The organism is Methylovorus mays (assembly GCF_020531915.1).
GTDB lineage: Bacteria > Pseudomonadota > Gammaproteobacteria > Burkholderiales > Methylophilaceae > Methylovorus > Methylovorus mays.
Window position 1 is genome coordinate 223,847 of the sequence record NZ_JAJAVG010000007.1, and the last position, 114,657, is coordinate 338,503.

Genomic DNA, 114,657 nt, shown 5'->3' on the forward strand with positions numbered 1-114,657 from the left:
GGTCGAGATCACCGAAGCGGTGCTGGCAGACTACCCCTATGCGCTGGAGAAGCGGCTGATCGAGCGCTATCCCGCCCGGGACTACAGCGTGCAATACAACGAATCCGACTTCGCCTTCCTCACCCGCCTGTGGCGGGAATGGGGCATCAGCTTTCATTTTCGCCATGACGACGGGCGCCATACCCTGGTACTGGCCGATCACAATGGCGCCTATACGCCATTCCAGCCCGATGACCCGGCCAGTGGCTATCACACCATTGCCTATTACCCACCTGACCATAAGACCGATGCAGAGTACCTGCACCACTTCAGCGATGCCGAGCAGCTGACCTCGGGCAGCTATGCCAGCCGCGATTACGACTACACCCGTCCCCGGGCCGAGCTTGCCGCCCGCAACGCCCAGCCTCGTAATACCGCCCATGCGGAGAACGAGGTCTACCAGTGGCGTACCGACCATGGCAGTGACTACAGCCAGCCCAATGCCGGCATGGACCGCGAGGCCAACCAGACCGAGCCGCAAGGTGAGCTCTTGGCCCGGCTGCGTATGGAAGCCCTGCGCCAGCCCGGTCACCGGGTGGCGGGCGAAGGCCATATCCGTGGTGTCGTGCCCGGCCATACCTTTACCCTCAAAGCGCATCCCAGAGCAAGGGCCAATCAGGAGTACCTGATCCTCAGCACTACCTTGTTGATCGAGAATGTGGGGGAAGAGACCGTCTCCTCTTCAGCTTCAACGGTGCGTGCCGCCATCGTGGATAGAGTCAGTGGCGCTATCGCGGGAGAACTCACCGGCACCTGGCGCATGGAGACCTACTTCAGCGGCCAGCCCAGCCGCGAAGTGCTGCGCCCCGATGTCCTGCTGCCGCATGCCCCCGGCCACAAGCCGCGCACCCATGGCCCGGAGACTGCACTGGTGACCGGCCCCACCGGCGACACCGCCGAGAGCAATCTCTACACCGACCAGTACGGCCGCATCAAGGTGCAGTTCCCCTGGGACCGCTATGGGCAGAAGAACCAGCACAGCAGTTGCTGGGTCCGGGTATCGCAAGCCTGGGCAGGCAACCAGCTGGGGGCCATGCACCTGCCACGCATAGGCGAAGAAGTGCTGATTGATTTCCTCGGCGGAGATCCGGATTTACCCGTATGTACCGGCCGTCTCTACAACCAGCTCAACCTGCCCCCGTGGCAGCTCCCGGCCCAGCAAGCCTTGAGCGGCATCCGCTCGCGCGAGCTCATCCCCGGTGGGGGCAATGGCGCTGCCGGGCGCAGCAATCACCTAATCCTCGATGACACCGATGGCAAGATTCAGCTACAGCTCAAGAGCGACCATGACAGCTCTTCCTTAAGCCTGGGGCATATCACCCGCATCGACGGCAATGCCGGACGACTGGATTACCGGGGTGAAGGACTGGAACTCCGCACCGATGGGCATGGCGCCATCCGCGCCAGACAAGGGCTTATCCTCACCACCGAAGCGAGACGAGAAGCCCAGAACCACCTCACCGGCCTCAGCGAAACCACGGCAAGACTAGAACAGGCACAAGCCCAGCATGCCGACCTGGGTCAGCTCGCAAGCCAGCACCAGGCACAGGACAGCGACGACCAGCCCAAAGTGAGCGAGCGGCTGCAGGGGCAGAATGACGGTATTACCGGCAACAACAGCAGCAACACCAGCAATACAAACACCGCCAGCAATTCAACCAACCCCGACACCGCCTTCCCCGAACTGCAGCAACCGCACCTGGTCATGGCAAGCCCCGCTGGCATTGCCAGCACCACCCCCGGCAGCACCCATCAGCACAGCGGTGAAGACCATGCCATTACCACGGGCAGCAATGTCAGTCTGAGTGCCAATCGCAGCCTCATCGCCAGTGTGCGGGAGGCGATACGGCTGTTTGCGTACAAGGCGGGCATCAAGCTCTTTTCGGCACAAGAGAGCATCGATATCCAGGCCCTCAAGCACAGCATCGACATGGTCGCCCATCTGGACATTCGCCACACCGCAGAAAACATCACCTTCACCGCCAAACAGGAAATCGTGGTGAACGCAGGCGGCAGCTACACCCGCTGGAGCGCCAGCGGCATTGAGAGCGGCACGGCGGGCAGCTGGAAAGTCCATGCCAACCAGCATGCGATGGAGGATACGCCCAGGACATTGCCGGTGGTGATGCCCCCGATTCTCACTGCCACACCTAACGCAAGCAGGCCTTTTTCATAATAACCTACGAGTCATTCCATGCTAATCAGCTACCCATTTCTCACCGAGTTCACGCATAGCGACGATAGCGAGACCGTCCGTTATGCCTTTAGCGGACAGTATCCCGTCACCTGTTTCATGGAGTGGCATAACGGCATCCACCTGATGGCGCCGGTGGAAGGCTACTACACAGGCTATGCGCCGTTGCGGGCGATTGCCGATGGCAGGGTGATCTACACGGTAGAGCCGGATGCCCGCTTTAGTCCAGATGCCCAACCTAATGAAAACCCCGACCACCCACAATACTACTCGGCCTACACCGGGAGCCCTGAGTGGACGGACAAGGGCATGGTGATCATCGAGCACACGGCAGAGATTGGGGCGAATGGCGATACACCTGTCAGCATCACGTTTTACAGCGTGTACATGCATATGAAGTCGCTGGCGGTAAAGCAGGGCCAGCCGATATACCGCAAGGACAAGCTCGGCGACGCCGGGCAGATCTATAATCATTATGGGCATGTGCATTTTGAAATCTGCATGGACGAGGCCAACCTGACCACGCTGCTGGGGCAAGCGCCGGATGCGCTGCCTGCGCTGGGCCAAGCGCCCACCCGCTGTGGGCGTACCGATGTGGTGTTTGGCAGCACCTATGTGTATTTGCCTGCGGGCACGCCGGTGCATACGCACCAGCCCACGACCCATCTCGCAACCCCGATGGGGGCCACACTATCCGCACCGCTGTGGGTGAAGCTGGATTACGAAGGGGATGCCCACCTCACCACATACCACGCCACGGGCGAGCATGCCGGGGAAGTGATTGGCACCCAGGTGGCGGAGCGCCGGGGCGAATATGAGCTGCATAAGGAAGCCGACAAGCGGCACAAGAGGCTTGCCGAAAGCCAGCAGGCGCAAAGCAGCCCCAGCGGCTGGTATGAGCTGCTGCGCTTTGGGCGGGTGCTGGGGTCAGACCCGCTGCCAGCGGGGGCTGAGCACTGGCGCTGCATTCATACGCCGCAGGGGCTGTTGTGGGCGAATCTGAATGCGCCGGGTACGTTTCAGTTTAGCGATGCCGATTTCCCCGCCATCATGGGATGGCAATGCATACAGGATGACGACAATCCCCTGGACCAGCGCTGCGATAGCGAGACCCTTCGCATGCTGTTTGCCCGCCAGCATGCACGCATGGCAGATCGCGAGCTGGCATTGGAGCGCACCGACGAAGGCTTGCGCAAGCTGGCAAGCCCGATACTCACCCCTTCAGACCGCCTGGCCGACAAACTCAAGCACCTGATCTGCAAGTTTCCCAGTGAGTTTGATCAAAGCAACTTCGAAGCCCGCTACGGCCATATCAAGGATTTGCCGCATTACAGAGACGATAAAACCGGCGATAGCTGGAAAGCGCTGAAAGCGCATATCAGGGCCCTGACCAGCCGCAATCTGCCCGATGCGTACACCAATGCAGAATGGCATTTCCACCCCATCGCCTTTATCCAGCACATGCGCAAATGCATGTGGCTGGGGGCGGCGGAGTTCAAGCAGCTGCTGCCTAGCCATGCGCTGCGGACCTTCACGTTCAAACAGCCCAATCGGCCCGATCGCTACCCGGTGGCATGGGAAGAAGTCGTGGGTTATGGCACTCGCAGAGGGGAGCCGAATGAGGTTGCCAAAATTATCAATAATCACCGCATCCCCCTCAACCGCGCCTTGCGCAAATACGGGTTGAACACTCCGCTGCGCATGGCCGCTTTCTTTGGCAATGCGGTACAGGAGACTTCATGGCTTAGTTCGTTTTCTGAGATCGGTGCCTCCAGCAAGTATTACCCCCCCTGGCATGGGCGCGGCTTTTTGCAGCTAACGAACCCGGCCAACTATTTTGATTACTGGCGCTTCCGCGGGCGCAAGGTGGATGCGGCGCTGGGGACAAGGCTACAGGCGGCCTTTGATGACATGTACAAGCACAAGGAGAAACAAGCGCTCAAACTGCTGAAAGATGAGAATTTCCCGGAAATTCCTCAGCAGATAAAAGACTGGCGGCGATGGGTTGAGGCAGACATCAAGCGGGGTGAAAGTCCACAAGAGGCCATGTTGGCCCCATCTGACAGCGCTGGCTGGTATGCGATTACCAAGGGACTCGTGGAATCCGCCGATGCGCCCCATGTGCTGGAGCGCCAGGAGGTGGCTACCGAGTCCGTCCGGAGAACCCCCGCAGGCGATGAGACTTACCCCACAGGCAGGCATGTTTATTACCGCAGCCAAGCCTTCTGGCGGGCATGCGCAAAAGTTAACCTGCCAGCAATTGCCACACGCACCGATTACTCCCGAATGAATGGCTTCGACTCCCGCTGCTCAGCCTATGGCGTAGCACTCGCCGTACTTAGCGAAATGCGACTTCCGGATGCAGAGGGCAAGCTAAGCATTGAATATCCTGAAGGCTATACGCCAAGGAGAGGCGCATGAGGCCTGTTATTCTGACATGGCTATTTTTAGCCTTCGCCCAATCTGCTATCGCGGCGCCAGAGCAACTTGAGCGCGTTGAAATCTCGCTTAAAGGTTGCCATATCGCCATGACGCTTCCTCTGGATAAAAATAGCAATCCGGCACCAGCCTCTGAGACATCAAAATATACGATAGGTGGATTTGGCGTAGAACCACTGCCTGCCAGCTGGAAGTCGAACATGGGGCGGATGTATTTTTCTCTTGAGTGCATGGATAAGAACGACCCCAATCTCATGCAACCTTCTGGAGTTCTTAACTCCACCACGAACACGTGGGGAAAAGACCCTGACTACATGCGCAGCTATCTGACCACCTCCACAGAAGCCTATGAGCGTAACAAAGCCGAGGAAATTATAGAAACTACGCAGGTTTACGATATTAAAGCCGTGAATGGCCATGGGTGGGCTGATACCTATGTCTATTTAATCGGCGATGAACAATATCGTCAACGTTCCATGAGTTTTTGTATTTTTCATGATTCAAAAGCGTTGTGTGGGAATGGCAAGGTGGCATACGTGAATGAGCCGCAGGGCGATCTTACGCAGCATGCTCTTGAAATTCTTCGCACCATTGAGTTTTTACCCGATGTGCCCGCCGCTCCGCCAGCCAAGCCTTAAACGCAGGGGGCTGAAGTGCGCCGATGCGCCCCATGTGCTGGAGCGCCAGGAGGTGGCTACCGAGGCCGTCCGGAGAACCCCCGCAGGCGATGAGACTTACCCCACAGGCAGGCATGTTTATTACCGCAGCCAAGCCTTCTGGCGGGCATGCGCAAAAGTTAACCTGCCAGCAATTGCCACCCGCACCGATTACTCCCGAATGAATGGCTTCGACTCCCGCTGCTCCGCCTATGGCGTAGCACTTGCCGTACTCACCGAAATGCGACTCCCGGATGCTGAGGGCAAGCTAAGCATTGAATATCCTGAAGGCTATACGCCAAGGAGACCTTAACTTGAAAAAACATCTTTCTTTGCTCGCTTTTCTGAGTGTTTCGTTTCCTGCAATAGCAAACGACAACACCCCTACTATTCGAGTTGAGACCAATCTGGGAAAGGGCTGCCATATTGCTGCAACTCTCCCTAAAGGTGAGCACAGCGGTATTGGAAGTTGGGAACAGCATCTAGGCGCATTTCATGTTGAGCCACTGCCCGCCAGCTGGAAGTCAAACATGGGGGAAATGTATTTTTCTCGTGAATGCATGGATAGCAACCATCCTGAGCTTATGCAACCTTCTGGAATTCTTAACCCTACCACGAAGAAGTGGGAAAAAGACCCTGATTACCTGCGCAGCTATCTGACCACATCTACAGACGCCCATGCGCGTGAAAAAATAGAGGAAATTATAGAAACTATGCAGGTTTACGATATTAAGGCCGTGAATGGCCATGGTTGGGCCGACACTCATATTTATTTGAACGGTGACCAGCAAACCCGGCAAGGCTACATGCGCTTTTGTATTTTTCATGCTTCAAAAGCCTTGTGTGGGCATGGCGCGGTGGGTTATGTGAGTATCCCTGACAGCGACCTCACCCAGCACGCAATAGAAATCCTTCGTACCATTGAGTTTCTGCCCGATGTGCCAGCTGCTGAACTAGTTAAGCCTTGACATTGAAAAACAAACGGAAAGCATGTTGCAACATGATGAATAGAAATGCCTGCTCAGGTCTCTTTTACTTATTTCTCTTGCTAGCCCCACTTCGCGTAAACGCACTGGATATTGATCCTATCGCGAGGTCCGAGATAGAGTCCCTTCCCCGTGTCCCAGACGAATCTCGGATGACAATCGGGAATTCACCTTATCGAACCTATCTTGTTCGATTAGGCGCTCGATTAGGATTTTTGGAGCGTTACGATATGCAGGGAACTCCGACATGGAGATCTCCTCCATTGCCCCTGTTCGGATGTGATATAGATTATGGCGGCGTTAGGCTGATATCAACACAAGGGCAAGGCGAACTGATTCTTTTTAATTTGTGTCCCAATACGCCTAGCCTTTTCATTACCTCAAGCAATGATCTGGGGGCGATCAGCCAAGACCGCCCCAATGAAGTAGAAATTTTAGATGGCGAAGAAGGACCGCTACTAGAGGGCCTTGGTCAGGCTATGCTCGCTGGCGACCTGCGAAATGGGAAAAAAGAGCTAGTACAGCCAACCAAACCATTTCATATCACTCCATTTTTCAAACCAGAGTCTAAAGACCTTAAGAATGCGATCGCCAAGCTAAGAACAAAGTCGCGATTAAATGATGATCTTGATGAATTGCGGCGAATATTCGGCTTGGTCGATTTCCGTAAGGCTGATCTCTCAATACGCGACGAAAATGATCTGGGCTACTTTCTTGCACGTGGCGGAACCTGCGCAGATATAAACGATGCGATTATTGTGTTGCGTCATACTTTGCAGAGAGCTCCTGATAGAGCATCAGCGCATTTAAATCTGGCCGATACCTATGCAACTGTACCCTCCGACCAGTGGCGTTGCACACTGAGACCAAGCAAGGAACTGGCGGTAGAACATTATCGCTATTATTGCGCCGCGCTTCTTCCCGTCAAGCCGCCACGACAAACCGCTAAGCGTGTGCTGAATTTCCTGCGCGAAGTTGGGGCTGTTGAGGCGGAAGCTGATTTGTCCAATCCCACCATAGCGATGTCTCAGGACGACTTGGATCTAGCTCCATTTGATACAGAATTCTGTCGACCACGGCTTAGCCTATTTGATGATCTCAAGGCGAACGATATCGAATCTTTCCGAGCGCATATTGCTGAACATCCAGAGGATATTGCCGAAAGTAGAAGGTATGACTACACAATCTTGAGGATGGCGCTAGCTTCGCATAACGGGCCTTTTGTTGAGACTTTGCTTGCTGCCGGTGCAATGCGCTTTGGTTTCGGGAAGACAGACGATTATTTTCATCCGCTGGTTTATGCAGTTTTTACTGGGCCGGACACTCTTGATGCAATGTTGGAGCATGGGCATTTTGACCAAAAGGATATGAATGAGGCTCTTATAAATGCCACTGAAATAAGGGCTTCATCACCAGAAGCTATAACGCGAAAAATTCGTATGATTAAGAGTTTGTTAAAGCATGGAGCGGATGTGCAAACTAGAGGCGTGATAGCGGCAGCAGCGTCGGCGTATGGTCCTTCGGAGCTCTTTTATCTTTTACGCGACGCTGGCGCACGTATCAACCTGCCAGACCATGATGGAACGAATGCGCTCTTTAGAGTAGGTCCATTCAATATGGTAGACACTGTAGCGACGATCAATGATCTTCTCGCGATGGGGGTGAGTGTCAATCATGTGGCCGATAATGGAATGACTCCCCTGACTCATCTATATGCTTGGACCAACAAGAACAGAGCCACAGTGCTGGCCTGCACCAAGATTTTGCTTAATCACGGGGCCGACCCCAATCTATCAGGGAATGATGAAACAGCTTTGACCATGGCGGCAAGGAGCGGATGGTTGGAACACGTCGAGTTGCTCCTCGCGAATGGCGCTCACCTACCGGAGGGGGGAGCAGCAGATAAATTGGTTGCACACATGCTTAGAGGGATTGCCTTCGGCGACTCAGAACCCGAGTATGACATCGAAGGTCACCGTTTTACCTACCGGACAATCCTCTTGCTACTGGGGAAACCTGTTCCACCCGTGCCAGTCGCTGAGCAAGTCAAGCCTTGAACACAGGGGGCTGGAGTCCGCCTGCACTCCATGTGCTGGAGCGCCAGGAGGTGGCTACCGAGGCCATCCGGAGAACCCCCGCAGGCGATGAGACTTACCCCACAGGCAGGCATGTTTATTACCGCAGCCAAGCCTTCTGGCGGGCATGCGCAAAAGTTAACCTGCCAGCAATTGCCACACGCACCGATTACTCCCGAATGAATGGCTTCGACTCCCGCTGCTCAGCCTATGGCGTAGCACTCGCCGTACTTAGCGAAATGCGACTTCCGGATGCTGAGGGCAAGCTAAGCATTGAATACCCTGAAGGCTATACGCCGAGGAGAGGATCATGAGGCCTGTTATGGATGCGTTTATCGTGGTGCGGCTGAAGCAGCTGGTGGTGTCCCACATGATCGAATTTGCCGATGACCTCCTGGACTGGAAAAGCCCCATGAAAGCCGAAGCCTGCTTTGGCCCCCGCTCTGAAAACCCACCAGTGCAGGGCACCCGGCTCGCCCGGCTGGGCGGCAAGCTCAATCCCTTTTACCCCATGCCCTATAGGCGCAAGGGCGCCATTGCCGCCGATGTAGCGATCCCCGATTACCGGCACGAGCCCCTCAGCAAAACCAACCTCTTCGGCATCGTCGAGATCAAGTTCCCCGGCGATACGATTCGGGATGAGCAGTTTGAGCGTTATGACGATTTAAACAAAGACTGCGCCAAAGCCAAGACCGCCCATGTGGGCAAAGCCCGCACACTGGAAGCCAAGGGCGTGACCAAGGGTGGGCGCGTCTCCCTGTTCCGCTACCCCTGGGACCGCATCCGGCAGAGGGACGGGGCAGATCAAGACACCCCATCCAAGAAGAAATCCAGAACCGTTAAACATTAATGAGCAGACTGCCATGAGCACAACCGAACTGTATTTATCTGATGAAGAAATTGCGCTGTTTATCAGTGAGACCAAAAAGCGACCGCAAACATTTTATGGGGATGGCGACGCCGATTACGGCCTCTGCCCCTTCATCACCCTCTACATCCTCCACAAGCCAGAAGACTTTGAGAACATGGCCCACCACATGATCGAGGTGCATGAACAACTGCTGGGCATGATCGATAGTCCGTATCGCATGATATACAAGTGGCGCACCCAGGTCTGGCTCAAGGCCGGTGACAAACGCTTGCCGACCAATCTGCATGCAGAGGTACAGGAGGCACTGCGGCAGGAGCGACCATTCTGGATTCAAGCCACCGACATGGAGAGCCGCATCTCTTCCGCCCGCTGGGCGATTCAGGCACGGGTCACCAACCATACCGAGATGCGCTACACCACGCTCAAGATCACCTTCCGCCATGCCTGGTATTTGCAGCACAAGGCCGAGTGGCACCGCTTTATGCACAAGTGGATCAGCATTCTGCAGCCTGACCAGTGCTACAGCGGCTTTGAAATCGGCTCCACCGCCAGTGGCGCCATGGGGTCTTATGAAGCCGAGGTCATGGAGCGCATCTGCACAGATTATTTCTATGGGCTGGATATCGATCATCCGGGAAAAATGGGCTACCACTATCGTGATGACGAGAGCGGCTGGGTGAATGTATCGGACCTGAGCGCAGGCCTGCGCACCCCCACCTGGTGCTTTCTGCTGTCGCCTTTCTGGCTGGAGAAGCTGGGTTTGACGGCCGATGCCCTTTATCAGGCATTGACCCCGCTGGGAGGGACGATTACCGCAATCCCCTACCCGCAGGGCAAGACCGCTTACTGGGTACAACTGGGTGAGCTGGCACTGCATCCGGTGGAAGATGGCATACCGCCGCTGCTGGCGGCCGCCAGCCGCCTGATACGCCCGGTGCGCTGTGACGATCTGCTGCTCTCCAGCCTTGACCCCTGGGATGATGACCCCAACCCCCGCTTTAACACCATAGACGGGCCACGCTGGATGGGGCGCTTTGATGACGACAGCGACTGGCCCACCCCGGAAAAACGACAGCCCCCGCAGACGCCCGCTGCCCCAGCGCGCAGCGCGACGCTGTCTGCCCTGCCAGGGGAGCCTTGTCCCAAAGAAGGGATATGGTTTGCCCCGCACCTGGGCATGCAAGAGGTGCGCATGCGGCAAGGCGAGCCTATGCCTGGCATGGATGAAACTGGACGATCAGGCAGTGTGATCTGGTATTGGCGAGGCTAAGGTTGCAAAAAAAAACCGCCCATCGGGCGGCGGGGCATTAACTACACTTAACGCCTCTGGAGGAAAGTAATCGACTAAACCTGCAAGCCTGAGCGCAGGTAATTCTGCGTGGTGGCACGTCCATTGGAACCATATATCTGCCCGGCAGAATGCTGGTTTTGCAGGGCACTCAAGAATTGCTGGTTACGGCTGAAGTGCTTGTTGATCAAGACACCGTTGACGCGATTCATTTCTTTTGCCTGCAGCAGCATTTTGTTGAACTTCATCCAGGCTTGCTGTATCTCGGCGGTCTTCTGCGCGACCAGCCAGTCGGCCATGCCTTTTTCGCTGCCTTCAAACCCATGCACGGCCAGTGCTTTGTAGCGATTTTGTACTACTGCACCCAGCTGATTCAGCAATTGCGCTTTTTCTGCCAGGATAGGCTCGATCTCGTCCATGTCTGCCTTGACCAGACTGGCTTGCTCTCGTGATAACAACACGATCAGCTGATTAACCAGTTGGGTGTCTTGCTCAAACGAGATACGTGCGCTCATGGTAGTCTCATGTTTTTACTGAAGTTAATAAATCTTTCACGCTCTGGATCAGGCCATCGGCAACCTTGCCGGAATCGACCTGAAACTGACCGTTGGTAATGGCGGTCTTGATCGCATCTACTGTATCGGCGTCATACACTGTCTGTGTCGCAATCTTGGCTTCCAGTGATTGCAGCTGGGAAGACAAAGGCGACAACGTCACACTTTCGGTGGCGGCAGCGCCAGACACGGAGGACGTTTGTGTTTTCTTACTGGTGCCGGAATCTACTTTCTCGGTCACCAATCCAGTGGTTTTCTGGATGGAGTCATTAATCTTCATGGTGTATTTCCCTCATGCATAAATGTGAGTGCGTAGCATCTTTATATAAGGCTGGTATCGGCAATGTTTTCTTAAACTTTAACATTGAACCGCAAGTTTGAAACAACCTTTGCATGCTGCACGTTCACATTGGATGGATTTCAAGACACCTGATTAAAAACTCACCTCAATCTTGCCACCATTGCGCGCAATGCCACTGACCACCTGACCATTGGCGACCTTGACCCTGACCAGTTGCCCATCGGTGGCATTATTAAGTGCATGGCCTTCGGCGCTGATGCTGAAGCCCTTGCCTCGCGTGATCAGCGTGACGGATTGGCCTTGCTGAACCACGGGCGATGCTTTCAGCATTTCCTGACGCAGCACGGTGCCGGCATTCATCGATATATTGACGATACGGCCAATGGCTTGCTCGGGATCGGTAAATATACCAGGGGGCAGTTGGGCCAGATCGCCACTTTCAAACAACAGGTCACCACTATCCACCACCCGGCCTTGTGCCAGAGGTGCCGCAGCCACCAGATATTGCCCCACGACATTCACCGTAGCCTGCATGTAGATGGTCCAGGCAGGCGCATTGCAGCGCACGCCGACATTGGTCTTGCCCCAGGCCCGGCTCCCCTGCGGCATGAAGACTTCCAGCGCAGGACATTTGGCGAGCTTGAGATTATTGTCTATGGCACCAGCAGACACGGTCACGCGACCAGGATAGCCAGCGGTCTGCACCGTCAGAAATTCTTCGACTTTCTTGCGGATAGAGGTGAGGTTCTGCGTCTGGTCGGTATTCGGCATCGCGTCAGCTTGGGCGAAAGCACTGCCAGCCAGGAGCAACAATCCTGTGCAGAATGCCAACAATTGCTTTACGATAGAATGACTTGCCATGATGCGTTCCTCGACTGCGGAGAAAGATACAGCCTGCATTCTACGTAGCCGGGACAAAAGCAAACGGTGGAAAAAGACGATATTTCCCCCTTTACTCCTCTAATTGAAGTTGACCGTCGCGCTCTACACTCGCCCTCATCATAGATAACGGCTGCTCTCAGTGAGAACTTGAGCCGGATCGAAACAGGAGGTCAGTACAAATGGACAGACTAGATGCAGCACTGGCATTTCACCAGTCAGCACTGCGCGTGCGTGCGCAGCGGCAGGAGCTGATTGCGGCCAATATTGCCAATGCAGATACTCCGAATTACAAGGCACGTGACGTCAACTTTACTGACGCCCTCAATAGCGCCCTGAGCGGTAATGAGACCACAAGTTCCAGCCTTGGCGTCAGCAAAACATCCAGCGCCCACCTCAGTGGCGACCCTACCAGCGTCGATTATGTGCCGACCGGCAAGCCCGGCGAGCCCATGTTTCGTCCCCTCATTCAGGGCAGCGTGGATGGCAACACGGTTGACATGGACGTCGAGCGCAACCAGTTTGCTGATAATGCGATCCGGTACGAAGCCAGCCTCAATATGATCAATGGGCAGATCAAGAAGCTGCTGTCGGCTATTCAGGGCCAATAGCCGCCAAATATAAGGAGCAATCATCATGTCTCTGTTTAATGTATTCAATATTTCCGGCTCGGCCATGAGTGCACAGTCACAACGACTGAACGCCGTCGCCAGTAATCTGGCCAACGCAGACAGCGCCACCAGCGCCAATGGCCAGCCATACAAGGCCAAGCAGGTGGTATTCAGCGCCACCCCCACCAACAACCCGGCAGTCAGCGGGGTCAAGGTACAACAGGTCATTGAAGACCCGTCACCGCCCAAAGTGGTTTACGATCCCAAGCACCCGGCTGCCAATGCCCAGGGCTACGTCACCATGCCGAATGTCAACGTTACCGAAGAAATGGTGAACATGATTTCGGCCTCGCGCTCTTATCAGAACAATGTGGAAACCATGAATGCTGCCAAGTCCATGTTGTTGAAAACACTCACCATCGGTCAATAATTCATTTACTAAGGACTCATCATGGCTACCGTGCAGACTGTATCATCCGACCTTCTTTCCACCATGAATGGCAGCACCACCACATCCAGCAGCTCTTCAGCGGATGATGTGCAAGACCGTTTCATGACCCTGCTGATCGCGCAGATGAAAAATCAGGATCCGCTTAATCCTATGGACAATGCGGAAGTCACGAGTCAGATGGCACAGCTTTCCACGGTGACGGGTATTGAGAAACTGAATACCACGCTGGAAGGTCTGATCAGCGATTCGCAATCAGCCCAGACGTATGAGGCTGCCAATATGATCGGTCACTACGTGCTGACTGAAGGCAACACGATGACACTGAGCGAAGGCAGCGCCTATTTTGGTGTAAACCTGCCCGATGGCGCCGACAGTGGCACCCTGACCATCAAGGATGCCAACGGCAACACCGTGCGCGAGATCGAGTTCGGAACACAGGATGCCGGCGTGATGCCGCTGAGCTGGGATGGCTACTCCAACGATGGCAGCACGGCAGCCGATGGCACCTACACCTTTGAGATCAGCGCAACGGTGGCCGGAACCAAGGTCACGGCAACCCCTCTGGCCTATGACAAAGTGTTGAGCGTATCCAACACCACCAGCGGTATCAAACTTAACCTCAGCACTCTCGACGCTATCGGCATTGATGACGTCGTTGAAGTCTATTAATCCCCAGCCCATACCACCAAGGAGATTGCGATGAGTTTTCAACAAGGATTAAGCGGCCTGAACGCTGCTGCAAAGAGTCTGGATGTAATCGGCAATAATGTCTCGAACGCCAATACGGTAGGCTTCAAGCAGTCCCGCGCCGAGTTCGCTGACGTATACGCCACCGCACTGAATGGTTCCGGCGCATCCAGCGCGGGTATCGGTGTCAAGGTAGCCGAGATTCAGCGCCTGTTCACCCAGGGCAACATCACCACCACGGAAAACCCGCTGGACATCGCCATCAACGGGAATGGGTTTTTCCGCATCAGCAATGACGGTGCCATTACCTACACACGCAACGGTCAGTTCCAGCTGGACAAGGCAGGTTACATCGTCACCTCCAGTGGCGAGAATCTGACGGGCTATGTGGCAGACAGCAACGGCGCCTTGGGAACCACACTCACCGACATTCAGATCAACACGGCCGACCTTGCGCCACAGGCAACCACCTCGGTGGAAGAAGTGATGAACCTGGACTCGACCTCCGACATTCTGGACATTGCCGATTTCGACCCGGATGATCCCAGCACCTACACACAAGTGGTGCCGATCAGCGTATATGACAGCCAGGGCAACTCGCACACACTGCAGTCCTACATGATCAAGACCGCTGATAACACCTGGGAAGTCCGCACCACCGCCGATGGCGACAACAGCACCTTTGTCGGCAGTTCCACCCTCACCTTCAGCGATGCAGGTGTGCTGACCGGGACCTCCACACAAACGGTCGCCTTCGACCCGGCAAGTGGCGCCGCCATGAGCATCACCCTGGACTTTGCGGGCACCACCCAGTTCGGTTCAGATTACAGTCTGAACAGCCAGGTACAGGACGGCTATGCCTCCGGCCGCTTGTCCAGCTTCAGCGTATCCACTGATGGCACCATCATTGGTCGCTACACCAATGGCCAGGCCAAGTCGCTCGGCCAGGTAGTGCTCGCCAAGTTTGCCAATCCGAATGGCCTGTCGGCACTGGGGAACAACCAGTATGCAGAAACCACCGATTCCGGCGTCCCCGTGATTGGTGTCGCAGGCACCAGTGGCCTCGGACAAATGCAGTCCTCCGCCACTGAGGATTCCAACGTGGACCTGACGTCCGAACTGGTGAACATGATTACCGCGCAACGCTACTATCAGGCCAACGCGCAAACCATCAAGACGCAGGATCAGGTCTTGCAGACGCTGGTCAACCTGCGTTAAGCACTGAGCCCGGGCTGAAGCCGTAAAGGAGATACCATATGGACCGCATGATTTACACCGCGATGTCAGGCGCCAAGCATATTCTGGAGCAGCAGGCGACCACGGCGCACAATCTGGCCAATGCGACCTCTACCGGCTTCAAGGCCCAGGTGGATTCTTTCCGCGCTGTGCCAATTGTCAGCGATGGCCTGCCAACCCGGGCCTTCGTGATTGACACCACCGTTGCCACCGACTTCACGCCTGGCACCATTATCGGCACCTCGCGCGATCTGGATGTTGCGATTCAGGGTAAAGGCTGGCTGGCGGTGCAACGGCTGGATGGCAGCGAGGCTTACACCCGCAATGGCTCGCTCAAGGTTAATGAAAACGGCATCTTGCAGACCGCAGATGGCTTGACCGTGCTGGGCGATGGCGGCCCCATCACCATTCCACCCGACGAAAGAATCGCGATTGCCAAGGATGGCACGGTCTCGACCATTTCACGTGTCACCGTGCCCAGCCCGACCAATATCGTCGGCCGCATCAAACTGGTCAACCCCGCTGAAAGCACGCTGGTGCGCGGGACCGATGGCTTGTTCAGTACGCAGAACGGCCAGCCGGCGCAGGCCGACACGACGGTTCAGCTGACCAGTGGCGCGCTGGAAGGCAGCAATGTCAATGTGGTGGATGCCATGGTCAACATGATCAGCCTGGCCCGCCAGTTCGAAACGCAAATGAAATTGCTGGAGAACGCCGAGAATAACGCCAATAAAGCCAGTCAACTCTTCAGTTTGAGTTGATCTGACTTACGTTAACATGCAGTCATACCAACGCCCGTTTATGGATTTCGGGCACGAGAGGACATCATCATGATACGCTCACTGTGGATTTCCAAGACCGGCCTGGATGCGCAACAAACGCAAATGGACGTGATCTCCAACAATCTGGCCAACGTCAGCACCAACGGCTTCAAGCGCTCACGCGCCGTATTCGAGGATCTGCTCTATCAGAACATCCGCCAGCCAGGTGCGCAGTCTTCCCAGCAAACCCAATTGCCTTCCGGCATGCAGCTGGGTACCGGGGTAAAACCGGTCGCCACTGAGCGCATTTTCAGTCAGGGCAACCTGCAGCAGACCGAAAACGCCAAGGATCTCGCCATCAATGGCGAAGGCTTCTTCCAGGTACTGCTGCCTGATGGCTCCACCGCCTACACGCGTGATGGTTCCTTTCAGGTAGACAGCCAGGGACAGATGGTGACCGCCAGCGGCTACACCATCCAGCCTGCCATCACCATTCCGGCCAATGCACAGAGCATTACGGTCGGCCGCGATGGCACGGTTTCCGTCACCCTGCCCAATTCGACCTCCACCACCCAGATCGGCACCATCCAGCTGGCCACCTTTATCAACCCGGCCGGTTTGCAAGCCAAGGGGGAAAACCTGTATGTCGAAACATCGGCTTCAGGCACGGCCAGCACCAATACGCCGGGCGCAAATGGCGCGGGCGTACTGAATCAAGGCTACGTGGAAACATCCAACGTGAACGTCGTTGAGGAACTGGTCAGCATGATCCAGACCCAGCGCGCTTACGAAATCAACAGCAAGGCCATCACCACATCTGACCAGATGCTGCAAAGGCTGTCGCAGCTATAGTCATGGCAAGGCCGGGAGTTTGAACATGCTTAAGATCATTCGCCATTGTGCAAACCATCTCAAGCCCGTGGCACTGGGGCTCGCGGCAGCATGCACGCTCATGCTGGGCGCCTGCACGCCGACATCCATCACCCAAGGCCCCTTGACCACCAAGCCTTACCCGGCATCGGCGCGTCAGCCCACCAATGGTGCCATCTACAATGTCGCCGCTTACCGTCCGCTGTTTGAGGACCGTCGTGCCCGCCTGATTGGCGATACGCTGATGATCAACATTGCAGAAAACACCTCGGCCACCAAAAGCAATGCCAGCTCTGCCAGCAAAACCGGCAGCGTAAATTCCTCGGTCACCGCCTCATTTGGCAGCCCGGTGCCACGTGCTGCATTCAACAGCGCATCTGACATCGCGTTTGACGATGCCGCCGCCGCCAATGCCAGCAATATCTTTACCGGCTCGATTGCAGTCACGGTGCTTGATGTTCTGCCGAATGGCTATCTGGTCGTCGGTGGTGAAAAACAGGTGGCGCTGGATAAAGGCACCGAGTTTGTGCGTATTTCCGGTGTGGTGAACCCGGACACCATCAGTGCCAGCAACACCGTACCATCGACGCGCGTCGCCGATGCCCGTATCGAATACCGCACCAACAGCCGTGTGGATGCCGCTCTGGTGACGTCCATCCTGTCACGCTTTTTCCTGAGCTTTATCCCGCTGTGAGAACGCCATCATGATCACGCTTGCACCTAAACGCCACCTGAATATTCTGCTGATCACGCTTCTGGCAGCGGCTGGCATGGGCTTGAGCCTGCCGGTGGAAGCAGAGCGCCTGAAAGACCTGGCAACCATCCAGGGCGTGCGCTCCAACCAGTTGATCGGCTACAGCCTGGTCGTGGGTCTGGATGGCACCGGTGACCAGACCACGCAAACCCCGTTTACCGTACAAAGCTTGATCAGCATGCTGCAAGGCATGGGCGTGACGCTGCCACAGGGCACCAACCTGCAATTGAAAAACGTCGCCGCCGTCATGGTCACCGCCACCCTACCCCCCTTTGCCCAGCCAGGGCAGGCACTGGATGTCACCGTATCGTCCATGGGTAATGCCAAGAGCCTGCGCGGCGGCACACTGCTGATGACACCGCTGAAAGGCGCTGACAATCAGGTGTACGCCATGGCCCAGGGCAACCTGGTGGTGGGCGGCGTCGGTGCGTCGGCGAATGGCAGCCAGACCCAGATCAACCACCTGGGCGTCGGCCGTATCTCGGCTGGTGCCACCGTGGAACGGGCGGTTCCGGTCGCGCTGAATCAGGGCACCGGCATTAACCTGGAATTGAAAGACGCGGATTTTTCCACCGCCAGCAAGGTGGTCGACGCCATCAACCAGCGCTTTGGCACCGGCACGGCCGCCGCGCAGGATGGACGCGTCATTCGTGTCAATGCCCCAGTCGACAGCAACCGCGTGAGCTTTCTGGCTGCGCTGGAATCGATTACCGTCAACCCGGCCGAATCTTCCGCCAAGGTGATTCTGAACGCCCGTACCGGCTCGGTGGTGATGAACCGCTCGGTATCATTGGAAGACTGCGCCGTGTCTCATGGCAATCTTTCTGTCGTGATCAACACCGCCCCTGTCATCAGTCAGCCCGGCGCACTTTCCGGCGGGCAGACCGTCAGCACCGCCCGCTCGGAAATTTCCATCGAAAAAGAACCAGGCAAAGTCCTGAAGCTGGATGGCGGGGCATCGCTATCCGACGTGATCAAGGCCCTGAATGCCATCGGCGCGACCCCGCAGGATCTGCTCGCCATCCTGCAGGCCATGAAGTCCGCTGGCGCCTTGCGCGCAGAACTCGAAGTGATCTAGGCGAAATACCATGGTCAACGCCCCTTCAGACAGCACCGGCAAACTGGCATTTGATGCCAATAGCCTGAATCAGCTGAAATTCTCCAGCAAGAATGATTCGCCAGAAGCGATCAAGGCCGTTGCCAAGCAGTTTGAAGCCGTATTCGTCAACATGATGCTGAAAAGCATGCGGGATGCCACGCCCCAGGAGGGCATGTTTGACAACGAACAAAGTCGCACTTTCACTGCCATGCTGGATCAGCAGTTGAGCCAGAACATTGCATCCAAGGGCATAGGCCTGGCCGATGTACTGGCAAGACAGCTGAGCAAAACTGGTGTTACCCCCGGCGCCAACCTCGATCAGGATGATGGTGTAAGCGCGGCTTTGCCCTATAACAATACCCTGCTGCCGCAAAAAGCCGTGCAGATGTACACGGACCCCGACCAGCGCAACGGCAATAGCAACGCATCCAGCGGTAACGGCAATGCGGAAGCCTTCCAAGATATGATGGCGCCGCATGCCAACGAAGCCAGCCGCAGCAGCGGCATTCCCGCCAACTACATGCTCGGCCAGGCCGCCCTGGAAAGTGGCTGGGGCAAGCGCATGATCCGCGGAACAAATGGCGAGAACAGCTATAACCTGTTTGGCATCAAGGCCACGGCCGGCTGGACGGGCAAGACCGTCGACGCCGTCACCACCGAATATGTGAACGGTGTCAAACAGACACGTGTAGAAAAATTCCGGGCCTATGATTCATACGCCGACTCTTTCAAAGACTTTGCCAATCTGATCAGCAACAACCCGCGCTACGGCAATGCCATGTCCAACCTGCATGATGTGAATGCCTATGCGCAAGGCTTGCAAAATGGCGGCTACGCCACCGACCCCGACTATGCCAGCAAGCTGATCAGCGTGATCAGGAAAGTCAGTAGCGCCTGATGCCCGGATTAAAGTTTCAGCCCTTGCTGCCGTCAATAACCTATCAGGAATAGAGAGTTAGACAATGGGAAGCGATATCCTCAATATTGGTAAAAGTGCACTGAGCGCGGCGCAAGTAGCGATTGCCGTGACCGGGAACAATATTGCCAATGCTTCCACCGCCGGTTATAACCGCCAGTACATCACACAAGCTGCTGCCGGTTCGCAGGACATGGGCTTTGGCTATGTAGGCAAAGGCACGGACGTCACCTCGGTACAGCGTGTGTTCAGCGCCCTGCTGGCAAAGCAGGTGAATACCAGTCAGGCCAGCAGCTCCGCCCTCACCGCTTATAGTACCCAGATCGAAACCATCAACAACATGCTGGCGGATTCCTCTGCAGGTCTGTCACCTGCCATGCAGGAGTTCTTTGACAGCGTGCAGGATCTCGCCACGACGCCTGGCGACTCCGCTACCCGCCAGGCACTGATTTCAAACTCCGAAGCGCTGGCCTCGCGCTTCCAGAGCATGAGCAGCCAGCTGGATGAAGTGGAAGCCAGCGTCAACTCGCAAGTGAGCAGCAGCGTGTCGCTGATCAACTCGTATGCCAAACAGATTGCGGCACTGAACGACTCGATTGAACAGGCCACCAACTCTACCGGCAACGCACCCAACGACCTGCTCGACCAGCGCGATTTACTGGTAAGCGAGCTCAGCAAGCAGATCAAAACCACCGTGGTGCAGCAGGGCAACAGCTACAACGTGTTTGTCGGCAATGGCTTGCCCATGGTCGTGGACAAGCAGAGTTACAGCCTGGGGACCACGGCCAATCCGACCAATAATGAGCGCCTGGAAGTCACGTATATCGGCAGTAGCGGCAATGGCACCATCCTGGGTGAAAACAGCCTGTCCGGAGGTACACTGGGTGGTCTGGTCGAATTCCGCAATGAAACACTGGACCCCGCCCGCAATCAGCTGGGCCTGATTGCCGTTTCACTCACACAAACATTCAATGCCCAGCATGCCGCCGGTACCGATCTGGACGGCAATGCAGGCGGCAACTTCTTCACCCCGATCACGCCCACGATCACGGCCAACGCAAACAACACTGGCAACGCTGATTTTTCAGCCAGCTACAGCGATGTCAGCGCCATGACCAGCAGCGACTACAGCATCAGTTATGATGGCACCAACTACACCATCAAGCGCCTGAGCGACAATACCAGCACCAGCGTGACCGGCTTCCCCACGACGGTAGATGGGGTCACCATCAACCTCGATAGCGGCACCATGGCCAGCGGCGACTCTTTCCTGCTGCAACCGACGGCCAAGGCCGCAGGGCAGGTGGAAGTCGCCATCAGCGATGTCGATGCCATTGCCGCAGGGACATCCAGCGAATCTGGCGACAACACCAATGCCTTGTTACTGGCAGCCCTGCAGACCAACAAAACCGTGGGCGGCAGCAAATCCTACGAAGAGGCTTTTGCGCAACTGGTGAGCCAGGTGGGCAACAAGACGAATGAGATTCGGGTCACAAGCGCGGCAGAAACCGCCTTGCTGGAAGATGCCCAGGCACAAATGGAGTCCAACTCGGGGGTTAATCTGGATGAGGAAGCGGCCAACCTGCTCCGCTATCAGCAAGCGTATCAAAGTGCGGCAAAAGTCATGCAGATTGCCAGCGAAATGTTTGACACCCTACTCAGCATCAGTCAGTAAGAGGAACGATATGCGCATCAGCACCAATACGCTCTACCAGACCGGCATCAACAACATCAGCAGCTTGCAGAGCGAGCAATACAAGCTGCAGGAGCAGATCTCCGCCAGCAAGCGCATTCTTACCCCGGCTGATGATCCGGTAGGTGCTGCGCGCGCGCTGGTCGTGAGCCAGGCGCAGAGCGTCAACAGTCAATATGCCGATAACCGTGACCGCGCCGAGTCACACCTCAACTCCATCGAGAGTACCCTGACCAGCGTGACCAACCTGCTCATTTCCAGCAAAACCTCCATCGTGAGCGCAGGTAACGCCGCACTCTCCACGGAAGAAAAGAGCTACATTGCCGAACAGCTGCAAAATGATCTGGATGAGCTTGTGAGTCTGGCGAACAGCAAGGATGGTAATGGCGACTACATGTTTGGGGGCTTCAATACCACCACAGCCCCTTACACCGCAACCAGCACCGGCGCGACCTATAACGGGGATACCGGGCAACTCAAGATTCAGGTAAGCGAAAGCCGCCAGATGCCGGTCACAGAAACCGGGCCGGATGTGTTTCAGGCAGATGGCAATGACATCTTTGCCTCGTACACCAACATCATCAATTTGCTTTCCGATCCCAACACCACGGCAGATGACCTGAATGCCGCCTTGTCGACGGTGGGCGCCAGCATGGAGGATGCCCTTGATACCGTACTGACGGTGCGCGCATCCACTGGCTCCAAACTGAACGAAATTGAATCGCTGAATACCGCGGGCGAATCCCGCGATTTGCAATACACCAGTGAATTATCCGATATCCAGGATCTGGATTATGCCCAGGCCCTGTCCGACCTTTCAAAGAAGCAGACCATTCTTGAAGCCGCCCAGCAATCCTACGTGCAACTGACCAGCCTGACCCTGTTCGATTATCTCTAGAACCATTCATTTCAATTGAACATGCCCCGCATCCGCGCGCGGGATGGGTTCAGAAATACATATTGGCAATATTTTCCTGTATGAGCTGCAGCATGGGTTGCAGCAAGCCGGGCAATACCAGCGCCGTAATAATGAAGCCCATGAAAATGGTCACCGGGAAACCGATACCAAACAGATTCAGCTGAGGGGCCGCTCTGGTCAGTATGCCCAATGCCATATTGGTGATCAGCAAGGCGGCGACCGCTGGCAGCGCCATCATCAGGCCAGCACTGAATATCTTGCCACCCCATCCTGCCATCTTCATGAAGTCCAACCCGCCCTGCCATTCGGTGGATAAAGGAAACGTGGCAAAGCTTTCCACCACGGCAGAGATCATGATGAGATGGCCGTCCAGGCTCAAAAATATCAACGACGCCAGCAATACCAGGAACTGCCCCAGCGCATTGGTCTGCCCCTGCGTCTGCGGGTCATAGAACATGGCAAAACCCAGGCCCATGGTCATGCCGATCACCTGACCAGTCAGCTCAACCGCAGCAAACACGATGCGCATGCTGAAACCGATCGCAAAACCGATCAATGTTTGCTGTATCAGAATCAGTAAGCCCTGCCAGCTGAAAATATCAAGCGGAGGTGGGGGTGGCAGGGTAGGAATGACCACGATGGTGATCAGCAGCGCCAGGCTGATTTTGACTCGGGCAGTCAATGCGCGGTGATTGAGTATGGGCGCCACCGCCATCATGGCAAGTATGCGTGTCATCGGCCATAGCAGTAGCACGACCCACGATTGCAGCGCGGCACTGTTGATGGAGAGCATGCGGGAAAGCCAGCCTAGCCGGCAAACGCTGGTAGGCTGCTGAAGATGGCGCGCATGTAATCAGTCATCACCGAGAGCATCCAGGGGCCAGCGATCACCAGCACGGCAAACACCCCGACCAGCTTGGGTATGAATGACAGGGTCGTCTCATTGATCTGCGTCGCCGCCTGAAAAATGCTCACCAGCAAGCCGATAACCAGTACCACAATCAGCATGGGGGCAGACACCATCAGCGTGACTTCCATCGCTTGCCTGCCCAGGCTCATTACTCCTTCTGGTGTCATTCAGGATGCTCCTCAGTAAAAACTCTGTGCCAGCGAACCCAGCAACAACTGCCAGCCATCCACCAGCACAAACAGCATGAGTTTGAATGGCAAGGCCACGATGGCAGGCGATACCATCATCATCCCCATGGACATCAGCACGCTCGCCACCACCATATCGATGATCAGAAAGGGAATGAAAATGGCAAAACCGATCTGGAAAGCCGTCTTCAGCTCACTGGTGACAAAGGCAGGCACCAGCACGCGCAAAGGCACCTGATCGGGTGTTTGTACTTCCTCACTGCGCGACATACGCATGAACAAGGCAATGTCCGCCTCGCGCGTCTGTTTCAGCATGAACTCCCTGAGCGGAACGGCACCCTTTTCCAGCGCCTCCTGCATGGTAATTTTGTTTTCGGAGAGTGGCTGGTAGGCCTCGGTATAAATGCGGTCCATCACCGGACTCATGACAAAAAAAGTGAGGAAAAGCGCGAGTCCGATCAATACCTGGTTAGGAGGAGAAGATGGCGTACCCAGCGCCTGCCGCAACAAGGAAAGCACAATGATGATGCGGGTAAAACCGGTCATCATCAGCAGCACCGCCGGCAAAAACGACATGGCCGTCAATAGCAGCATGGTCTGCAGGCTGAGGGTGTAATTCTGGCTGCCACCCGGCCCCGGTGCCGCATTGATCAGCGGCAACGCGGCTTCTGCATGCGCCATGGCGGGCAACAGCAGCACCAGCAACAACAGGTACCGCAGGCCCTGCAAGGGAGATAAAGAAGGCTTACTTGGCATTGAATTTCTCTGAAGCACGTTTCAGCCACCCGGCAAAGGGTGGCGCAGGAGTATCGGACGCAGGCTGGCTAAGCAAAGCCTCATCAGGATCAAGATTGGCCAACGCACTCACATGCCCTGGCGCCACGCCCACCACGATCCATCGTCCGGCCACTTCCACCACGACCACCCGCTCGCGGGTACCGACGCTCACGCCGCCCACCACGCGCGCCACGGAATTCTGCTGGCGGCTGCCGGGAGAAAATCGTTTAACCAACCAGGCGAGCACGGCCATGACAGCCAGCACAACCATAAGGCCCAAGGTCATTTTGAAGGCACTGGTCGCAGGCGTAGGTGCGCTATCCGCGGCATATGCCATCGCAGGCAGCAAGCACAACAGGACAGGAAGGACAGCCAGTTTTTTCATGCGCTGCCTATCGGTTGATTTTACGAATACGTTCAGCCGGGGTGATGATATCGGTGAGGCGGATACCAAACTTGTCATTGACCACCACTACTTCGCCTTGGGCAATCAGGCAGCCATTCACCAGGACGTCCATCGGCTCACCGGCCATGCCATCCAGCTCCACCACCGAGCCCTGCGCCAGTTGCAACAGGTTCTTGATGGCGATTTTGGTGCGGCCCAGCTCCACCGTCAGCTGCACGGGGATATCAAGAATAAAGTCGATGTCGTTCTGGGTCTCGCTCATCTTCTTGCCGGTCAGCTCGGTAAACACCGTGGCCTGGGCGCTCTTGGCCTGCAGCGGACTGTCTTCAGCCTGCTGCTGCTCGGCCATGGCGGCACCCCAGTCATCCTCGGCGGCGCCCCCTGCGGCGGCTTGTTCAAATTCGTCGTCCGGGCTATTCGCCATGTTTCTCTCCTTTTACGTACTCTGAGGCGTTGGCACGCAGCAACTTCTCTACCCGTAGCGAATATTGCCCGTTAAACACCCCGTATTTGCATTCCATGACCGGCACGTTATCGACATGCGCCTCTATTGTTTCTGCAATATTGAGCGGAATGACATCGCCCACTTTCATGTTCAATACATCCCCCAACTGCATGTTGGTTTTGGCCAGGTTGGCCACGACTTCAACCTCGGCGGCCTGTATCTGCTGTGTCATCAGGCGTACCCAACGCTTGTCCACGCCCAGCACTTCGCCTTGCAGGCTGGAGGTCAGGAGATCGCGCACGGGCTCGATCATCGAGTACGGAAAGCAGAAATGAATTTCGCCGCCTGCCGGGCCCAGCTCAATGCTGAAGGTAGTCGCCACGATCACTTCATTGGGGGTGGCGATATTGGCAAACTGGGTATTCATTTCCGAGCGAAGGTATTCAAACTTGACCTGGTATACCGGCTCCCAGGATTTTTCGTAGTTTTCGATCACGATCGCCAGCACGCGCTGAATGATGCGCTGCTCGGTCTGGGTGAAGTCGCGCCCCTCAATGCGGGTATGAAAACGACCATCGCCGCCAAACATGTTGTCGACAATCGAAAATACCAGCGAGGGATCAAACACCATGAGCCCGGTGCCGCGCAATGGGTTCATGTGCACCAGATTAAGATTGGTGGGCACCACCAGATTACGCACAAACTCGCTGTATTTGGAGATGCGAACAGGCCCCACCGATACCTCAACGCTACGGCGCATGAAATTGAACAGACCGATGCGCAGCAGGCGGGCAAAACGCTCGTTAATGATCTCAAGCGTAGGCATGCGCCCACGGACGATACGTTCCTGGGTCGCGAGGTTGTATTCACGCACGCCATGGGGATCGTGCTCGACCGGGGTATCGTCCTGGTCGAGGCCCACACCCTTCAGCAGGGCATCGACTTCATCCTGAGATAAAAAACTGTCCGCCATGGCTGTTTATTGCACCACAAATGAAGTGAAAAATACGCCGCTGACCTCGAGCGGCTTCTCGCCAGCCGAGAATGGCAGTTTGACCTGGGCCACAATCTCGTCACTCAGCGCTTTCTTGCCTTCGATACTGGTGACCTCAGAGGGCTTCTTGCTGGAAAGCAGCATCAGCAGGCGATTACGGATTTCCGGCATATGCAGCTTCACGATTTCCGCTTGCTCGGGGTCCGCCACTTTCAGGGTCAGATCTACCTGCAGGAACTGCGAGTCAGGATCGGGTTGCAGATTGACGGTGAATGTCTCCAGGCTGACAAAAACGGGCGGTTTGGGAGCTTCCTCGTGTTTTTCTTCCACCTTGTGTTCTTCCTTGGCCGGCTTGTGCAGGAAGAACCATGCAGCCGCACCACCGCCACCGCCCAGCACCAGCAGGACAATCACAATAATCATGATCAGCTTTTTCTTGGAGCCCGCTGCAGGTGCTTCTTCTGCGGGTGCTGCCGCTTTTGGATCTTTTGCCATCTAATGCTTCCCTTGGTGACTAGCGTCTATCTGGACGCTTCTATTATGAAAAAAACAAGGATACCAAGATGCGCTGAAAAGAGGGAGAAAAATAGCCCAAATCGGGCAGAGACAAGGAACTGGAGCGCATGGAGCGGGTGTCTGGGCTGGCGGAAAGGCGATTCAGCATACAAGCAGACAGCCAGGGGATGGCATGAGTGCCATCCCCCGGGCCGCGTTTACCAAAAGAGGCAGTTAGACAAAGGTGTCGACCATCCCATTACCGCTGCGTACGACGGTCTGTTGCACCGGAGCGGCTGAGGTATCGCCCTCGTCATTACCGGCTGTACCCGATCCGCTGCGGCCATTGGCCTGGGCCAGCTGCTGCTGGGATTGCGTATGCTCGCCGACATTGCTCTGCCCAAGCTGGATGCCGGAGGCATTCAGCATGTCGCGCAGGTTGGACATGCCGTCCTGCAGCGCCTGGCGAACTTCCTGGTTGTTGGACATGAAGGTGGCATCGGCAATGTCATTATGGACATGAATCACCACTTGCAAGGGACCCATGTCGGGCGGATTCAGGGTCAGGGTGGCAGATTGCTCACCACCGGCTACCATCCAGGCCACTTTCTGACCGATGGCCTGATCCCACCCTGCGCGACCAGGGTAAGCCGTAATCGTGTTGGCACTGCCGACCACCTCGCTGGTCTGCACGGACGTCAGGGTAGTGGCAGCGGCCACCGCCTGCACCTGAGGATTGATGACCGCTGTACTTTCAGTGTTTGCCGCTTGATCAGCCAGTTTTGCTGTCTCGCCAGCACTGTTAAATCCTGGCAGCATTTTTTCCAGCCAGGCGCTCATTTCGGCCTGATCATTTCCCGCGTCCGCCAACTGGCTGGTATCGGCGCTATCGCTGCGACTTTGGGCCAGCATATTGCCCAGCTCCTGATCCAACCGTCCACGCGGACGGCTGTCCGTTGTTTCCACCTGCGACTGCTGCTGTGCCGCTGCCGCATTATCAGTGGTCAAAGCCGGCTTTTCCGCAGGCGTCACCGGCACATTGGCTGGAATGGCAAGGGCAGCAACAGCAGGGTCCGTGGTCAATACCGGTGCGGCATCGGTCGCCACTGTGGTTTCTTCCGATTTGTCAGTTTTGCCCTTGAGGTCTTTTTCCTGCTTGGCGAGCAAGGCCAGATCCTTGAACTGGTCGCCCAGTTCTGACGCCACGGCAGCCGTGCTGGCAGCATCGTCATCCCTGGCATCGGTTGCCTTGGTGTCGGCGGCCTTTTGTTCAGCCTCTGGAGACTTCACATTCGATGCAGGGGGCTTGCCCTGCTGGCCATCCGTCTTTTGCTGGCGCTGCTGCACCTGGCTGGACAACACTTTCTGAAAGCTATTGCTTGCCGCCGCATTATCCGTTGTCGTGGGCCTGGATGCATTGCTGACACCCATGGCACTGCTAGTGGTGTTACTGGAGAAGACCGGTAGCGTGGTTGTCGTTTGCATGATTCACTCTTTCGCAATGTGGGGAGTTAACCACGGCCAGGCTGACGACTGCTGCGCATGGCATGCTCGTCCATCAGTTTCTGATCGCGCTTTTGCTCCTGCTGGTGCGCTTTTTTCTCCGAGCGCTCTGCCAGTACCTCATAAGATAATTTCTTTTTCTGGCATTCCTGCCAGACGGCACGCTGGGCGGCGACGCGATTGCGCGCCAGCTCCACGGATTCCTGCTGTCCCCCTACCGCCTGGTCAAGCTTGCGGATGAAGGATTGAAAATTTTGATAGGACTGGGCATCGATGCCAGTTTCGAGATCACGCGCCAGCTTGGCCATGTAATCGTTGCGGTATTCGGTCAGCATGTTCAGCTTGACCTGCGCATCTTCGAGCAGCTTGTTGAGTGCCACCAGCTTTTCAGCTGCCTGATCGGCCTCTTTGCCAGCCAGCTCGGTCAATGTCACCAGAACCAGTGATTGTGCCGCCATATCTGCCCCCTACTTGTTGATTCAGCCTGCAACGACAGCCGCAAGCCCTGCAATACTGTGTTCCACATCGGAGCGCTCTGCAATATCCTGCTGCAAAAACGCTTCGATCCTGGTGTGCTTGGCAATCGCCTCGTCCAGTACCGGGTCGCTGCCAGCTTCGTATGCTCCTACATTAATCAAATCCGCACTACGTGTATACCGCGAATTGAGCTGCTTTAACCTTCTTGATAGCTTTTGATGTTCAGGCAAGGTTATGTTATGCATAGCGCGGCTGATGGATTGCTCGATGTCAATCGCGGGATAATGGCCGCTTTCTGCCAGGCTGCGGCTCAGCACAATATGCCCATCCAGAATGGCGCGCGCAGCATCCGCAATCGGGTCCTGCTGGTCATCGCCTTCGGTCAGCACGGTATAAAACGCCGTGATGGAACCTTCGCCTGGCCGCCCATTGCCCGCACGCTCTACCAGCGCAGGCAGCTTGGCAAATACCGACGGCGGATAGCCCTTGGTAGCAGGCGGCTCGCCGATCGCCAGCGCAATCTCGCGCTGGGCCATGGCATAACGTGTCAGCGAATCCATGATCAACAGGACATTCTTGCCCTGGTTGCGGAAAAACTCGGCAATCGCCGTGGCATAGCTGGCGCCCTGCAAGCGCATCAACGCCGGCACATCGGCCGGAGCGGCGACTACCACCGAGCGGGCCAGCCCATCCGCACCCAGAATCTGTTCAATAAACTCTTTCACTTCGCGGCCGCGCTCGCCAATCAGGCCCACCACAATGACATCGGCCGTGGTGTAACGCGCCATCATGCCCAAGAGCACGCTCTTGCCCACACCAGAACCGGCAAACAGGCCCATGCGCTGGCCACGACCTACGGTCAGCATGCTATTGATGGCGCGTACGCCCACATCCAGCACATCGGTAATCGGGGCGCGCATCAATGGATTAAGCGGACGGGTGTTCAAAGGCACGCTGTTCTGGGTGAGCAACGGACCCAGATCATCCAGCGGACGGCCAGCGCCATCAACCACGCGTCCCAGCAAACCATCGCCCACGGGCAAGTGGCGGGCGCGATCCGAGGTACGGCGGCGTGGCGGATTGGAATGGCTGGGCTTGGGCAAGGCATCGGACACATCCATGGCAAACACCTTGGCGCCGGGAACGATGCCCTCCACCCCGCTTTGCGGCATGAGCAAGAGCTTGTCACCGTCAAAACCCACCACTTCGGCTTCCACACGACGACCTTCGGCCAGCGGCACGACACAGGCACTGCCGATCGGCAGCTTGATACCCACGGCCTCCATCACCAGCCCGGTGAGTTTGGTAATACGGCCCGCCACTTCCAGCGGCTCGACAATCTCCAGTATCTCGCCGCAATCGCGCAGATAGCGATGCCAGCGTTGAACGTGAGGATTGGCGGCGGTCATTATTTCAGCCAGTCATTCTGTTGCGAAAGCGCATCGGCAATGCGCTTCCAGCGCACTTCGTTGGTGGCGTCGATCTGGTTGGCGGCGGTTTCGACGATGCAGCCGCCACGCTCGACATTGCGGTCTTCCTGGATCATCCAGTGATGCTCGGCAATATCATCCACCAGATAGTTTTTCAGGGTTTTGACATCCTCGGGATGCACCAGAATACGGGCAGGACGCTGCACATAGGGCAAATAGTGGATGGCATCTTTCACCACGCTCAGCACCGCAGCCGGATCGACTTCGATCTTGGTCTTCAGCATGGCCTTGGCAAGATCCAGCGCCAGTGACAGCAATTGCTCGCCCACGACCTCATCCGAGGCCGACATGGCTTCGGTCAGCGAATTAAGCAGAACCTGCAGTTGCTCACGCTCGGCCTGCGCCTGCTCCATGGCTTGCGCCATGCCGGCAGCATAGCCTTCTTCCAGCCCTTTGGCGTAACCTTCCTGACGCAGCTTGTCTATCATCTGCGCCAGTTTGGCGCTGTCGGCTTCTTTTTCCTGGGGCGACTTCGCTACCGCCTTCGGCTTGGGTTTATCCTCGGCGAACGAGGAAAGCTCCCAGCGCTGATATGCGGTCTGTTTTTCCTTGGGGATGGTGGCGTTAGACATAAGCCTCGTCGCCCTTACCGCCTAGGATAATCTGGCCTTCGTCGGCCAGGCGGCGAATGATCTGCAGGATCTGCTTCTGCTGGGCCTCGACTTCGGAAAGCTTGACCGGCCCCTTGGTTTCGAGGTCTTCGCGCATCATCTCGGCCGCACGGCTGGACATGTTCTTGAATATCTTGTCGCGCAGCTCCTGAGTCGCACCCTTGAGTGCCACAATGAGCGTCTCGGACTGCACTTCGCGCAGCATGACCTGGATGCCCTTGTCGTCGATATCAATGACGTTATCAAAGACAAACATCTCATCCATGATCTTCTGTGCCATGTCTTCGTCGTAGCTCTTCAGGCCTTCCATGACGCTGGCTTCGTTGTCGCCGCCCAGGTAGTTCATGATCTCGGCTGCCGCCTTGATACCACCCATCTGCTGCTTCTTCAGGCTTTCGTTGCCGGTCAGGAGCTTGGTCATCACTTCATTGAGTTCGCGCAACGCGACGGGCTTGACGCCATCCAGCGTGGCAATGCGCAGCATGACATCCTGCCGCAGACGATCGGTAAAATTGCTCAGGACTTCAGCGGATTGGTCGGGCTCAAGATGGACCAGGATAGTCGCGATGATCTGGGGATGTTCGTTCTTGATGAATTCTGCCACGGTCTGCGCATCCATCCACTTCAGGCTTTCGATGCCGCTGGCATCGCGCGTTTGCAGAATGCGGTTCAAGAGGCCGGCCGCTTTATCATCGCCCAGCGCCTTGGTCAGCACCGAGCGGATATACTCGTCGGAATCCAGGCCAATGGAGGTTTTCTGGTCGGCGATATCCAGAAACTCGGTGACCACAGCTTCAATCTGCTCATGCTCGACCGATTTCATGCCGGCCATGGCCGACCCCAGCTTCTGCACCTCTTTCGGGCTCAGAAACTTCATTACTTCCGCCGCCTCATCCTCCCCCAATGCGAGCATGAGGATTGCGCTTTTCATCACGCCATCGTCACTCATTCTTTACTCACCCAATTCGTTACCAAACTTGCGACCAGTTTAGGGTTTTCCTTGGCCAGCTGTTTGGCAGCTTCCAGATTTTGTTCGTAGCCCTTGGCGGCAAGCTTTCTCGGCACACCCACCATATTTTCACCCTCCGCTCCCTCAGCGGCGCCACTCAGCGTCACCACGGCAGCGTCATCGTCACCGGGCGCAGGCAAGGCTTCTTTTTCATCCGACTTTACCAGCTTTTGCATCATCGGTTTCATCAGTTTACGATAAAGCAGGAAGATTACCAGCAGGCCTGCGGCCATCTTCAGCCACTCTTTGGCCATCTCGATGTTTTCTGGCTGCTTCCACAATGGCAGATCAGGGATCGCTTCGATCTGTTCACCGGCAAACGAGCTGTTGACCACGGTCAGCGAATCGCCACGTTCCTGGTTGAACCCCATGGCCTGCTTGGCAAGATCGCTGATCTCGGTTTTCTCGGCATCGGTCAACGGACGGTTGGTCACCTTGCCATTCTTGTCCACCACCTGCTTGTGATTCACCACCACGGCCACGGTCAGGCGCTTGACGCCGCCCATGGGTTGCTGCACATAGCGGATGGTCTTATCCAGCTCGTAATTGGTGGTGACGTTCTTTTGCGTGTTGACGGGCACGGCAGGCGTGGCATTGGCTGCATTGGCATTATTGGCCGCATTGGCAGGCGCACCAGCCCCGGGGGCACCGGCATTGGCAGGAACAGCGGTATTCAGCGGAGCCGTGGCAGGAGCCGGTGGCTGGTTGGACAGCGCACCAGGCACACCGCCAGCGCCCGCAGGCGATGTGCTTTGCGATTCATTGGATTGCTGGCTGCGTACCGACATGGCATCTGGTGCCTGATTGGGACGATAGGTTTCGGCAGCTTGCTCCTGGGTAGAGAAATCCACCTCGGCACTGGCTTCGGCATGCACGTTCTTGGCGCCGACCATAGGCGCGATGATGGACTCAACGCGGCGCACGATATTCTGTTGCAGCTCGTCCACATACTTGAGTTGAGTAGGGTCCAGATTATTGCGACCAGCTTTTTTATCGGTATCGGATAACAGATTGCCGTTCTGATCGACCACGGTCACATTGGCGATAGGCAGCTCGGGGACGCTGCTGGCGACAAGGTGCACGATGGCACTGACCTGCTGCTGATCCAGCATGCGGCCTGGGCGCAGATTGAGCAATACGCTGGCGGTAGGCTTTAACTGATCACGCACAAAGACCGAAGGCTTGGGGATGGCCAGGTGAATACGGGCCACCTCCACGGCGGAGATGGTCTGGATGCTGCGCTCCAGCTCGCCTTCGAGGCCGCGCTGGAAGTTGACCTGCTCGACAAACTGGGAAACACCGAATTTCTGGTTTTCCAGCAGCTCAAAGCCGATATTGCCGCCCTTGGGCAAGCCTTGGGCTGCCAGCTTCAGCCGCACCTGATGCACTTGCGAAGCAGGCACCAGGATGGCGGTACCGCTGTCGGAAAATTTGTAGGGGATGTTCATCTGCTCAAGGGAAGCGACAATGGCGCCGCCATCCTTGTCAGCATAGTTGGAAAACAGCACACGGTATTCGGGTTGCTGGCTCCACAGCCAGAACACCACCATGACCGCCACCACGGCGGCCACGCCCAGTGCCAGCAAAACCTTGTTGGTCAATACAGCCGTGTTCTGCCCAAATATGCCACTGGGGGCAGCTTCTACAACGGCGTCAGGTGCTGCAGCCATATCCATCTCCAATTCAAAACGCGCTCAAGTGTCTGTGGGGAAATCTTCACCGCACCCCCTTGAGCAGGGATTACCGATTGCAGGTCATTATCATCGCATCCGCCATTTTCAAATGCGGGAATAGAGCGAATTTCACTGGTTTATTTGGGGGCTGACTGGATGAGGGGAATGATACATTAGCTTCGTAGCATTCCCTATGCAGCGAGGACAAGATGGCCATTAACGGAATTAACGGGATAGATTCCAGCAGGATAGAATCCATGCTGGCGCAGATCAGGGCGGCGACGCAGAAGCCGACCGCGTCCCCTGTGGCGGAGACCACGACAGCCTCCAGCACGCAAACCACGCCCAAAGTCGACTTTGCCGAAACACTGAAGGCCAGCCTGAATCAGGTAAACCAGTCCCAACTGGAAGCTGAACGCCTCGGCAAGAATTTCGCCATGGGCGATGATTCGGTCAGCCTGTCCGATGTGATGATCGCCGGGCAGAAGGCCAACATCTCGTTCCAGGCCACCTTGCAGGTACGCAACAAACTGGTGTCCGCCTATCAGGACATCATGAACATGCAGGTATAAGCCAGCTTAAGGATAACGATCTCAGGGGTGGTATTGCGGTGGCTCCGCATCCGCATCCTGCTCCAGCCGATATAGCCAGGCCAGAATTTCCGCAATCGCCATATAAAGAGTGGGCGGAATATGATCATCCAGATCAATCTGCATCAGCAAGGACACCAGCTCCTTGGATTCATGCACAAACACATCATGCTCACGCGCCCGCGCAATAATCTGCTCCGCCACCAGCCCGCGGCCCTTGGCCACCACGCGCGGCGCAAAATCCCCGGTTTCGTAGGCCAGTGCAATCGCCTGCTGGGTAAGACGCGCTTCGGCCGGTTTATTCGCCATCACGCACCACCACCAGAGCATCTATGGTTTGCCCGCTTTGTTCCAGTGCCTCGAACAGCTGATGCCGGCGCGCGTGCATGGTTTGCAGCGTATCCATCTGCTGCGCCTGCAACTGTATGCTCATATGCCCATTCACTACACGCAGGCGGGCCCTGACGCGGCCCAGCTGCGGCAGATCCAGCGTCAGCTCACTCGTCACTTCAGGTTCGTAATCCATCTGCGCAGTCGCATGATCGGTTGCCGTGTCATTCTGGTTGCCGCGCTGTTCCAGCGGCACCGATGGCGGCTGGTATAGCAAAGGCTGATTGAGTGACGGATTGGGCAACATGGATTGCTGTAGCGGCGATGGCTGGTTGAATGCCTGCGCTTGTGCGGCGGCTGCCTGTGACGCCTGGGTCTGCGGTGATTGCTGCTGCACCTCTACCGTCCAGTTCATCTGCTGGCCGGGCCACACCTCCCCGCGCCAGTTCACCCGGCTGTTTTCCAGTACGGAAAGCTGCTGCGGCAACAGCATGGTACCGGCATTGGAGTTGGGCTGGTTCTGTGGTTCCTTGAGAATGGCGGCTAATGGGCGATCACCCTCGGCGAACGCTTTGAGGTGGGACTCGTAAAACAAGCCGGTAAGGGTGAGCGCCTGCTTGAGATCTTGCGCCATTTGCTGGGGCGCCTGTGGTGACTGGCTGACAACGCCGGTGGCTTCAAAGCGGGTAGGCACGCCCTGCTTCTGGGCTTCCTGCAATTTGCTGTCGATGAGACGGGCAGCGGAGCTGAGGGCAATGTCAGGCTCGACATCGGCCGTGACTTGCGACATGAGCTGAAAGGTGGGGGTCGGGCTTTCATCCAGAAAGCGCAGGGTGAGATTCTGGCCTACCCTGGCCTGGGATCCGAGGTCCATCTTCAGCAGCTTGCCATCCACCTCCACATTGAAGTGACGGGGATCGGCGCGGGACATCACCTGGGCAAGATAGTCCTGCCCCTTGATGAATTGATTGAAACGAAAATCGACATCCTGAACAGTATCGGCAACCCTGACAGTAGGCAGCGCCTGGGTGACCCGGCTAACCGGCGCAACCCCTGGAGTATCCGATAGCTTGATCAGCATGGCAGTTCATTACTGCCGATAACTGCTACCGAGTCGACGCTCGTTGCTGTTGCTGCTGATCATGGCAGACAGCTTGACCATCCAGGGGTCCACCAGATTGCGGATTTCGCGGTCATCCGCCAGGATCTTCTTGATGCTGGCGATCTTGCGCTGCAAGGACGGTCCACTCAAATGCTCTTCGGTGCAGGATTTCAGTTGCTGCACAAAATCCGCGCAACGCTGCTCCAGCTGTGCCAGGCGCTCCCAGTCATGCTCGCGCGCTGCCAGCAGCATTTCGCCAGTGACATCGGCCACAGACTCGTAGATTTGAACTTCCATGGATTCGCTCATCATCATGCCTTTGCGTAATTCTGTACGCGCTGAATAGTGGATAAATCGGGGGCAACTGACTGACTAGCCTGGGTGCCTATCGCTTCCCATGCAGATTTCAGGTCATTCAGCAGTGCAATCACTTCCTGAAGTTTGCTGCTGTCGTTTTTAAGATTCGCGAGGTAAAGCCGATCACTCATGTAGCCATACAAGGCATCCAGACGCACGGCAATTTCGCCACCTGCCGTTTTGTCCAGGCTCAAGCGCAAACCACTTTCAATAATCATGATGGCTTTTGAAATCATGGCGCCTTTTTTGGCAATTTCCTTGTTCTGCATATGCAACGCAGCAGAATGGCAGGCTGCGATCGCACCCTCGTAGAGCATCACAATCAGCTTGTGTGGACTGGCAGCCACTACGCCCGTTTCCACACCCACTCTTGTATATTCATTCACACCACGATTCGATCCAAACATAATGAATACCTTTAACTAGTGATTAAGCCAGCCTTAGCTGCTGGAATTGAGTGAAGCCAATTGCTGTGTCAGATAGGTACTGGTGGTATTGAGCGAACTCATGAGGGTATCCAGCGCTGTGTACTGGGCACGATAGCGCGCCTCAATCGATAGCAATCTGGCCTCAAGATCATCCTGCCGGTCTTCCAGTCGATCAATCGAGTCATTGATACTGTCGGTTTTCGACTCCAGAATCCCGTCAGTATCGAGCATGCTATCCATCAGCGTGTTGAGCTGATAAGCATAGCCAGTCGAGAATGTCAGCGTGCCGCGCGAACCAAGGGCACCGCCCGTAATTTTCAGCACCAGCCCTTCCGCATCATTGCCATCTGCGGCTTTGAGGTTACGGCCTACGCCTACTGCAGCCACGCCATTGATCGTGCCTGCAACATCAACACCATCGGTAGAGGTCGGACTGGAACCCAAAAGGTCGCTTGCGGCATTGCCGCCCGTGACGCTGACGGAGGTGCCACTGCCATAGTTGGCATTGATGATCTTGAGTGCGCCACCTTCCACGGTGACCGTAGCGTTTGAGCCAGCGCTGAGAATGCGGGTCTGCACCTCCGCCGCCAGGTCTTCAACACTGGCATAGGTCCCGGCGGTAATATCCAGGGTATAGGCTGAGCCTCCAATCGAGAGATTCAGCGTGTCGTTCACACCATCGGTAATGGTCAGATTAGGGGCGCTACTGCCCACCAGGCTACCCTGCGTCGCCAGCTGGGTTACCGTCACGGCATAGCTGCCGGCCTTGGTTGTCTCACTGTTACGCACGAACTCCACCTGCGTATCACTGCTGGTGCCGGTTGCAGCAAACAGCGAAGCAATATCGCTGAAGTTGTTTTCAATGGCGTCATCCAGTTTGTCTGTATCCAGCGCCAGCGTACCGTCGCGCTGAAAACCGACCCCAATCTGCGAAAGCGAGGTAAGAGTGCCGTTATTGCTGATGGTCTGAGTGACCATACTTTTTAATTGCATGGAGATGGAACGCGTCGTGGCATCCCCCAGCAGTTCGCCCTTGGTTTCGGTCTCGGCATCGTACTTGGTCAGCGACGTAATCTTGCTGTTCAGCGTATTGTAGGCATCCACAAAGGCCTGAACCGAGCTGGTGATGGTGTCACTGTCGCGCTCAACATTGAGGTTAATAGTATCGCCATCACTCACTTTCAGCAGATTCAGGGTGACGCCTTCCAGCGCATCACTGATCGTATTGGTGGCCTTGCTGATGCTGATGCCATCGATGGTCAGGAGCGCATTCTTGGCGGCCTGCAACTCTGTCATGTTCTTGCCCGAGCCACTGGTCGAGGTCGGGTCATACGCCAGTTGCGACAAGCCACTGGCATCACTGCTGGTGCCATCATCATCGGTGACGGATATTTTCAGGCTGCTGGCCTCGCCCGTGGTTTTGGACGTGATGACCAGACGATTGGTAGTACCGTCATTCACAATCGAGGCGGTCACATCAATACCTGCGGCATTGATGGCATCGCGTACACCTGACAATGTATTGTTGGTGGAATCAATGGTGATCGTGGCGCCCGTCTTGCCGGTATTCGCCGTAAAGGTATTGCCTGTGGAGCTGTATGTACCAAAAGAGATGCTCAAGGTACCTGTACCCACGGTGTCGGAGGTCGAGGAAAACCCACTGGCAGACAGCTTTTGCGCCTGGGCAAGCTGCGTCACGTTGATCGAATAGTCGCCAGCCGTGGCCTTGCCGGTTGCCGTCGCAGTAAAAATGCTGGTATCGCTGGAGGTGGCAGTTTGCGCGCTGAACTTGGTTGCACTGACCAGGCTGCTGAGGCTGCTCTGGAAGGATGACAGCGCGCTTTTAAGGGTTCCGTAAGCAGACAGTTTTGTCTGATAGGAGGAAATCTGGGTAGTGACCGATGTCAGCGGTCCTTTTTCAGCATTGACCAGCGCAGTAACAATAGACTCAACGTCAAGACCGGACCCGATGCCTGCAGATGAAATTGTTGTCATGTTGTTACCTCACATTGCTTGATTACACTTGTTTATCCACATGCGGCTGGATCATGCCGTTTGCTTGACCATCAGGCCCTGCAACTTATCCAGCGCCTTGGAGATAGCCAACGCTTCTTCACTGGGAAATTGCTTCACTACTTCATGAGTTTCTTTATCGACCACCTTCACTACAACGCGTTCAGTATCACGATCAACGGAAAACTCGAGGTTGTTAGCCACGGCCGAAATAAAATCGTTAATTGAATCTACCGCCGTATCCAGTTCAGATGCACTGGGCTCAGCAGCTTTGGCAGTACTCACCTCGCTCGTCTTGCTGACGTTAGCCGCAGAGGTAGCCTGGCTACTCTTGGTGCCGTCTGAGACTTTGAGCGCAGAACTGACTGCACTGTATGCCTGTATGCTTAATGTAGACATCATTAAACCCCTTTGTGCAAAGGCCGCAGGAGTCAGAAACCCCTGCGGCGGATCACATTATTACTGCTTCGATTAACCTTGCAGCAGAGTCAACACGCTTTGTGGCAGCGAGTTGGCTTGAGCCAGCATCGCAGTACCAGCCTGTTGCAGAATCTGCGTCTTGGTCAGGTTAGCGGTTTCAGAAGCGTAGTCAGCATCCATGATGCGGGACTTCGAAGCCGAGATGTTTTCAACCGACACTTGCAAGCTGCTGATCACCGAGTTAAAGCGGTTTTGTACAGCACCGAAGGTAGCGCGGTTGGTATTGACTGCGTCCAGCGCATCGTCAATCGCATCAATCGCAGCACTTGCATTGGTAGCATCTGCACCGTCAATCGTGATGGTGCCGCCTGCTGCAGTCGCCACATCACCCGTGCTCAGGTCAATCGCGGACACGGTGATGGTGTCATTCGTTGTAGTGCCCGAACCCACCTGGAATGTCAGGCTGGAGGTGTTGGACAGAATGTTTACACCGTTGAACTCGGTACCGCTGGTCAGACGTGTGATTTCAGATTGCAGCTCTTCAAATTCAGCCTGCAGGTTGTCACGGTCATCAGAACCGTTGGTTGCATTGGCAGACTGAACAGCCAGTTCACGCATACGTTGCAGTGCGGTGGTGATTTCACCCAGTGCACCTTCACCGGTTTGAGCCAGCGAGATAGCATCGTTAGCGTTACGAATCGCAACAGTTTGACCCTTAACTTGCGCATCCATACGAGTTGCAATCGCCAGACCGGCGGCGTCATCCTTGGCGCTGTTAACACGCAGACCGGAAGACAAACGTTGGATCGAAGTATTCAAACTGGATTGCGAAGTGCTCAGGTTACGTTGAGCGTTCAGCGAGGCGAGGTTGGTGTTAATTACAGCAGCCATGGTAATTCTCCTTTGTCAATTAATTCAAACACTTGGTTTGCATTTCAGCATTGCGTTGATCGCGCTGCTGTTAAATTGTTTATCGGTTACTTTTAGCGAAAATTTAGCGGGGTTGGCTATTTAAATTTTCAAGCGTTCCGAATCAAGCAATCTTGTGTTTGATGACGGCCGTAATTAACAAATCTTTAAACCTTTCTCGTATTTTTTTATTTAGAACTATAAAAATCAATTACTTAATATTATGCACGCTGCGCCGAAACCCGGCTGGTCAACTGCTTTGCAGCCTTGTTTAATTTACTTTGATCCCATGGCTCATTGACAATTTTCTGAAAATTGCGCACCTCGTGCAGCACCTGATCGTCAGTCTGGATCACTTCAGTAAGACTATCCAGTGTCAGATTGAGCAAGCGAATAAACGCTTTCTGCTTGCCGTACTCATCTTCGGTCACCATGCTGATGCGATAACTGAGCTCGTTAACCTCGCGCATGACTTTTTGCATGGCCCGGTAAGATTGCGTCGTCTTCACCTGCTCCGCCAGATGGCGTGACTTCATCGCCAGCTCGGATTCATTCTGCAGCAATGCAGGCAAAGTATGTGCCAGCATTTTGGCCAGCTGGTCCTGCCAGGGGCGGCCATCGTCGCCCTGGTCACCAAATGCCGCAAAGCGGGAACGCTGCGACTGAATGGCGACCGACGCCTTCACCAACTTGAATATCCCGTCCAGCAAGGCATCCCAGTCTTCATTCTCAATCGCATAGGCCAACTTCATGCCCGCTTCATTGGAGTTTTTCGCCAGCTGACGGGCTACTTTCTGAAAACGCTGCTCCAGCATGCTGGGGGCAGCAGGATTCGCAGCGCCCTCTTGTGGGGCAAGCGTCGGTGCTGCGGCCTGTTGTCCAGTCAACTCCAGATACAAGGCCTGGTAGGCTTCAGGCGTAGGCGCAATATCCCGCGCCTCCAGGCGCGCCAGTATTTCCTGACCGAGCAAGGCGGGTTTCTGCTGGTAGATATGGAGATTAGGGTCTGCCATGGCTGCATATCCATTGCCACGCGGGCAAAGGCTCCGTCTATAGTTTGATTCCGCCATGCTAATCAAACAGACGACAATGCAAACAGCCTAACAGGGAGGTAAAAACAGCTTAAATCGGCAATACCCACGGCTGAGCTTTGCCAGACAAGGGCCAGGCCACAAGGTATTGAATTACCCCTGCCCGTCTTAACTCAGTAACCGCGCTAATCAACGAGATTGTTTTTTATCGCGTAATGCGTAAGTTCGGCATTGTGCTTCAGCTGCATTTTTTCCAGGAGCCGGGTGCGGTACATGCTCACGGTTTTGACGGATAGCGACAGCCGCAAGGCAATTTCCCCCACGGTCAGGCCGGAGGCAATCAGCGTCAGGGTCTGAAACTCACGGTCAGACAGGGATTCATGCAAGGGCTTCTCGGTATCCATCACCTGGTTGGCCAAGGCATCGGCGACTTCCGGGGTGATGAATTTTTTGCCCTTGGCGATCACGCGGATCGCATTCACCAACTCGGAAGACGCGCCCTGCTTGCCCAGATAGCCCGCCGCACCAGCCTTGAGCGAGCGGATCGCGTATTGATCCTCGCGATGCATGGAGAGCATGAGGATGGCGATCTTGGTATTTTCTTTCTTGATGTAGCGCAGGGCGTCGATGCCGCTACGATCCGGCAGCGAAATATCCAGCAACAAGACATCGGCATCGAGTTTGCATGCATAGTGAATCGCCTCGCTGGCATTTTGTGCCTCGGCGATGACTTCGATGTCTTCGGTTTCCGACAATATCTGTTTCAGCCCTTCGCGGAGAATGGCGTGATCATCGGCAATGATGACCTTTATTTTCTTATCTGCAGGCATATGAATGCTTGTCCCCGTATTACCTTCGTTATATCGCAATCTTACTTGAGACTGCGTGGAATTTTAACCTGCACCGCTGTACCCCCACGTACACGTTTTTCGACTTCAAGACTGCCATCCAGCGCAGCCACCCGTTCCCGCATGCCACGCAGACCAAAGGAGTTGGATTTATGTTGATCCTGCATGCGGATGCCCTGACCGTCATCGACGATACGCAGCATGATATCGCGGTCTTCCACCACAAGCTCGACTTCCACTTGCCTGGCCTTGGCGTGCTTGGCGATATTCGACATCGCTTCCTGGCAGATACGAAACAAGGTGATGGCCTCATCTGCACTCACGGTCAGCTCGGTCTGCGAGCTGTAAAACCGGCACGGCAAGGAAAACTGCTTCTCAAACTGCCCGCATTGCCACTCCAGCGCCGCCACAATGCCCAGCTCCAGCACATCTGGCCGCAAGTCACTGGCGATGCGATGCACGATATCAAAGGTGCGATCAACAATGCTTTCCAGATTGAGTGCCTTCTCCACCAGCTTGGGCTCATTCGGATTGATACGCTTGATAATGGAGGTGAGGCCGATCTTGATCGCCGTCAGGTTACCGCCGAGATCATCGTGTATCTCGCGTGCAATGCGCCGACGCTCCTGCTCCTTTACCTGTGTGAGGTGGGCAGACAGCTCGGCCATGCGCTGGCGTGAGCGTTCAATTTCGAGTTTTTCGTTCTTGCTCTGCGTGATGTTGGTAATGATGCCGCCCCACTGCACCTCGCCATTATGCAGTTTGATCGGGCTGCCACGCAGGTTGATCCATTTGGTATCCTGCCAGGCCTTGATCCAGATGCGGCCCTCCCAGTTCAGCACTTTCATTTCACTGGCCGAGGTCAGCAAGGCTTCACGGAACGATGGCCGGTCTTCCTCAGCCATCAACCGGTAAAACTGCGATGGCGTCTTGGTCAGCTCGGCCTCGGTAATGCCCAGCACGGCATAACAGGCCTCGCTCAGATAGATAAAGCCCAGCCGACCCGGCCCCAGCAATCTAAACTGGAATACCAGGCCCGGCGTATTGGCGACAATCGCCTGAAAGCGGGATTCGCTGTCATCCAGCGCCTGCATGGCGGAGCGGCTGACGCTGTTTTTCATGACCAGCATCCAGGATCGCCCTTCGGCCTCAAAAAAGCTCACTTTCGTGCTGTCGCCTGCACGCCGCCCTTTTTCGCCATCGGCCTTGGGTAATAACAGCGTCGTCAACGGCGCGCCGGATGGTTGTTTCACACATTGGGCCTGCCACTGCACAAGCTCGGTCTCGGGCATGCCGAGCACCGCGTGCAATGGCATCGCATGCAATTGCGTCAGCGTGCATTGATGACTGACCAGCGCCTGACTACTGACGCAGGCCAGTTGCATGTTGTTGGCATCCACCAGATAAGCTTCATCCGACATGCCTGACATCAGTGCAGAAAAAAATGGATTGGCTATCGTTGCCTCTAGCAAGACATCACCTGTTGTTCATGGATAAGTTTTTATGGAGATCAAGCCGCTTGCAGGCAGTCAGCACAAGGCGTGCAAGCGATTTTAAGATAATCGCATCCACATAATTTCACAAGCGTTAATTGCGGGGAGGATCAGACCGGCCGATAACCGGCAAAAAAAAACCAGACCTGGAGAGCAAGTCTGGTTGAATTTCTATGGAGTATGCCTGAACATTGTGCGACACGCGAACCGTCATTCCTGACATTTCAATTGCACTAGAGCATGTGTTGCATACTAAAGGTCGCCGTCCATTGCTACTACACCGGGCATCCCGAAAAACATCGGGAATTTTTCCCGAAAGTTACTTGCCGCTTTCCACCAGCTGCTTCAGATTATCCAAGCCCTGACGAAAATAGGCAGTTACGCCTTCTACTGCCGTGGCATCATCCTGCCCGGCTGGCGGCTCATTGCCGGTAAAGGCACGGTAGAATCGGGCCTTCCAGGTCACCACGGTCTTCCCATCCTTGCCTGCAGTCACTTCCAGACGTCCATTCAGCGAGCTGACCGGCAAGGCCTTGATATCCATGTCACGGCCCATACGATAGGCATAGCGCATCTCGGCATCCGAATAATCATCCAGCTCTTCTTCCAGCACACCGCCGCTCTTGAATGTCAGCGTACGCTTGGCGCCATTGCCATTGCCGCCTTCAGCCGCCACTTTTTCCAGGGCAGGTTGCCAGCTGGCGATCGCACCAAAATCCTTGATCTTGGCCCAGACGGCAGCGGGTGCCGCATTGATTTCCACCGTCTCCTCGGCTTTCTGCGGGGTGGGGCCATGCGCCCACGCCGCCAGGGGTAATGCCAATAACAGTGCTGCAATCCATGATTTCATGGTTTTCCTTTCTTGAACAATGATGAAATAAAAGCGGGGAAATACGAAGCCAGCAGCAGGAGCAAGGCCAGCCCGGCGAATACGGGGCGGATATCGCTGGCGACCCACTGCCGGTGCAAGGTGTTCTGACGCAGGGCATCGGCCAGCTGCGCCTTGTCCTGCAAATGCAGATAATGCAGACCGGTAATCTTGGCGAGTTCCTGCAGGCCTTTTTCATCCAGGGCCGACATATGCTCGGTATATGAGCCTTCGGGGTGTGCGCCATGCGGCGCATTGCGCCCGTGATAGCCTTCCATTTCCAGCACCGACTGCACGTGGGACATGCCGAAAGTCGCAAATTGCATGGCATCTTCCGGCAGCCAGTAGCCGGTAATGTTGTCGTTTTCATCGAGCTTGGGGATGGCTTGCCGTTGCAGCCCGCCGACCCCGGCAATGATGCCGCCTACTTCGCCCGGTTTGCCATCAAACACCGGCATGTACCGCGGATTGGCGGGCGGTGCCTGCTGACCATCGGTCAGAAATACCAGGGTATCGAGCTTGAGCTTGCGGGTTTCTTCAATACCACGATACAGGCCATGCGTAATGAAGGAATCCGCCGCCCAGGCCATGCGCCAGTCCAGCCGCTCCACGGCTTCATCCAGCACACTGAAATGGGCACAGACTTCCATGGGCTTGAACAGCATGGAAACATCGCGCTCGGTAAACATGCCGATGCTGACCAGCGAGCCACAGGGCAGATGACGCAAGGCATCGCGCACCGCTTGTCGGGCAAATGCCAGGCGGGCAATGCCTCCGGGGCCAGCATCCCGCACATTCATGCTCTGCGTAATATCAATGACGAAGCCCACCGAAAACACCTTGCGTGGCAGTGGCAGCTGTGGATGCAGAAATACCGGCAACATCAGGATGCAGGCCGCCAATAGAAGCATCCGGCCCGGGGCTTGGGCAATACGCAAACGCCAGCCTTGCTTCACGGCATGCCCTTGGGGAAACCTGGGATAGTCGGCCAGGCACGCTCGGTGGTGGTCTTCAGCTCGGTTTCTTCCTGTGATTGCTCATTGCGGATGCCGGGTGTCAGGTCCGGGCTGGCACGCTGCGCCAGTTCCATGTTGTGCCGGGCATCCCACAGCGTCGGATCGTGGCGCAGGGCGTCACGGTAAGCATCCTTGGCCATCGCCAGCAAGGGAGCGGCCTGGTTGTAGGCCAGCGCGCCCTCTTCCCCCAGGGCACCCAGTGCCGTCGACAGATAGGCATTGCCCATGTTGTATTTGGCGCGCGCCAGCAAGGCCGGAGGCAGACGCTGCTCCAGCCGACCATAGATTTCCAGCGCATGCGTGCTATCGCCACGTCTTGTCAGCTGCCAGGCTTGCAGCATTTGTCCTTCGGGGGTCTGGCTTAACCATGGCGCCTGCTTCTCAAGCGGCTCTTTGGGATGGCTTAATACCTGGTTCAGCTGGCTGGCCTGCAGCCACTGCCACCCCTGCCAGGCGGTAAGTCCCAGGCCGGCGGCGAGCAGGCTCCAGGCCAGTGTCTCGCGCCACAAGATCATGCGTGCCATTGCGATATCTCCATTCGTTTTGCGCCATACAGCAATGCCAGCAGCAGCAGGGCTGCGGCATAGCAAATCCCGGCCAGGTCGCGGCGTGGCTGTTTTTCAAAGTAATGCGAAGGCAGGTTGTGCATCTTGCCTACATCGCGCAGGGCGGCCTCCAGTGCGCGCGGGTTTTCCGCTTCATATGCCTGATAGGGCACGCCCAGGGTCTTGAAGTACTCATGCAGAAAATACTCGGGGGCGCTGGCGGCATCGTCGCCCTCCCCCGGCTGCACAAAAATGCTGGGGGAGTTGGTACCGCGGATATAAATCCAGGCGAGCGCAGCGTGCTCACTGGCAAACCAGCTGCGTATGCGATCCTGCGTCTGGCTGTCGATATGGGCGCCGCCATCGGATACCAGCAGAATCAGCCGTGCGCCTGTCACTGGCTTGCCCTTGAAGTAATCCAGTGCCATGCCAAGGCCACGCGCCACGGCGGTAAACCCCATGCCCTGGGCTTCGGCACTATCCAGCGCCGCCTTGAGCGCGACCTGATCATGCGTCAGCGGCAGCACAAACACCGGCGAGGTACTGAAGGTAATCAGGCCCACCAGATCCTGCTGGCGGCTCTCGATAAACTTGGCGAGCACTTCGCGAGCGGCTTTGAGCTTGGAGGGGTTCTGCGCGACGTCGGTCGACTGAATATATTTGCCGGCAAAGTCATCGTTCATGCTGGCACTGCGATCCAGCACCACCATGATATGGGCGCCATGCCCCACGCGCTCCACCTCGGACTGACGCAGATGCAAGCCCGCCATGCCCAGCACCAGTGCCACCACACACAGCATGCCGATCAGCCGCAGAGCCCATGCCAAGGTGCGCGACCAGCGGTCCTCCGGCATCAACAGCATGGCAGGATGGCGCAATATCGATTGACCATGGCGCCACAAGGGCAACAGGCCCAGCACCAGCAGCCACAGCACCGCTGGCGCATCAAACCCCAGTGCGCTGATCACGGTTTGTGGCCTCGCTCCAGTGCCCGGCAGGCCGCCAGCAAGGTCTTGATCGCCGTTACATCGTCAGCGCTCGCAGCATTGGGTGCCTCGGCAAAAAACACGCGGGCGGAGCGCGCATAAAACACTTCGATCTCGGGGCGCAAGCGGGCAAGCTCGGGACGCAGTTTCAGCAATAAAGGCACATCGCTTGCAAACACCGTGCGCCCTGCCGCCTGATTAAACGCGTGATGCGCCACCGTAAAGCTTTGCGCCACGCTGAGCTTGCGACCCTGGCGGCCGCGCAGACGACGGCAGGCCAACGTAAATGGCCCGGCGGCCGCCCAGCGGAAAGGCGGTTTGTCGTGACGCCATAACAGCCAGAGCGCGGCAGTCAGCGTCAGCGCCAGTGCAAGCAAGGTGTGGCGCATGGGTCTCACGGTATCGCGTAATGGCGGCAGACTGTCGGGCCGCAAACTGGTCTGGCTGGTATCGAGAATCACCGGCAGCAAGGGCGACACCATGACCTGCCGCTCGTGGATTTTTACCGGCAACACGGTCTGGCCGTGGCGCAGGTTAACGGTGAAGGCTGGCAAGGGAATGGTGCGCGTTTCGCGCAGGGCTTTGAACAACTGCCAGCGCAGGTGCAGTTTGAACCGGCCATGTTCCGGAGCATTTTCCTGCACATCCACCTCACGCAGCTCTATCCACTGTCCGTCACCACTGCGCGGCAGGGTTTCTTCCACCAGCGTGGCGCCGGGCGTGGCAGTAATATCCACCACCTCATCAATCACGTCGCCGATAAAGTAGCCAGCCTCGCGATAATGGCTTTCCACATGCACATCGTTGGCGGCGTAAGCGCCCGCCACCGAAAAAGCAAACATGGCCTGGCCGAACATCGCCAGCCATGCCAGGCGGCGCCATCTGCTCAAAGACCAAGGATTGCATACAGGCATCATCGTGCCGACTCCATAAAATAATGTGTCAGCGCACGCGCTTGCAGACGGTCGCTGATAAAAAATGGCAGGCGCCCCCATTGCGCACAGACCTCGGCAATGGCCTCACGGCGCGCTTCATAGGCGGCATTGATTTTTTGCTGCAGGCGCGGGCGGCACCACAGCAGGCGTTCCTGCCGCGTCTCGGCATCACGAAAGCGGGCAAAGCCCCAGCGTGGCAAGGCGCTGTGTTCGGCGCTGTTCCATAACACCACGGGCACCACATCGTGTCCGCTCAGGCTTTGCAGTACTTTTTGCAATTCAGCCAAGGGGTAATGTGCATCCGTCACCAGAAATACCAGTGCACGCTCCCGACCAATCTCGGCAGCCGCAGAGGCAAGGCCATGAGCGCCGCCTTGCGGAGCTGGCGCTTGCATGAGCCTGTGGCGAATGGCGCTGCCCTGCAGGCGGCTGCAACGCGCGGGGACTTGCAGCTCGCGCACGATGCCATCGTTGCAGGCGATAAACCCCAACCGGTCCGCCATACGCCAGGTGGACCAGGCCAGTTGCTCGCACAGGTCGGCAATCACCTCTATCTTGTTTGCGTCAATACGCGCAGAAGGTTGGGAAACGGGATTCCCAGCGGAATGCTGAGGCTGGCCATCACGTGTCCCCTGCTCGCCCTGAAACGCCATGGAAGCCGACCAGTCGGCCACCACCCACACGGGCAGCGATACATTTTGCTGGTACATCTTCACCAGCAAGCGCCGGTATGGATCACGGGCGGTTGCGCGCACATCAATGCGGCGCGGATCCGGGTTATCCAGCAAGGGACCGTGCCCGCGAAAGCGGCTGCCGGAACCGGCAATGCGGCCGACATGGGCGCCAGAACGCAAGCCGTTGGCGCGCCATTTCACATAGTAGTGAATCAGCTCGGGGATAGAGGACAACAGGCTCACGGTGCCGCCACTTGTGCCAGTACGGCTTCCATCAAGGCGGGGGCAATCACATCACGGTGCAGCTCGTGCACCGGCTGCAGAAACACGCGGTGCGCAATAATGTCGTAGAACACTTCGCGGATGTCTTCCGGCATCAGGTAATCGCGCCCGGCCAGCCAAGCCACCACACGGGCGCCACGCATCAGCATGCCCATGCCACGCGGGCTGGCACCCGCCAGCACCAGGCTGCCAACGTCAATGCCGGACAACTGCACACCGACATCCTGTGGTTTGGCAGTGGCCTGCCACAGGGCAAGCGCGTAGTTCTGCAGTGCAGGGCTGGCCTGCACGTGCTTCTGGATGCCGGCGGCCACATCGTTCAGCTGGTCATAAGGCAGGATGGCCGGGGGCACGCTTTCAATCAGCTTGTCGGTATCCTGAAAGCGCGTATCAAACATCAGTTGCTTGCGAATTTCGTCATCATCCGGGGATTTCACCAGCACTTCCATGAAGAAGCGGTCGCGCGCGGCGCCCGGCAACTCAAAGGTTTCTTCCTTTTCCACGCGGTTGCGGTCGGCAAACAGAATGAAATGCGGGAAATAATATTCGCGGTTAAATGCGGTCACACTGCGCTCGGCCATGGCACGCAGCAGCAGCGAATGCACTTGCGGACGGGCCCGGTTGATCTCGTTAAAGAAGAACACGGACAAGGCATCGCCCTGACTGAGCAAGGGGCCGGGATCAATGCGCATCTGCCCGGCATCGTCTATCCAGGTGTGGTAAATCAGGTCGGAAGGCATCAGGTCCACCGTCCCTTCCACGCGCTGATAAGCGCCACCAAGCGCGCGGGCTGCTGCACGCAGCAGCGTGGTCTTGCCCACGCCCACATCGCCTTCAAGCAATACATGGCCACGGGCAAACAGCGAGATCAGCAGGGAGCGGACCGGGTGGGCCTGCCCCAGAACGACCGCATTCAGGGATTGTTCAAACGCCGTGGCGCGTTCACGCCAGTCGGCCAGAGCAGAAGGTGTCGGATTCATGGAACTCACTATCGGGTTAATCCGCGCAGGGCGGCAGAGGGGTCCGGGATGCCGCGGTGGCACCGGAAAAAGCGGATAGCGCATGAAATGCACTATCCGCTACGCCAGTTAAATCAACACCTTTACTTGACGTCGTATTTGAACTGACCTGTTTCTTTCAGGTTGGCAACGCGCTTGGCGTTGCGCTCGTTCATGGCCTTGATGGCCTTTTCCTGTTTGCTGAGTTCGACGGGATCATGCTTGGGGTCGTATTTGGAACCGGCAATCTTGTCCGGGAAACCTGGTTTTGGTTCCCAGCAGTTGCCTGGTTCCTTACAGTTGGTGCCATCGTAAGCAAAAGCACTGGATGAAAATACCAAAACCGCCACGCCCATCAGACCGTGCTTGAGCCAATTTTTGCTTTGCATTGCATTCCTCCTCATACCCGGCAGTTAAAGAACCCTTCGCGCGGCCAGGATCACATCGCGAAGGGAGTGATACAAAAGCAACTTAGTTATTGAGCCATTTGGCCTTATCAGGATCGCCCTGATAGATGGAGCGCACCCAGCTCATGATCTGCAGCATTTCATCCTGCGTCAGACGACCACGCTGCGGGCCCATCATGCCTTCGGCGCCACCAAAGATAGTTTCGAACAAACCCTTGTCGGTCGCGTTCTTGGGATAAGTCCAGTAGTCGTCGGACAGTGCCGGGCCCAGCTTGCCTTCCGCCAGATGGCCATGGCAGCCGGAACAGGCCGTGGAGAACAGGCTCTCGCCCTTCTTGATCACCTCGGCATTGCCGTTGTAGGGGTTGACGCCGGTTTGCTTGAATTTCTTCACCGCGTCGGTTTCCGTCTCGTTGAGACCCTTGAAATCGAGCATTTCACCCGAGATGGTGCCGCGGAAGATCAGGTCATCCGCGAAGACAGACACGGTGGCCGCCAGAAGTGCTGCGACCAGAATCAGTTTGTTACCTTTACGCATTGCATTACCCTTTATTGCTTATTGAAAAATCGTGGCTACCGCTCATTAACGCGTCGCTTCAAGGCTTGGTCGTTGGCAACAGCGGTATACCTTCTGCCTTCAAAATGGCATCAATATCGCCCTTGCGCTTCACCAGCGCCTGCTCAATCTGCTTCAGCAGTTCGGTATCGCCTTTACGCACACCGACGCTCACCGAGAACTGGTGCGGCACACGCTCACCATTGGATTTCTTCGCGTTATCCACCACCAGTTTTTCCACCAGAGGCACGCTGGACTGCTTGACGTATCGGGCCGCCGCAGGCGCCCACAACACCGCCACATCCAGGCGGCCATTCACCACATCATTCACCACCCGCGATGGGTCATACTTGATGTAATGGTTGCGCGGCGACTTGTAATTGGAGATCTCGGCCTTGTACTGGAACATGTCGACAAAGCGCTCGATCTGCACCAGCATCACCTCTGGTGGCGTTTCCGGAATCCAGCCAATTTGCGTGGATGATTTCTTCAGGTAAGGACTGTTCCAGTCCGTCAGTCCCAGATCACCCTTGTCTTTCTTGTAAACAAAGATATAGCCCGAACGGTAATAAGCGGGCGTCGTAGCGACACGCGGGTCGTTTTCATCGGCGCCAATAATCACATCGCATTTATCCTTATCCAGCAGATCACGCACCACATAGCGCGCATCTTTCCACCAGACGTTTTCCACCTTGCGGCCCAGTTCACTGGCCAGCACATCGGCAATCCGGTTTTCAAACCCTTCTTCCCGGGTATTCGAGTAAGGTAGTTCATCCTCACCCGCACAAATTCGTAATGGACTGTCGGCTTTGGTCTTGATTTGCGCATTGTCTTGCGCCATGGCAGTCTGCCCGCCGAACGCGCTCGCCCAGATGGCGAACATCACACTCCACTTGATCAGTTTCATTGCTTTCCCTTAAAACACACCGTGATGATCTTTAAAACCGCACAGAACAAAGCTATCTGATAAAAACCGCCGGCACCCTGCCATCGTGCCGGGCACCGGCGGCCTAATCACAAGGCCTGTATTACAGACCGAACACCATCACACCACCGCCCATCTGGGTGTAGCTCTGGAGTTCCTTGAAGGCACCTACAGCACCCAGACCAGCACTTGGGTCAGTCAGGTCAAAGACCAGACCTACACCAGGCCAGCCACCCACACCGTAGTTGGTAGCGATGTACTGCTTACCCTTGTAGGCGTAGCTCATAGGCGCGCCAATCGCACCGGAAGGCATCTTGAACTTCCAGATTTCCTTACCGTTGGTCTTGTCGAGAGCCTTGATATTGCCGTCGAGAGTGTTGTAGAACACCAGGCCGCCCTTGGTAGCCAAGGTGCCGCCCCAAACGGAGAATTTCTCCCATTTGGTCCACTTCACTTCGCCAGTTACGCCGTCCATGGCGCGAACTTGCCCCATTTCCTTCTTGGTTGGGCCGTTAGGTCCTGGGTACATGGCCAGCGTTGCGCCAACGAAGAACTGACCTGCACGGTATGGCAGCATGAACGGCTCCCAATCCATACAAATGTGGTTCAGACCGAAGTAGAAAGTACGGCTGTCAGGATCGTAAGCATCCAGACCTTGGTTGTGGAAACCCATGGCAGATGGGCAGATGTTGGTCCCCTTGTGGTCCATGCGGGTGCTGAATTCAGGATCGCGCAATGGCAGGCCGGTTTTCAGGTCCACCTTCTTGAATACATTCACGGCAGGATCAACCTTGGCTGCTTGTACGATAGAACCGGTTTGACGATTCAGTGTGTACATGATGCCGTTACGGTCAACGTGAGTCAGCAGAGGCTGCGACTTGCCACCAACGGGCTGATCGGTCAGGATCATCTGGTTAACACCAGCGAAGTCCCACTCGTCATGAGGTGTCTTCTGATAGCCCCACTTGGCAGCGCCAGTATCCACATCACGTGCCCAGATGGTCATGGTCCACTTGTTGTCGCCTGGACGCATGGTTTCATTCCATGGTGCAGGGTTGCCGGAACCGTAGTAGAACAGGTTCAGCTTGGGATCATAGGCATACCAGCCCCAGTTGGTGCCGCCGCCGATCTTCCAGGCTTCGCCTTCCCAGGTCTTGGTGCCGAGGCCCATCTGACCATAGTGAGGGTTGTCCTTGTTGAAGTCTTTGGCAAGGTTCAGCTCATTGTCAGGACCAGTCGCGAAGGAACGCCATACCAGTTCACCTGTTTTCTGGTCATAAGCAGTTACGTAACCGCGCACGCCCAGCTCAGCACCGGAACAACCTACCAGCACTTTGCCCTTGACGGCAAAAGGTGCCTGGGTAATGGTGGAACCCACTGCAGGATCACAGTTTTCCATCTTCCACAGTTCCTTGCCGGTCTTGGCATCCAGGGCAACCAGATGACCATCCAGCTGAGTCTTGAAGATGCGACCATCATCGTAGGCAAGGCCACGGTTCACGATGTCACAGCAGGCAACCGCCTTGACGGAAGCATCCTGCTTGGGCTTGTGCTGCCAGACAATCTTTTCTGGCTCAGCCAGGTTGAGGGCAAATGTATTGTTTGGAAACGGCGTGTTGATGTACATCATGTCGCCAATCACCAGCGGTGCACCTTCATGACCGTGCAGCAGGCCGGTGGAGAACGACCAGGCAGCTTTCAGGTTCTTGACGTTACCTGTCGTGATTTGTGAAAGGCGGCTGTAATGTTGCCCCGTATAATCCCCAGTTTGCATCGTCCAGTTATTGGGATTGGCACCCAGCGCTTCCAGGCTATCAGCTGCCGCAGCTACTGACGGCAGCATGGCTGACAATGCCAATCCAGCAACTGCAAATCCAGTAGCTGTTATTCTTGCCTTCATCTTCGGAATCCTCCTCGTATGTTGATATAGTCCTACTCCCTCGCTACCACTGTCGTAGAGCGACGACGAACTATCTCAAACCTGCCTTTGCGGCACGAGGTGCACCATTCACTTTTGAGGAGGGAAAAATTCACATATTCACAATTTGTAATACTTAATTACATTTTGTAACAATATAAGGATGAGCTCCCGGTCAGATTCGGGAGCCTGTCGCTAGAGTGAAAATTTGCCAACGCGCATACTGAGCATTTATGCGCATCCCGTTCGCCCCCATTACCATAGGCAAGCAGCTGGATAGAAAGAATGTCCTGCTTGAGTTTGCGATTGTCCCTTGCAGCTTCATCCTGACTTATCTGATTGCTGGTTACTTTGAGCTGTCGGAAATCTTCATCGACTGGACGCTGACCAGTAACGACGAATACGACATTGACGAGTTGCCATACGCACTGGCCGCCGCCACCCTCGCCATGAGCTGGTTTGCCTGGCGCCGTTGGCAGGAGATCAAGCGCGAAGTGCGCAGCCGCAATCAGACCGAGCAAGCATTGCTGGCGGAGCGCCTGCAATTTCAGACGCTATTTAACGAAAACCTGGCTGGCAACGCCGTCGTCACGACCCATGGTGTAATCAAGATGTGCAATCCGGCCATGGCCTGCTTCCTGGAAATACAGACGCCAGAACAGGCCGAGGGGAATAATCTGGCCGATTATCTGCAGCATGGCCCCTCCTGGTCGCATTTGATGGAGGTGGTGAAAGAACATCAAAAAGTGGATGTCGAACAGCTGTGCGTGATTGGCCTGTATGGAAAGCGCACTTATGCCATGGCGCGCATCCTCGGGCATTTCAGCCAGGATGGCAGCTTGCAGTTCTTGCATGTGTTCGCCGCCGACATTACCGAGATCAAAACCGCCGAATCGGAAATTTCCAACCTGCTCAAGGAAAATCACTTTCTGCTACGGCAGGCGCTGGAGTTACAGGAAGAAGAGCGCCGCCATATTGCGCGCGACCTGCACGACGATATGGGGCAGTATCTGAATGCCATCAAGGCGAACGCCACCAGCCTGGTCAATATGCCGGATCTGCCAGCCAACATCAGCGAAGTGGCGCTGCACATTATTTCGCACTCGGACCATATCTACCGCTCGGCACGCCAGCTCATCCATCGCCTGCGTCCCGCCGCGCTGGACGAGTTGGGCCTCAGTGCTGCCCTGCAGCATTTGATCGATACCTGGAAATACCCAGCCAATGGCACGCGCTATCAGTTGGCGATAGATCATGAGATTGATCATCTGGATGACAAGCTGACCATCAATATTTATCGCGTGATTCAGGAAGCGATTACCAACGCAGCGCGCCACGCCCAGGCCAGCCTCATCGATGTACATCTCTTCATGCAGGGCGGCAGCCTGATCGTGGACATTACCGACGATGGCTGCGGCATCCCTCTGGCCCAGCCGCACAAAGGACTGGGGCTCGCTGGCATACGTGAAAGAATCAAGGCGGTTGACGGTAAATTCGAGGTGTCCAGCGCCGCTGGCACCGGCACCCGGATTCGCGCAGTCATCCCCACAACCCCGATAAAGGAGATGGTGTAATGCAAGGTGCAGTAAGAGTGATGCTGGTGGATGACCATGCCGTGGTTAGGCAGGGCTATCGCCACCTGCTGGAAAAATCCGGGATCAAGGTGATTGCCGAAGTCGATAGCGGCGAGGATGCCTACCGGATTTACTCGGAGCACCAGCCGGAGGTCGTCGTGATGGATCTTTCCATGCGCGGCATGGGCGGGCTGGAAGCGCTGAAACGCATCGTCTCGCGCGATCGCAATGCCAAGGTGCTGGTGTTCAGCATGCACGACGATGCCATTTTCCCCACCCGCGCATTGCAGGCGGGCGCCAGTGGATACGTCACAAAATCCTCTGCGCCCGATGTGCTGGTAGAAGCGGTGTTTGCCGTGGCGAACAACCGCAAATACGTCAGCCACGATATCGCGCAGGAAATCGCCATGCACAACATCAACGGCGGCGACATACTCAACAGCTTGAGCTCACGCGAATTCGAAGTATTCAACCTGCTGGCGCAGGGACGTTCGATTGAGGATATTGCCGCCGCCTTGTGCCTGGATTACAAGACGATCGCCAATGTACAGACGCGCCTGCGGCAAAAACTGAATGTAGAAAACGCCGCGCAACTGATGTTGCTCGCCATCAAGCTCAACATCATCAAAACGTGAACATTTCCCGGATAAAACATGAAGCCCTCTCTCACGGTAACGGAGGCTCTGCTTTTACACTGAATGCAGTTGTCTCTCTCCACTGACAACACCATAGTTGATCGACCGGCATACCCTGCCGGTCGTTTTTTTTGCCTGTTGCTTATGCTGTTCGCCATGTTGCGCGGCGAGCCATTGCCTGGCCTCAGCTATCAATCAACCCGTGCTTGATGGCAAAACGCACCATCTCCACCGGGTTGGACAAACCCAGTTTCTGCTTTACCAGCGTATGGTAATTCGCCACCGTTTTCTGACTGATCTTCAACACCTCGGCAATCTCCTCGGCATTCTTGCCTTCGGCAAACAGTCGGAATACCTCGAACTCGCGCGGTGATAGTTGGCTGATGAGGTCGCCATCGCCTATTACCGTTTGCAGGGCGATCTTCTGGGCGATGCTGGTGCTGATGTAATTCTTGCCGCGCGACACCTCCACCACGGCCTTGACCAGTTCATCAAACGACCCGGTTTTCGCCACATAGCCGCGCGCACCACTCTTGAGCGTCTGCATGGCAAACGCGGCATTTTCATGCATGGAAAAAATCAGCACACGCGCCGTACGATAGCGCGCCAATATCCGGCGCATGGCCTCCAGCCCGCCCATGCCCGGCATGGAAAGATCCATCACCGTCACATCGGGCAGATATTCGCCAAACACCTGGTAAGCCTGTTCCCCGCTCTCGGCCTCAGCCACGACCTTGATGCCGGAATGCTGCTCCAGCAAGCGACACAAGCCTGACCGCACGACCGTGTGGTCATCGACCAGCAACACCCGGATAATTTCTTCACTCACCTGACAACTCCTGTTGATTAATCACCGGGATACTGACCATGATAGTCGTCCCCTCCCCTGGCGCACTCTGCACATCCAGCTTGCCACCCAGCCCCTCTACCCGCTCGCGCATGCCCGCCAGCCCAAAGCCGGAAGGCGCCGTTTCCATCTCGAATCCACACCCGTTGTCACGTATCACCAGATGCAGGTGGCTCCCCATGCGCTGCACCGCCAAGCTGACCGAACCCGCTTGGGCATGACGGCTGATATTGGTTAACGCTTCCTGCACCAGGCGGTAAATGGTGATGGGGATAAACTCACCCAACTCGTCCAGATCCTCTGCGATATTGATGTGTATCGTCGCCTCGGGATGCCGCTGGCGCCAGTTGCCTACCAGGTCGGTCAGGGCAATATGCAGGCCAAGCTTATCCAGGGTATCTGGCCGCAAGTGTTCCAGCATGTCGCGCACGATCGCCACCACATGACGTGCCACCTGCACAATCGCCGCGGCGCTTTCCTTGATGCGAGGATTGGTAGACTCCGAATTCACGATTGCCGTGGCATCGGCATTGATCGCCGTCAGGCTCTGTCCGATTTCGTCATGCAGATCACGCGCCAGATGCTTGCGCTCATCTTCCTGCGCACGAATCAGCTGTTGCGATAAACGATGGTTGCGCTCCACGCTGGTTTCGAGCTTGTGTGCCATCAGATTGAATTTATGGCTGATGCGCGCCAGCTCTTTCAGCTTGAAATCCGGCAAGCGTGCCTTGAGGTTACCGCGCTCAAGCTCATTCAGCGCTGCCAGCACCGTATCCACCGGACGCAGGGCATGGCCTACCGCCCAATACACCATCAGATTCACCAGCAGGAAAAACAGTGCCGACAACACCAGCAAGTCCTGGGTATCGCCCCACACTTCGGCAATCTCATAAGAAGGATCCGGCGTCACCACCAGGACGCCGATCACCCGGCCATTGACCTTGATCATGCGGCGCGACTGTATCCACTCACTCGACACCATGCCCATGGCACGCACAAACCAGCGCGGTGGCGTTGTCTCGTTATCTGCACTGGTGGCTTGACTATTGCTGTCCACCAGCGTGCCGTTGTGATCATAAAACTCGATGCGCAAATGGCGCAGGTTGCTCAGGCTCTTGAGGCGAAAGGATCGCAACTGTTGCGGGTTGGAAAGCTGGGAGTAATACAACGCTTCGGCATCCAGAAGATATAGCGCCAGCTTTGCTGTCGACTCCACTTCGGCGCGCACATCCTGCCGTGCATTCGCCACCATCAGCATAGTCCCGAGGGCCATGATCAACACCAGCAAGGCAGTGATCATGAGATTAAGGCGTAACTTGAGACTCATGGCATCCCGTCATGATGAAAACGGCTATTCTATAGTCTTCACTCCTTTGATCATTCGGGAAATTTTCCCGACTTGACTGGAAGAATACTTGCTACAGGACTACGCCCAGCCCAGAAAACCAGCGTGCGTTAACATTTTTTTACAACGCTGGCATGGATGCAGACCACGAAGAATGCGACACTGGCGGCCCATTCATCAAGATCACTGATTTACGTCATGCCTATCCTGACTCTGATTCTTGCCGGGCTTGCCATGCTGGGCCCTTTTACCACAGACACCTATTTCCCGTTCTTTCCCGACATACAGACCCACTTTGCCATCTCGCAGGCAGCAGCGCAGCAGAGCCTGAGCGTGTACCTGCTCACGTTTACCTGCATGATGCTGTTCCATGGGGCGATTTCGGATAGCGTGGGCCGCAAGCCGGTGATCGTGATGTCCCTTATCGGGTTTGTCATCACCTCCTTCGGCTGTGCCATGGCCGATAGTTATGCTCTGCTGCTGGCCATGCGTGCAGGCCAGGGGTTCTTTGTAGGCGCAGGCACCGTGGTGGGGCAAGCCATCATCCGCGACAAATTTCATGGCGCTGAGGCGCAAAAACGCATTGCCATGGTCACCATGCTGTTTGGCATTTCGCCGGCCATCGCGCCCATGGTGGGCGGATGGCTGCATGTCTATTTCCCTTGGCAATCGGCTTTCGTTTTTCTGGCAGCGCTGGGGCTGATACTGACCTGGCTGTGTGTCAGCCGTTTACCGGAAACGCTACCGACAGACCAGCGGCGCTCCTTCCATCCGACCAGCCTGCTACGTAATTATTGCGCTATTGCTGGCAATGTGCGGTTCATGATGCTGTCATTGTGCATAGGCAGCGGCTTTGGCGGCTTTCTGGTGTATGTGGCAGGTGCACCAGACTTTGTCCTGCATGTAATGCGTTTGTCCGAGCTGCAATTTGGCTGGCTGTTCATTCCCATCGTGATCGGCCTCATCACCGGCTCTGCCCTCGCCAGCCGACTGGTGAGTGTGCTACCCGGCCGCATGATGATAGGCATTGCGTATGGCCTGCTGGGCTTGGCCTCGATAGGCAACCTTGCCTATAACGGGTTTGCCACCCCGGAGTTGCCGTATGCGGTAGCTCCGCTTCTGATCTACACCTTGGGCATGACCATGCTGATGCCTGCCGTGCTGACACTGGCACTGGATATCTTCCCTGAAAAAAGAGGCATGGCAGCCTCCGTGCAGGGCTTTGTCCAGTCGATTATCTTTACGCTGATCTCCGCGTTCATCGTGCCGTTGGTCATGGGCAATGCCTTGCATTACGCCGCTGCCATGGGCGGGCTGTTCGTACTCAATCTGGCAGGATGGTGCATATACAAAAAGCGCACCGCACCATCAGCAATATCGGCCTGAGCACCACCGGCAGTCGGCGAAATAAAACATATTCGCCCCCTTATGTCCCGGCATGGAGCGTGCTTTAATAACCATATCTATATGTACGTCGCATTAGGGGGAGTATGAAACAATCGGTGATCGAGTGGCCCAAGCCACCTTATTTCAGCTTTGCTGCCAGCAGCGAGAGTCCATCTCATGAAATCTGTCTGATCTATCTGTTTGACGGCAAGAAACTCCAGGGGCAACTGATTGAGTTCATGCCTGATGCCAATACCCTGATCTATCGGCCCGGCAAGGATAAACCGCAAGAAACACTGGCCGTGGATAAAATCAAAAGTATCCAGCTGTTACAACCGATGGAGTTGGTGCGCGACCAGGCTTTTCTTGAGGATAGGGCCGAAGAACTGTTTCCCCCATCAGAAAAGCAGACGTATGCGATTGAGTATACGGATAGTGAAATGGTGGTGGGTTACACCTATAGCTATGTCAACACCCACCATGGCTTGTACATTTACCCCAGCACGGCGGACTCCAAGATCATCCGCGGGTATTTCCCACGCACGTCCATCAAGAGTTACAAGATAGGCCAGAAAATTGGCGAAATCCTGATCCAGGAAAACCTGGCAAGCAAGGATGCAGTTGAAGAGGCGCTGAAACGCCAGGATGAATTACGCAACCAGCGTATTGGCGATTACCTGTTCGAAAACCAGATTGTCACCAGTGAGGAGTTGCAACAAGCCATTAGGCATCAGGAAAGTCGCCCGATTCTCAAACTGGGGGAGGCTCTGCGGCAACTGGACCTGATTACCGAAGAGCAATTGCAGGATGCCCTGAACAAACAGAAGGAAAACCGCGGCATTCCGCTGGGGCGCATTCTGGTCGACATGGGCATTGTTGATGAACAGACACTTAAAGGGACATTGGCGAAAAAGCTCGGGATTCCCTATGTAAGCCTGGGTAAATTCAACTTTGACCCGAATGCCATACGCCTGATTGGCGCGCCGGTCGCCCGCAAACATCTGCTGATACCGCTGTGCATGTACGAAGGGGCCCTGGTAGTGGCCTTTGAAGACCCGATGAATGTGAAGGCGATTGATGAGGTACGCTTTCTCACGCAGATGAAAACCCTGCCTGCCATGGCTTCGCGTGAAGATATCGTCACGGCAATTGATAGCTTTTATGGTCGCAGCAATTTTGAATTCAACAAAGGCAAGCAGGATGACATGCTGGATTTTGACCTGAAATCCAGCAATGTCGCCGGCATGCAGATTGATGATCTGGCGACCAAGCTGTTCAGCGAAGAAAACAGCATGCAGTACGAGGCTAACGAAGAGCCCGTGGCAGAGTCCGATAACACGCTGGTGCAGCTGGTCAATAAAATGATTCTGGATGCCTATCAGGATGGCGTGTCGGATATCCATATTGAAACCTATCCGGATCGCCGCAATACGCATGTGCGCTTCCGCAAGGATGGCTCGCTGGTGCAATACCTGGAAATCCCGTCCAACTTCCGCAATGCCTTGATCTCGCGTATCAAGATCATGTCGCAGCTGGATATTTCCGAACGGCGCAAGCCACAGGATGGCAAGCTGGATTTCAAGCAATTCGGCCCAGCCAATGTCGAGCTGCGCGTGGCGACCATCCCCACCGCCAACGGCCTGGAAGATGTGGTGATGCGGGTGCTGGCGGCCGCCAAACCCGTGCCGGTGGATAAACTCGGGCTGGCGCCAGACAAACTGGAAAACCTGAAGAAACTGATGCAACGGCCCTATGGGCTGATTCTGGTCTGCGGTCCCACCGGCTCAGGCAAAACCACATCGCTGCACTCGCTGATGGGTTACATCAACACGCCAGAGCGCAAGATCTGGACTGCCGAAGACCCGGTGGAAATCACCCAGCAAGGGCTGCGTCAGGTGCAGGTGAATGCCAAGATAGGCTGGACCTTCGCCGCCGCCATGCGCAGCTTTCTGCGTGCCGACCCCGATGTCATCATGGTGGGCGAAATGCGTGACCAGGAAACCACCAAGATCGGCATTGAGGCATCATTGACCGGTCACCTGGTGCTTTCGACCCTGCACACCAATAGCGCGCCAGAAAGTATTGTGCGTATGCTCGACCTGGGCATGGATCCTTTCAACTTTGCCGATGCGCTGTTGGCGATCATGGCACAGCGCCTGGCCAAGACGCTATGCGATAAATGCAAGGAAGCCTATGAACCCAGCCAGGCAGAGCTGGAAGAGCTGGCGGCCGAATTTGTCGATGGCACCAGCCATGATGCCAAACAGGAGCTGGAACGCTTTCGGCGGGAATTTGCGCAGGATGGGAAATTCACGCTGTATCGCGCCAAGGGTTGCAAAGCCTGCAACAACACCGGCCATCGTGGGCGACTCGGTCTATATGAGTTAATGATCGTCACGCCGGAAATCAAGCGCATGATTCAGAAACGCGCACCCGTCAGTGAGCTGCTGGAAGAAGCCTTAAATAGCGGCATGTTGACGCTGAAGCAGGATGGCATCAACAAGGTATTCCAGGGCAAAACCGATATCGCGCAGGTGCGCGCCGTCTGCGTCTAGTTTTTTACTGCATAGTCATGGGTAAGATACAGGCAGCCTGCACCATCCATCAGTTGAACAGTGCCCAGCCACGCCCGCTTGGCTTAAACTTAAGCCGTTCACCTCATGAGCCATTGCCTCTTTACGCATAGACATAGAGCTCCCGGGTAATATCGCCGTACCCTGCCTGCGTGAGCAGCGCACGCTCAATATAGCGGCTCACCCGCTGCCGCAGCATGGGCACCAGTTCGCCATCAGGAAAAGTCTGCGGATATTTGAAGGCGAGCCAGGCATACAGGCTGATATCCTGGCTAAACTGTTCCGCCTGCTCCAGGTATTGCGGCCCGGTGCTGTCGAGCCAGGCCACATCCTCTGGCAGGCGCCTGCGCTTGTGGTCGGCATGGGCTTTCAAGCACTGAATGAAATAATCCATCTCGTGCCGCTTGTCGAAAGACACCGGCGCGCATGAGAAACGAAACTTGTCGGCCAGTGGCATGTGAGGCGCCTGCTGGTCGATAAGATGCCCCAGCGCAATCTGGCCCTCGGCACTGGCAAGATGAAACAGATCACTTTCCAACGCTTGCCGGGAAAAGCGCTCCAGCAATTCCCCTATGCGCGCGGTGTGCACGCGTTGCGAAAGCCGCGCGATATCCGGCCAATTGGCCGCCACCGGCAATTGCTGCAACTCCGCACTATCCGATGTCGTCAGCATGTGGTGCAGATGCAGTAGTTCATCGGCCTCCACCGCGGCGACAAAGCCAGTGGGATAGATGCCATAGCGTCCGGCACGCCCCGCAATCTGCCTGGTTTCAGTCGGGCCGATCAGGCGGCTCGCCACGCCATCAAATTTGTGGACGGTAGTAAACACCACGCGCCGGATCGGCAGATTCAGCCCCATGCCAATGGCATCGGTCGCTACCAGCACGTCAGCCTCGCCACTGGCAAAGCGACGTGACTCGGTACGCCGCACTTCTGGCGACAAAGCCCCGTAGATAGAAGCCACCGACAAGCCCCATTGGCGAATACGGGCACTCAGGGTCAGCACATCCTTGCGCGTGAAGGCGATCACCGCATCGCCCTTTTGCAGCTTGCCTTTCAGCCGCGCCCGATTGTAGCGTTCGCCGCAAATGGCGTGCTCCTCCAGTATCAATGGCGTCTTGCGCTCCAGGCGCGTCAGTTGCCAGGGTTCATTCAGCGATTCCAGCAAGGCCAGGCAGATAGGTGTGACGGCATCCGAACCGCACACAAACACCTGCTGCGCAGGAACACCCACCAATGCAGCCGTCCAGGCATAGCCACGTGCTTCATCCTGCAGCATCTGGATTTCGTCTATGACGGCCACATCCACTACCTGATCCGGCCGCATCATCTCAACCGTGCAGGCCGTATGCCGCGCTCCGGGCACCCAATGACGCTCTTCCCCCGTCACCAGATTACAAGGAACTCCTGCCTCCATCAGGCGATCGCGCACTTCCATCGCCAACAAACGCAAAGGGGCCAGATAAACCCCCGATGCCGCCTGCTGCAGTACCTGCAATGCTTCATAGGTTTTGCCGGAATTGGTGGGGCCAAGATAAAAATGGAAATGGCGCTGCATGCCGCGCGCAACAGGGAATGAAGCAGGATAGTCGTGCAAAGGGGAGGCCGACAATGGAGCAGTCTCTGAATGATAAAACGGCCCCAATGTAGCAGATGCAGCCGCGCAATGAAACGGACAACCAGCCGAATGACTGGTTGTCCGCAAGATGTCATGCGTTGCCGAGGCTTATTTGAAGGAATAGTTGGCTGTCAGCATCACCATGCGTGGATCACCTGGGTAGCAAGCATTCAAGCTGGAACAGGCTGCAATATATTCCTTGTCTGCCAGATTGCGCGCATTCAGGGCAAAGCGCCATGGTCCGGTGCGGTAGAACAGCGCGGCATCGTACAGGGTGTAATGCGGCGTATAGAAGGTATTGAGCTCATCACCAGCCTGCTTGCCTATATAACGTGCACCTATGCCTATACCCAGGCCTTGCAGCCAGCGCCCCATATCGTAATTGGCCCAGATGTTAGCCATGTTTTTCGCCACCAGAATGGGACGTTTGTGCAGCGTATCCGTCGTGCTTTTGGTGATTTCTGCATCAATATAGCTGTAGCTGCCCACGACATTGAGACGAGAGGTCAATTGTCCTGTTGCCTCAAGCTCAACCCCACGATGCTGTTGCTCACCCGTCTGGATGTTGAATGCGGTGTTATTGGGGTCCGTGGTGGTGACGTTCTGGCGCGTCAGGTCATACAGCGCCACGGTGGTGCCAAATGCCTTGTTCGGTGTTTCATACTTGAGGCCGATTTCGCGCTGCTGGCCAGTTTCCGGCTTGAAGGCAGTGCCATCCGCCTGGCTGCCCGTGACTGGCACAAACGATTCACTGTAGCTGATGTAAGGTGACCAGCCATTGCCAAAGGCATACAGCAAACCCGCACGCCCCGTGGTCGCGCCCGGATTGGTGCGTGTCCTGCTGCCACTCAGACGTTTTTCCAATAGATCGGACTCATCTCGACGCAAGCCGAGCACCAGGTTCCAGCCATCGCCAAACTTGATGTGATCCTGCAGATAAAGGCCTTTTTGCTCCAACTTGTCCGTGCCGCTGGTCGTGAGCGTAGTCACCGCGGCTCCGATCGTCGGAGTGTAGTCGGGAGTGTACAGATTCAGTGCGGTAACCGTTGCGCGCTTATCAATCCGCTTGCTATCAAAATGCAGATAGTCAAAGCCCACCAGCACATCATGACGCAACGCGGCTGTGTCAAACTGCATGTTGAGCTGATTATCCATGGTCAGCATCTGGCCATGTACGTCGCGATACTCAATGCGGCGGCCATAGTTAAGACCGTTGGTCGATAGCGAAGTCGGGCTGGTAAATGCCCCTTCCAGATCGTAATCATTCACGCGCAGGCTTTGCTTGAATTTGATTGACGAGGTAAATGCATGCTCAAAAAGATAGCCCACTTGCGTCTGCTCGGTACTGTAGTTATCCACGCCAGGCACCCCGACAAAGCGGCTCAGAGGGATGCTGCCATTCGGATTGGAAAGTACGGTGCCGCGTGCGGGCAGACCGCGCACCGGCACAAAGTCGCTCTTTTGATAGCTAGCCAGCAAGGTCAGGCTGGTCTTGTCGCTGATATCCCAGGTTAATGACGGCGCAATATAGGTACGCTGGCGATCCACAAAATCCACCTGGTCATCGCTGGCGGATGAAATGCCCACCAGGCGATAACGCACGGTGCCATCCTCATTCAATGCATCCGAAAAGTCGGCGGTCAGCTGCTTCTGGTTGTAGTTGCCCAAACCGATGCCGATTTCGGCAATCGGCTTGTCGGTTGGCCGTTTCGTCACCAGGTTAACCAGTCCATCTGGCCATAGAGTACAGACGCCGGGCCTTTCAGTACCTCGATGCGCTCAAAGGCAAACGGCTCATTCTGTATCCACATGTCGTTATCCATGCGCATGCCATCGCGTAGCACGTACGCACTCTGCACAAATCCACGGATGGAAATATCATCTAGCCCGCGTCGCCCACGTTGTCCGGCATCAACTCCAGCAGTGAACCGCAAAGCCTCGGCTAACGACTGCGCGCCCTGATCGCGAATCTGCTCACTGCCAATCACCGTCACGGACTGGGGGGTTTCTGATAACGCGGCATTGGTTTTGGTGGCCGTTTGCGAACGGCTGGCTTTGTAGCCTTTCACTGGCCCAGTGGCCGACTCCTCCTGACGGGCGCTGACAGCGACTTCTGGCAATTCAGCGGCGTCCTCCGCCACTTCAGCATGGACAGACCAATACGGCATCATCAAGGCACAAACAACGCCCCACTTTAATTTCATGACAGCTCCTGCGTGTATATTTTCGTCCCGCATTATACACATCAAATGATAATTGATATCATTTACACTTTACGAGAATACACGCGACTCCTCAGCCTTATGCATGCAGGTCTGCGGCAGGCATCCTCCCTATCTCCAATCGCGACACCAAAGAACAGGCTCTTGCCCCATGTCCAGAAAATTATTTGTCCGCTTGCATCGTTATGCAGGGTTAATGCTAGTGTTGTTTTTAACGGTTGCAGGACTGACCGGAGCATCGCTGGCGTTTTATCACGAGCTTGATGAATGGCTGAATCCGGACTGGATGCTGGTGACACCCACGGCTTCCTCACCAGTACCGCTAGCGCAACTTGCACGCAAGGTCAGTCAGGCCTATCCCGACCACCGGATCGCACGAATTGAGTTTCAGCACAGCACAGATCGCGCATTGATTGTGCGTATGGAGAGTAAACAGACCGGTGACAACGCCCCTCTCCCCATGCAGGTATTTGTTAACCCTTATACCAATGACATTCTGGGGGCTCGCGAGTGGGGCAAGATGGATATCAGTCGTCGAGGCTTGATGCCATTCCTGTTCAAATTGCATGACACTCTCCACCTGCCAGGAAAAGTTGGTAAATGGCTATTGGGTGGCATCGCCATACTTTGGCTACTGGATTGTTTTGTTGGCTTTTATTTAGCCTTGCCCCGGCATGGCCTACTGCCATCTCCCATACAGTTCATGAAAAAATGGGCGCCCGCCTGGAAAATAAAGTATCAGGCAAATGCAACTCGCGTAAATTTTGACGTGCATCGTGCCAGTGGCTTGTGGCTGTGGCCCGTGCTGGCTGTCGTCGCATTTAGCAGTTTTTACCTCAATCTCAACCGGGAAGTGTTCAGGCCGGTAATGGGCATGTTAATGCCCTTTAGCCCTCTTCCGGGTGATACCTTGCCCAAAGTGAAAGATGGAAAGATTTCACTGGATTGGGATGCCGCTTATCAACGTGGCTTAGCCTTGCGACCCGCAGGGGCGGATGATTACCGGGTTGCCAATATTTCCTATTTGGCCAAGCAGAATGTCTACCGGTTGACGTTTGATGAACGTCAACCGAATGCCTGGCTGACCTTCAAGCGTGAGCAGGTGTTTTTTGATGCCAACACTGGCGAACTGAAAGCCCAATACGGCTATGCACAAGGCACCACGGGAGATCGCCTGGGTATTCTGCAATATCCGCTGCATACCGGTCAGATATTTGGCTTGCCCGGGCGCATTCTCATTCTATTCACCGGCTTGCTTACCGCGCTCCTGGCCTGGACCGGTGTTTTTATCTGGTTCAGAAAACGCCAAGGCCCAAAATAGCCTGATGGCCGATGAAAGGCTTGGCGTCAGTCATCGGCCATTAACTCCAGGGGTCGTTCCGATTAAAAGTCCACGGTGGCAGAGAAAAATGCCATGCGTGGTGTGCCATACGTAAGCCCATTCACGCTATCGCTAGTGCTGACGGTGGCCCAGTAATGCTTATCGAGCACGTTATCTACGGTGGCGCGTAGGGTTATGTTTTTACCCCCTGAAACAAACCGGTAGCGGGCACCGAGATCCAATCGCGCCCAGTCCGGAATTTCGCGCGTATTGGCGGCATCTACATATTGATCACTGGTATAGATGGTACGCGCTGTCCAGGTAAAACCAGGTATGGCAGTCACATCCCACTCCATGCCGAGATTGGCATTTACCTTGGCTACGCCTGGCGCAGTATTGCCGTCGTTAGCGCCACCCGATGTCTTTTTCAATTCGCCATCCAGCAATGTCACCCCACCCAAGATGCGCACGCCACCCACAGGCTCCCCATAAAGAGACCACTCCAGGCCAGTATTGTGCTGCTCCCCATTCAACCCAAAAATCAGAGTGGCAGGGTCGCGAAATGTACTGGGACGCTCAATCCGGAACAACGCCAAGGTAGAAGTAAATCTACCAAGATCCAGCTTCGCCCCCACCTCAACCTGCTTGGTTTTGGCTGGAGGAAAAATATCTCCCGCATTAGCAGCATTTGTAGGCGCCATAGCGGTCTGGGTCAGAGATTCAATGTAATTTCCATAAAGCGCCAGATGGTCGAGCGGCTTTACCGTAAAAGCGAACGTCGGAGTCAGTGCATCTTCGTCATACTTGGCACGCATAGCCCCTGTCACAAAATACGTTTTATTGAGCACCGACTGCTTGCGCACACCTATGGTGATTTGCAGACGCTCATCCAGCATGGATAAGGTATCGCTCAGGGCAACACTGCTCAAGTCTGTCTCAGCCGTACGTGGAGGTGTATTGGACATACCCATCACCGCTGGCTCTATTCCATTCACCGGATAGTAAATATTGGAGGCTACCGTACCAATTTCACTTTCCAGATTACCAAACTGGATACGATACAAACTGGTATTGAGATTCACCGTATGATGTACCACACCAGTATTAAACATAGTGCGCACGCCTGCTTCTCCAGACACCGTATCCTCATGCCTTAGAAAACGATTCACAGTACTCGTATTGACTGTAGTGTTACCGGACGTGGTAACAAAATTGCCCGCAGAATCCACCGCCACCGGCACCCGCAGAAAATCATAGCGTCCGCGACGAGCACCTACTGCGGCATAAGCCGTAATAGCGCGTGAAAAGTCATACTCGCCACGCACGGCAACTGTCGTGTCTATGGTATTGGCATAAGACCAGCGCTGAGCAAAGTTGCGGGTCACCTTATCAGCATCGGGCACGGCTGCAAGAACACCCCCCCGGCTGCTCAAGGTCACGCGCTCCATTGGCGCCGTGCCGCGATTCTCGTAATGCCACACGTCTGTAGACAGGCGTAAATTTTCACCTCGAAAATCCAGCCCCAATGTCACAAGTGAACGCTCTATGGTCTGATCATTCGAAAACGCCGTCTTTCCCTCTTGATATACCGAATTCAGACGAATACCAAACTGGTTATCACTACCGAAGCGTCGACCGATATCCACATGCCCACCCAGCACCGAGCTTGAGGCATAGTTAGCGGTAAGCTGGGTGATCGGCGCATCCGTCGCCCGCTTGGCAATCACATTGATCGCACCGCCAACACCACCAGTAGGTGCCATGCCATTCAACAAGCTGTTAGGCCCCTTGAGCACTTCGACCCGCTCAACCCCCTCCAGCGGCACGGTATAATTGGGAACCAGTCCGAACAAGCCATTCAACGCCACCTCACCATTCGACAGGGAAAAACCTCGAATGGAAAACTGATCAAAGCGACCAAACCGAGGGTTGTTATTGCGGATGGATGAGTCATTTTCGACAATATCCGCTAGGGTCGTAGCCTGCTGGTTCTGAATCAACTCACGCGTATAGCTAATCACACTGTATGGCGTATCCAGCACTGACTTATTGCCAAGCAATCCCACCCTTCCCCCTCGTGCCACCTGTCCCCCAGCATAAGCAGGCATCAACTCACCCGGCAGAATCGTATCTGCCGAAGTATCAACAACATGAACGGTATCAAGTGTCGTCGCAACAGGTGCTGCCGTCGCACTCTGCTGTGCTTTCTTTTTATCCACCAACTGCTGCTCTGTCACCTCCTCTGCCGACCCGCCTGCAGAAAATGCCAACAGCAATAAAGCGCCTGCTGCCTTGCCAGAAATTTGTATAGGATTGACTGAACTGGTCAGTAAAGGGAAGTGAGACATTGTTTTCCTTGCAAATTATTGTTATTAAGAAGCATTTACAAATAATAACAATTCTCATTAGCAATGTCGATGATTAAAAATTTCCATCATCAGCCCCTTCCGCAGGGTGGAGCGACGCCAAAACTTAAAAATTCACCGATCTGGAAAAGTGATGCTACGGAAACAGGAATATATAAAGCGAGGTATTGCGCTGAAATGACGCGCGAATATGAAAAAAGGGGTTAGTTACCTAACCCCTTTCGGATACTGGTCGGGACGGCAGGATTTGAACCTGCGACCACTTGCACCCCATGCAAGTACGCTACCAGGCTGCGCTACGCCCCGATGTCGCTAAAGCAACAAGGCGTGCATTATAGCGGAATGAACTGGAGGGAACAAACAGGAAATTGGTTTTTAGTGGGCGCGCAGCAGATCAAGCACTTCACGCAATTCGCTCCGCAACAAACCGACATCCAGCTGCGGATAGGCGGATGCAGCGGTTGAACGCTCAACTTGCTTTTCCACCACGGTTTCTGCTGGGGCATCCACTGCCTGCGCTGCATCATCAAGACGATTGCGCGCACCGCTTATCGTGAAGCCTTGCTCGTAGAGCAATTCACGGATACGGCGAATCAGCAGAACTTCATGGTGTTGGTAATACCGGCGATTACCACGACGCTTTACGGGTTTGAGCTGCGTGAATTCCTGCTCCCAATAGCGCAACACATGCGGCTTGACGCCGCATAGCTCGCTAACCTCACCAATGGTGAAGTATCGCTTGGCAGGAATCGGCGGCAACACAACCTTAGGCGCGGTCTCCGGCATAAGCCTCCTCTACCTTTAGCTTGAGCTTCTGGCTGGCATGAAACGTCACGACACGGCGTGCCGTGATCGGGATTTCTTCGCCTGTTTTGGGATTGCGGCCTGGCCGCTCTGATTTTTGACGTAATTCGAAATTGCCGAAACCCGACAGTTTTACACTGTCTCCTGATTCCAAAGCCGTACGTATTTCTTCAAAAAAAGCTTCGACCATATCTTTGGCCTCACGCTTGTTCAGCCCAACCTGTTCAAAGAGCAAATCAGCCAGATCGGCTTTGGTTAATGTCATGCAAATCTCCCAACTACTTTTCTTAACTTTCGCACCATCGCGACGCATTTTCTAAAAACTGGCGCCCCATTGGCGTTCTAATTTCTTAATTCCGCACCATGTTTGGTCTTGAGCAATGCTAGCAAATTACTCATGACGGCATCTGCCTCAGCATCCGTCAAAGTTTTTTGAGTATCTTGCATAAGCACAAGAAATGCAAGGCTTTTTTTGTTTTCCGGCACACCTTTTCCGCGGTAAATATCGAACAATGCAATCTCGGAAACCAAGGCATTTTTGGCATCATTCATGGTATCCAACAGCGCTTGAACCGGGGTTGCTTCATCCACTACCACGGCAATATCGCGTCGTACCGGCGGGAACTTCGGCACCTCTTGGTACCTTGGCACCTGAACTGTTAACAAAGGGGCAAGATCACACTCAAATACCACCGTGCTGCGTGGCAATTGATAATGTTGTTGCCACTTTGGATGCAACTTGCCCAGCCAGCCAATGATCTTGCCATCCAGCAAAACATGCGCAGATTGTCCGGGATGCAGCGCTGGATGCGTGGCTGCCTGATAAACAGCCCGTCCATGCGTCAGGGCATCCACCTGAGCTTTCACATCATAGAAATCCACATCCCGCTCGTCTGCGGCCCATTGTTCAGGCTGTGCAGCACCGTAAGCCAGGCCGGAAACCCGCATGGTTTCAGCATAGCCAGAGTCGGCTTTATGATAGGCGGAGCCAATTTCAAACAGCTTGGCGCGTGGCTGCTTGCGGTTGAGATTGTAAACCAGCGTCTGCAACAGGCCGCCCCACAAGCCGCTACGCATCACGCTCATGTTACTGGCGATGGGGTTTTTCAGAACAATTGCGTCATCATTTCCCAGCAAGTCACGCTCCCAGCTGGCGTCTACAAAGCTGTAGCTGACGATTTCCTGGTAGCCACCAGCTACCAATGCATCTCTTACCCAGGCACGATTCAGCTCGCTACCTGAGGCTGGCAACATGGCTAATGTCGCTTGCGGCGCAATCGCGGGAATATGCTCATAGCCATGCAGGCGAGCCACTTCCTCAATGAGGTCCTCCTCAATTTCGATATCAAAGCGATAACTGGGAGGCGTGATCTCGTAGCAACCATCCGACTCACGCGCCTCGAAACCAAGGCGGGCAAATATGGCCGATACTTCGCTACGCTCCAGCGGGATACCCAGCACAGAAAGCAATCGCTCATAGCGCAATGTCACCGGCTTGCGCGTGGGCAAGATAGATTTGACTTCGACTACATCCCCAGGCTCACCACCGCAAATCTCAAGGATAAGCGCGGTTGCACGTTCCAATGCCTGGCGGGTGCTGCCAAAATCCACGCCACGTTCAAAGCGATACGACGAGTCCGTCGACAAGCCCAGGCGGCGTGCTTTGCCTGCGATCACGCCTGGGGCAAAGTATGCACTTTCCAGGAAAATGTCGCGGGTTTCCAGTGACACAGCCGAATCCAGTCCACCCATGATACCGGCCAACGCCAGCGGGCCATGGGTGTCGGCAATTACCAGCATGTCCTGCTGCAATGTGGCTTGCTGTTGATTCAATAGCGCCAATGCTTCGCCCTGTCTGGCGTAACGCACCTCGATATCACCCTGCAGCTTGGCAGCATCAAAGGCGTGTAAGGGTTGGCCTGACTCGAGCAATACATAATTGGTAATATCGACAATCGCACTGATACTGCGGATGCCGCTACGCTCCAAGCGCCGCTGCATCCAGGCAGGTGTTGCAACAGCAGCGTTCACACCGCGAATACTGCGCCCACTGTAATACGGGCACGCATCGGCTTCTCGTACGGCAATCTTGACGCCAGTGCTGGCAACCGGATTAATTTGATCAATCGCCGGCACCTGCAATGCTGCACCTGTGATGGCGGCCACGTCACGGGCGATGCCGACGATACTCAGGCAATCGCTACGGTTAGGCGTCAACTTCAATGTAAACAGCTGATCATTGAGTTGCAGGTAATCACGGATATCCGTACCGGTTACCGCCTCTGCAGGCAGCTCCAGCAAGCCACTGCTCTCTTCGGCGAGCCCCAACTCCTTGGCGGAGCACATCATGCCAAACGACTCGACACCGCGTACTTTGGCTTGCTTGATGTTAAAGCCAGGCAAGGCTGCGCCCACCATGGCGCATGGCGCCTTCAGGCCCACGCGCGCATTGCTGGCACCGCAGACGATCTGCAGGGGCGTACCCGAACCGACATCAACTGTTAATACTTGCAGGCGATCCGCATCTGGATGCTTTTCTGCCGTCAGCACTTCTGCCACGACGACGTGACTGAAGGCTGGTGCCACAGCATCCATCGCTTCCACCTCAAGACCAGCCATGGTCAAGGCATGACCGAGCTGCTCACTGCTAATGGCAGGATTGACGTACTCGCGTAACCAAATTTCTGAGAATTGCATGATCGTTAACCAAACTGCTTGAGGAAGCGAAGATCGTTTTCGAAAAACAGGCGCAGGTCATTCACGCCATACCGCAGCATCGTCAGGCGCTCAACACCCAGACCAAAGGCAAATCCACGATATTTTTCGCTATCGATGCCCACATGCTTGAATACTTCGGGATGCACCATGCCGCAGCCGCCGATTTCCAGCCAGCCACCATTCCAGCTCATATCCATCTCGGCGGAAGGTTCAGTGAACGGAAAAAAGGAAGGACGGAAGCGCACTTCCAGATCCTCGCGCTCGAAGAAACGCTGCAGGAAATCCTGCACGACACCCTTGAGATTGGCAAAGCTGATGTCTTCATCCACCCACAAGCCTTCCACCTGATGGAACATGGGCGAATGTGTGGCATCGGAGTCCACGCGATACACACGGCCAGGGGCAATGATTTTCAGCGGTGGCGTCTTGTTCTGCATGTAATGGACTTGCACTGGCGAGGTGTGCGTACGCAACACATGCTGTTCATCCACATAAAACGTGTCGTGCATGGCACGCGCAGGGTGATCTTCAGGAATATTCAGGGCGGTAAAATTATAGAAATCGGACTCGATTTCCGGCCCTTCGGCAACATCAAAGCCTATGGAGTGAAAAAGCTGCTCAATACGTGCCAAGGTCAGCGAAACCGGGTGTGCGCCACCGCGATCGTCACGACGCGCTGGCAATGTCACATCCAGCGCTTCGCTGGAAAGCTGGCGCTCCTGCTCCGCGAGCAACAGCGTATCGCGACGCATGCGCAAAGCCTCTTCCACGCCTTGCTTGACGACATTGATGGCAGCCCCTGCCGCTGGCCGCTCCTCAGCCGACAGTTTGCCCAAGCCCTTCAATGCATCGGTCAAGGCACCACTCTTACCGAGAAAGCGCGCCTTGGCCTGCTCCAGATCATTAAGATTGTCACACGCAGCAAAAGCGCTTTGTGCCTCGCTCAGGATGTGATCAAGATGTTGTGTCATATATTCTTGAGACCTTACTTGCATGAACCATGCATCAATAAAACCAGGGCATTTTCATCAGCATTCAGATGTATGAATTCCATAGGGAAATCAACAGCGAAACGGCTGAGGGAAAAACCCAATAAAAAAGGAGGCACAAGGCCTCCTTTTTCAATTGCCGGATTTAAGCGGCAGCAAGGCCCGATTTTGCCAGCTCGGCAAACTTGGCAAATGCCACTTTGTCGAACACAGCCAGATCGGCCAATACCTTGCGATCCACTTCAATCGCAGACTTCTTCAGACCGTTGATGAAACGGCTGTATGTCAAACCATATTCACGTGCACCGGCGTTGATACGCGCGATCCACAAGGCACGGAATTGACGCTTTCTTTGACGACGGTCACGGTATGCATATTGACCAGCCTTCATTACCGCTTGCTTGGCAATGCGGTATACATTCTTGCGACGACCACGGTAACCCTTGGCAGCGTCTAAAACCTTTTTATGACGTGCACGGGCAATGACACCACGTTTTACTCTAGGCATGCTCTATCTCCTTATTGAGTTGGCATCATGGCGCGTACGCGCTTGACGTCAGTTGCGGAAATAATAGCCGTGCCACGCAGGTTACGCTTCTGCTTGGTGGTCTTCTTGGTAAGGATGTGGCGCAGGTGCGAGTGGGTACGCTTAACCTTGCCATTACCCAAGAACTTGAAGCGCTTTTTGGCGCCACTCTTGGTTTTCATTTTTGGCATTTTTTTCTCCTGAAGGAACAATAAAAAAGAGCGATCGGGCATGCCTTTAGCCGCGTCGCTACCTCTTGCTGCTTGATACTGGCAACATTTAGCGCCAGCCATCATCAAAACAGCCCGCTATTATAACGCAATAACGGGCTGAAGTTAATGCACTTACTTCTGCTTCTTGTGCGGACCGAGCACCATCACCATCTGACGGCCTTCCATCTTGGGGAACTGCTCAACCACTGCATGTTCCTGCAAGTCAGCTTCCACACGTTTCAAAAGTGCGAGCCCAAGTTCCTGGTGGGTAATTTCACGGCCACGGAAACGCAAGGTAATCTTGGCCTTGTCGCCTTCCTGCAAAAAGCGGATCAGGCTACGCAGCTTGACCTGGTAATCGCCTTCATCCGTGCCTGGCCGGAATTTGACTTCCTTGACCTGAACCTGTTTCTGCTTGAGACGAGCTTCATGCTGACGCTTGCTTTCGGCATATTTGAATTTGCCGTAATCCATCAAGCGACAGACTGGCGGCTGCGCCTGAGGCGCAATCTCAACCAGATCAATATCAGCTTCTTCCGCTTTTGCAAAAGCCTCATTGAGACTCATGATCCCCAGCGGCTCGCCATCAACCCCCACCAACCGAATCTGTTGTGCTGTTATGTCACCGTTGATTCGTATTTCTTTTTCTTGAGCTATCGCAAATTCTCCAAATTAATCATTAAACGGCCATGCATAAATTTAAACCTTGGCACCCACGTCCGCCTTGAGTCGTTCGATAAACGCGCTCACTGACATGGAACCAAGGTCTTCACCCTTGCGGGTACGCACAGCCACTTGTCCGCTTTGCATTTCGCGGTCACCTGCCACTAGCAGATAAGGCAGCTTCTGCAAGCTATGTTCGCGAATTTTATAGGTTATTTTCTCATTCCTCAAGTCCGAATCGACCCGGAAGCCGTTTTTCCTGAGTTCGGCGACCACTTCCTGCACATAAGCGGACTGGCTGTCGGTGATATTGAGGACCATGGCCTGGACAGGGGCCAGCCATGTAGGCATCGCTCCTGCATAGTTTTCAATCAGAATACCCAGGAAACGCTCCATGGAGCCGACGATGGCGCGATGCAGCATCACGGGGTGCTTGCGCGTATTGTCCTCAGCCACATACTCCGCACCAAGGCGCTCTGGCAAGTTGAAGTCCAGCTGTATAGTACCGCATTGCCAGAGTCGACCCAGGCTATCTTTCAGGGTAAATTCGATCTTGGGTCCGTAAAACGCGCCCTCGCCGGGCTGCAGATCAAAGTCCAGATTGTTTTCACGCAACGCTGCGGCCAGCGATGCTTCAGCCTTATCCCAAGTTTCGTCAGCGCCTACACGTTTTTCCGGGCGGGTGGACAGCTTGACCAGCACATCGCTGAAGCCAAAGTCCTTGTAAGCCTGATACAGCATGACAATAAAGTCCGCCACTTCCTGCTTGATCTGGTCTTCGGTACAGAAAATATGCGCATCATCCTGGGTAAAGCCCCGCACACGCATCAGGCCATGCAAAGCACCGGATGGCTCGTTACGATGACAGGAGCCAAACTCGGCCAGCCGCAGGGGCAGGTCGCGGTAGCTGTGCAGGCCACTGTTGAAAATCTGGACGTGGCCGGGGCAGTTCATCGGCTTCACCGCATAATCACGGTTTTCCGAGGCGGTAGTGAACATGTTTTCACGGTAATTCTGCCAGTGCCCTGACTTCTCCCACAGCGAGCGATCCATGATAGTCGGCGTTCTGACTTCCTGATAACCATACTGGCGGAACAACCCACGCATGTATTGCTCCACCTCCTGCCAAAGACTCCAGCCGCGTGGATGCCAGAAAACCATGCCGGGTGCTTCGTCCTGCATGTGGAAATAGTCCAACTGCTTGCCCAATTTGCGGTGATCACGCTTTTCCGCTTCCTCCAGCATATGCAGATAGGCTTCCAGATCCTCCTTTTTTGCCCAGGCGGTACCGTAAATGCGTTGCAGCATTTCATTGTTGGAGTCACCACGCCAGTAGGCGCCAGCCACCTTCATCAGCTTGAATGCCTTGAGCTTGCCGGTGGAGGGCACATGAGGACCGCGACAGAGATCGGTGAAATTACCCTCAGTGTAGAGCGACACCTCCTGATCTGCCGGAATGGAGGCAATGATTTCTGCCTTGTACGCCTCGCCTATGGACTGGAAATACGCCACGGCGTCATCGCGCGGCAACACCTTGCGGGTGACCTGCTCATCCTTTTTGGCGAGCTCGGCCATTTTCTTTTCAATGGCTTCCAGATCTTCCGGAGTAAATGGGCGCTTGTAGGAAAAGTCATAGTAGAAGCCGTTGTCGATAACCGGACCTATGGTCACCTGGGCTTCCGGGAACAGCTCTTTGACGGCGTAGGCCAGCAAGTGGGCAGTGGAATGGCGAATGACTTCCAGCCCGTCTGCATCCTTGTCAGTAATGATGGCGAGGTCCACATCCTCCGCAATCTCGAAAGACGTATCCACCAGGCGAGGTGCCTGCCCCGGCAATGTCACTTTGCCTGCCAGTGCGGCACGAGCAAGGCCAGCGCCTATGCTTTGCGCAACCGCAGCAACGGTGAGGGGGGCATCGAACTGTCGTTCAGAGCCGTCAGGCAAACGTATTACCGGCATAGTGATCTTTCATACTGTTAAGGGAGCTGCACATGCAAAAGTCGTTGATTTAACGGCTTTCCAGCGTATGGGGGCGGATGTCGCCCAACGGGAAATTATCGCACAAAGCACAAAAACTGGACAACATCCGTAGCCAACTGAATCATGCTAGGCTATTTATATCCCATTTGCGGCAACGCAGGTGCCAGAACCGCCCTCCGTTGCACACGCCTGTATGCCGCACATCCATGACGAGAGCCTATGCAATCAGCCTCACCTGAGAATATAGACATACAAGCCAGCCGTTTTCTGGCGGGATTAGATGCAGAATGGCAACGCCTGGTCACCTTGGTGGGGCCTTGCGCCATCCAGCGCCGCGAGCAACGCGAACCCTATGAGGCATTGGTCCGCGCCGTCGCCCACCAGCAATTGCATGGCAACGCCGCCGCCGCAATCTTGTCCAGGCTGATGGCAAGCTTTCCGCATAATGGCTTTCCCAGCCCGGAGCAGCTTGCATCAGCGGATGAAACACAGCTTAGAAGCTGCGGTCTATCCATGGCAAAAGCCACCGCCATCCGAGGTATTGCTGCAGCCACACTGGCGGGCACCGTCCCCAGCGCCAGGCTCGCTGCAGGCATGAGCGAAGAAGAGCTGATTGCACGCCTCACCTCGCTCAAGGGCATCGGGCGCTGGACGGTAGAAATGCTGCTGATATTTAGCCTGGGACGCAATGACGTACTGCCGGTGGATGATTTTGGCGTACGCGAAGGCTGGCGCCTGCTTAAAAACCTGCCTGAACAGCCCAAACCCAAAGCGCTGGATGTGATAGGCGAACAATGGAAACCCTACCGCAGTATTGCTGCGTGGTATTTATGGCAAGCCGCCGCTCTGGGTAAAAGCGGAGCACTGGTGCGAGACAAGGAGCAAGCCGAATGAGTACGCAAACACAGCTAGAAGAGTTGAAGCAAGCCACACGCCTGGCGATGGCTGGCCAATGGGATGCCGCCCACAACATTGCCCAGGCATCGGGTCATCCAGTCGCAAACTGGATTCACGCCGTGTTGCACAAGATAGAACCCGACGAGGGGAATAGCCGCTACTGGTATGCGAGGACTACGCATCGATATGAGGAATACGAGACACCGGAAGAAGAGTGGCAGGCGATACTGGCGACACTTTCCGAGCTCTGATCTGGCAGGTACAGCGGCCAATAGCTTCTGCCAAGCGGCTTCTGTTTCAATTGCTTTCATTTATTACATTTTTCTGTAACAAATCTCTGTCACAATGCAATCGTTGGTTTTACCCAAGCCAACGATTTCTCAACATCAAAAATCCCAAAAGGACATCATGCTTATCAAGTTTTTCATTCTGTTTGCCATACCCTTTGTTTTTACCGCATTCAGCGCCGGTTTAGGCTGGTTTGCCAATGAAAGCGACGGCGCCATGTTGACCGGCACAACCGGTTTTGTGGTTTCGGCCGCGTGGGCTTTCTACAGCTGGGCGACATCGCCACTTCACCGTCGACAGCCCATCAGCCGCCAGAGCGCAAATCGCTCCCCGGCCGCCACGGTCAAAATAGCTCGTCTTAAGGCGTGCTAACAGTTAAAAAGGCAGCTTGAGCTGCCTTTTTTGTTATCCACAGCTTCCCAATGCATTACACTGGGTCACCACCTGCATCGCGCGCCGCATGCAAACTGGCATTCAACCTATCCACCACTTCGGCCCAATCGGCATCGGCCTGGATGGCTTCGCGCAAAAATGCCGCTTGCGAAAGAGTCCAGAATGGCGCTTCGCTCAATGCCAGACCGGTATGCAAATGACCATGGGTATTGATGAACTCGACAATCGACGCCTCATCCGAAGCCAGTCCAAGCTGCTCAAACAATTGAGCCATTTCATGCGCTGGGCTTTCCATGCAGTACCTCCCATTATTGATCTCACTACCCGTGTGACCGCCATCATGCTATCGCGTTCGCGCTACATTTTCTGGCGTATAGCCAGCACGGCCTGATTGCGCAAGGTGCGCAATAAAGACAACTGTCGCTGCGAAATCTGCATGCTGTTGGCGGTAGGCATATCGGCATAAAACAGGGCGATGGGCTTTCCCTTGATCACAATAGGCAGCAGTAGCAGGCTGCCCGTCGTCACCATGGCGCGATACCAGGCAGGAATTTTGTCCGCAATATTGGGCGCATTGATGTCCGCGATGGAGAGATCGGCGGCCTTGCTGAGCGCGATCTGAAACACATCGGGCGCCGTACTGATGGGAAAGCGAAACTTCGGCAGCATGGCTTCGGCATCTTTGCCAAAACCAAAGCGGGCCGCCATGACATTATGCTTGGCATCGCGTACGCAGATTATCGTGCGCTGGAACTCCATGCCACGATGCATGGTTTCCAGCACCATTTGCATGATGTCATTGAGCTGATGGTCTTCCACCAGGGTATTGGTCACATCCTGAATACCCGCCGACAATATGGCATCGGCATCATGCCGCTCGGCATTGACGTCACTCTCATCGGCAATATGCCCCATATCCAGCCGCGTGATCCCTGCCATGCTATCCACTACAGGAGGCTGCTCCTTGGCAACAGGCTCTTCCTCCCCGGCCCACTGTCGCATCTTTTTCATCAGAGCACTTTGCGCGAGATTGATGCTGACGATACCGGCACGTGCCGACATTTCAGCCAGGCTGGACTCTATCGCCGCACGCAACTGCGGCTCGGTAATCGCCACCGCATCCTTGTAGCGCTTCATGATCTTGCGTATGCCCTGTGTTTGCTGCTCGGCGTTACCATGCGCGATCACCGCACAGAGCTCATTGGCGAGGTTGACCGTGACAGTCAGGGTTTCCAGCTCGCCATACGGCTTGATCACATCGCCCACCAGCCGCTGCATGCCCGCCAGCAGACGTGGCGGGAAATTCCAGCTCTTGGCAACGCCCACGCCCAGCTCGCTATAGCCTATACCCAGCACCTTTACCGCGGCCTTATCCTCGCTGTCGCCCTGCTCCACCAGGCGCGCCACTTCCTGACTTTCTTCAAAGAAGTAAAACGTCGCCAACAGCTTGCCAAGATTACGAAACATGGAACAGATCATGGCCTCTTCGGCATCGCGTATATTGCGGCCGGAAGAAAATTGCGCAGCCAGTATCCCGGCAAAATACGATGACAGCACATCGTCCTTCAACTGCGCCGCCTGTGCCTTGTTCTGAAGAAACTCGAACAGGATCAGCGTCATGGCCACATTGCGCACCGTCTCAAAACCAAGGATCACCACAGCCTTGGAAATCGTATTGATCTTGCCGCCAAACTGCCCATAAGTGACGGTATTCACCAGTCGCAGCAACTTGTTGGTCAGGGCAAAGTCCTGCAGGATGGTCTTGGTGAGAATATTGGTGCTGGCAGACTCGTCATCTACCACGCGATTGATCTCGCTCAAGGTAGACGACAAAATCGGGAAATCACTCTTGCTCTGCATGCGCCGCAGCAAAAACTCCAGCGTGCTGTGCTTGCCGTCGTGCGCGGATTTTTCATCCTCGCGCGTCGGGTCAAGGTATTGCTGCAAAGCCTGATTCATGGCGGCAGCATTGGCATAGCGGTCATCCGGATTTTTTGCCAGCGCTTTCAGGATAATGGCTTCCAGCTGGGCATCCACATGGATATTGCGTTCAGAAGGCGCGGTAGTGGCATCATGCAGCGTCTTCCGCAGCACTTCCTGCACATCATCGCCCTCCACCGCTGGCTGGCCCGTCACCAGCGTATACAGCAACATGCCCAGCGAATAAAGGTCGGCACGCGGCGTGATCTTTTTTCCGGTCACCATTTCGGGCGCCATGTAATGCGGCGAGCCATCAATACGGCCCTGCACTGGCTGGCTGATACTGCGCGCAATGCCAAAATCCATGATCTGCGGCTGGCCGCTGGCGGTCAGCATGACATTAGCAGGCTTGATATCCAGATGCAGCACACCTTGCTCGTGAGCATAGGCAAGCGCATCCAGCAGGCTGCTGACAATCTGCACCGCACGGGTCAATGGCAGGACAGGCTCCGCCTGCAGCAGCTGCGCCAGCGTCTGCCCTTGCACATAGGCATACACCAGATAGGGCGCGCCCTCATGCTCCCCCGCATCAAACAGGGTCACGATATTGGCGTGCTGCAGCTTGCTGACGATGCGTGCCTCCTGAAGCAGCGCGCCCATGCCCTCTTGCGTGGCATGCAGGGTTTTGATCGCCACATCACGGCCCAGATGGCTGTCACGTGCAAGGTAAACAATACCTTGCGCGCCTTTGCCCAGCATGCGCACGATTTCAAAACGGCCGATCTTTGCCGCCATATGCTCTCCACCCATAGATGCGCCTTGCCGCTGAGGGCATGCGCTGTGCTGTTATTGAACTGCTGGATTTATTATCCTGTGATCCAACATAGCATATCCGGCCTTAAAGCCAAACGAGGAAACGCTAAATCTTGAGTTTGCTTCTTGCCAGCGCAGATGCGGCGGTGCGGGTTTCTACCCCGAGCTTGGTAAATACATGCTCGAGATGTTTATTGATGGTACGCGGACTGGTACCGAGGATGTCACCGATATCGCGATTGGTTTTGCCCTGAATCGCCCAGTACAGCACCTCCGACTCGCGGCGGGTGAGTTTGAAGGTCGTCATCAGCGCCTCAATCTTGGCGGCATCCGACTCTTCGTGCAGCAAGATCACCCACTGGTCATCGTTATCGATTTCCACCAGGGTAAAAATCAGGCGGCCACTGCCTTGCGGAATGGTCAGCGTCGGCTTGTTGAGCCCGACAATGCCGCCATCAAACAGCTCTTTCAGCCAGCGCACCAGCTCCGGCGGCATGGAAGCGCTATATTCCGGCATGGTCTCTTCACCAAAATAACGCTCCATCCACTGCCGCGCCAACGGTGTCTGCCAGACAATCTTGCCGGTGCCCGGCGTCACGGCGATCGCGGCCTGGCCAAAGGCATCGAGCACGCCACGGGTCTGGTGCACCAGACGCGATGTTTTGAGATGCGCGCTGATCCGTGCCAGCACCTCCGCCGTGCGTATGGGCTTGGTCACATAATCAGCCCCCCCCGCCTCAAACCCGGCCACAATGTTTTCAGATTCGGTGAGGCCCGTCATGAAAATCACCGGGATATGCCGTGTCACCAGCTCCTGCTTCAGGCGACGGCATACCTCAAAGCCATCCAGTCCCGGCATGATGGCATCCAGCAGAATGACATCAGGCTGCGCCTGTGCCGCCGTCGCCAGCGCCGTGGCGCCATCCTGGGCAATCAGCACCATAAAGCCGGATTCATCCAGAGCATCATGCAATACCGCCAGGTTATCCAGCACGTCGTCAACGATTAGAACAACCGTCTGCGCGCTACGGTCATCATTCGCTTTTTTCATGGAGACTCACTTCTTCCAGTATTTTTCGCATGGCATCGAGCTGAAACTCTTTCAACAGCCGCTGCATCAGAGTGACAAAGGGGCCGTATTGTGGGCCCAGCAAGGCAATAATCTCGAGTTTTTCGGCCACACCACGCACAAAACCGATTTTCAGGAATGACTGCAACTCATGCAGAAACTCCGGTGGCGGAAACAGCAAAGGCTCCTGCGGTGGTGGAGGCGGCTCCTCGGCAACCCTCTCGGCGCGTGTCACCCACTCCAGGCCCAGGCGGTTACCCATCCAGCCCAGCAGCTCAAACACATTCACGGGCTTGAGGATAATGTCTTCGGTCGGAATCCCGGCCGTGTTTTCCAGCCCCTTGTCGAAGGCATTGGCCGACACGATGCCAATGCAGACATCGGACTGATGCACCTTACGAATGATATAGCTGGCCTCCCAGCCATCCATCACCGGCATCGCCAGATCCATCAGTATCAGATCAGGGCGGAAATTGGGGTAGATTTCCAGGCATTCGCGACCATTGGCCGCCTGCGCCATTTCAAAGCCCAGCGGTTCCAGGATATTGATGATCAGCTCGCGGTCTACATGCTCGTTATCCACCACCAGCACCCGGCGACGCGGCCCCAGATAGGCCACTGGCTGCGCAATGATCACCGACTGCATTTCGTTGCTGCTGTGGATTTGCGGCAGAAACAGGCGTATCTGGAATACCGTACCACTGCCCACCACACTGCGCACACTCAGCTCGCCGCCCATCAGCTGCGTCAGCATCTTGCTGATGGTCAGGCCCAGGCCGGTGCCCGCCACCGTGCTGTTATTGGCCGCACTTCCACGGGCAAAAGGCTCGAAGATTTCGTCCAGCTCCTCTTTCAGGATGCCGGGGCCGGTATCCTCAATCTCAATCACGGCCAACTCGCGTGCATAGCGCAGCCGGAAAATCACGCCGCCCTGCCGGGTGAATTTCACGGCATTGCCCAGAATATTGATCAGAATCTGGCTCAAGCGTTTCTGGTCGGCACGCACCATGCCGGGCAAATCGCCGGTGAGCTGGTAACTGAAACTCAAGCCTTTATTACGAGCCTGCAGCTCAAACATGTCGACCACCTGCTGGATGAACTCGGGCAAGCGCAAGGGCTTGATATCAAAGGTGAGCTTGCCGCTCTCGATACGGGCAATATCCAGCGTGCCTTCAATCAGCGAAAGCAGGTGCTCTCCACTGCGGCGAATCACGCGAATGGCGGGCTGGCGGGCGGCGGGAATGGAAACATCGTTGTCCAGCAACTGCGCATAGCCGAGAATACTGTTGAGCGGCGTACGCAGCTCGTGACTGATCCCGGTGATATAGCGGCTCTTGGCCTGATTGGCCTGCTCGGCCACCTGGCGCGCCAGTTGCAGCTCGGCGTCGGTTTGCCGGTGCAGCTCGATTTCGCGCAACAGCAAGCCGGTCTGGCGATTGGACTCCTCTTGCGCCACGCGGCGGCTTTCACTGGTAAGCACCAGCCACCAGGCAATCACAGCGCTGGCAAATACCAAGGCCGCAAATACCTTCAGAAAAGCCAGCCTGAGCGGCGTCAGCAATGCTGCCGCGGCGCTCTTCTCCAGAATCAAGGTTTCATGGAAATAGATCAGCCCGAGCAAAGCGCCCAGAAATGCCAGCGTCACGCCCATCAGCAACAGGTAGTTACTGAGACCGCTCTGCAAATAGGACCACAAGGCCTTGGGGAACAGAAACTTGAGCATGTCCTGCCACTGCTCGGAAAAGCGCGCCTGCGGCTTGCAGGCATCGTTGCAGCGGGCATCCAGACAGCAGCACAGCGAGCAGATGAAGCCCTGGTAAGCCGGGCAGTTGGCCATGTCATCGGTTTCATAATCATTGCCACACACCGAGCACTTGGCAATGCGCATGGGAATGCTGGATTGCGGCAGCGTGAACTTGAATGGCTCACGCGCAATGTAATAACGGCCGCGTGTCGCCCAGGCAATCAATGGCGATGCTAGCAAGGCGGTAAACAAGGCGATAAAGGCCGAGAATGCCTGCGCCTGCTGGCCGAAGCTGCCAGAAAACGCCAGGATGGAGAGCAACGAAGACAGCAGCATCGCCCCTACCCCTACCGGATTGATGTCAAACAGATAGGCGCGGCGGAATTCAATACCCTTGGGGCTCAAGCCCAGCGGTTTGTTGATCACCAGATCGGCCACCACGGCAGCGATCCAGGCAATGGCAATATTCGAGTAAAGCCCCAGCACCTGCTCCAGCGCCTGGAACACATCGAGCTCCATCAACATGACGGCGATCAGCGCATTGAACACCATCCATACCACGCGTCCGGGGTGACTGTGCGTGAGCCGCGCGAAGAAGTTCGACCAGGCGAGCGAGCCCGCATAAGCATTGGTCATGTTGACCTTGACCTGCGAGATCACCACAAACAAGGTCGTGACACCCAGCACCACCTGCGGGGATGAGAAGACATAATTAAACCCTGCCATGTACATATGCGTGGGGTTGATCGCCTGCTCATGGCTCACGCCCTGCTCAATCACCAGATACGCCAGCAGCACACCACCGAGCATTTTGAGCATGCCCAGCAATATCCAGCCCGGCCCTGCCAGCAGAACACCCGCATGCCACTGCCATTTGTTCTTCTCGGTTTTTTCCGGCATGAAGCGCAAGAAGTCGACCTGTTCGCCTACCTGCGGAATCAAGGCCATGCCGACAGCAATGGCGGCCCCAAACATGAGCAGGTTGAAATCGCCATGCAGGCCGGAGCTGCCGCTGTAAGCATGCAGGCGATTGAGAATGTCCGGATCTTTATAGATCACAAAAATGAAAGGCAAGGCCAGCAGCACCAGCCATACCGGCTGGGTGATCATCTGGATACGGCTGACCAGTGTTACCCCGTGCGTCACCAATGGAATCACCACCAGGGCGCTCACCATATAGCCTATCCACAAGGGCAGATGGAAACAGAGCTCCAGTGCATAGGCCATGATGGCGGCCTCCAGCGCAAACAGGATAAAGGTGAATGACGCGTAGATGAAGGAGGATATGGTCGAGCCGATATAGCCGAAGCCAGCGCCACGGGTCAGCAGATCCATGTCCACGCCATACTTGGCCGCGTAATAGCTGATGGGCAACCCGGTCATGAAGATGATCAGGCCGACGGCCATGATGGCCCAGAACGCATTGATAAAGCCGTAGTTGACGGCAATGGTGCCGCCTATGGCCTCCAGCACCAGAAAGGAAATGGCACCGAATGCGGTATTGGCGACACGCAGCACCGACCATTTGCGGAAGGAGCGCGGGGTAAACCGCAAGGCATAGTCTTCCAGGGTCTCATTGGCGACCCATGTGTTGTAGTCGCGGCGTATCTTCACGATACGCTGCGTCGCCATGGATTCGCCGTTCAATTTCCCCGGATTGACTGTTCCGTCTGCCATCTAACTCCCGCCATATTGCGCAGCGATACGCGCTGCTGTCTTGTTATTTGTCTGGCACAAACCTGCCCCACTTCATCTTACGCAAGCCAAAAACTTTTGGCACTGCGTCAAATGACGTATTTCACATGCATGCAGCTTCCATGCCCGCCATCAAGATGGTCAATGGTTTATAACATCAAAAGCAAAAACATCGGGAAATCTACCGCAGGAAAGCGCGATGTATCAGTTAATCACGATTCAGATGGGGACAAAGGTTCCAGCGACGCCCATCCAGGACGGACAGGCGTTATTGCACATTCAGGCAAAGAGCATCCAGCTGCCCGCCAGGGCAATCACACCTCCCGCGGCCGCTTGTAAGCGTGCAGGCAATGCCATGCCGCGCGAAGTCAGCAACAAGCCAGCAACGTGCAGCAGACTGGTGGCGGCCAGCATGGCAGGCAAGACTGCCCATGCCGCGTGTGCGGCGAGTTCAGTACCATGGGCAAGCCCATGCAGCAGGGCAAACAGTGCCACCAGACTCACTTGCCAGATGGGTTTGACCACTACCTGCAAGGCGATCAACAGACCTATCGCCATGACACTGGCCGCGATACCTGTCTCCATGGCAGGCAGGGTCAGCCCTGCCATGCCGGCCAATGCGCCCACCAGCATGACCAATACAAATGTCAGCGGCAATTGCCAGCGGGCAGCCCCGCCCAATCGCCCAGCCCACATACCCACCGCCAGCATCACCAGCAGGTGATCCCATCCGGTCAGCGGATGCATGAAGCCTGCGGCGGCGCTCTCCATGCCATGACCGGGATGGGCCAGCGCCAGCGCGGGGGACAGTAGCAAAGCCATCGCGGTCAGGCCAGTTGTTTTAAATACATGATTCATGGTGGACTCCTGTTAATGGGGTTAGCGTGCTGCGCATTTACTGCATCAGCCCCTGTTTTTCGATAAAGCGCACAATGTCTTCCAGGCCTTGTCCGGTCTTGAGATTGCTGAACAGGAATGGCCGTTCGCCGCGCATGCGCTTGGCGTCGCGGTCCATGACCTCCAGCGATGCGCCTACCATGGGGGCAAGATCAATCTTGTTGATGACCAGCAAATCGGACTTGGTAATGCCAGGGCCGCCCTTGCGCGGAATCTTCTCGCCAGCTGCCACATCGATCACGTAGATCGTGAGGTCGGACAACTCAGGGCTGAAGGTGGCGGCGAGGTTATCACCACCGCTCTCGACAAACACCACATCCAGTGGTGCAAAGCGCTGACTGAGCTGCGCCACCGCCTCAAGATTCATGGACGCATCTTCGCGAATGGCGGTATGCGGGCAGCCGCCAGTTTCCACGCCGATAATGCGCTCCGGGCTCAAGGCTTCGTTGCGGGTCAGAAACTCGGCATCTTCCTTGGTATAAATATCATTGGTAACGACGGCAATGTTGTAGACATCGCGCAGGCGCTTGCACAGCGCCAGTGTCAGGGCCGTCTTGCCGGAGCCGACCGGGCCGCCTATGCCAACGCGCAGCGGTTCAGTGGTGTGTTCTGTTGATGTACTCATGTTGTGTTCCTTGCCTTGATCTCACTGTTCATTGCGATGGTGGCTACCCCGTCAGGAGCGGAATAGCCTGGTATATTGCGTTTCATGGCGGCAGCCAGCAATGCTGAGTCCGGGGCAGAAGTTGCTGATGTCATCATCCGCCAGGGCCATGGCGCTCGTCACCAGGGCTGGCAATCGCCCTCCCAGTTCCAGCATGATTTTCTGCCCGGCCACTTGCCCCAGAGGCACCGTTTTCATGGCCGCAGATGCCTGGTTTTCCAGCCAGGACCAGGCATAGGCATGCAAAGCCTGCTCAGGTGAAATCTGCCACTGCTCGGCAATGCCGGCATATACCGTAATAAATGCTGGATGCGGCATCGCTTGCAGCTGCGTCAGCCAATCGGCAGGCAGCGAGTCAAACTCGCTCAGCAAACGGACCAGTGAATACCCCATCTGGCGGCTTTCGGCATGCGCTTCGGCAGTATCGCGTCCGGCCTGGTAAAACGCATCCCACTCACTGACCGCTGACTGATCACGGGCCGCCCACGCCCGCATCAGGCGGTGCAAAAGCGGCAACTCGAACTGCCCCTGATACATCGTCAGCACCGCCCCTATCCAGGCTTCGGCACTGGCTTTATCGGTGACATCACCACACTCTATCGCCCACTCAAGGCCTTGCGAATAACTGTAAGCCCCTACCGGCAACATCGGGCTTGCCAGCTGCAACAAGCGTGAAAGAGCCAGGGCCTTATCCGGCATGGCGTTTCAACCGCATGGGCGGGCGCAGGTTGCCGCCAGCATCCTCATCATGATGATGGCGATGGCCGCCGCCATAGGCACCAGCTTCTGGCTCGAAAGGCGCCTGCAGTTCCTGTACCGTCACATTCAGTCCCAGCAGCATGTCTTTCAGCACGTGATCCTGCTCCAGCCGCAACCAGCCATTGCCCACTTGCAAAGGCACATGCCGGTTACCCAGATGATAGGCAGCCCGGGTTAACGTAGGGGCATCGGCAGCCGTCACATCCATCACCGGCTGCTCGGCCGCCAGCACTTCAACAATGCGGCCATCTTCGGCGCGCAGGCAATCGCCGCCACGCAGGATGGTACCGCGCTCCAGCAGCAAGGCGGCTTCCTGGCCAGACTGCAAGGTGACGCGCAACCGGCTTTTCTGGCGACGATCAAATGGCAATGCCACCCGATCATCAATGTGGTCGTGGCCAACGGCCCGTTCAAATATATTCAGCATCTCGCTCATTGAGTCTGCGCTTCCCTCTGACTTGCGCTCGCCATACAGTGCATCCAATTAAAACAGGAAATAGCGCTGCGCCATGGGCAGCACGGTGGCGGGCTCGCACACCAGCAGCATGCCATCGGCACGCACGGCATAGGTTTCGGTATCCACATCTATCGTTGGCATCCAGCCATTGTGGATCATGTCTTTTTTCTTGACGTCGCGCGTGCCGCGCACGGCCACCAGCGGTTTTTGCAAGCCTAATGCCGCCAGCTGCGGATTATGCAGCGCGGCTTGCGAGACAAAGGTCACCGAGGTTTTCAAGCCGCCGCCATAGGCGCCGAACATGGGGCGATAATGCACAGGCTGCGGCGTGGGAATGGACGCATTGGGATCGCCCATGGCGGCTGCGGCAATCATGCCGCCCTTGAGGATGGTGGAGGGTTTCACACCAAAAAATGCCGGGCGCCACAGCACCAGATCCGCCAGCTTGCCGACTTCGATGGAGCCCACTTCGTGCGCAATGCCATGGGTCAGCGCGGGGTTGATGGTGTACTTGGCGATATAGCGCTTGACGCGGAAATTATCGTTACGCGCCGTATCTTCGGCGAGTGCGCCACGCTGCACTTTCATTTTGTGCGCGGTCTGCCAGGTGCGGATGATGACTTCGCCGACGCGGCCCATGGCCTGCGAATCGGATGACATCATGGAAAAAGCCCCGAGGTCATGCAGGATATCTTCGGCGGCAATGGTCTCGCGGCGGATGCGGCTCTCGGCAAAGGCGATGTCTTCGGCGATGGCCGGATCGAGGTGATGGCATACCATCAGCATATCCAGGTGCTCATCGATGGTATTGACGGTGTAAGGACGGGTTGGGTTGGTCGAAGACGGCAACACATTGGCAAAGCCCGCTGCCTTGATGATGTCCGGCGCATGGCCGCCACCCGCACCTTCAGTATGGAAAGTATGGATAGTGCGATCCTTGAAGGCGGCAATGGTGGTTTCGACAAAGCCCGACTCATTCAGGGTATCGGAGTGGATGGCCACCTGCACATCCATGTCCTCCGCCACGTTCAGGCAATTGTCGATGGCGGCGGGCGTAGTGCCCCAGTCTTCATGCAGCTTGAGGCCGATGGCGCCTGCTTCCACCTGCTCCACCAGCGGCTGCGGCACGCTGACATTGCCCTTGCCCAGAAAGCCCAGGTTCATGGGGAAGGCATCGGCTGCCTGCAACATGCGGTGGATATGCCAGGGGCCGGGGGTACAGGTAGTGGCAAAGGTACCCGTTGCCGGGCCGGTGCCGCCGCCTATCATGGTGGTGACGCCCGACATCAGGGCCTCTTCAATCTGTTGCGGGCAAATGAAATGGATATGGGTATCGATGCCGCCAGCCGTCACGATCATGCCTTCGCCAGCAATCACCTCCGTTGCGGCCCCAATGGCAATGGTGACACCGGGCTGAATATCCGGATTACCTGCCTTGCCAATCGCGGCGATACGGCCGGCCTTGATGGCAATATCGGCCTTGATGATGCCTGTGTAATCGACAATCAGCGCATTGGTGATCACGGTGTCCGCCACCTCAGCCGCGACACGCTGGCCTTGGCCCATGCCATCGCGTATCACCTTGCCGCCGCCGAACTTCACTTCTTCGCCATACAGCGTGTAGTCTTTTTCCACCTCGATCCAGAGATCGGTATCGGCCAGTCGCAAGCGGTCGCCCACCGTGGGGCCAAACATTTCGGCATAGGCCTGCCGTGTAATCTTGACGCTCATTTCAATGCTCCCATGACCTTGCCGGCAAATCCATAGACCTTTCGGTCCCCGCCCAGTGCTACCAGTTGCACGGTGCGCGTCTGCCCCGGCTCAAAACGCACGGCAGTGCCCGCTGCGATATCCAGCCGGAAGCCGTAGGCGGCCTGGCGGTCAAAGTTCAAGGCGTCGTTAGTCTCGTAAAAATGGTAATGCGAGCCCACCTGTATCGGCCGGTCGCCAGTATTGGCGACATCCAGCGTCACCGTGGCACGGCCATCGTTGAGAAGTATCTCGCCTGCTTCTACCTGCATTTCACCAGGAATCATGACATGTCTCTTTTCGTTAACGATTGCGTGGCAGACCATCAGGGAATGGGGTGATGGACGGTGACCAGCTTGGTACCATCGGGGAACGTCGCTTCAATCTGGATTTCAGGAATCATCTCGGGCACGCCCTCCATCACATCGTCACGTGTCAGCAGCGTGGCGCCATAGCCCATCAGCTCGGCCACGGTCTTGCCGTCGCGGGCGCCTTCCATGATGGCGGCGGAAATAAATGCCACCGATTCCGGATAATTCAGCTTGAGTCCGCGCGCCTTGCGACGCTCGGCCAGCAGCGCGGCAGTAAAAATCAGCAATTTGTCTTTTTCTCTTGGGCTTAATTCCATCGTTTGCCTCGTTTCATCCTCTTGGCATTTCGCCAACTCATTCTGTTCATAGCAAGCCGCTTTCTACCATTTCACACCCGTTATCACCAGGCCCTGGATACGCAGTGAACGCCATCTGCTGGCTACACGCTGCGGTGCCAATGCTCATCAGGTGTTCCAGATACGCGGCCGCACTGCCTCGCGCGCACCATACCAGGGACGCAAGCACTGCCATAGGGTCTCAAAATAATGCCGGGCTTCCGGAGCAGAATTCCCCAGGTAACGCGCCACCACAATCTCCGGCAAGGCAGTCACCCCAACCCGCGCTGCCGAGGTCACCGTCAGCGCCTGGCAATCCGCCAGAATATCCTTGGGCAAACTCCCAGCTGCCACCACAAAACTGCCATGCACCAGGGCCTGATGAAGGCCGACAGGCGAACGCATGACCAGGGATTCTGGATGCCAGTGACCACGCTCCTGCCAGATAGACCGTCCATCACGACGGATGGTAAAGCGCTGGCGCACACCACCGTGCTGCCATTGCTCGCCGCGCGCCTGACGGCCAAAGCACTGAATATCCCATCCGGCAAAAACAGCCTGGCCGGTCAGGTGAATGTCGGCTTCGAAGTGCACGTCAGCACCATCAAACAATATATTTTCCTGCGGCAGCCATTCCAGTTGTGCCTGGTCAGCCAGATGAAACTGCAGTGCCTGACTGGCGCGACGGCCACCGGATCTATACCACTTGCCCGCACCGGGAGTGGTCAGCAAAGCCTGCGATTGCGACCCCAGCGTGGCTTGCAAGGTCAGCTGATCACCGCCGGCAACACCACCGGGCGGATGCACGATAATGCCATGACAAAGATCAGGTCCTTCCGGATGCAGGCTTTTCTGTATGACCAGCGGCCCCTGATGGGCGCGGCGAACCAGCGTGCTGCGTTGGTGACTGACGGCAAACTCCAGCTCCAGCCTGGCCTGCCAGCCTGCGGCATATGCGCCGGATAATGCGGTAAGCGCCTCATGGGAAATCTGGTTCATACCGCATCATGACATAAAAAAATGGAAAAACGGACTGCGAAAAGGGCCGACTGGCAGTCTGAAAGGGCCTGCCAGTCGGGGGATACTCCCGGTCGCTCACACCGAGAGGTAACTCTTGATCTTGGCCGCATCCACTTCTTCACGCTTGTTTTCGTGGATGAATTTACCCTTGTCGATCACGATGATGCGGTCGGCAATTTCCATGGTAAAGCTGAGCACCTGCTCGGACACGATGATGGTGATCTCGCGCATTTTGCGGATTTCATTCAGCACCTTGGCAATGTCCTTGATGATGGAGGGCTGTATGCCCTCGGTGGGCTCATCCAGCAGCAATACCTTGGGGTTGGTCACCAGTGCGCGGGCAATCGCCAGTTGCTGCTGCTGACCACCGGAGAGATTGCCGCCCTTGCGGTTACGCATCTCGAACAACACCGGGAACAAGGCATAGATATCCTCGGGTATTTCCCGGGTTTTGGATTTCTCCATGCCGGTCATGATGTTTTCCTGCACCGTCATGGTGGGGAATATCATCCGGCCCTGTGGCACATAAGCCAGGCCCTTGGCGACACGTTCATGGCTTTCGTTGCCATTGAGGTCTACACCATCCACCGTTGCCTTGGCGGCCTTGCTGGGCAGGATGCCCATCAGCGACTTGAACAGCGTGGTCTTGCCCATGCCATTGCGGCCCATGATGGCCAGGGTTTCGTTGCGCTCAGCCTTGAAGCTGAGGCCGTGGATCACCTGGCTCTGGCCATAACTCACATTCAGGTCTTGAATTTCAAACATCGTCTGTCTCCCGTGACGTAATGGCTCAACTGCTAGTGGCCCAAATACACTTCAATGACCTTTTCATCGGCCTGCACCTTGTCCATGCTGCCTTCGGCCAGAATCTTGCCCTGATGCAGCACAGTCACCTTGTGCGCGATTTTCTTCACGAACTCCATGTCGTGCTCGATCACGATCACCGAACGGTTCTGGCAGATGCGATTCAACAGCTCGGCGGTCTGGTCGCGCTCCTTGGCGCTCATGCCCGCCACCGGCTCGTCCAGCATCAGGAGCTCCGGCTCCTGCATCAACAGCATGCCGATCTCCAGCCATTGCTTCTGACCGTGGCTCAGCAAGGCGGCTTCCATATCCAGCAGGTCTTTCAGCAGGATTTCTTCCGCCACCTTGTAGACACGCGCCATCACATCGTCCGAGCGCTTGAACAGCAGGCTACCCCAGACGCTACGGCCACGTGGATACGACACTTCCAGGTTCTGGTACACCGTCAGGTTTTCATAGATGGAAGGCGTCTGAAACTTGCGTCCCACCCCGGCCCGCACAATTTCATGCTCGGCCAGCTTGGTCAGCTCCTTGTTCTTGAACTTGATCGAACCCGAGGTGGATTTCGTCTTGCCGCAGATCAGGTCGAGCACGGTGGTCTTACCGGCGCCGTTAGGGCCGATCACCACGCGCAGCTCATTCTTGTCGACGTACAGGTTCAGCTTGTCCACCGCCTTGAAACCGTCAAACGATACGGTCAGGTCTTCAATTGCCAGGATAAAGTCAGTATTACTCATGCTTCTGCTCCCAGTTTGGTGCCTACCTTGCCATGACTGGCATGGGCGTCAGTCTGCTTTTGTTTTTCCTCCGCCACCCAGCGCTTGAGGAAAGGAATCTTGCGGGCATGTTTCTGGTAAATGCCAGCCAGGCCATCCGGGAAGAACATCACCACGGCGATGAACAGGCCGCCCATCAGGAACAGCCACAGTTCCGGGTAGGTTTCCGAGAACACGGTCTTGCCATAGTTAACCAGCAAGGTGCCGTATACCGCGCCTATCAGCGACATGCGCCCACCCACAGCAGCGAAGATCACCATTTCAATCGACGGTACGATGCCGACAAACGAAGGTGACATGAAGCCCACTTGCAGAGTGAACATGGCGCCGCCGATGGCCGAGATCATCGCTGCCACACAGAAGGTGAAGATTTTGAAGTCAGACACATCGTAACCAGAGAAGCGCACGCGCTCTTCCTTGTCCCGCATCGCCAGCAGCAGCATGCCGAACTTGCTGGTCAGGATGTAACGCGACAGGAAGATGCAGCCGAACAGCAGCAAGGCATTCACATAGTAAAGAATGTACTTGGCGCTATCGGTACGGATATCCCAGCCCAGCATGGTCTTGAGGTCGGTAATGCCATTCACGCCTCCGGTGTAGCCTTGCTGACCGACAATCAGGATGCTCAGGATCAGCGCAATCGCCTGCGTGATGATGGCGAAGTACACACCACCCACACGACGCTTGAACATGGCAAAGCCGATGATGTAGGCAAAGATGGTGGGCACGATCAGGATTGCCAGGATGGTGAATGGCAAGCTCTTGAACGGCTCCCAGAACCATGGCAAGGCCGTCAGCTGGTTCCAGTCCATGAAGTCAGGAATGCCTGGCGTGGTCTGGATCTTGGTACTGATCGGGTCAGAGGCTTCCAGCTTCAGAAACATCGCCATGCAGTACCCGCCCAGGCCGAAGAACATGCCCTGCCCCAGACTAAGGATGCCGCCATTGCCCCACAGCAGTACCAGGCTCAGTGCCACAAAGGCGTAAGTGAGGTATTTGCCTACCAGATTGAGCCGGAAAATATCCAGCCCCAGCGGCAGGATCACCATAATCAGCAGCGCCAGCAGGGCAAGGCCCAAGACCCCCTGCTTGCCGCCCAACAATTTATCGGAGAGTGTTTTCATGAATGTTTCCTTTACTTACGCACTTTGGAAGCGAACAGACCTTCAGGACGCATCATCAGAATGCCGACGATGGTGAGCAAGGTCGCCACCTTACCCATGGAACTGGTCATGAAAAACTGCAGTATCGATTGCGCCTGGGCGATGCCGAAGGCAGAAGCAATGGTACCGAACAGACTTGCCGCACCGCCGAACACGACGACCATGAAGCTGTCGACGATGTAGAGCGTACCGGTGGTAGGGCCGGTAGAGGCGATGGTCGTAAACGCTGCACCGGCAACCCCGGCAATGCCACAGCCCAGCGCAAACGTCACGCGGTCCACCTTTTTGGTATTGATGCCAACAGCACCCGCCATGACACGGTTTTGCACGGTAGCGCGCACACGCAGGCCCCATTGCGAGCGGAACATGAAGAGGAACACACCGAAGGTGACGACGGCCGCAAGCCCCATCACGAATACCCCGTTAATCGGGATATCAATATCAGGTGTAGGCTGGAAAGACCCCAGCAGCCATTCTGGCAATTCAGCACTCACTTCCTTGGCACCGAAGCTGGAACGGAAAATCTGCTGCATGACCAGGCTCAAACCCCAGGTCGCCAGCAAGGTATCCAGCGGTCGCTTGTAGAGATGCCGGATCAGGGTGAACTCAACCAGGTAGCCGATGGCGAACGCCAGTACAAAGGCCACGATAATGGCGAAGATAAAGTAGTAATTCACAAAGCCGTAGGCGACGGCGAGTTTGGAGAGCATGACGGTGGTGTATGCGCCTATGGTCATGAACTCGCCATGTGCCATATTGATCACCCCCATTTGCCCGAAAATGATAGCGAGACCTAGCGCCATCAGTAACAGGACGCTGAACATGCTGAGGCCGGCGAAGCCCTGCATCACCATGATGTTTCCTATTTCCGCCATTGAATATCCGAACATGATTAGGCCTCCACTTGTATGACTTGCCTGAAAAATTCACTGCACAATTTCACGAGACTTCCTGTTGCTTGATCTATGTTTCGTTACCGCTCACCAATACGGCCCCTAAGGGCCGTATGGTTTACGTGATGATTATTGGTAGCCCTTTGGGAACGGATCAGGTTTGATCAGCTCAGACTCGTACACCACATCAGCCTGGCCATCAGCGCGCCATTTACCAATGCGCAGCTTGCTCCAGAGGTGGTGGTTAGGGTCAACCTTGACGTAGCCTTCTGGCGCTGTCTTCAGCTCGTAGCCTGGCAATGCAACCACTGCCTTGTCCACGTCGAAGCTGCCAGCACGTTCAACGGCAGCCTTCCACAGCCATGGGCCGAGGTAAGCAGCTTGAGTCACGTCACCGATAACGGCTTTCGGGCCCCACATTTTCTTGAAGTCAGCCACGAATTTTTCGTTGTTCGGGTTCTTCAAGGACTGGAAGTACTTCATGGCAGAGTAGAAGCCAGCCAGGTTTTCACCACCGATACCCAGTACTTCATCTTCGGTTACCGAGATAGTCAGCATGGTTTGCTTGCTGGAGTTAAGACCAGCCGCGTTCAATTGCTTGAACCAGGCCACGTTACTGCCACCCACAACCGCTGCGTAGATCACATCAGGTTTCTTCAGCTTGATCTTGTTGATCACGGAGCCAAACTGCGTATCGCCCAGCGCGATGTACTCTTCACCAACCACCTTGCCACCCAGATGCTGCTCAATGTGCTTGCGGGCAATCTTCATGGAAGTACGTGGCCAGATGTAGTCAGAGCCAATCAAGTAGAAGGTTTTTGCCTTCTTTTCCTTGGCGATCCAGTCCAGACCAGCAAGAATCTGTTGAGTCGCTTCCTGACCGGTGTAGAACACGTTCTTGGATTGCTCCAGGCCTTCGTAGAAGGTGGGGTAGAACAAGAGACCGTTGTCTTTTTCAAACACAGGCAAGGCAGCCTTGCGGGAAGCGGAAGTCCAGCAACCGAATACAGCGGCTACCTTGTCGTTTTCCAGCAGCTTCTTGGATTTTTCAGCAAAGGTCGGCCAGTCGCTGGCGCCGTCTTCCTGAATGATTTCAATCTTGCGGCCAAGCACGCCACCCATTTCATTGATCTGGGCAATCGCCAGCTTTTCAGCCTGGATGGAACCTGTTTCACTGATGGCCATGGTGCCGGTAGCCGAGTGCAGAATACCGACCTTGACGGTCTTGTCGGTCACGGCCAGCTTGGTGGTGTTCACCTTGGCAGTAGGAAAGTCCTCAGCAAAAGCGCTGCCCATGCCGGAAACCATGCTGACCGCCAGCAGTGCGCCGGTCAGGGCGCCCACTTTAGTCATGAATCGACGTCTATCATTGGTACTCATAAATTTCTCCTAGTTGAAAGTGAAGCTAACCTTATCTGCCCTACGAAAAACTGCTTGCAGCAAAGGCGGGAATGTCGGGGCCTGCTTGAAACTAGTGCCCCAGCATCCACGGCCTTGCCGTTTTTTTGGTTTGCATCTGCAAACCGTTGTTACCACCTGCGGATTTCTCTTTGGCGGTGGTGCCGGATGACTTGCATGTATGGGAGCCTGTGCATCCGCAACTGGAGCGACGGCGTACGCCAGGCTCATGTGCAGACTTTTCATTGCGCTCGTGTGCGCTGCGCTGTGCCTTGCCCAGAATGGCCAGGTTGGGTGCTGACAGAATCCGCTCGCCTATGCCGCCACAGCTTTCGCAGACGGCAGGCTGGCTGGATTCGGACATCTTGCGCAGTGCAGAAAACACGCCACAACTTTCACAGTGATACTCATATACAGGCATACCGGCTTCCCCTTTATTTACGCTAGTCGACGACGTTCTGATCAGCTGGCTTTGGCCAGGTCAGGACCGCTGGCGACCATGATTTTCGGTCCATCGGCATTCGGCTTCAGGTCGAAGTCAAATATCTCCGTCGGCAACCACAAGGTGGCGCACGCATTCGGGATATCCACCACGCCACTGATATGGCCTTCTACCGGCGCTGTGCCCAGAATCGACAAGGCCTGCGCACCGCTGTAACCAAACTTCTTCAGGTACTCGATGGCATTGAGGCAAGCCTGACGGTAAGCCACATGCACATCCAGGTAATGCTGCTTGCCCTGCTCATCCACCGAAATACCTTCAAAAATCAGGTAATCGCGATAGTTGGGCGTCAACGGGCTAGGCTGGAACACCGGATTCTTGATGCCGTATTTCTTGACGCCATCCTTGATCAGGCTGACCTTGATATCGAGGTAACCGGCCATTTCAATCGCGCCGCAGAAAGTGATTTCACCGTCGCCCTGCGAGAAGTGCAGGTCGCCCATGGAGAGACCGCCATCCTTGACGTATACCGGGAAAAATACCTTGGAACCCTTGGTCAGGTTCTTGATGTCACAGTTACCGCCGTGGTCACGTGGCGGCACGGTACGTGCACCTTCCATGGCAGCCGCTTTAGCAGCCTCACCGGTCATCTTGCCCATCACCGCCGCTTGCGCATTGGGTGGCAAACCGAGTGGTGGAACGCGATCAGGGTCAGTCGCAATCAGCTCGCCTTCGCGTTTGTTCCAGGTATCGAGCAGCTCGCGGGATGGCAGGCAACCGATCAGGCCTGGGTGCATGATGCCGGCAAACTTGACGTTTGGCACATGGCGCGACGTGGTGTAAATGCCGTGGAAATCCCAGATCGACTTGCGTGCTTCAGGATAATGATCGGTCAGAAAACCACCGCCGTTTTCCTTGGCAAACAAGCCATTGAAGCCCCACTGGGAGTCTTCCAGCGTACCCACATCAAGAATGTCCACCACCATCAGGTCGCCTGGCTCAGCGCCTTCGACGCCAATCGGGCCACTCAGGTAATGCACTTGCAACAGATCCACATCACGAATGTCGTTTGCGCTGTCGTCGTTCTTGATCTGACCACCGGTCCAGTCCATGCACTCCACCCGGAATTCATCCCCAGGCTTCACCATGGCGATCATGGGCAAATCAGGGTGCCAGCGATTGTGAATCTGACCATCCTGTTCCCATGGCTTTTTATCAAGATCGAGTTTTACAAGGGTTTTCATAGCTATCCTCAACGTTTGTTAATGCCCCACACACTGCTTTCGGGGCGCTTTCCGCTGCGATCAGCTCCAGCATCGCGGCGGTCCGTTGCGCACCGGGTGTCCGGTGCGCATCCCCTTTAACAGTTAGAATTGCAATTGCAGACCAACAGTGAACTTGTTCACCGTGTCAAAAGTTTCAGTCTTGTTGTTGGTGTAAACAGCGCTCAGACGAGCGTTATGAGCATCAATGATGTAGTTCAGACCCAGGTCGTATTCCTTCACGTCCAGGCTGGCAGAGCCGTCACCATTGAATTTCTGATAGCGAACATACGGTTGGAACTTGCCCCAGCCCACCACGTCCGGGAACATCCAGGCAGCCAGGCCCAGATAGGCTTTACCCGCCTTGACTGGGGAGGTGCCAGTGCCTGCACCGGCAATAACGGCTTCATTGCTGAAGTCATAGCGGTAAGCAGCGCCTTCCAGGTTAAGTACACCCGCGGTGAATACTTTCTCAAGTACGCCGTCGATGTTGTAGGCAACGTAATCATCCTTGGTCGTAGCTGAGCCAACGGCATCCTTCTGGTACATGCCTACCAGAGCAAGTGACAGGACATCCTTGCCGTAATAGGTACTGCTGGTGTAATAAGCGGGGTCCAGACCTGCGCTCCAGAAGTCATATTGCAGACGACCGGCATACATCAGGGCGTCGCTACGGTTAGGATCAGTTGCATTGGTACCCGCGTTGTTGGATGCATGGTTACCTTCGTAGGTACCCACCGAATAAACCAGGTGTTTATCCAGCAACTTACCCCAGGCCGTCACACCTACGTCACGGCCGGTGTTCTTGTTCTGGTATTGCGAAACCACACCTGGATAGCTCCAGGCGGTCAGGTAGTAAGGACCATCCAGATTAGCGCGGTCAGTCGGTGGCAACATTTGACCAGCCCACAGGTTGAATTCAGGCATGAATTCGAACTGGGCAATGGCATCGATCATCTTGACCGTGTCATCGGCGTTCTTTTCCGTGTTGAATGTCCCCTTGATATACTTGTTCAGCGAGGCACTGGTATACAGACGTATGCTGTCCAGGTTGAAATCCTTGCTGCGAGAAGTACCGTTAGGAGCAGAGTCTTCCTCACTGGTAAAACTGGTACGCATCCCCAGACCGATGGTGATGGATTTGTCATCACCAAAATTGATGGTGCCACCCGCCTGTGCCTGCATGGCAGGAACAGAAATCGCCGTTGCCGCAGCCACTGCCAGCAAACACTTGTTAAGCTTGAAATTCATCGCGTAATCCCCTTTATGTAGATGAGCCGCACACTGTAAAAAACCTGCACCCTGAAACGGGTTTCACGTCATTCATCGCAACAGCCGACTGACGTGCAACGTGGTGCTAGATTAGCGAGTGCGAAGGGGCGCTTAAATACGTCATATTGCGTAGTTGTTTTTACAGACGAGAACGGTATGCTGTGTGAGCTTTTGTCCTACAAGGATTTTGACGACGTGAATAAAGGCGAGGACATCCCGATGAAAAAAATACTGCTTGTGCCCTTGCTGGCCTGCCTGCTATTAAATGCTTGTGGCGAGTTTTCCTATAAACGCGGAGCCACTGCCGCCGACCTTGAAAAATCAAGGAATGACTGCAAAGCCAGCGGCATGGATGACGCCGCCGTGAAAAAATGTCTGGAAGATCAGGGCTGGTTTGTACACGATCTGAGCGATATGGATCCAGTCGCCGTACTGATGCCCAATGAAGATAACCGCAGTAGCGGCAGTCAGGGAGACGTCGCGGCGGCGGCAGCCGCTACCATGGTGGAATCCGGCACACCCAGTTCATCAGAGGGTCCACAGCCAGCGGCTGCTCCCGTCGCCCCCGTCAAAAGCATGACAGACAAGTTCAAGGTCACGTCATGGTGGAAGCGTGGCGCAGGGCGTACTGAGCTGGCAGACGCCACCAACCAATGCGTCGCTGAGCTCGGCGAAGAGCATCGCCCGGATCCGGTCACGCAATACACCACGCGCGGCTTGCTTATTTGCCTGCGCAAGAGCGGCTGGTACGGATTGGCATCCAAGTAGTCTTAGAATTGAATCTGACAATAAACAAGCCGCTCAAATGAGCGGCTTGTTTATTTGTTTGGTAGTCGCGATTGGACTCGAACCAACGACCCCCACCATGTCAAGGTGGTGCTCTAACCAGCTGAGCTACGCGACTGCAGGCTTGAGTGATGCCTCAAGCTTCGAGAGGGACGCATTATAGCCGAACTCCCGGCGTGGAACAATCACTGTCACGCACGCTGCGTGTGCTCTTGATCTTCATGTGTGCCGGGAATGATTTCAACGGCTGGCGGTCTTTTGATCAGGTATCCTGTTATTCAAGGGACATTACTCAAAGGAAGATCATGCTCTGGTCCACATTATTCAAACTGATCCCGTGGGGGCAAGTCATTGATCACGCCCCCCAAGTGCTGGATGGCGCAAAAAAGCTTTACCAGCGCCTCAGGGCCGAAGGCCGGACCGAGGCAGAAGCTTACGGAACCGAGATTGCCGTGTTGCCACCTGAACCGGAAGCCCTGGCACAAGCCGTGCGTGAGCAGCGTCAGGCACTGGCGCGTTTGCATGATGAGCTGGAAGAATCAGGGCAACTGATCAAGCGTCTGGCGGAGCAGAATGCAGGCATGGTGGCGCAGATGGAGTCCCTGCGGCGGCGCTTGCGTTTGCTGGGCTGGCTGGGCGTGCTGCTTGCCGGTGGGCTGGTTTACGCCTTGTCTCACTTGCCTGCTGCATAAGCCCGGCTTGCGCGGGCTATAATGGGCGACTGCTCTTAGTCCGGGTTCTGCCCCTTTCATGAATTCACGTTCCAACGATTTACTGGTGGATGCCATCGCCAATGATGGCTATGCCATTACCCCTGATTTTCTGCCGCCTCACCTGATCAAGGCGCTGGCAGATGAAACAAAGGCCCTGCATGCGCAAGGCGCCCTGCAAGCGGCGACCACGGGGCTTTCCAGTCGCCGGTCGGCGGATAATGTCGGGCTGCGGGGTGACTTCATTCACTGGCTTGAGGACGACCTCGCCAGTCCGGCGCAGCAGGGTTATCTGGCCGCCATGCGGCAATTGCAGCAGGATTTCAATCAGGCATTGTTCATGGGGCTGTTTGAGCTGGAAACGCATCTGGCCATTTATCCGCCGGGGGCCGTGTACCGCAAGCATCTGGATCAGTTTCAGGGGCGTGCTGAGCGTCAGGTCAGCTGCATTCTGTATCTGAATGAAGACTGGCTGCCGGAAGACGGCGGCACCTTGCGCATCTACCTGAATGGCAGCGCCAGCGAACCCTATATGGACATCAGCCCGACCGGCGGTACGCTGGTCACCTTTCTCTCTGGCCGCTTCATGCATGAAGTCATGCCTTCACGCCGCGAGCGCATCAGCCTGACTGGCTGGTTCAGAACACGCAGCACTGCCATTTGATGAACACACCACCAACCCCTTCGGCGGACATCGCCGCCATGTTTGCCCCGGAGACCTTCCGTGAGCTAGGGCATAAGCTGATCGATTTACTGGCAGATTACCTGGCTGGCAATCTGGCAGGGCAAGACCCGGTGATGCACTGGCAAGCCCCCGAGAAAGCCGACACGCAATGGCAAATGCCCTTGCCGCAGGAGCCGCTGCTGGATGCTGCCGGCTTACTCGCACGCCTGAAACATGACATCCTTCCTGCCAGTCTGGCGATTCATCACCCTCACAACATGGGGCATCAGGTGGCCACGCCATTGCCTGTGGCCGCCCTTTGTGATCTCGTCGCCGCCCTCACCAACCAGGCCATGGCCGTCTATGAAACCGGCCCCAGCGCCACCATGCTGGAGCGGCAAGTCCTGCGCTGGCTGGGCGAGCTGATCGGCTGGCAGGATGCGGGCGGCATACTGACCTCGGGCGGCGCACAAGCCAATCTCACCGCCCTGCTCGCTGCGCGCCAGCATGCGGCCGATGTTTGGAAGCATGGCGTGGCCGACGTCAAACCCTTGCGCATTCTGGTGTCTGAGCATGCGCATTACTCCATCAGCCGCGCTGCGGGCATCATGGGGCTGGGCACCGATGCCGTCGTCAGCATTCCCACCGATACGGAAGGCCGCATGCTGGTCAACGCGCTGGCCCTTGCCCACGCCGAAGCATTGGCAAACGACACGGCGATCATGGCCGTGGTCGCTACCGCAGGCTGCACCCCCACGGGCAGCATAGACCCCTTGCTGGAGATAGGCCGCTATTGTCGCGATCATGATTTATGGCTGCATGTGGATGGTGCGCATGGCGCGTCAGCCTTGCTTTCCGAACTGCATCGCCCAGCGCTGGAAGGCATTGCACTCGCCGACTCCGTAGTGTGGGATGGTCACAAACTGCTGTATATGCCCGCCGCTGTTTCCGCCGTGCTGTTTCGCAACACGGCCAGTAGTTTCCAGGCCTTCAGCCAGGATGCTTCCTACCTTTTTCAGGGCGGCGAGCATATTGAAGAAATGTATAACGTCAGCTACCGCACACTGGAATGCACCAAGCGCATGATGGGCTTGAAGCTGTGGGTGGCGTTTTCACTGTATGGCGTGCGCGGCATGGCGCAACTGCTGGACAGCGCCTTTGCCAAGGCGCGCTTGCTGGCGCAAAAGCTGGAGGCGCATCCGGACTTTGAACTGCTCATGCAGCCGCAAACCAATATCGTCTGTTTCCGCCATCGCCCGGCGGCACTGGAAGGCAGCGCGCTGGATATGCACCAGAGCCGCCTGCGCGAGCAACTGGTACAGAGCGGCCGCTTTCATTTAACACGCGTGACGCTGGAAGGCCGCGTCTGGCTACGCACTACGTTGATGAACCCATACACCCAATCAGAAGATATGGATGAACTGTTGCTGGCGCTGAATCAGCTGGGCCAACAAGCCCAGGCCTGACAGCTTGGGATATGCGTTTTTCTGTTTGATCGGCTCTATATTATCGAACCTGTATTGCCGGAACCGCCCGCCTATTCAGGTCCGCAAGGGTTGCGTGGGGATGAGGCACCGAGGTGAGCACGCCCGAGAAATAGCGTTGCTCACTATCCTGGCAGAATAATCAAGATTCCAGGTTTTCCTGTTCCAGCAGCGTCGCATAGCCTATTTGATAATCCGGATAGCGCAACTGAAACCCCGTATGCCGCAGACGCTGATTGCTCAGGCGCTTGTTGCCGCATACCGCAGGCGCATCCTGCGGAGCATCCGGCACACCCATCTGCTGCGCCAGCCATTGCAGCACCTCGTATTGCGATGCGGGCCGGTCATCCGTCACCACATACAGCGGCTCCACCGGCTTGCCTGCAAACAGCTGCTTGACCAGGTAGGCAATCGCGGCCGCGCCATCATCCCGATGGATGCGGTTGGTCCAGCCATTTTGCGCGGGCCAGCGCGCAGGCTCACGCGCCAGATCCAGCATACGGCGGCGGCCAGGGCCGTAGATGCCCGAGAAACGCAGAATGGTATGCGTGGCAGGATATTCACGCGCCAATAACTGCTCTGCCTGCAACATGCGTTCGCCACTGAAACCATCCGGCACCGGTATCGTGGCTTCATCCAGCAGATCATCGCTCACCTGCCCGTACACACCCGTGCTGGAGACAAAAAGCACATGCTCAGGTGGCGCTTGCCGCAGGGCCGTCAGGGTATTGCGCAAACCATCCACATAATGCGCACGGTAACTGTCATCGCGATGCGCATCCGCCGCCACGCAATAAATCACGATACGGGGCTTCAAGGCCGCCAACCCCTGCAAGGTTTCAGGCCGCGTCACATCCGCCTGTACCAGATGCACGCCAGCCGGCAATGCCGTGGCGCTGCGTTTCACCCCATAGACCTCCAGCCCGCTATCCTGCAGCAGGCTTGCCACCGCCTGCCCCAGATCACCGCAGCCCACTACCAGTGCACGATCTGCCATCTCAACCCTGCGCTGGCATCGGCTGCCATTGGCCAGACAAATACTTCTCCGCCCACATCAACGCCACGATGGTTTTGCCATCGGTAATCTCACCACGCTGCACCATCGCCAGGCAATCCTGCAAACTGGCATCGATGATATGCAAGGCCTCGTCCTCATCGCGCTTGTGCTCACCGGCGGTAAGGCCACGTGCCAGATAGATGTGAATCACCTCATTTGAGTAGCCAATGCAGGGATGCTGCAGACCGAGGTACACCCACTCCTTGGCGGTGTACCCGGTTTCCTCCAGCAACTCGCGCTGCCCGGTCAGCAGAGGCGCCTCACCCTGATCAATCTTGCCCGCCGGCAACTCGATAAACACCCGGCGCAAAGGGTAGCGGAACTGCCGCTCCAGTATCAAATGGCCGTTATCCAGCACCGCCACCATTACTACAGCGCCAGGGTGCAACACATACTCGCGCTGGCTTTGCCCGCCATTAGGCAAGCGCACCTGGTCGCGGCGCGCCGTCAGCATACCGCCCGAGGCGATTACTTCAGAAGAGATGGGGGTTTCGATGAGGTCGTTGTCGTTGTGCATGGGAAGAGGAATTAGTAGGTAGAGGGTTGAGTTTAAGCGATAGCGGGGCATTCGGCTATCGGAGGTCAGCTCTCAAGAGGAAGTGAATGTAACGTTTAGTCAATAGTTACGCTATCGTTGCTCACCTAGATAAAAGAATGGCGCCCCTCGTAGAATCATCTCAGGTAAATGCCATTTTTAAGTTTTCCATTATTCGGTCAGTAGTATCCTCAATCAGTTTTGATCTTCGCCACTTTTTTACTTTCGGACCTAGCATCTGATCGAAAGTAAAAGTCGAGGTCCTTAGGTCGGAAGAAAGGATGGAAGCCTCTTTCAGAAAATCTTGTAGATTAATCAAACCATCCTCAATAGCACCCATGAGATTTTCGAACTCCGCAATGCTTATGATAAATATATTATTCAAAGGTAATCTTTGAAGCTGCCGGGCTGATGGTACGGAATACTTTCTAGGATCAGTAAAACGCGTCAAGACTTCCGGACCTAGCAGCCTAATCAATTGCTCCCCTGAACATATATTCAACTGCCGGCTAGTAACAATAACTAAGTAATCAATAGCACTAGTTAATGGCTGAGTGTATGAGTACCCATTTCTGATCAAATCCCCGACTCTCCAACCTTGTACCATTGCCTCTTTAACCCTTTTTAATTTACTAAATAGGCGAGACTCTCTATCGGTGATTAGAATTTCATCACGAAACAGACTCATTTTTGCCTCGACCATGACGTTTCCTGACGGGCTGGGGATAATGACTTCAACAGCTGGATTATTCGGCAAACCCTGCCGAATTTCCTGTTCACTTATGTAAGGAAGTTTAGTTGAGTCAATTAGAGAAACTACATAACTTTCAAATATTTTTGAAAAATTATCCGTATAGCTCTGCCCATGTAGTGCCAAACTATTATGTACTGCGTCCTCCATTCCGCGTGCAAAGACCAGTCGATGCCAAATCACTAACTGGCCATTCGGATATCGTAAAAATGGATATCGTGAAAACCAAGGAAATTCATTAATTTCTGATACTGGGCGTATATTCGCTATTCCGCCAGGTAGATCTTTTCTAGCCTGAAGCTCCTCTTGCAAAATATTTCTTAACTCACCATAGGTTTTACTAAATCTTTGAATAAATTGATCAACAACCACTCCATATATCGATTTAAGATGATTGAAATAATTACTATCAACCAGAAAACTATTTTTCATTACTGCTGCATACGCAGTAAAACTAATCTCCATGAAGATATCTGGATCACAGCCAAAAGTATTTATGAATTGCACTCGGCAAGGATGCGCTTCATCAAGTTGCGCTATAAGTGCTGGCCAGCGGACAAATGACAGAGTCTCTTTCTGCTGAAAAAGAAGTTGAGGATATGCTAAAGCACGAATCATGCGCAAAGCCCAGGAGGAGTCATCCCCTTGGCTTTTTTCCGGATCTGGTGCAACCTCCCAAAGCTCATGACGGAGCTCATTAAAAACCTGTTCAGAACATAACTTCCCATCTGTAAGATGAATAGAGGAATCCTCTATGGCCAACTTTGCGATGAGTAGTGTTATCCATGGTGCGCTTTGTATTTCGTCGATACTTCTTTTACCTGCGTTTTCTCTTAAGATGGATAAAGAAACGTTAATTATAGACGTGAGAGAGTAATTTCTTAGCTTTCGCCTAATCCGCTTAGTGGCTTCTTGATATGAATTACCAACAACACGAGGTGGAGTTGAACTATTGAAATAAGTTACACCCATATCTTATCTAGCCTTTTTATCAGAAAGAACGAAACCTCAATTAGACAGTAGCTATTGAATACTATGAAAAGAGCTTATGCAGCTCTAACGATAACTTAATAGTTACTATAAGTTTGTTGGTCGGGGTGAGAGGATTCGAACCTCCGGCCTCCGCGTCCCGAACGCGGCGCTCTACCAGGCTAAGCTACACCCCGGAAGCCATGCGGGTGATGGCGAATGGAGGTTTAATTATCCTGGTGCTGACAGCAAAATTCAACTGACAAGCCGCTCTCACTGGATGTGGGCGGCTTGATAGCGCAGGCTCAGGCGCGGTTAAGCCAGAAGTAGCGGTAGACGAAGCCGGGGAAGGCGAAGACGAGGAACAGGCTGCCGGTGGTGGCATAGAATTCCCAGCCTTGGGGGAATGCCTGGCCCATGGTGGAGAGTTCGGCGTAGTGGGCGATGCCACCGGCGACGAAGTACATCACGATGAGCTCGAGCAGGCACCAGCCAGTGTGCTTGGTGCCGCCTTTAAGCGGGATCACGAAAAACAGGCGTTCGGAAAACCAGGGCATATTTGCCAGCACCAGGGCCAGCAACAGCAAAATCGTTTGTGTCATGTCAGCTACTTATTGAAAACTGTGGGTGATGGCGTAAGCGCAAATATCCATCAATCGTTGCGGGAACATGCCGAGTGCGAGCAATAGCAACGCATTCAGGCTGAGCAGCACTTTCATGTCGATCGGGGCTTTGATCGGCGTGTTATCCAGTGGTTCATCAAAGTACATGAGTTTGACCACGCGCAGGTAGTAGAAACCACCAATCGCGGCCATAACCACGGCAAAGATGACGAGGCCAACAAAGCCAGCCTGGAGCGCCGCCTGCAGCACGGCAAACTTGGCGTAGAAGCCGAGCGTAGGTGGCACACCGGCCATGGAGAACATGATGATGAGCATGAGGAAGGCATACCACGGGCTGCGCTGGTTCAGGCCTTTCAGGTCTTCCAGGTTATCGGCCTCAAAGCCTTTGCGTGAGAGCAAGAGCATGATGCCGAAGCCACCCAGGGTCATCAGCACATAGGCCATGATGTAAAACATGGCGGACACATAACCATTGGTGCCCGCACTCATGAAGCCATACAGCAGGTAGCCCACATGCGAGATGGTGGAATAGGCCAGCATGCGCTTGAGGTTGGTTTGCGCAATGGCGGTGATATTACCGATGAGGATGGACAGCACGGCCATGATGGCGAGCATGCCCTGCCAATCGATGGCGAGCACATAGAGCCCTTGGATCAGCAGGCGGATCATGAAGGCAAACGCGGCCAGCTTGGTTACCGAGCCAATGAACAGCGTGACCGCCGTTGGCGCACCATGGTACACATCTGGCACCCACATCTGGAACGGCACGGCACCGAGTTTGAAGCCCAGGCCGGCGATCAGGAATACCACGCCCAGCACCAGCACCGAGCGATCTGGCGCGCCCTGCAGCAGGGCATTGGCGACTTCGGCAACATCGAGCGTACCGGTCACGCCGTACAGCATGGACATGCCATACAGCAGCATGCCGGAAGACAGCGCGCCCAGCACAAAATACTTCATGGCGGCTTCGGTAGCGCGCGGATTGTCCCTGTCCATGGCGACCAGTGCATACAGACACAACGACAGCAGCTCCAGGCCCATGTAGAGCGTGAGGAAGTGCTGGCCGGAGACCATGATCATCATGCCCAGCAAGGCAAACAGCGTGAGGGCAAAATACTCTCCGCGGAACATGTCGCGCAGAGAAACATATTGGCGGGTGTAGACCAGCATGACCGATGTTGTCAGGTACATCATCAGCTTGAGCACATCGGACAAGGGGTCATCGACAAACATGCCATTGAAGGCATAGCTCACCACCGAGACATTATGCGTGCACGCCGTGACGACTGCCGCTGCTGCGAGGCCGAGCTGGGTGAAGATGTATATCAGGGAGCGATTGTGTGACTTGAGGAAAAGGTCCAGAAGCAGCACGAACATCGCCATACAGAGAATGATGATCTCCGGCAAGGCGGCATACAGGTCGGATTGAATCGCGTTCATTGGCTGGTTCGCTTGTTATCTAGGCATTATCAAAGCAGCTTGCTCTGCGCCATGTGCGCGAGCAGGTTGTTCACGGTGGCGTGTGTCATTTCGGTAATCGGGTGCGGATACACACCGAACCCGATTACCAGTACAGCCAACACCGACAGGATGAAAAATTCGCGTCGGTTCAGGTCCTTCAGCGCGGCCACATGGGCATTGCCAATCTCACCATAGAACACGCGCTTCACCATCCACAGCGTGTAGGCTGCGCCCAGGATCAGCGTGGTTGAGGCAAGGAAGGCAAACCAGAAGTTGGCCTGCAAGGCGCCCAGAATCACCATGAATTCCCCCACAAAGCCGGAGGTGCCTGGCAAACCGGCATTGGCCATGCCAAACAACACGGCAAAGGCGGCAAATGTTGGCATGGTATTGACCACACCGCCGTAATCGGCGATCTGGCGACTATGCATGCGGTCATACAGCACGCCCACCGACAGGAACATGGCGCTGGAAACGAAGCCGTGCGAAATCATCTGCACAATCGCGCCTTCCATGCCCAGCGGATTGAAAATGAAGAAGCCCAGCGTGACAAAGCCCATGTGCGAAATCGACGAATAGGCGATCAGCTTTTTCATGTCTTTTTGCACCAGCGCCACCAGGGCGATATACACCACGGCAATCAGCGACAGCGTAATCATGAAGCCAGAGAGGTAATGCGCAGCATCTGGCGCAATCGGCATGGCAAAGCGCAGGAAACTGTAGCCGCCAAGCTTGAGGGCAATGGCCGCCAGCACCACGGAACCGCCCGTTGGCGCCTCCACGTGGGCATCCGGCAGCCAGGTATGCACCGGCCACATCGGTACCTTGACGGCAAACGCCATGAAGAAGGCCAAGAAGATCAGGATCTGTGCCTTGAAGCTGAGCGGCAACTGGTAGTAATCCACCAGCTCAAAACTATTGCTCTGGTGATAGAGATAGATGAAGGCCACCAGCATCAGCAGGGAGCCGATGAAGGTATAGAGGAAGAACTTGATGGTGGCATAGACGCGGTTAGGCCCACCCCAGATACCGATCACCAGGAACATGGGGATCAGCATCGCTTCCCAGAACATGTAATAAAGAATGGCATCCAGCGCGGCAAACACGCCGATCATCAGGCCAGACATGATCAGGAATGCCGCCATGTATTGCGCCACGCGTTTCTCGATCACTTCCCAGCCGGCAATCACCACAATCACCGTGGTAAAGCTGGTAAGGATGATCAGCGGTACGGCCAGGCCGTCAACACCCAGGTGGTAATTGATATTGAAGGAAGTGATCCAGCGGTGGCCTTCCTGAAACTGAAAGCCGCCATCCATCATGTTGAAATGGGTATACAAGGGCAACGTGACCAGGAAAGCCGCGATACTGCCGAACAAGGCCAGCCAGCGCGCCAGACGTGCGTTCTGATCACCGCCCGTGCACAGCACCAGCACCCCGGCGAAAATAGGTACCCAGATACTTAGACTAAGAATAGGCCAATCCACCGCTTATACTTTCATGAACAAGGACAGTAACAGGAACACGCCGATAATCATGGCAAAGGCGTAGTGATAGATCAGTCCGGACTGCAAGTGCCGGATAATGCCGGAAATGCGGCCAATCAGGCGCGCAGTGCCGTTGACCAGATAACCATCGATCCACTTGACGTCGCCTATGCCCCAGAGCTTGCCGCCCAGGAAGCGCGAGCCACCGGCAAACACCTTCTCATTGAAGGTATCAAAGCCATATTTGTTTTCCATCAGGCGATACAGCCAGCCGCAACGCTTCTGGATAGCCGCCGGGATGTCCGGCCGCTTCATGTAGAAGAACCACGACAACACTACACCTGCCAGGGCAAAAATGAAGGGCAGACTGGTCAGTGCATGCAGCGCCATGGCACCTGCGCCGTGGAAATGATGCGCCAGCTCATGCATGACGGGATGTGCCTCGGTATCGACAAAGATCACGCCATCAAAGAAATTTCCGAACAGCATGGGGCCAATGGCGATATAACCGATGACCAACGAAGGGATAGCCAGCGCGATCAAAGGCAAGGTCACCACCCAGGGTGACTCGTGCGGCTTGTCATGTGGGCCAAGGCCATGATGGTGCTCGTCATGATCATCATCGGCGTGCGCATCATGGTGGTCATGCGCATGCGCTGTTTTTTCCATCCAGCGCTCCTTGCCATGGAACACCAGGAAATACATGCGGAAGGAATAAAACGCGGTCACAAACACGCCCGCCAGCACGGCAAAGTAGGCAAAGCCGCTGCCCGGGATATGCGATAGCTTGACGGCTTCGATAATCGAATCCTTGGAATAGAACCCAGACAGCAATGGCGTGCCGATCAGCGCCAGGGAGCCAATCAATGAGGTAATCCAGGTGATCTTCATGTATTTGCGCAGACCACCCATGTTGCGGATGTCCTGATCGTGGTGCATGCCCATGATCACAGAACCGGCGGCCAGAAACAGCAAGGCCTTGAAGAAGGCATGGGTCATGAGGTGGAAGATGGCAACGGAATATGCCGATGCACCCAGCGCCACCGTCATGTAGCCCAGCTGCGACAGCGTGGAATACGCCACCACGCGCTTGATGTCGTTCTGGATAATGCCGAGAAAGCCCATGAACAAGGCAGTAATCGCGCCGATCACCATCACCGTGGACAAGGCCGTAGTCGACATTTCAAACAGCGGCGACATGCGCGCCACCATGAAAATACCGGCAGTCACCATGGTGGCCGCGTGGATCAGGGCAGAAATAGGGGTCGGGCCTTCCATGGAATCTGGCAGCCATACGTGCAAAGGCACTTGCGCCGATTTACCCATGGCGCCGATGAACAGCAGGATGCAAATCACCGTCAGCAGCGACCATTCGGTATTGGGGATGATGCTGACCGTGGCATCGGCAAACTGCGGTGCGATGGAGAACACGGCGGCGTAATCCAGGCTGCCAAAGAAATACAGCACCATGGCAATGCCGAGCAGGAAGCCGAAATCACCCACGCGGTTCACCAGGAAAGCCTTGAGATTGGCGTAGATGGCAGTTGGGCGCGTATACCAGAACCCAATCAGCAGATAAGACACCAGACCCACCGCCTCCCAGCCGAAGAAGAGCTGCATGAAGTTGTTGCTCATCACCAGCATCAGCATGGAGAAGGTAAACAGCGAGATGTAGCTAAAGAAGCGGCTATAGCCAGGATCTTCGGCCATGTAGCCTATGGTGTAGACGTGAACCATCAATGATACAAAGGTCACGACCAGCATCATGACCGCCGTCAGCCGGTCGATCAGGAAACCGACTTCAAAACTGGTATCGCCACTGGTCAGCCAAGTGTAGACCGTGCCGTTAAATACCCTGCCCTGCAACACATCATTGAATACCACCACCGACAGCGCAAAAGCACCTGCCACACCGGCAATGGTAAGCCAATGAGCAGCAGCACGCGGCAGCATGCGGCCAAACAGCCCCACAATGGTCGCTGCCACCAGTGGCAAGAGCGGAATCAGCAGATAGATGGTTTGCATGTCAGTCATTTGTTATTTTCCGCTTAACCCTTGAGACTGTTGATGTCATCGACGTTGATGGTTTTCAGGTTTCTGAACAGCACCACCAGAATGGCGAGGCCAATGGCAGACTCGGCTGCCGCCACCGTCAGAATGAAGAACACGAACACCTGGCCAGCCGTATCCTGCAGATAATGCGAGAAGGCAATGAAGTTGAGGTTAACCGCCAGCAGCATGAGCTCAATCGCCATCAACAGCACGATGACGTTTTTGCGGTTAAGGAAAATGCCGACCACGCTGATGGCAAACAGCAATGAACCCAGTATGAGGTAATGCGAGAGTCCGACCATTACGCCTTGTCCTTTCCTTCGGTCTCGGCAGCTGCCGGGATTTCCACATCGGCAGGCATGCTCACCATGCGAATACGGTCTGCACGTTTGACCTTGACCTGCTCGGCCGGATCAATGAATTTCGAATCCTTGCGGTCACGCAGGGTCAGCGCAATGGCCGCCACAATCGCCACCAGCAGTACCACAGAAGCCAGCTCAAACGGCAGCAGGTAATCGGTATACAGCTGACGGCCAAGTTCGGCGGTATTGCTATAGCCTGCGGGGTGCGGCGTTGGGGCCGCAACACGGTCTACACCAAAGTGTTTGGAACCCAGGATCATGACCATTTCCAGTGTCATCAGAATGCCCACAGGCAAGGCAATCGGCAACGCTTCCCAGAAACCTTCGCGCAGCTTGTCGAGGTTGATATCCAGCATCATCACCACAAAGAGGAACAGCACCATCACCGCGCCCACGTAAACCAGCACCAGCGCAATCGCCAGAAACTCGGCTTCCAGCAGCAGCCAGATACCGGCGGCGGTAAAAAAGGCCAGCACCAGATGCAAGGCGGCATGCACCGGATTGCGTGAAGTAATGACGCGCAAGCCAGCAAACAGCAGGATAGCCGCCAGGACATAGAATACGTAGTCGTTGAAATTCATCTAGTCAGCTCGGTTGATATAGGGCGCATGGTTATTCGAATCGTCGCTCGTGTTTATTGGCACGCTAAATCAGCGGTATTTGGCGTCCGCACTGCGATCCGCCGCAATCTGGGTTTCATATTTATCACCCACCGCCAGCAGCATGGGCTTGGTATACAGCAAATCGCCGCGCTTCTCGCCGTGGTAATCAAAAATCCGCGTTTCCACAATGGAGTCGACCGGGCATGATTCTTCGCAGAAGCCGCAGAAAATGCACTTGGTCAGGTCGATATCGTAGCGGGTGGTACGGCGCGTATTGTCTTCGCGCTGTTCGGACTCAATGGTGATCGCCATGGCCGGGCAAACCGCTTCGCACAGCTTGCAGGCAATGCAGCGCTCCTCACCATTCGGATAACGGCGCAAGGCATGCAGACCACGGAAACGTGGGCTCATGGGAGTGCGCTCTTCCGGGAACTGAATGGTGATCTTGCGTGCAAAGAAATAGCGTCCGGTAAGCGCCATCCCCTTCAGCAGCTCTACCAGCATCAGGCTTGATAATACGGTTTTGATCTTGGCTAGCATAATGGTCTCAGTGGAACAGGTAGGCCAGCGGGGTCTGCATCAGACCGCCAACCACGATGATCCAAACAAGCGTGATAGGAATAAACACTTTCCAGCCCAGTCGCATGATCTGGTCATAGCGATACCGCGGGAAAGTAGCCCGAAACCAAAGAAAGAAGAACAGCAGCAGCGCCACCTTGATGATCAACCACAGGAAGCCTGGGATCATGTTGAAAGGTGCCACGTCGAGCAAAGGCTGCCAGCCACCGAGGAACATGATGGCGGCAAGCATGCAGACCAGTATCATGTTGGCGTATTCAGCAAGGAAGAACACGGCAAACGCCATGCCCGAGTATTCCACATGGAAACCCGCGACAATTTCGGATTCGCCTTCGGCCACGTCAAATGGCGCGCGATTGGTTTCCGCCACTGCACTGATAAAGTAAACGATAAACAAAGGGAACAAGGGCAGCCAGTACCATTGCCAGAAACCGCCCGCCTGCGCGACCACGATCTTGCCGAGGTTGAGGCTGCCAGCACACATCAGCACGCCTACCAGTGCAAAGCCCATGGCGATTTCGTAGGAAACAATCTGGGCCGCCGAGCGTAGCGAGCCAAGGAAGGCATACTTGGAGTTGGATGCCCAACCGGCGATGATCACGCCATATACGGCCACCGAAGTCATGGCGAGGATATACAGCAAGCCAGCGTCAATATCCGCCAGGATCATGTCCACATCAAACGGCACCACGGCCCAGGCCGCCAACGCAGGCGCAATAGCTAGCACGGGCCCCAGCAGGAACAAGGTTTTATTGGCGGCTGAAGGAATGATGATTTCCTTCATCAGCAGCTTCAAGCCATCGGCAATCGGCTGCAACAGGCCAAAATAGCCCACACGGTTAGGGCC

General features: G+C 55.6%; 115 protein-coding genes and 3 tRNA genes (1 of these 118 running past the window's edge). 33 read left to right on the forward strand and 85 right to left on the reverse strand.

What is annotated here, in order from left to right; genetic code table 11:
• The 9 genes from LG203_RS09640 to LG203_RS09680 form a co-directional block, all read left to right on the forward strand.
• A partial coding sequence (locus tag LG203_RS09640; RefSeq protein ID WP_230345572.1) for a type VI secretion system Vgr family protein occupies positions 1-2,215 on the forward strand: 2,215 nt, incomplete at its 5' end.
• Between the two features lie 18 nt (positions 2,216-2,233).
• Entirely contained in the window at positions 2,234-4,654 is a 2,421-nt protein-coding gene (locus LG203_RS09645; RefSeq protein WP_230345573.1) for a M23 family metallopeptidase, read from the forward strand.
• Positions 4,651-5,310, forward strand: a complete 660-nt coding sequence (locus tag LG203_RS09650) for a hypothetical protein (RefSeq protein WP_230345574.1) — start codon at positions 4,651-4,653, stop codon at positions 5,308-5,310. The genes LG203_RS09645 and LG203_RS09650 overlap by 4 nt, the downstream gene beginning before the upstream one ends.
• Positions 5,279-5,641 carry a hypothetical protein gene (locus tag LG203_RS09655; RefSeq protein ID WP_230345575.1) on the forward strand — a complete coding sequence of 121 codons (363 nt, stop codon included), beginning with the start codon at positions 5,279-5,281 and terminating at the stop codon, positions 5,639-5,641. The genes LG203_RS09650 and LG203_RS09655 overlap by 32 nt, the downstream gene beginning before the upstream one ends.
• Position 5,642: 1 nt before the next feature.
• Positions 5,643-6,296: a hypothetical protein gene (locus LG203_RS09660; RefSeq protein WP_230345576.1), complete on the forward strand. Its 654-nt coding sequence runs from the start codon at positions 5,643-5,645 to the stop codon at positions 6,294-6,296.
• Between the two features lie 233 nt (positions 6,297-6,529).
• Positions 6,530-8,371, forward strand: coding sequence for an ankyrin repeat domain-containing protein (locus tag LG203_RS09665; protein WP_230345577.1), 1,842 nt, complete (start codon positions 6,530-6,532; stop codon positions 8,369-8,371).
• Positions 8,368-8,703 (forward strand): hypothetical protein, encoded by a 336-nt coding sequence (locus tag LG203_RS09670; protein ID WP_230345578.1) that lies wholly within the window; start codon positions 8,368-8,370, stop codon positions 8,701-8,703. Before LG203_RS09665 ends, LG203_RS09670 begins: the two co-directional genes overlap by 4 nt.
• A complete protein-coding gene (locus LG203_RS09675; RefSeq protein WP_230345579.1) occupies positions 8,700-9,239 on the forward strand; it encodes a hypothetical protein in 540 nt (179 codons plus the stop codon). Before LG203_RS09670 ends, LG203_RS09675 begins: the two co-directional genes overlap by 4 nt.
• A gap of 13 nt (positions 9,240-9,252) precedes the next feature.
• On the forward strand, positions 9,253-10,530 hold the full coding sequence (locus LG203_RS09680) for a DUF3396 domain-containing protein (protein WP_230345580.1): 1,278 nt from the start codon (positions 9,253-9,255) through the stop codon (positions 10,528-10,530).
• A 74-nt stretch (positions 10,531-10,604) separates the two neighbouring features.
• On the opposite strand, the gene LG203_RS09685 is transcribed toward LG203_RS09680, so the two are convergent.
• The 3 genes from LG203_RS09685 to flgA all read right to left on the reverse strand — a co-directional run bounded on the left by LG203_RS09685 (position 10,605) and on the right by flgA (position 12,264).
• On the reverse strand, positions 10,605-11,063 hold the full coding sequence (locus LG203_RS09685) for a flagella synthesis protein FlgN (RefSeq protein WP_230345581.1): 459 nt from the start codon (positions 11,061-11,063) through the stop codon (positions 10,605-10,607).
• Positions 11,064-11,070: 7 nt separating this feature from the next.
• Positions 11,071-11,382 (reverse strand): flagellar biosynthesis anti-sigma factor FlgM, encoded by a 312-nt coding sequence (gene flgM / locus LG203_RS09690; RefSeq protein WP_230345582.1) that lies wholly within the window; start codon positions 11,380-11,382, stop codon positions 11,071-11,073.
• Between the two features lie 153 nt (positions 11,383-11,535).
• Entirely contained in the window at positions 11,536-12,264 is a 729-nt protein-coding gene (gene flgA / locus LG203_RS09695; RefSeq protein WP_230345583.1) for a flagellar basal body P-ring formation chaperone FlgA, read from the reverse strand.
• A gap of 200 nt (positions 12,265-12,464) precedes the next feature.
• Here flgA and flgB point away from each other — a divergent pair, with 200 nt between their 5' ends.
• From flgB to flgL, 11 genes are all read left to right on the forward strand, one after another.
• Positions 12,465-12,893 (forward strand): flagellar basal body rod protein FlgB, encoded by a 429-nt coding sequence (flgB, locus tag LG203_RS09700; protein WP_230345584.1) that lies wholly within the window; start codon positions 12,465-12,467, stop codon positions 12,891-12,893.
• Positions 12,894-12,918: 25 nt separating this feature from the next.
• On the forward strand, positions 12,919-13,323 hold the full coding sequence (flgC, locus tag LG203_RS09705) for a flagellar basal body rod protein FlgC (protein ID WP_230345585.1): 405 nt from the start codon (positions 12,919-12,921) through the stop codon (positions 13,321-13,323).
• 21 nt (positions 13,324-13,344) lie between these two features.
• Positions 13,345-14,013 (forward strand): flagellar hook assembly protein FlgD, encoded by a 669-nt coding sequence (locus tag LG203_RS09710; protein ID WP_230345586.1) that lies wholly within the window; start codon positions 13,345-13,347, stop codon positions 14,011-14,013.
• Positions 14,014-14,043: 30 nt separating this feature from the next.
• Positions 14,044-15,249, forward strand: coding sequence for a flagellar hook protein FlgE (gene flgE / locus LG203_RS09715; RefSeq protein WP_230345587.1), 1,206 nt, complete (start codon positions 14,044-14,046; stop codon positions 15,247-15,249).
• A gap of 38 nt (positions 15,250-15,287) precedes the next feature.
• A complete protein-coding gene (flgF, locus tag LG203_RS09720; protein ID WP_230345588.1) occupies positions 15,288-16,028 on the forward strand; it encodes a flagellar basal-body rod protein FlgF in 741 nt (246 codons plus the stop codon).
• A gap of 69 nt (positions 16,029-16,097) precedes the next feature.
• On the forward strand, positions 16,098-16,880 hold the full coding sequence (gene flgG / locus LG203_RS09725) for a flagellar basal-body rod protein FlgG (protein WP_230345589.1): 783 nt from the start codon (positions 16,098-16,100) through the stop codon (positions 16,878-16,880).
• A gap of 25 nt (positions 16,881-16,905) precedes the next feature.
• Positions 16,906-17,592 (forward strand): flagellar basal body L-ring protein FlgH, encoded by a 687-nt coding sequence (locus LG203_RS09730; protein ID WP_230345590.1) that lies wholly within the window; start codon positions 16,906-16,908, stop codon positions 17,590-17,592.
• Positions 17,593-17,602: 10 nt separating this feature from the next.
• Positions 17,603-18,730: a flagellar basal body P-ring protein FlgI gene (locus LG203_RS09735; RefSeq protein WP_328486881.1), complete on the forward strand. Its 1,128-nt coding sequence runs from the start codon at positions 17,603-17,605 to the stop codon at positions 18,728-18,730.
• A gap of 10 nt (positions 18,731-18,740) precedes the next feature.
• Positions 18,741-19,649 (forward strand): flagellar assembly peptidoglycan hydrolase FlgJ, encoded by a 909-nt coding sequence (flgJ, locus tag LG203_RS09740; protein WP_230345591.1) that lies wholly within the window; start codon positions 18,741-18,743, stop codon positions 19,647-19,649.
• 64 nt (positions 19,650-19,713) lie between these two features.
• Positions 19,714-21,342 (forward strand): flagellar hook-associated protein FlgK, encoded by a 1,629-nt coding sequence (gene flgK, locus LG203_RS09745; RefSeq protein WP_230345592.1) that lies wholly within the window; start codon positions 19,714-19,716, stop codon positions 21,340-21,342.
• Positions 21,343-21,352: 10 nt separating this feature from the next.
• On the forward strand, positions 21,353-22,258 hold the full coding sequence (gene flgL / locus LG203_RS09750; RefSeq protein WP_230345593.1) for a flagellar hook-associated protein FlgL: 906 nt from the start codon (positions 21,353-21,355) through the stop codon (positions 22,256-22,258).
• A gap of 49 nt (positions 22,259-22,307) precedes the next feature.
• Here the strand turns inward: flgL and fliR are convergent, their stop codons facing one another.
• The 13 genes from fliR to fliF all read right to left on the reverse strand — a co-directional run bounded on the left by fliR (position 22,308) and on the right by fliF (position 33,254).
• A complete protein-coding gene (fliR, locus tag LG203_RS09755) occupies positions 22,308-23,072 on the reverse strand; it encodes a flagellar biosynthetic protein FliR (RefSeq protein ID WP_230345594.1) in 765 nt (254 codons plus the stop codon).
• Between the two features lie 14 nt (positions 23,073-23,086).
• Positions 23,087-23,356, reverse strand: coding sequence for a flagellar biosynthesis protein FliQ (fliQ, locus tag LG203_RS09760; protein ID WP_230345595.1), 270 nt, complete (start codon positions 23,354-23,356; stop codon positions 23,087-23,089).
• 12 nt (positions 23,357-23,368) lie between these two features.
• Positions 23,369-24,133, reverse strand: a complete 765-nt coding sequence (gene fliP / locus LG203_RS09765; RefSeq protein WP_328486886.1) for a flagellar type III secretion system pore protein FliP — start codon at positions 24,131-24,133, stop codon at positions 23,369-23,371.
• Positions 24,123-24,539, reverse strand: coding sequence for a flagellar biosynthetic protein FliO (gene fliO, locus LG203_RS09770; protein ID WP_230345596.1), 417 nt, complete (start codon positions 24,537-24,539; stop codon positions 24,123-24,125). The genes fliP and fliO overlap by 11 nt, the downstream gene beginning before the upstream one ends.
• 7 nt (positions 24,540-24,546) lie before the next feature.
• On the reverse strand, positions 24,547-24,984 hold the full coding sequence (fliN, locus tag LG203_RS09775; protein WP_230345597.1) for a flagellar motor switch protein FliN: 438 nt from the start codon (positions 24,982-24,984) through the stop codon (positions 24,547-24,549).
• Positions 24,974-25,978, reverse strand: a complete 1,005-nt coding sequence (gene fliM, locus LG203_RS09780; protein ID WP_230345598.1) for a flagellar motor switch protein FliM — start codon at positions 25,976-25,978, stop codon at positions 24,974-24,976. The genes fliN and fliM overlap by 11 nt, the downstream gene beginning before the upstream one ends.
• Positions 25,979-25,984: 6 nt before the next feature.
• Positions 25,985-26,494, reverse strand: coding sequence for a flagellar basal body-associated protein FliL (gene fliL / locus LG203_RS09785; RefSeq protein ID WP_230345599.1), 510 nt, complete (start codon positions 26,492-26,494; stop codon positions 25,985-25,987).
• Between the two features lie 234 nt (positions 26,495-26,728).
• Positions 26,729-27,979 carry a flagellar hook-length control protein FliK gene (locus LG203_RS09790; protein ID WP_230345600.1) on the reverse strand — a complete coding sequence of 417 codons (1,251 nt, stop codon included), beginning with the start codon at positions 27,977-27,979 and terminating at the stop codon, positions 26,729-26,731.
• A gap of 26 nt (positions 27,980-28,005) precedes the next feature.
• Positions 28,006-28,455: a flagellar export protein FliJ gene (gene fliJ, locus LG203_RS09795; RefSeq protein ID WP_230345601.1), complete on the reverse strand. Its 450-nt coding sequence runs from the start codon at positions 28,453-28,455 to the stop codon at positions 28,006-28,008.
• Between the two features lie 21 nt (positions 28,456-28,476).
• The gene (fliI, locus tag LG203_RS09800) at positions 28,477-29,883 is read right to left on the reverse strand and encodes a flagellar protein export ATPase FliI (RefSeq protein WP_230345602.1); all 1,407 of its coding nucleotides are present in this window, start codon (positions 29,881-29,883) and stop codon (positions 28,477-28,479) included.
• A complete protein-coding gene (locus LG203_RS09805) occupies positions 29,883-30,536 on the reverse strand; it encodes a flagellar assembly protein FliH (RefSeq protein ID WP_230345603.1) in 654 nt (217 codons plus the stop codon). Before LG203_RS09805 ends, fliI begins: the two co-directional genes overlap by 1 nt.
• The gene (gene fliG, locus LG203_RS09810; protein ID WP_230345604.1) at positions 30,529-31,524 is read right to left on the reverse strand and encodes a flagellar motor switch protein FliG; all 996 of its coding nucleotides are present in this window, start codon (positions 31,522-31,524) and stop codon (positions 30,529-30,531) included. Before fliG ends, LG203_RS09805 begins: the two co-directional genes overlap by 8 nt.
• Entirely contained in the window at positions 31,521-33,254 is a 1,734-nt protein-coding gene (gene fliF, locus LG203_RS09815; protein ID WP_230345605.1) for a flagellar basal-body MS-ring/collar protein FliF, read from the reverse strand. Before fliF ends, fliG begins: the two co-directional genes overlap by 4 nt.
• Positions 33,255-33,514: 260 nt before the next feature.
• Between fliF and fliE the strand changes: the two genes are divergently transcribed.
• Positions 33,515-33,829 carry a flagellar hook-basal body complex protein FliE gene (gene fliE, locus LG203_RS09820; protein WP_230345606.1) on the forward strand — a complete coding sequence of 105 codons (315 nt, stop codon included), beginning with the start codon at positions 33,515-33,517 and terminating at the stop codon, positions 33,827-33,829.
• A gap of 21 nt (positions 33,830-33,850) precedes the next feature.
• Here fliE and LG203_RS09825 read toward each other — a convergent pair whose 3' ends face one another.
• From LG203_RS09825 to LG203_RS09925, 21 genes are all read right to left on the reverse strand, one after another.
• Entirely contained in the window at positions 33,851-34,156 is a 306-nt protein-coding gene (locus LG203_RS09825) for an EscU/YscU/HrcU family type III secretion system export apparatus switch protein (RefSeq protein ID WP_230345607.1), read from the reverse strand.
• On the reverse strand, positions 34,146-35,258 hold the full coding sequence (fliK, locus tag LG203_RS09830) for a flagellar hook-length control protein FliK (protein WP_230345608.1): 1,113 nt from the start codon (positions 35,256-35,258) through the stop codon (positions 34,146-34,148). The genes LG203_RS09825 and fliK overlap by 11 nt, the downstream gene beginning before the upstream one ends.
• 9 nt (positions 35,259-35,267) lie before the next feature.
• The gene (locus LG203_RS09835; protein WP_230345609.1) at positions 35,268-35,576 is read right to left on the reverse strand and encodes a flagellar protein FliT; all 309 of its coding nucleotides are present in this window, start codon (positions 35,574-35,576) and stop codon (positions 35,268-35,270) included.
• Positions 35,577-35,590: 14 nt separating this feature from the next.
• Positions 35,591-36,043: a flagellar export chaperone FliS gene (gene fliS / locus LG203_RS09840; protein WP_230345610.1), complete on the reverse strand. Its 453-nt coding sequence runs from the start codon at positions 36,041-36,043 to the stop codon at positions 35,591-35,593.
• 33 nt (positions 36,044-36,076) lie between these two features.
• Positions 36,077-38,059, reverse strand: a complete 1,983-nt coding sequence (gene fliD, locus LG203_RS09845) for a flagellar filament capping protein FliD (protein WP_230345611.1) — start codon at positions 38,057-38,059, stop codon at positions 36,077-36,079.
• Positions 38,060-38,110: 51 nt separating this feature from the next.
• The gene (locus LG203_RS09850; RefSeq protein WP_230345612.1) at positions 38,111-38,479 is read right to left on the reverse strand and encodes a flagellar protein FlaG; all 369 of its coding nucleotides are present in this window, start codon (positions 38,477-38,479) and stop codon (positions 38,111-38,113) included.
• 69 nt (positions 38,480-38,548) lie between these two features.
• The gene (locus LG203_RS09855) at positions 38,549-39,388 is read right to left on the reverse strand and encodes a flagellin domain-containing protein (protein ID WP_230345613.1); all 840 of its coding nucleotides are present in this window, start codon (positions 39,386-39,388) and stop codon (positions 38,549-38,551) included.
• Positions 39,389-39,627: 239 nt separating this feature from the next.
• Positions 39,628-40,419, reverse strand: a complete 792-nt coding sequence (locus tag LG203_RS09860) for a hypothetical protein (protein ID WP_230345614.1) — start codon at positions 40,417-40,419, stop codon at positions 39,628-39,630.
• A 203-nt stretch (positions 40,420-40,622) separates the two neighbouring features.
• Entirely contained in the window at positions 40,623-41,267 is a 645-nt protein-coding gene (locus LG203_RS09865) for a response regulator (protein WP_230345615.1), read from the reverse strand.
• A 41-nt stretch (positions 41,268-41,308) separates the two neighbouring features.
• A complete protein-coding gene (locus LG203_RS09870) occupies positions 41,309-42,706 on the reverse strand; it encodes a sensor histidine kinase (RefSeq protein WP_230345616.1) in 1,398 nt (465 codons plus the stop codon).
• Between the two features lie 391 nt (positions 42,707-43,097).
• A complete protein-coding gene (locus LG203_RS09875) occupies positions 43,098-43,628 on the reverse strand; it encodes an SRPBCC family protein (RefSeq protein ID WP_015829575.1) in 531 nt (176 codons plus the stop codon).
• The gene (locus LG203_RS09880) at positions 43,625-44,602 is read right to left on the reverse strand and encodes a vWA domain-containing protein (RefSeq protein ID WP_230345617.1); all 978 of its coding nucleotides are present in this window, start codon (positions 44,600-44,602) and stop codon (positions 43,625-43,627) included. The genes LG203_RS09875 and LG203_RS09880 overlap by 4 nt, the downstream gene beginning before the upstream one ends.
• Positions 44,599-45,186: a tetratricopeptide repeat protein gene (locus tag LG203_RS09885; protein WP_230345618.1), complete on the reverse strand. Its 588-nt coding sequence runs from the start codon at positions 45,184-45,186 to the stop codon at positions 44,599-44,601. The genes LG203_RS09880 and LG203_RS09885 overlap by 4 nt, the downstream gene beginning before the upstream one ends.
• Entirely contained in the window at positions 45,174-46,175 is a 1,002-nt protein-coding gene (locus tag LG203_RS09890; protein WP_230345619.1) for a vWA domain-containing protein, read from the reverse strand. The genes LG203_RS09885 and LG203_RS09890 overlap by 13 nt, the downstream gene beginning before the upstream one ends.
• Positions 46,172-47,083: a hypothetical protein gene (locus LG203_RS09895; protein ID WP_230345620.1), complete on the reverse strand. Its 912-nt coding sequence runs from the start codon at positions 47,081-47,083 to the stop codon at positions 46,172-46,174. Before LG203_RS09895 ends, LG203_RS09890 begins: the two co-directional genes overlap by 4 nt.
• 23 nt (positions 47,084-47,106) lie before the next feature.
• On the reverse strand, positions 47,107-48,045 hold the full coding sequence (locus tag LG203_RS09900) for a DUF58 domain-containing protein (RefSeq protein WP_230345621.1): 939 nt from the start codon (positions 48,043-48,045) through the stop codon (positions 47,107-47,109).
• Positions 48,042-49,064, reverse strand: coding sequence for an AAA family ATPase (locus LG203_RS09905; RefSeq protein WP_230345622.1), 1,023 nt, complete (start codon positions 49,062-49,064; stop codon positions 48,042-48,044). The genes LG203_RS09900 and LG203_RS09905 overlap by 4 nt, the downstream gene beginning before the upstream one ends.
• Before the next feature lie 122 nt (positions 49,065-49,186).
• Complete coding sequence (locus LG203_RS09910) at positions 49,187-49,471, reverse strand: methanol dehydrogenase [cytochrome c] subunit (protein ID WP_015829568.1); 285 nt, start codon at positions 49,469-49,471, stop codon at positions 49,187-49,189.
• 82 nt (positions 49,472-49,553) lie between these two features.
• Positions 49,554-50,027, reverse strand: a complete 474-nt coding sequence (gene moxG / locus LG203_RS09915; RefSeq protein ID WP_230345623.1) for a cytochrome c(L), periplasmic — start codon at positions 50,025-50,027, stop codon at positions 49,554-49,556.
• Positions 50,028-50,085: 58 nt separating this feature from the next.
• On the reverse strand, positions 50,086-50,952 hold the full coding sequence (gene moxJ, locus LG203_RS09920; protein WP_230345624.1) for a methanol oxidation system protein MoxJ: 867 nt from the start codon (positions 50,950-50,952) through the stop codon (positions 50,086-50,088).
• 121 nt (positions 50,953-51,073) lie between these two features.
• The gene (locus LG203_RS09925; protein WP_328486895.1) at positions 51,074-52,813 is read right to left on the reverse strand and encodes a methanol/ethanol family PQQ-dependent dehydrogenase; all 1,740 of its coding nucleotides are present in this window, start codon (positions 52,811-52,813) and stop codon (positions 51,074-51,076) included.
• Between the two features lie 308 nt (positions 52,814-53,121).
• Here LG203_RS09925 and LG203_RS09930 point away from each other — a divergent pair, with 308 nt between their 5' ends.
• Positions 53,122-54,462 (forward strand): ATP-binding protein, encoded by a 1,341-nt coding sequence (locus LG203_RS09930; RefSeq protein ID WP_230345625.1) that lies wholly within the window; start codon positions 53,122-53,124, stop codon positions 54,460-54,462.
• Positions 54,462-55,097 carry a response regulator gene (locus LG203_RS09935; RefSeq protein ID WP_230345626.1) on the forward strand — a complete coding sequence of 212 codons (636 nt, stop codon included), beginning with the start codon at positions 54,462-54,464 and terminating at the stop codon, positions 55,095-55,097. The genes LG203_RS09930 and LG203_RS09935 overlap by 1 nt, the downstream gene beginning before the upstream one ends.
• Positions 55,098-55,281: 184 nt before the next feature.
• Here the strand turns inward: LG203_RS09935 and LG203_RS09940 are convergent, their stop codons facing one another.
• Complete coding sequence (locus tag LG203_RS09940; RefSeq protein ID WP_230337798.1) at positions 55,282-55,926, reverse strand: response regulator; 645 nt, start codon at positions 55,924-55,926, stop codon at positions 55,282-55,284.
• Positions 55,919-57,271, reverse strand: coding sequence for an ATP-binding protein (locus LG203_RS09945; protein WP_230345627.1), 1,353 nt, complete (start codon positions 57,269-57,271; stop codon positions 55,919-55,921). Before LG203_RS09945 ends, LG203_RS09940 begins: the two co-directional genes overlap by 8 nt.
• A gap of 216 nt (positions 57,272-57,487) precedes the next feature.
• Between LG203_RS09945 and LG203_RS09950 the strand changes: the two genes are divergently transcribed.
• Both LG203_RS09950 and LG203_RS09955 read left to right on the forward strand, forming a co-directional pair.
• The gene (locus LG203_RS09950) at positions 57,488-58,675 is read left to right on the forward strand and encodes a multidrug effflux MFS transporter (protein ID WP_230345628.1); all 1,188 of its coding nucleotides are present in this window, start codon (positions 57,488-57,490) and stop codon (positions 58,673-58,675) included.
• A gap of 104 nt (positions 58,676-58,779) precedes the next feature.
• Entirely contained in the window at positions 58,780-61,230 is a 2,451-nt protein-coding gene (locus LG203_RS09955; protein WP_230345629.1) for a GspE/PulE family protein, read from the forward strand.
• A 121-nt stretch (positions 61,231-61,351) separates the two neighbouring features.
• Here the strand turns inward: LG203_RS09955 and LG203_RS09960 are convergent, their stop codons facing one another.
• The 3 genes from LG203_RS09960 to LG203_RS09970 all read right to left on the reverse strand — a co-directional run bounded on the left by LG203_RS09960 (position 61,352) and on the right by LG203_RS09970 (position 65,070).
• Positions 61,352-62,860 (reverse strand): helicase-related protein, encoded by a 1,509-nt coding sequence (locus tag LG203_RS09960; protein WP_407665391.1) that lies wholly within the window; start codon positions 62,858-62,860, stop codon positions 61,352-61,354.
• Positions 62,861-62,974: 114 nt separating this feature from the next.
• Positions 62,975-64,582 (reverse strand): TonB-dependent siderophore receptor, encoded by a 1,608-nt coding sequence (locus LG203_RS09965; protein WP_230345630.1) that lies wholly within the window; start codon positions 64,580-64,582, stop codon positions 62,975-62,977.
• Positions 64,579-65,070, reverse strand: coding sequence for a TonB-dependent siderophore receptor (locus tag LG203_RS09970; protein ID WP_230345631.1), 492 nt, complete (start codon positions 65,068-65,070; stop codon positions 64,579-64,581). The genes LG203_RS09965 and LG203_RS09970 overlap by 4 nt, the downstream gene beginning before the upstream one ends.
• A gap of 169 nt (positions 65,071-65,239) precedes the next feature.
• Here LG203_RS09970 and LG203_RS09975 point away from each other — a divergent pair, with 169 nt between their 5' ends.
• Complete coding sequence (locus tag LG203_RS09975) at positions 65,240-66,409, forward strand: PepSY-associated TM helix domain-containing protein (protein ID WP_230345632.1); 1,170 nt, start codon at positions 65,240-65,242, stop codon at positions 66,407-66,409.
• Between the two features lie 62 nt (positions 66,410-66,471).
• Here the strand turns inward: LG203_RS09975 and LG203_RS09980 are convergent, their stop codons facing one another.
• The 10 genes from LG203_RS09980 to thrS all read right to left on the reverse strand — a co-directional run bounded on the left by LG203_RS09980 (position 66,472) and on the right by thrS (position 76,646).
• Entirely contained in the window at positions 66,472-68,757 is a 2,286-nt protein-coding gene (locus LG203_RS09980) for a TonB-dependent receptor (RefSeq protein WP_230345633.1), read from the reverse strand.
• 247 nt (positions 68,758-69,004) lie between these two features.
• A tRNA-Pro gene (locus LG203_RS09985) sits at positions 69,005-69,081 on the reverse strand.
• Positions 69,082-69,150: 69 nt separating this feature from the next.
• A complete protein-coding gene (locus tag LG203_RS09990; RefSeq protein ID WP_230345634.1) occupies positions 69,151-69,561 on the reverse strand; it encodes a MerR family transcriptional regulator in 411 nt (136 codons plus the stop codon).
• Complete coding sequence (locus LG203_RS09995; RefSeq protein ID WP_013441555.1) at positions 69,542-69,844, reverse strand: integration host factor subunit alpha; 303 nt, start codon at positions 69,842-69,844, stop codon at positions 69,542-69,544. The genes LG203_RS09990 and LG203_RS09995 overlap by 20 nt, the downstream gene beginning before the upstream one ends.
• A 77-nt stretch (positions 69,845-69,921) precedes the next feature.
• The gene (pheT, locus tag LG203_RS10000; protein ID WP_230345635.1) at positions 69,922-72,276 is read right to left on the reverse strand and encodes a phenylalanine--tRNA ligase subunit beta; all 2,355 of its coding nucleotides are present in this window, start codon (positions 72,274-72,276) and stop codon (positions 69,922-69,924) included.
• A gap of 5 nt (positions 72,277-72,281) precedes the next feature.
• Positions 72,282-73,268 (reverse strand): phenylalanine--tRNA ligase subunit alpha, encoded by a 987-nt coding sequence (pheS, locus tag LG203_RS10005; protein ID WP_230345636.1) that lies wholly within the window; start codon positions 73,266-73,268, stop codon positions 72,282-72,284.
• A 163-nt stretch (positions 73,269-73,431) separates the two neighbouring features.
• Positions 73,432-73,794, reverse strand: a complete 363-nt coding sequence (gene rplT, locus LG203_RS10010; protein ID WP_013441552.1) for a 50S ribosomal protein L20 — start codon at positions 73,792-73,794, stop codon at positions 73,432-73,434.
• A gap of 11 nt (positions 73,795-73,805) precedes the next feature.
• Positions 73,806-74,003: a 50S ribosomal protein L35 gene (gene rpmI / locus LG203_RS10015; RefSeq protein ID WP_013441551.1), complete on the reverse strand. Its 198-nt coding sequence runs from the start codon at positions 74,001-74,003 to the stop codon at positions 73,806-73,808.
• Between the two features lie 153 nt (positions 74,004-74,156).
• Positions 74,157-74,681, reverse strand: a complete 525-nt coding sequence (gene infC / locus LG203_RS10020) for a translation initiation factor IF-3 (RefSeq protein WP_015829557.1) — start codon at positions 74,679-74,681, stop codon at positions 74,157-74,159.
• A gap of 42 nt (positions 74,682-74,723) precedes the next feature.
• Positions 74,724-76,646: a threonine--tRNA ligase gene (gene thrS, locus LG203_RS10025; RefSeq protein ID WP_230345637.1), complete on the reverse strand. Its 1,923-nt coding sequence runs from the start codon at positions 76,644-76,646 to the stop codon at positions 74,724-74,726.
• Positions 76,647-76,886: 240 nt separating this feature from the next.
• Between thrS and LG203_RS10030 the strand changes: the two genes are divergently transcribed.
• The 3 genes from LG203_RS10030 (at position 76,887) to LG203_RS10040 (ending at position 78,224) form a co-directional block, all read left to right on the forward strand.
• Positions 76,887-77,561 (forward strand): DNA-3-methyladenine glycosylase family protein, encoded by a 675-nt coding sequence (locus LG203_RS10030; RefSeq protein ID WP_230345638.1) that lies wholly within the window; start codon positions 76,887-76,889, stop codon positions 77,559-77,561.
• Positions 77,558-77,815 carry a hypothetical protein gene (locus LG203_RS10035; RefSeq protein ID WP_230345639.1) on the forward strand — a complete coding sequence of 86 codons (258 nt, stop codon included), beginning with the start codon at positions 77,558-77,560 and terminating at the stop codon, positions 77,813-77,815. The genes LG203_RS10030 and LG203_RS10035 overlap by 4 nt, the downstream gene beginning before the upstream one ends.
• A gap of 157 nt (positions 77,816-77,972) precedes the next feature.
• The gene (locus LG203_RS10040; RefSeq protein ID WP_013441546.1) at positions 77,973-78,224 is read left to right on the forward strand and encodes a hypothetical protein; all 252 of its coding nucleotides are present in this window, start codon (positions 77,973-77,975) and stop codon (positions 78,222-78,224) included.
• A gap of 55 nt (positions 78,225-78,279) precedes the next feature.
• Here the strand turns inward: LG203_RS10040 and LG203_RS10045 are convergent, their stop codons facing one another.
• From LG203_RS10045 to LG203_RS10140, 20 genes are all read right to left on the reverse strand, one after another.
• Positions 78,280-78,540: a DUF2789 domain-containing protein gene (locus tag LG203_RS10045; protein WP_230345640.1), complete on the reverse strand. Its 261-nt coding sequence runs from the start codon at positions 78,538-78,540 to the stop codon at positions 78,280-78,282.
• Positions 78,541-78,602: 62 nt separating this feature from the next.
• Positions 78,603-80,960: a serine/threonine protein kinase gene (locus tag LG203_RS10050; RefSeq protein ID WP_230345641.1), complete on the reverse strand. Its 2,358-nt coding sequence runs from the start codon at positions 80,958-80,960 to the stop codon at positions 78,603-78,605.
• Positions 80,961-81,084: 124 nt separating this feature from the next.
• Entirely contained in the window at positions 81,085-82,029 is a 945-nt protein-coding gene (locus LG203_RS10055; protein WP_230345642.1) for a response regulator transcription factor, read from the reverse strand.
• Positions 82,013-85,468 carry a hybrid sensor histidine kinase/response regulator gene (locus LG203_RS10060; RefSeq protein ID WP_230345643.1) on the reverse strand — a complete coding sequence of 1,152 codons (3,456 nt, stop codon included), beginning with the start codon at positions 85,466-85,468 and terminating at the stop codon, positions 82,013-82,015. The genes LG203_RS10055 and LG203_RS10060 overlap by 17 nt, the downstream gene beginning before the upstream one ends.
• A gap of 297 nt (positions 85,469-85,765) precedes the next feature.
• Complete coding sequence (locus LG203_RS10065; protein WP_230345644.1) at positions 85,766-86,344, reverse strand: HupE/UreJ family protein; 579 nt, start codon at positions 86,342-86,344, stop codon at positions 85,766-85,768.
• A gap of 37 nt (positions 86,345-86,381) precedes the next feature.
• A complete protein-coding gene (gene ureG / locus LG203_RS10070) occupies positions 86,382-87,008 on the reverse strand; it encodes an urease accessory protein UreG (RefSeq protein WP_015829551.1) in 627 nt (208 codons plus the stop codon).
• A gap of 51 nt (positions 87,009-87,059) precedes the next feature.
• Positions 87,060-87,746, reverse strand: a complete 687-nt coding sequence (locus LG203_RS10075) for an urease accessory protein UreF (protein WP_230345645.1) — start codon at positions 87,744-87,746, stop codon at positions 87,060-87,062.
• Entirely contained in the window at positions 87,736-88,233 is a 498-nt protein-coding gene (gene ureE, locus LG203_RS10080; RefSeq protein WP_230345702.1) for an urease accessory protein UreE, read from the reverse strand. Before ureE ends, LG203_RS10075 begins: the two co-directional genes overlap by 11 nt.
• Before the next feature lie 57 nt (positions 88,234-88,290).
• Complete coding sequence (gene ureC / locus LG203_RS10085) at positions 88,291-89,994, reverse strand: urease subunit alpha (RefSeq protein ID WP_230345646.1); 1,704 nt, start codon at positions 89,992-89,994, stop codon at positions 88,291-88,293.
• Positions 89,991-90,299 carry an urease subunit beta gene (locus LG203_RS10090; RefSeq protein WP_230345647.1) on the reverse strand — a complete coding sequence of 103 codons (309 nt, stop codon included), beginning with the start codon at positions 90,297-90,299 and terminating at the stop codon, positions 89,991-89,993. Before LG203_RS10090 ends, ureC begins: the two co-directional genes overlap by 4 nt.
• A 38-nt stretch (positions 90,300-90,337) precedes the next feature.
• The gene (gene ureA / locus LG203_RS10095) at positions 90,338-90,640 is read right to left on the reverse strand and encodes an urease subunit gamma (protein WP_013441535.1); all 303 of its coding nucleotides are present in this window, start codon (positions 90,638-90,640) and stop codon (positions 90,338-90,340) included.
• Positions 90,641-90,787: 147 nt separating this feature from the next.
• Positions 90,788-91,657, reverse strand: a complete 870-nt coding sequence (locus tag LG203_RS10100) for an urease accessory protein UreD (RefSeq protein WP_230345648.1) — start codon at positions 91,655-91,657, stop codon at positions 90,788-90,790.
• A 96-nt stretch (positions 91,658-91,753) separates the two neighbouring features.
• Complete coding sequence (urtE, locus tag LG203_RS10105) at positions 91,754-92,443, reverse strand: urea ABC transporter ATP-binding subunit UrtE (protein WP_013441533.1); 690 nt, start codon at positions 92,441-92,443, stop codon at positions 91,754-91,756.
• 32 nt (positions 92,444-92,475) lie between these two features.
• Complete coding sequence (gene urtD, locus LG203_RS10110) at positions 92,476-93,219, reverse strand: urea ABC transporter ATP-binding protein UrtD (RefSeq protein WP_230345649.1); 744 nt, start codon at positions 93,217-93,219, stop codon at positions 92,476-92,478.
• Positions 93,216-94,382, reverse strand: coding sequence for an urea ABC transporter permease subunit UrtC (urtC, locus tag LG203_RS10115; protein WP_230345650.1), 1,167 nt, complete (start codon positions 94,380-94,382; stop codon positions 93,216-93,218). The genes urtD and urtC overlap by 4 nt, the downstream gene beginning before the upstream one ends.
• Positions 94,383-94,393: 11 nt before the next feature.
• Positions 94,394-95,311, reverse strand: a complete 918-nt coding sequence (gene urtB, locus LG203_RS10120; protein WP_013441530.1) for an urea ABC transporter permease subunit UrtB — start codon at positions 95,309-95,311, stop codon at positions 94,394-94,396.
• Between the two features lie 132 nt (positions 95,312-95,443).
• The gene (gene urtA, locus LG203_RS10125) at positions 95,444-96,694 is read right to left on the reverse strand and encodes an urea ABC transporter substrate-binding protein (protein ID WP_230345651.1); all 1,251 of its coding nucleotides are present in this window, start codon (positions 96,692-96,694) and stop codon (positions 95,444-95,446) included.
• A 91-nt stretch (positions 96,695-96,785) separates the two neighbouring features.
• Positions 96,786-97,133, reverse strand: a complete 348-nt coding sequence (locus LG203_RS10130; RefSeq protein WP_230345652.1) for an FmdB family zinc ribbon protein — start codon at positions 97,131-97,133, stop codon at positions 96,786-96,788.
• A 41-nt stretch (positions 97,134-97,174) separates the two neighbouring features.
• Positions 97,175-98,398 carry a formamidase gene (gene fmdA / locus LG203_RS10135; RefSeq protein ID WP_230345653.1) on the reverse strand — a complete coding sequence of 408 codons (1,224 nt, stop codon included), beginning with the start codon at positions 98,396-98,398 and terminating at the stop codon, positions 97,175-97,177.
• A 123-nt stretch (positions 98,399-98,521) separates the two neighbouring features.
• Positions 98,522-99,667: an OprO/OprP family phosphate-selective porin gene (locus LG203_RS10140; RefSeq protein ID WP_230345654.1), complete on the reverse strand. Its 1,146-nt coding sequence runs from the start codon at positions 99,665-99,667 to the stop codon at positions 98,522-98,524.
• Positions 99,668-99,844: 177 nt separating this feature from the next.
• Between LG203_RS10140 and LG203_RS10145 the strand changes: the two genes are divergently transcribed.
• Positions 99,845-100,456, forward strand: a complete 612-nt coding sequence (locus LG203_RS10145; protein WP_230345655.1) for a hypothetical protein — start codon at positions 99,845-99,847, stop codon at positions 100,454-100,456.
• A gap of 59 nt (positions 100,457-100,515) precedes the next feature.
• Here LG203_RS10145 and LG203_RS10150 read toward each other — a convergent pair.
• Positions 100,516-100,592 (reverse strand) — tRNA-Val (locus tag LG203_RS10150).
• Between the two features lie 187 nt (positions 100,593-100,779).
• On the opposite strand from LG203_RS10150, the gene LG203_RS10155 reads away from it, so the two are divergent.
• From LG203_RS10155 to LG203_RS10165, 3 genes are read left to right on the forward strand one after another with little or no spacing between them, the layout of a single operon-like run.
• Complete coding sequence (locus tag LG203_RS10155) at positions 100,780-101,166, forward strand: hypothetical protein (protein ID WP_230345656.1); 387 nt, start codon at positions 100,780-100,782, stop codon at positions 101,164-101,166.
• Between the two features lie 58 nt (positions 101,167-101,224).
• Positions 101,225-101,848, forward strand: coding sequence for a 2OG-Fe(II) oxygenase (locus LG203_RS10160; protein WP_230345657.1), 624 nt, complete (start codon positions 101,225-101,227; stop codon positions 101,846-101,848).
• Positions 101,848-103,314: a pyridoxal phosphate-dependent decarboxylase family protein gene (locus LG203_RS10165; RefSeq protein ID WP_230345658.1), complete on the forward strand. Its 1,467-nt coding sequence runs from the start codon at positions 101,848-101,850 to the stop codon at positions 103,312-103,314. Before LG203_RS10160 ends, LG203_RS10165 begins: the two co-directional genes overlap by 1 nt.
• A 160-nt stretch (positions 103,315-103,474) precedes the next feature.
• On the opposite strand, the gene LG203_RS10170 is transcribed toward LG203_RS10165, so the two are convergent.
• From LG203_RS10170 to nuoH, 12 genes are all read right to left on the reverse strand, one after another.
• Entirely contained in the window at positions 103,475-104,329 is an 855-nt protein-coding gene (locus LG203_RS10170) for an SDR family oxidoreductase (protein WP_230345659.1), read from the reverse strand.
• A gap of 1 nt (position 104,330) precedes the next feature.
• Entirely contained in the window at positions 104,331-104,906 is a 576-nt protein-coding gene (locus LG203_RS10175; RefSeq protein ID WP_230345660.1) for an NUDIX domain-containing protein, read from the reverse strand.
• 160 nt (positions 104,907-105,066) lie between these two features.
• Positions 105,067-106,647, reverse strand: coding sequence for a GapS1 family protein (gene gapS1, locus LG203_RS10180; RefSeq protein ID WP_230345661.1), 1,581 nt, complete (start codon positions 106,645-106,647; stop codon positions 105,067-105,069).
• 117 nt (positions 106,648-106,764) lie between these two features.
• Positions 106,765-106,841 (reverse strand) — tRNA-Pro (locus tag LG203_RS10185).
• A gap of 108 nt (positions 106,842-106,949) precedes the next feature.
• On the reverse strand, positions 106,950-107,246 hold the full coding sequence (locus tag LG203_RS10190; protein ID WP_230345662.1) for a DUF2818 family protein: 297 nt from the start codon (positions 107,244-107,246) through the stop codon (positions 106,950-106,952).
• A 9-nt stretch (positions 107,247-107,255) separates the two neighbouring features.
• Positions 107,256-108,707, reverse strand: coding sequence for an NADH-quinone oxidoreductase subunit NuoN (gene nuoN, locus LG203_RS10195; protein WP_230345663.1), 1,452 nt, complete (start codon positions 108,705-108,707; stop codon positions 107,256-107,258).
• Positions 108,708-108,736: 29 nt separating this feature from the next.
• A complete protein-coding gene (locus LG203_RS10200; protein ID WP_015829533.1) occupies positions 108,737-110,215 on the reverse strand; it encodes an NADH-quinone oxidoreductase subunit M in 1,479 nt (492 codons plus the stop codon).
• A gap of 3 nt (positions 110,216-110,218) precedes the next feature.
• A complete protein-coding gene (gene nuoL, locus LG203_RS10205; RefSeq protein ID WP_230345664.1) occupies positions 110,219-112,249 on the reverse strand; it encodes an NADH-quinone oxidoreductase subunit L in 2,031 nt (676 codons plus the stop codon).
• 14 nt (positions 112,250-112,263) lie between these two features.
• On the reverse strand, positions 112,264-112,569 hold the full coding sequence (nuoK, locus tag LG203_RS10210) for an NADH-quinone oxidoreductase subunit NuoK (protein WP_013441515.1): 306 nt from the start codon (positions 112,567-112,569) through the stop codon (positions 112,264-112,266).
• Positions 112,569-113,210 carry an NADH-quinone oxidoreductase subunit J gene (locus LG203_RS10215; protein ID WP_013441514.1) on the reverse strand — a complete coding sequence of 214 codons (642 nt, stop codon included), beginning with the start codon at positions 113,208-113,210 and terminating at the stop codon, positions 112,569-112,571. The genes nuoK and LG203_RS10215 overlap by 1 nt, the downstream gene beginning before the upstream one ends.
• 69 nt (positions 113,211-113,279) lie before the next feature.
• Positions 113,280-113,771: an NADH-quinone oxidoreductase subunit NuoI gene (nuoI, locus tag LG203_RS10220; RefSeq protein ID WP_013441513.1), complete on the reverse strand. Its 492-nt coding sequence runs from the start codon at positions 113,769-113,771 to the stop codon at positions 113,280-113,282.
• A 7-nt stretch (positions 113,772-113,778) separates the two neighbouring features.
• Positions 113,779-114,657: the 3' portion of an NADH-quinone oxidoreductase subunit NuoH gene (nuoH, locus tag LG203_RS10225; RefSeq protein ID WP_013441512.1), read on the reverse strand. It continues 153 nt past the right edge of the window; 879 of the gene's 1,032 nt are visible here — the last part of the coding sequence; its start codon lies off the right edge, out of view; it ends in the stop codon at positions 113,779-113,781.

Bases quoted from the DNA above. Each gene is read 5' to 3' on its own strand.
- LG203_RS09645 (WP_230345573.1), top strand. From the start codon at position 2,234: ATGCTAATCAGCTACCCATTTCTCACCGAGTTCACGCATAGCGACGAT.
- LG203_RS09650 (WP_230345574.1), top strand. From the start codon at position 4,651: ATGAGGCCTGTTATTCTGACATGGCTATTTTTAGCCTTCGCCCAATCT.
- LG203_RS09655 (WP_230345575.1), top strand. From the start codon at position 5,279: ATGTGCCCGCCGCTCCGCCAGCCAAGCCTTAAACGCAGGGGGCTGAAG.
- LG203_RS09675 (WP_230345579.1), top strand. From the start codon at position 8,700: ATGAGGCCTGTTATGGATGCGTTTATCGTGGTGCGGCTGAAGCAGCTG.
- LG203_RS09680 (WP_230345580.1), top strand. From the start codon at position 9,253: ATGAGCACAACCGAACTGTATTTATCTGATGAAGAAATTGCGCTGTTT.
- LG203_RS09685 (WP_230345581.1), bottom strand. From the start codon at position 11,063: ATGAGCGCACGTATCTCGTTTGAGCAAGACACCCAACTGGTTAATCAG.
- flgM (WP_230345582.1), bottom strand. From the start codon at position 11,382: ATGAAGATTAATGACTCCATCCAGAAAACCACTGGATTGGTGACCGAG.
- flgA (WP_230345583.1), bottom strand. From the start codon at position 12,264: ATGGCAAGTCATTCTATCGTAAAGCAATTGTTGGCATTCTGCACAGGA.
- flgB (WP_230345584.1), top strand. From the start codon at position 12,465: ATGGACAGACTAGATGCAGCACTGGCATTTCACCAGTCAGCACTGCGC.
- flgC (WP_230345585.1), top strand. From the start codon at position 12,919: ATGTCTCTGTTTAATGTATTCAATATTTCCGGCTCGGCCATGAGTGCA.
- LG203_RS09710 (WP_230345586.1), top strand. From the start codon at position 13,345: ATGGCTACCGTGCAGACTGTATCATCCGACCTTCTTTCCACCATGAAT.
- flgE (WP_230345587.1), top strand. From the start codon at position 14,044: ATGAGTTTTCAACAAGGATTAAGCGGCCTGAACGCTGCTGCAAAGAGT.
- flgF (WP_230345588.1), top strand. From the start codon at position 15,288: ATGGACCGCATGATTTACACCGCGATGTCAGGCGCCAAGCATATTCTG.
- flgG (WP_230345589.1), top strand. From the start codon at position 16,098: ATGATACGCTCACTGTGGATTTCCAAGACCGGCCTGGATGCGCAACAA.
- LG203_RS09730 (WP_230345590.1), top strand. From the start codon at position 16,906: ATGCTTAAGATCATTCGCCATTGTGCAAACCATCTCAAGCCCGTGGCA.
- LG203_RS09735 (WP_328486881.1), top strand. From the start codon at position 17,603: ATGATCACGCTTGCACCTAAACGCCACCTGAATATTCTGCTGATCACG.
- flgJ (WP_230345591.1), top strand. From the start codon at position 18,741: ATGGTCAACGCCCCTTCAGACAGCACCGGCAAACTGGCATTTGATGCC.
- flgK (WP_230345592.1), top strand. From the start codon at position 19,714: ATGGGAAGCGATATCCTCAATATTGGTAAAAGTGCACTGAGCGCGGCG.
- flgL (WP_230345593.1), top strand. From the start codon at position 21,353: ATGCGCATCAGCACCAATACGCTCTACCAGACCGGCATCAACAACATC.
- fliR (WP_230345594.1), bottom strand. From the start codon at position 23,072: ATGCTCTCCATCAACAGTGCCGCGCTGCAATCGTGGGTCGTGCTACTG.
- fliQ (WP_230345595.1), bottom strand. From the start codon at position 23,356: ATGACACCAGAAGGAGTAATGAGCCTGGGCAGGCAAGCGATGGAAGTC.
- fliP (WP_328486886.1), bottom strand. From the start codon at position 24,133: ATGCCAAGTAAGCCTTCTTTATCTCCCTTGCAGGGCCTGCGGTACCTG.
- fliO (WP_230345596.1), bottom strand. From the start codon at position 24,539: ATGAAAAAACTGGCTGTCCTTCCTGTCCTGTTGTGCTTGCTGCCTGCG.
- fliN (WP_230345597.1), bottom strand. From the start codon at position 24,984: ATGGCGAATAGCCCGGACGACGAATTTGAACAAGCCGCCGCAGGGGGC.
- fliM (WP_230345598.1), bottom strand. From the start codon at position 25,978: ATGGCGGACAGTTTTTTATCTCAGGATGAAGTCGATGCCCTGCTGAAG.
- fliL (WP_230345599.1), bottom strand. From the start codon at position 26,494: ATGGCAAAAGATCCAAAAGCGGCAGCACCCGCAGAAGAAGCACCTGCA.
- LG203_RS09790 (WP_230345600.1), bottom strand. From the start codon at position 27,979: ATGCAAACGACAACCACGCTACCGGTCTTCTCCAGTAACACCACTAGC.
- fliJ (WP_230345601.1), bottom strand. From the start codon at position 28,455: ATGGCGGCACAATCACTGGTTCTGGTGACATTGACCGAGCTGGCTGGC.
- fliI (WP_230345602.1), bottom strand. From the start codon at position 29,883: ATGACCGCCGCCAATCCTCACGTTCAACGCTGGCATCGCTATCTGCGC.
- LG203_RS09805 (WP_230345603.1), bottom strand. From the start codon at position 30,536: ATGTCTAACGCCACCATCCCCAAGGAAAAACAGACCGCATATCAGCGC.
- fliG (WP_230345604.1), bottom strand. From the start codon at position 31,524: ATGAGTGACGATGGCGTGATGAAAAGCGCAATCCTCATGCTCGCATTG.
- fliF (WP_230345605.1), bottom strand. From the start codon at position 33,254: ATGGCTGCAGCACCTGACGCCGTTGTAGAAGCTGCCCCCAGTGGCATA.
- fliE (WP_230345606.1), top strand. From the start codon at position 33,515: ATGCTGGCGCAGATCAGGGCGGCGACGCAGAAGCCGACCGCGTCCCCT.
- LG203_RS09825 (WP_230345607.1), bottom strand. From the start codon at position 34,156: ATGGCGAATAAACCGGCCGAAGCGCGTCTTACCCAGCAGGCGATTGCA.
- fliK (WP_230345608.1), bottom strand. From the start codon at position 35,258: ATGCTGATCAAGCTATCGGATACTCCAGGGGTTGCGCCGGTTAGCCGG.
- LG203_RS09835 (WP_230345609.1), bottom strand. From the start codon at position 35,576: ATGGAAGTTCAAATCTACGAGTCTGTGGCCGATGTCACTGGCGAAATG.
- fliS (WP_230345610.1), bottom strand. From the start codon at position 36,043: ATGTTTGGATCGAATCGTGGTGTGAATGAATATACAAGAGTGGGTGTG.
- fliD (WP_230345611.1), bottom strand. From the start codon at position 38,059: ATGACAACAATTTCATCTGCAGGCATCGGGTCCGGTCTTGACGTTGAG.
- LG203_RS09850 (WP_230345612.1), bottom strand. From the start codon at position 38,479: ATGATGTCTACATTAAGCATACAGGCATACAGTGCAGTCAGTTCTGCG.
- LG203_RS09855 (WP_230345613.1), bottom strand. From the start codon at position 39,388: ATGGCTGCTGTAATTAACACCAACCTCGCCTCGCTGAACGCTCAACGT.
- LG203_RS09860 (WP_230345614.1), bottom strand. From the start codon at position 40,419: ATGGCAGACCCTAATCTCCATATCTACCAGCAGAAACCCGCCTTGCTC.
- LG203_RS09865 (WP_230345615.1), bottom strand. From the start codon at position 41,267: ATGCCTGCAGATAAGAAAATAAAGGTCATCATTGCCGATGATCACGCC.
- LG203_RS09870 (WP_230345616.1), bottom strand. From the start codon at position 42,706: ATGTCGGATGAAGCTTATCTGGTGGATGCCAACAACATGCAACTGGCC.
- LG203_RS09875 (WP_015829575.1), bottom strand. From the start codon at position 43,628: ATGAAATCATGGATTGCAGCACTGTTATTGGCATTACCCCTGGCGGCG.
- LG203_RS09885 (WP_230345618.1), bottom strand. From the start codon at position 45,186: ATGGCACGCATGATCTTGTGGCGCGAGACACTGGCCTGGAGCCTGCTC.
- LG203_RS09905 (WP_230345622.1), bottom strand. From the start codon at position 49,064: ATGAATCCGACACCTTCTGCTCTGGCCGACTGGCGTGAACGCGCCACG.
- LG203_RS09910 (WP_015829568.1), bottom strand. From the start codon at position 49,471: ATGCAAAGCAAAAATTGGCTCAAGCACGGTCTGATGGGCGTGGCGGTT.
- moxG (WP_230345623.1), bottom strand. From the start codon at position 50,027: ATGCGTAAAGGTAACAAACTGATTCTGGTCGCAGCACTTCTGGCGGCC.
- moxJ (WP_230345624.1), bottom strand. From the start codon at position 50,952: ATGAAACTGATCAAGTGGAGTGTGATGTTCGCCATCTGGGCGAGCGCG.
- LG203_RS09925 (WP_328486895.1), bottom strand. From the start codon at position 52,813: ATGCTGCCGTCAGTAGCTGCGGCAGCTGATAGCCTGGAAGCGCTGGGT.
- LG203_RS09930 (WP_230345625.1), top strand. From the start codon at position 53,122: ATGCGCATCCCGTTCGCCCCCATTACCATAGGCAAGCAGCTGGATAGA.
- LG203_RS09935 (WP_230345626.1), top strand. From the start codon at position 54,462: ATGCAAGGTGCAGTAAGAGTGATGCTGGTGGATGACCATGCCGTGGTT.
- LG203_RS09945 (WP_230345627.1), bottom strand. From the start codon at position 57,271: ATGAGTCTCAAGTTACGCCTTAATCTCATGATCACTGCCTTGCTGGTG.
- LG203_RS09950 (WP_230345628.1), top strand. From the start codon at position 57,488: ATGCCTATCCTGACTCTGATTCTTGCCGGGCTTGCCATGCTGGGCCCT.
- LG203_RS09955 (WP_230345629.1), top strand. From the start codon at position 58,780: ATGAAACAATCGGTGATCGAGTGGCCCAAGCCACCTTATTTCAGCTTT.
- LG203_RS09970 (WP_230345631.1), bottom strand. From the start codon at position 65,070: ATGAAATTAAAGTGGGGCGTTGTTTGTGCCTTGATGATGCCGTATTGG.
- LG203_RS09975 (WP_230345632.1), top strand. From the start codon at position 65,240: ATGTCCAGAAAATTATTTGTCCGCTTGCATCGTTATGCAGGGTTAATG.
- LG203_RS09980 (WP_230345633.1), bottom strand. From the start codon at position 68,757: ATGTCTCACTTCCCTTTACTGACCAGTTCAGTCAATCCTATACAAATT.
- LG203_RS09990 (WP_230345634.1), bottom strand. From the start codon at position 69,561: ATGCCGGAGACCGCGCCTAAGGTTGTGTTGCCGCCGATTCCTGCCAAG.
- LG203_RS09995 (WP_013441555.1), bottom strand. From the start codon at position 69,844: ATGACATTAACCAAAGCCGATCTGGCTGATTTGCTCTTTGAACAGGTT.
- pheT (WP_230345635.1), bottom strand. From the start codon at position 72,276: ATGCAATTCTCAGAAATTTGGTTACGCGAGTACGTCAATCCTGCCATT.
- pheS (WP_230345636.1), bottom strand. From the start codon at position 73,268: ATGACACAACATCTTGATCACATCCTGAGCGAGGCACAAAGCGCTTTT.
- rplT (WP_013441552.1), bottom strand. From the start codon at position 73,794: ATGCCTAGAGTAAAACGTGGTGTCATTGCCCGTGCACGTCATAAAAAG.
- rpmI (WP_013441551.1), bottom strand. From the start codon at position 74,003: ATGCCAAAAATGAAAACCAAGAGTGGCGCCAAAAAGCGCTTCAAGTTC.
- thrS (WP_230345637.1), bottom strand. From the start codon at position 76,646: ATGCCGGTAATACGTTTGCCTGACGGCTCTGAACGACAGTTCGATGCC.
- LG203_RS10030 (WP_230345638.1), top strand. From the start codon at position 76,887: ATGCAATCAGCCTCACCTGAGAATATAGACATACAAGCCAGCCGTTTT.
- LG203_RS10035 (WP_230345639.1), top strand. From the start codon at position 77,558: ATGAGTACGCAAACACAGCTAGAAGAGTTGAAGCAAGCCACACGCCTG.
- LG203_RS10040 (WP_013441546.1), top strand. From the start codon at position 77,973: ATGCTTATCAAGTTTTTCATTCTGTTTGCCATACCCTTTGTTTTTACC.
- LG203_RS10045 (WP_230345640.1), bottom strand. From the start codon at position 78,540: ATGGAAAGCCCAGCGCATGAAATGGCTCAATTGTTTGAGCAGCTTGGA.
- LG203_RS10050 (WP_230345641.1), bottom strand. From the start codon at position 80,960: ATGGCGGCAAAGATCGGCCGTTTTGAAATCGTGCGCATGCTGGGCAAA.
- LG203_RS10055 (WP_230345642.1), bottom strand. From the start codon at position 82,029: ATGAAAAAAGCGAATGATGACCGTAGCGCGCAGACGGTTGTTCTAATC.
- LG203_RS10060 (WP_230345643.1), bottom strand. From the start codon at position 85,468: ATGGCAGACGGAACAGTCAATCCGGGGAAATTGAACGGCGAATCCATG.
- LG203_RS10065 (WP_230345644.1), bottom strand. From the start codon at position 86,344: ATGAATCATGTATTTAAAACAACTGGCCTGACCGCGATGGCTTTGCTA.
- ureG (WP_015829551.1), bottom strand. From the start codon at position 87,008: ATGAGTACATCAACAGAACACACCACTGAACCGCTGCGCGTTGGCATA.
- LG203_RS10075 (WP_230345645.1), bottom strand. From the start codon at position 87,746: ATGCCGGATAAGGCCCTGGCTCTTTCACGCTTGTTGCAGCTGGCAAGC.
- ureE (WP_230345702.1), bottom strand. From the start codon at position 88,233: ATGCTGAATATATTTGAACGGGCCGTTGGCCACGACCACATTGATGAT.
- ureC (WP_230345646.1), bottom strand. From the start codon at position 89,994: ATGAGCGTCAAGATTACACGGCAGGCCTATGCCGAAATGTTTGGCCCC.
- LG203_RS10090 (WP_230345647.1), bottom strand. From the start codon at position 90,299: ATGATTCCTGGTGAAATGCAGGTAGAAGCAGGCGAGATACTTCTCAAC.
- ureA (WP_013441535.1), bottom strand. From the start codon at position 90,640: ATGGAATTAAGCCCAAGAGAAAAAGACAAATTGCTGATTTTTACTGCC.
- LG203_RS10100 (WP_230345648.1), bottom strand. From the start codon at position 91,657: ATGAACCAGATTTCCCATGAGGCGCTTACCGCATTATCCGGCGCATAT.
- urtE (WP_013441533.1), bottom strand. From the start codon at position 92,443: ATGTTTGAAATTCAAGACCTGAATGTGAGTTATGGCCAGAGCCAGGTG.
- urtD (WP_230345649.1), bottom strand. From the start codon at position 93,219: ATGAGTAATACTGACTTTATCCTGGCAATTGAAGACCTGACCGTATCG.
- urtC (WP_230345650.1), bottom strand. From the start codon at position 94,382: ATGAAAACACTCTCCGATAAATTGTTGGGCGGCAAGCAGGGGGTCTTG.
- urtB (WP_013441530.1), bottom strand. From the start codon at position 95,311: ATGTTCGGATATTCAATGGCGGAAATAGGAAACATCATGGTGATGCAG.
- urtA (WP_230345651.1), bottom strand. From the start codon at position 96,694: ATGAGTACCAATGATAGACGTCGATTCATGACTAAAGTGGGCGCCCTG.
- LG203_RS10130 (WP_230345652.1), bottom strand. From the start codon at position 97,133: ATGCCTGTATATGAGTATCACTGTGAAAGTTGTGGCGTGTTTTCTGCA.
- fmdA (WP_230345653.1), bottom strand. From the start codon at position 98,398: ATGAAAACCCTTGTAAAACTCGATCTTGATAAAAAGCCATGGGAACAG.
- LG203_RS10140 (WP_230345654.1), bottom strand. From the start codon at position 99,667: ATGAATTTCAAGCTTAACAAGTGTTTGCTGGCAGTGGCTGCGGCAACG.
- LG203_RS10145 (WP_230345655.1), top strand. From the start codon at position 99,845: ATGCTGTGTGAGCTTTTGTCCTACAAGGATTTTGACGACGTGAATAAA.
- LG203_RS10155 (WP_230345656.1), top strand. From the start codon at position 100,780: ATGCTCTGGTCCACATTATTCAAACTGATCCCGTGGGGGCAAGTCATT.
- LG203_RS10160 (WP_230345657.1), top strand. From the start codon at position 101,225: ATGAATTCACGTTCCAACGATTTACTGGTGGATGCCATCGCCAATGAT.
- LG203_RS10165 (WP_230345658.1), top strand. From the start codon at position 101,848: ATGAACACACCACCAACCCCTTCGGCGGACATCGCCGCCATGTTTGCC.
- LG203_RS10170 (WP_230345659.1), bottom strand. From the start codon at position 104,329: ATGGCAGATCGTGCACTGGTAGTGGGCTGCGGTGATCTGGGGCAGGCG.
- LG203_RS10175 (WP_230345660.1), bottom strand. From the start codon at position 104,906: ATGCACAACGACAACGACCTCATCGAAACCCCCATCTCTTCTGAAGTA.
- gapS1 (WP_230345661.1), bottom strand. From the start codon at position 106,647: ATGGGTGTAACTTATTTCAATAGTTCAACTCCACCTCGTGTTGTTGGT.
- LG203_RS10190 (WP_230345662.1), bottom strand. From the start codon at position 107,246: ATGACACAAACGATTTTGCTGTTGCTGGCCCTGGTGCTGGCAAATATG.
- nuoN (WP_230345663.1), bottom strand. From the start codon at position 108,707: ATGAACGCGATTCAATCCGACCTGTATGCCGCCTTGCCGGAGATCATC.
- nuoL (WP_230345664.1), bottom strand. From the start codon at position 112,249: ATGACTGACATGCAAACCATCTATCTGCTGATTCCGCTCTTGCCACTG.
- nuoK (WP_013441515.1), bottom strand. From the start codon at position 112,569: ATGGTCGGACTCTCGCATTACCTCATACTGGGTTCATTGCTGTTTGCC.
- LG203_RS10215 (WP_013441514.1), bottom strand. From the start codon at position 113,210: ATGAATTTCAACGACTACGTATTCTATGTCCTGGCGGCTATCCTGCTG.
- nuoI (WP_013441513.1), bottom strand. From the start codon at position 113,771: ATGCTAGCCAAGATCAAAACCGTATTATCAAGCCTGATGCTGGTAGAG.